The 115,343-nt window shown below is 43.7% G+C and carries 94 protein-coding genes (1 of these 94 running past the window's edge); 52 read left to right on the top strand and 42 right to left on the bottom strand.

Annotation, left to right across the window (positions count from 1 at the left end; genetic code table 11):
* Positions 1-228: 228 nt before the first annotated feature.
* Positions 229-612 (top strand): VOC family protein, encoded by a 384-nt coding sequence (locus MuYL_RS02915; protein ID WP_094569098.1) that lies wholly within the window; start codon positions 229-231, stop codon positions 610-612.
* A 71-nt stretch (positions 613-683) separates the two neighbouring features.
* Here MuYL_RS02915 and MuYL_RS23080 read toward each other — a convergent pair whose 3' ends face one another.
* The 9 genes from MuYL_RS23080 to MuYL_RS02870 form a co-directional block, all read right to left on the bottom strand.
* On the bottom strand, positions 684-860 hold the full coding sequence (locus MuYL_RS23080) for a hypothetical protein (protein ID WP_157740556.1): 177 nt from the start codon (positions 858-860) through the stop codon (positions 684-686).
* Between the two features lie 285 nt (positions 861-1,145).
* Positions 1,146-2,129, bottom strand: coding sequence for a hypothetical protein (locus MuYL_RS02905; RefSeq protein WP_094569096.1), 984 nt, complete (start codon positions 2,127-2,129; stop codon positions 1,146-1,148).
* A 10-nt stretch (positions 2,130-2,139) separates the two neighbouring features.
* Positions 2,140-4,230, bottom strand: a complete 2,091-nt coding sequence (locus MuYL_RS02900) for an ORC-CDC6 family AAA ATPase (RefSeq protein ID WP_157740554.1) — start codon at positions 4,228-4,230, stop codon at positions 2,140-2,142.
* 10 nt (positions 4,231-4,240) lie between these two features.
* Positions 4,241-5,227: a phosphoribosyltransferase-like protein gene (locus MuYL_RS02895; protein ID WP_157740552.1), complete on the bottom strand. Its 987-nt coding sequence runs from the start codon at positions 5,225-5,227 to the stop codon at positions 4,241-4,243.
* Positions 5,211-6,404, bottom strand: coding sequence for a DNA cytosine methyltransferase (locus MuYL_RS02890; protein WP_094569093.1), 1,194 nt, complete (start codon positions 6,402-6,404; stop codon positions 5,211-5,213). The genes MuYL_RS02895 and MuYL_RS02890 overlap by 17 nt, the downstream gene beginning before the upstream one ends.
* A 281-nt stretch (positions 6,405-6,685) precedes the next feature.
* The gene (locus MuYL_RS02885) at positions 6,686-7,816 is read right to left on the bottom strand and encodes an acyltransferase family protein (protein ID WP_094569092.1); all 1,131 of its coding nucleotides are present in this window, start codon (positions 7,814-7,816) and stop codon (positions 6,686-6,688) included.
* Positions 7,817-7,931: 115 nt separating this feature from the next.
* Positions 7,932-9,719, bottom strand: a complete 1,788-nt coding sequence (locus tag MuYL_RS02880; RefSeq protein ID WP_094572837.1) for a RagB/SusD family nutrient uptake outer membrane protein — start codon at positions 9,717-9,719, stop codon at positions 7,932-7,934.
* 22 nt (positions 9,720-9,741) lie between these two features.
* Positions 9,742-13,218 (bottom strand): TonB-dependent receptor, encoded by a 3,477-nt coding sequence (locus tag MuYL_RS02875; RefSeq protein WP_211710234.1) that lies wholly within the window; start codon positions 13,216-13,218, stop codon positions 9,742-9,744.
* Positions 13,219-13,450: 232 nt separating this feature from the next.
* Positions 13,451-14,488, bottom strand: a complete 1,038-nt coding sequence (locus tag MuYL_RS02870; RefSeq protein ID WP_094569090.1) for a FecR family protein — start codon at positions 14,486-14,488, stop codon at positions 13,451-13,453.
* A gap of 262 nt (positions 14,489-14,750) precedes the next feature.
* Here MuYL_RS02870 and MuYL_RS02865 point away from each other — a divergent pair, with 262 nt between their 5' ends.
* Positions 14,751-15,296 (top strand): RNA polymerase sigma-70 factor, encoded by a 546-nt coding sequence (locus MuYL_RS02865; RefSeq protein ID WP_094569089.1) that lies wholly within the window; start codon positions 14,751-14,753, stop codon positions 15,294-15,296.
* A 77-nt stretch (positions 15,297-15,373) separates the two neighbouring features.
* On the opposite strand, the gene MuYL_RS02860 is transcribed toward MuYL_RS02865, so the two are convergent.
* Positions 15,374-17,878 (bottom strand): M14 metallopeptidase family protein, encoded by a 2,505-nt coding sequence (locus MuYL_RS02860; protein WP_094569088.1) that lies wholly within the window; start codon positions 17,876-17,878, stop codon positions 15,374-15,376.
* Positions 17,879-18,081: 203 nt separating this feature from the next.
* Between MuYL_RS02860 and recQ the strand changes: the two genes are divergently transcribed.
* Positions 18,082-20,250 (top strand): DNA helicase RecQ, encoded by a 2,169-nt coding sequence (gene recQ, locus MuYL_RS02855; protein ID WP_094569087.1) that lies wholly within the window; start codon positions 18,082-18,084, stop codon positions 20,248-20,250.
* Positions 20,251-20,274: 24 nt separating this feature from the next.
* Here recQ and MuYL_RS02850 read toward each other — a convergent pair whose 3' ends face one another.
* Entirely contained in the window at positions 20,275-20,943 is a 669-nt protein-coding gene (locus tag MuYL_RS02850) for a FadR/GntR family transcriptional regulator (RefSeq protein WP_094569086.1), read from the bottom strand.
* Between the two features lie 183 nt (positions 20,944-21,126).
* On the opposite strand from MuYL_RS02850, the gene MuYL_RS02845 reads away from it, so the two are divergent.
* From MuYL_RS02845 to MuYL_RS02820, 6 genes are all read left to right on the top strand, one after another.
* Complete coding sequence (locus tag MuYL_RS02845; RefSeq protein WP_094569085.1) at positions 21,127-22,032, top strand: metallophosphoesterase family protein; 906 nt, start codon at positions 21,127-21,129, stop codon at positions 22,030-22,032.
* 91 nt (positions 22,033-22,123) lie between these two features.
* Positions 22,124-23,899: an alpha-keto acid decarboxylase family protein gene (locus MuYL_RS02840; RefSeq protein ID WP_094569084.1), complete on the top strand. Its 1,776-nt coding sequence runs from the start codon at positions 22,124-22,126 to the stop codon at positions 23,897-23,899.
* Positions 23,900-23,973: 74 nt separating this feature from the next.
* The gene (locus tag MuYL_RS02835) at positions 23,974-25,980 is read left to right on the top strand and encodes a flavin monoamine oxidase family protein (RefSeq protein WP_094569083.1); all 2,007 of its coding nucleotides are present in this window, start codon (positions 23,974-23,976) and stop codon (positions 25,978-25,980) included.
* A 191-nt stretch (positions 25,981-26,171) separates the two neighbouring features.
* Complete coding sequence (locus tag MuYL_RS02830) at positions 26,172-27,152, top strand: deoxyhypusine synthase family protein (protein WP_094569082.1); 981 nt, start codon at positions 26,172-26,174, stop codon at positions 27,150-27,152.
* A gap of 159 nt (positions 27,153-27,311) precedes the next feature.
* Positions 27,312-27,590, top strand: a complete 279-nt coding sequence (locus tag MuYL_RS02825; RefSeq protein ID WP_094569081.1) for a BRO family protein — start codon at positions 27,312-27,314, stop codon at positions 27,588-27,590.
* 68 nt (positions 27,591-27,658) lie between these two features.
* Positions 27,659-28,492: an N-acetylmuramoyl-L-alanine amidase gene (locus MuYL_RS02820; protein WP_094569080.1), complete on the top strand. Its 834-nt coding sequence runs from the start codon at positions 27,659-27,661 to the stop codon at positions 28,490-28,492.
* Between the two features lie 50 nt (positions 28,493-28,542).
* On the opposite strand, the gene MuYL_RS02815 is transcribed toward MuYL_RS02820, so the two are convergent.
* Positions 28,543-29,061, bottom strand: a complete 519-nt coding sequence (locus MuYL_RS02815) for a hypothetical protein (protein ID WP_094569079.1) — start codon at positions 29,059-29,061, stop codon at positions 28,543-28,545.
* A gap of 124 nt (positions 29,062-29,185) precedes the next feature.
* Complete coding sequence (locus MuYL_RS02810; RefSeq protein ID WP_170309720.1) at positions 29,186-30,844, bottom strand: glutamine--tRNA ligase/YqeY domain fusion protein; 1,659 nt, start codon at positions 30,842-30,844, stop codon at positions 29,186-29,188.
* Positions 30,845-31,023: 179 nt separating this feature from the next.
* On the opposite strand from MuYL_RS02810, the gene MuYL_RS02805 reads away from it, so the two are divergent.
* The 17 genes from MuYL_RS02805 to MuYL_RS02725 all read left to right on the top strand — a co-directional run bounded on the left by MuYL_RS02805 (position 31,024) and on the right by MuYL_RS02725 (position 44,698).
* On the top strand, positions 31,024-31,443 hold the full coding sequence (locus tag MuYL_RS02805) for a cobalamin B12-binding domain-containing protein (RefSeq protein ID WP_094569078.1): 420 nt from the start codon (positions 31,024-31,026) through the stop codon (positions 31,441-31,443).
* 11 nt (positions 31,444-31,454) lie between these two features.
* Positions 31,455-32,237: an enoyl-CoA hydratase/isomerase family protein gene (locus MuYL_RS02800; RefSeq protein WP_094569077.1), complete on the top strand. Its 783-nt coding sequence runs from the start codon at positions 31,455-31,457 to the stop codon at positions 32,235-32,237.
* A gap of 168 nt (positions 32,238-32,405) precedes the next feature.
* A complete protein-coding gene (locus tag MuYL_RS02795) occupies positions 32,406-33,011 on the top strand; it encodes an outer membrane beta-barrel protein (RefSeq protein WP_094569076.1) in 606 nt (201 codons plus the stop codon).
* A gap of 275 nt (positions 33,012-33,286) precedes the next feature.
* A complete protein-coding gene (locus tag MuYL_RS02790; RefSeq protein ID WP_094569075.1) occupies positions 33,287-34,696 on the top strand; it encodes a sigma-54-dependent transcriptional regulator in 1,410 nt (469 codons plus the stop codon).
* A 1-nt stretch (position 34,697) separates the two neighbouring features.
* Positions 34,698-34,922, top strand: a complete 225-nt coding sequence (locus MuYL_RS02785) for a hypothetical protein (protein ID WP_094569074.1) — start codon at positions 34,698-34,700, stop codon at positions 34,920-34,922.
* Between the two features lie 77 nt (positions 34,923-34,999).
* Positions 35,000-36,043 carry an AI-2E family transporter gene (locus MuYL_RS02780; protein ID WP_094569073.1) on the top strand — a complete coding sequence of 348 codons (1,044 nt, stop codon included), beginning with the start codon at positions 35,000-35,002 and terminating at the stop codon, positions 36,041-36,043.
* A gap of 219 nt (positions 36,044-36,262) precedes the next feature.
* A complete protein-coding gene (locus MuYL_RS02775) occupies positions 36,263-36,529 on the top strand; it encodes a YtxH domain-containing protein (RefSeq protein WP_094569072.1) in 267 nt (88 codons plus the stop codon).
* A gap of 85 nt (positions 36,530-36,614) precedes the next feature.
* Entirely contained in the window at positions 36,615-36,956 is a 342-nt protein-coding gene (locus tag MuYL_RS02770; RefSeq protein ID WP_094569071.1) for a phage holin family protein, read from the top strand.
* 6 nt (positions 36,957-36,962) lie between these two features.
* Positions 36,963-37,394 (top strand): hypothetical protein, encoded by a 432-nt coding sequence (locus MuYL_RS02765; RefSeq protein WP_094569070.1) that lies wholly within the window; start codon positions 36,963-36,965, stop codon positions 37,392-37,394.
* Positions 37,395-37,502: 108 nt separating this feature from the next.
* Positions 37,503-37,943: a cytochrome B gene (locus MuYL_RS02760; RefSeq protein WP_094569069.1), complete on the top strand. Its 441-nt coding sequence runs from the start codon at positions 37,503-37,505 to the stop codon at positions 37,941-37,943.
* 214 nt (positions 37,944-38,157) lie between these two features.
* Positions 38,158-39,567: an anthranilate synthase component I family protein gene (locus MuYL_RS02755; protein ID WP_094569068.1), complete on the top strand. Its 1,410-nt coding sequence runs from the start codon at positions 38,158-38,160 to the stop codon at positions 39,565-39,567.
* A 123-nt stretch (positions 39,568-39,690) separates the two neighbouring features.
* Positions 39,691-40,263 carry an anthranilate synthase component II gene (locus tag MuYL_RS02750; RefSeq protein WP_094572835.1) on the top strand — a complete coding sequence of 191 codons (573 nt, stop codon included), beginning with the start codon at positions 39,691-39,693 and terminating at the stop codon, positions 40,261-40,263.
* A 79-nt stretch (positions 40,264-40,342) separates the two neighbouring features.
* Positions 40,343-41,125, top strand: coding sequence for an indole-3-glycerol phosphate synthase TrpC (trpC, locus tag MuYL_RS02745; protein ID WP_094569067.1), 783 nt, complete (start codon positions 40,343-40,345; stop codon positions 41,123-41,125).
* A gap of 75 nt (positions 41,126-41,200) precedes the next feature.
* On the top strand, positions 41,201-41,839 hold the full coding sequence (locus tag MuYL_RS02740) for an O-methyltransferase (protein ID WP_094569066.1): 639 nt from the start codon (positions 41,201-41,203) through the stop codon (positions 41,837-41,839).
* A 3-nt stretch (positions 41,840-41,842) separates the two neighbouring features.
* Positions 41,843-42,391 carry a glucosaminidase domain-containing protein gene (locus MuYL_RS02735; protein WP_094569065.1) on the top strand — a complete coding sequence of 183 codons (549 nt, stop codon included), beginning with the start codon at positions 41,843-41,845 and terminating at the stop codon, positions 42,389-42,391.
* 108 nt (positions 42,392-42,499) lie between these two features.
* Positions 42,500-43,330, top strand: coding sequence for a glucosaminidase domain-containing protein (locus MuYL_RS02730; RefSeq protein WP_094569064.1), 831 nt, complete (start codon positions 42,500-42,502; stop codon positions 43,328-43,330).
* 228 nt (positions 43,331-43,558) lie between these two features.
* Complete coding sequence (locus tag MuYL_RS02725; RefSeq protein ID WP_157740550.1) at positions 43,559-44,698, top strand: BamA/TamA family outer membrane protein; 1,140 nt, start codon at positions 43,559-43,561, stop codon at positions 44,696-44,698.
* 21 nt (positions 44,699-44,719) lie between these two features.
* Here the strand turns inward: MuYL_RS02725 and MuYL_RS02720 are convergent, their stop codons facing one another.
* Together MuYL_RS02720 and MuYL_RS02715 are read right to left on the bottom strand one after the other, a co-directional pair.
* On the bottom strand, positions 44,720-45,193 hold the full coding sequence (locus MuYL_RS02720; protein ID WP_094569062.1) for an exonuclease domain-containing protein: 474 nt from the start codon (positions 45,191-45,193) through the stop codon (positions 44,720-44,722).
* Positions 45,194-45,248: 55 nt separating this feature from the next.
* A complete protein-coding gene (locus tag MuYL_RS02715; protein ID WP_094569061.1) occupies positions 45,249-46,031 on the bottom strand; it encodes an O-methyltransferase in 783 nt (260 codons plus the stop codon).
* Between the two features lie 43 nt (positions 46,032-46,074).
* Here MuYL_RS02715 and MuYL_RS02710 point away from each other — a divergent pair, with 43 nt between their 5' ends.
* On the top strand, positions 46,075-46,938 hold the full coding sequence (locus tag MuYL_RS02710; RefSeq protein WP_094569060.1) for a transglutaminase-like domain-containing protein: 864 nt from the start codon (positions 46,075-46,077) through the stop codon (positions 46,936-46,938).
* Between the two features lie 46 nt (positions 46,939-46,984).
* On the opposite strand, the gene MuYL_RS02705 is transcribed toward MuYL_RS02710, so the two are convergent.
* The 3 genes from MuYL_RS02705 to MuYL_RS02695 all read right to left on the bottom strand — a co-directional run bounded on the left by MuYL_RS02705 (position 46,985) and on the right by MuYL_RS02695 (position 49,628).
* The gene (locus MuYL_RS02705) at positions 46,985-47,902 is read right to left on the bottom strand and encodes an alpha/beta hydrolase (protein WP_211710232.1); all 918 of its coding nucleotides are present in this window, start codon (positions 47,900-47,902) and stop codon (positions 46,985-46,987) included.
* 69 nt (positions 47,903-47,971) lie between these two features.
* Positions 47,972-49,064 (bottom strand): peptide chain release factor 2 gene (gene prfB, locus MuYL_RS02700; protein ID WP_157740548.1). Its coding sequence is split into 2 segments (ribosomal slippage): positions 47,972-49,003 and positions 49,005-49,064, totalling 1,092 coding nucleotides; the frame shifts between segments, so codons are not numbered across the junction.
* Between the two features lie 126 nt (positions 49,065-49,190).
* Positions 49,191-49,628: a hypothetical protein gene (locus MuYL_RS02695; RefSeq protein ID WP_094569057.1), complete on the bottom strand. Its 438-nt coding sequence runs from the start codon at positions 49,626-49,628 to the stop codon at positions 49,191-49,193.
* Between the two features lie 286 nt (positions 49,629-49,914).
* On the opposite strand from MuYL_RS02695, the gene pgi reads away from it, so the two are divergent.
* Positions 49,915-51,561 (top strand): glucose-6-phosphate isomerase, encoded by a 1,647-nt coding sequence (pgi, locus tag MuYL_RS02690; protein WP_094569056.1) that lies wholly within the window; start codon positions 49,915-49,917, stop codon positions 51,559-51,561.
* A gap of 62 nt (positions 51,562-51,623) precedes the next feature.
* Here the strand turns inward: pgi and MuYL_RS23820 are convergent, their stop codons facing one another.
* From MuYL_RS23820 to dnaG, 4 genes are all read right to left on the bottom strand, one after another.
* Positions 51,624-51,821, bottom strand: a complete 198-nt coding sequence (locus MuYL_RS23820; protein ID WP_394339005.1) for a DUF805 domain-containing protein — start codon at positions 51,819-51,821, stop codon at positions 51,624-51,626.
* Positions 51,822-52,079: 258 nt separating this feature from the next.
* Entirely contained in the window at positions 52,080-53,159 is a 1,080-nt protein-coding gene (locus tag MuYL_RS02680) for a glutaminyl-peptide cyclotransferase (protein WP_094569055.1), read from the bottom strand.
* A gap of 8 nt (positions 53,160-53,167) precedes the next feature.
* Positions 53,168-53,536 carry a YraN family protein gene (locus MuYL_RS02675; protein WP_094569054.1) on the bottom strand — a complete coding sequence of 123 codons (369 nt, stop codon included), beginning with the start codon at positions 53,534-53,536 and terminating at the stop codon, positions 53,168-53,170.
* Positions 53,536-55,458 carry a DNA primase gene (gene dnaG / locus MuYL_RS02670; protein WP_094569053.1) on the bottom strand — a complete coding sequence of 641 codons (1,923 nt, stop codon included), beginning with the start codon at positions 55,456-55,458 and terminating at the stop codon, positions 53,536-53,538. Before dnaG ends, MuYL_RS02675 begins: the two co-directional genes overlap by 1 nt.
* Before the next feature lie 138 nt (positions 55,459-55,596).
* Here dnaG and MuYL_RS02665 point away from each other — a divergent pair, with 138 nt between their 5' ends.
* Together MuYL_RS02665 and MuYL_RS02660 are read left to right on the top strand one after the other, a co-directional pair.
* Positions 55,597-56,058, top strand: coding sequence for a DUF6252 family protein (locus MuYL_RS02665; RefSeq protein WP_157740546.1), 462 nt, complete (start codon positions 55,597-55,599; stop codon positions 56,056-56,058).
* A gap of 87 nt (positions 56,059-56,145) precedes the next feature.
* Positions 56,146-56,622, top strand: a complete 477-nt coding sequence (locus tag MuYL_RS02660) for a DUF6252 family protein (RefSeq protein WP_094569051.1) — start codon at positions 56,146-56,148, stop codon at positions 56,620-56,622.
* Here MuYL_RS02660 and MuYL_RS02655 read toward each other — a convergent pair.
* Positions 56,607-57,512, bottom strand: coding sequence for a DMT family transporter (locus tag MuYL_RS02655; protein ID WP_094569050.1), 906 nt, complete (start codon positions 57,510-57,512; stop codon positions 56,607-56,609). The genes MuYL_RS02660 and MuYL_RS02655 overlap by 16 nt on opposite strands.
* 163 nt (positions 57,513-57,675) lie before the next feature.
* Between MuYL_RS02655 and asnS the strand changes: the two genes are divergently transcribed.
* Positions 57,676-59,124, top strand: coding sequence for an asparagine--tRNA ligase (asnS, locus tag MuYL_RS02650; RefSeq protein WP_094569049.1), 1,449 nt, complete (start codon positions 57,676-57,678; stop codon positions 59,122-59,124).
* Between the two features lie 99 nt (positions 59,125-59,223).
* The gene (locus MuYL_RS02645) at positions 59,224-59,676 is read left to right on the top strand and encodes an SRPBCC family protein (RefSeq protein ID WP_094569048.1); all 453 of its coding nucleotides are present in this window, start codon (positions 59,224-59,226) and stop codon (positions 59,674-59,676) included.
* 90 nt (positions 59,677-59,766) lie between these two features.
* Here MuYL_RS02645 and MuYL_RS02640 read toward each other — a convergent pair whose 3' ends face one another.
* Positions 59,767-60,435: a hypothetical protein gene (locus MuYL_RS02640; protein ID WP_094569047.1), complete on the bottom strand. Its 669-nt coding sequence runs from the start codon at positions 60,433-60,435 to the stop codon at positions 59,767-59,769.
* A gap of 102 nt (positions 60,436-60,537) precedes the next feature.
* Here MuYL_RS02640 and galB point away from each other — a divergent pair, with 102 nt between their 5' ends.
* Together galB and MuYL_RS02630 are read left to right on the top strand one after the other, a co-directional pair.
* Complete coding sequence (gene galB / locus MuYL_RS02635) at positions 60,538-62,979, top strand: beta-galactosidase GalB (protein WP_094569046.1); 2,442 nt, start codon at positions 60,538-60,540, stop codon at positions 62,977-62,979.
* Between the two features lie 107 nt (positions 62,980-63,086).
* Positions 63,087-63,719: a DUF4136 domain-containing protein gene (locus MuYL_RS02630; protein ID WP_094569045.1), complete on the top strand. Its 633-nt coding sequence runs from the start codon at positions 63,087-63,089 to the stop codon at positions 63,717-63,719.
* 338 nt (positions 63,720-64,057) lie between these two features.
* Here the strand turns inward: MuYL_RS02630 and MuYL_RS02620 are convergent, their stop codons facing one another.
* Together MuYL_RS02620 and MuYL_RS02615 are read right to left on the bottom strand one after the other, a co-directional pair.
* Positions 64,058-68,074, bottom strand: a complete 4,017-nt coding sequence (locus MuYL_RS02620) for a T9SS type A sorting domain-containing protein (protein WP_094569043.1) — start codon at positions 68,072-68,074, stop codon at positions 64,058-64,060.
* Positions 68,075-68,450: 376 nt separating this feature from the next.
* Positions 68,451-72,485, bottom strand: a complete 4,035-nt coding sequence (locus tag MuYL_RS02615) for a T9SS type A sorting domain-containing protein (protein ID WP_157740544.1) — start codon at positions 72,483-72,485, stop codon at positions 68,451-68,453.
* Between the two features lie 768 nt (positions 72,486-73,253).
* On the opposite strand from MuYL_RS02615, the gene msrA reads away from it, so the two are divergent.
* The gene (msrA, locus tag MuYL_RS02610) at positions 73,254-73,799 is read left to right on the top strand and encodes a peptide-methionine (S)-S-oxide reductase MsrA (RefSeq protein WP_094569041.1); all 546 of its coding nucleotides are present in this window, start codon (positions 73,254-73,256) and stop codon (positions 73,797-73,799) included.
* A gap of 289 nt (positions 73,800-74,088) precedes the next feature.
* Here the strand turns inward: msrA and lpdA are convergent, their stop codons facing one another.
* The gene (lpdA, locus tag MuYL_RS02605; RefSeq protein WP_094569040.1) at positions 74,089-75,492 is read right to left on the bottom strand and encodes a dihydrolipoyl dehydrogenase; all 1,404 of its coding nucleotides are present in this window, start codon (positions 75,490-75,492) and stop codon (positions 74,089-74,091) included.
* Between the two features lie 234 nt (positions 75,493-75,726).
* Here lpdA and MuYL_RS02600 point away from each other — a divergent pair, with 234 nt between their 5' ends.
* On the top strand, positions 75,727-78,015 hold the full coding sequence (locus MuYL_RS02600) for a family 20 glycosylhydrolase (RefSeq protein ID WP_094569039.1): 2,289 nt from the start codon (positions 75,727-75,729) through the stop codon (positions 78,013-78,015).
* 121 nt (positions 78,016-78,136) lie between these two features.
* On the opposite strand, the gene recA is transcribed toward MuYL_RS02600, so the two are convergent.
* The 4 genes from recA to MuYL_RS02580 form a co-directional block, all read right to left on the bottom strand.
* A complete protein-coding gene (recA, locus tag MuYL_RS02595; protein WP_094569038.1) occupies positions 78,137-79,144 on the bottom strand; it encodes a recombinase RecA in 1,008 nt (335 codons plus the stop codon).
* A gap of 145 nt (positions 79,145-79,289) precedes the next feature.
* Positions 79,290-80,051 carry an endonuclease III gene (nth, locus tag MuYL_RS02590; RefSeq protein WP_094569037.1) on the bottom strand — a complete coding sequence of 254 codons (762 nt, stop codon included), beginning with the start codon at positions 80,049-80,051 and terminating at the stop codon, positions 79,290-79,292.
* Between the two features lie 176 nt (positions 80,052-80,227).
* Positions 80,228-80,422, bottom strand: coding sequence for a hypothetical protein (locus MuYL_RS02585; RefSeq protein WP_094569036.1), 195 nt, complete (start codon positions 80,420-80,422; stop codon positions 80,228-80,230).
* Positions 80,423-80,671: 249 nt separating this feature from the next.
* Positions 80,672-81,256 carry an RNA polymerase sigma factor gene (locus MuYL_RS02580; protein ID WP_094569035.1) on the bottom strand — a complete coding sequence of 195 codons (585 nt, stop codon included), beginning with the start codon at positions 81,254-81,256 and terminating at the stop codon, positions 80,672-80,674.
* Between the two features lie 395 nt (positions 81,257-81,651).
* Between MuYL_RS02580 and uvrA the strand changes: the two genes are divergently transcribed.
* Positions 81,652-84,585, top strand: a complete 2,934-nt coding sequence (uvrA, locus tag MuYL_RS02575; RefSeq protein WP_170309719.1) for an excinuclease ABC subunit UvrA — start codon at positions 81,652-81,654, stop codon at positions 84,583-84,585.
* A 69-nt stretch (positions 84,586-84,654) separates the two neighbouring features.
* On the opposite strand, the gene nagB is transcribed toward uvrA, so the two are convergent.
* Entirely contained in the window at positions 84,655-86,574 is a 1,920-nt protein-coding gene (gene nagB, locus MuYL_RS02570) for a glucosamine-6-phosphate deaminase (protein ID WP_094569034.1), read from the bottom strand.
* A gap of 174 nt (positions 86,575-86,748) precedes the next feature.
* On the opposite strand from nagB, the gene MuYL_RS02565 reads away from it, so the two are divergent.
* Together MuYL_RS02565 and MuYL_RS02560 are read left to right on the top strand one after the other, a co-directional pair.
* Positions 86,749-87,942, top strand: coding sequence for an anhydro-N-acetylmuramic acid kinase (locus MuYL_RS02565; protein WP_094569033.1), 1,194 nt, complete (start codon positions 86,749-86,751; stop codon positions 87,940-87,942).
* Between the two features lie 162 nt (positions 87,943-88,104).
* The gene (locus MuYL_RS02560) at positions 88,105-89,625 is read left to right on the top strand and encodes a S10 family peptidase (RefSeq protein ID WP_094569032.1); all 1,521 of its coding nucleotides are present in this window, start codon (positions 88,105-88,107) and stop codon (positions 89,623-89,625) included.
* Positions 89,626-89,714: 89 nt separating this feature from the next.
* Here MuYL_RS02560 and MuYL_RS02555 read toward each other — a convergent pair whose 3' ends face one another.
* Positions 89,715-90,809: a hypothetical protein gene (locus tag MuYL_RS02555; RefSeq protein WP_094569031.1), complete on the bottom strand. Its 1,095-nt coding sequence runs from the start codon at positions 90,807-90,809 to the stop codon at positions 89,715-89,717.
* A 248-nt stretch (positions 90,810-91,057) separates the two neighbouring features.
* On the bottom strand, positions 91,058-92,176 hold the full coding sequence (locus tag MuYL_RS02550; protein ID WP_094569030.1) for a DUF4407 domain-containing protein: 1,119 nt from the start codon (positions 92,174-92,176) through the stop codon (positions 91,058-91,060).
* Between the two features lie 121 nt (positions 92,177-92,297).
* On the opposite strand from MuYL_RS02550, the gene MuYL_RS02545 reads away from it, so the two are divergent.
* From MuYL_RS02545 to MuYL_RS02535, 3 genes are read left to right on the top strand one after another with little or no spacing between them, the layout of a single operon-like run.
* Positions 92,298-92,612, top strand: a complete 315-nt coding sequence (locus MuYL_RS02545; protein ID WP_094569029.1) for a rhodanese-like domain-containing protein — start codon at positions 92,298-92,300, stop codon at positions 92,610-92,612.
* Positions 92,613-92,615: 3 nt separating this feature from the next.
* Entirely contained in the window at positions 92,616-92,807 is a 192-nt protein-coding gene (locus tag MuYL_RS02540; protein WP_094569028.1) for a DUF6358 family protein, read from the top strand.
* 9 nt (positions 92,808-92,816) lie between these two features.
* Entirely contained in the window at positions 92,817-93,722 is a 906-nt protein-coding gene (locus tag MuYL_RS02535; protein ID WP_094569027.1) for a prohibitin family protein, read from the top strand.
* A gap of 6 nt (positions 93,723-93,728) precedes the next feature.
* Here MuYL_RS02535 and MuYL_RS02530 read toward each other — a convergent pair whose 3' ends face one another.
* Positions 93,729-94,739, bottom strand: coding sequence for a dipeptide epimerase (locus MuYL_RS02530; RefSeq protein WP_094572833.1), 1,011 nt, complete (start codon positions 94,737-94,739; stop codon positions 93,729-93,731).
* Positions 94,740-94,793: 54 nt separating this feature from the next.
* Between MuYL_RS02530 and MuYL_RS02525 the strand changes: the two genes are divergently transcribed.
* A complete protein-coding gene (locus MuYL_RS02525; protein WP_094569026.1) occupies positions 94,794-95,783 on the top strand; it encodes a hypothetical protein in 990 nt (329 codons plus the stop codon).
* On the opposite strand, the gene MuYL_RS02520 is transcribed toward MuYL_RS02525, so the two are convergent.
* Genes MuYL_RS02520 through MuYL_RS02505 form a run of 4 tightly spaced genes read right to left on the bottom strand, consistent with a single transcriptional unit; the run spans position 95,752 to position 99,273 of the window.
* Entirely contained in the window at positions 95,752-96,384 is a 633-nt protein-coding gene (locus MuYL_RS02520) for a rhomboid family intramembrane serine protease (protein ID WP_317043864.1), read from the bottom strand. The genes MuYL_RS02525 and MuYL_RS02520 overlap by 32 nt on opposite strands.
* The gene (locus tag MuYL_RS02515; protein WP_094569025.1) at positions 96,381-98,123 is read right to left on the bottom strand and encodes a M14 family zinc carboxypeptidase; all 1,743 of its coding nucleotides are present in this window, start codon (positions 98,121-98,123) and stop codon (positions 96,381-96,383) included. Before MuYL_RS02515 ends, MuYL_RS02520 begins: the two co-directional genes overlap by 4 nt.
* Positions 98,124-98,173: 50 nt before the next feature.
* On the bottom strand, positions 98,174-98,533 hold the full coding sequence (locus MuYL_RS02510; protein ID WP_094569024.1) for an MmcQ/YjbR family DNA-binding protein: 360 nt from the start codon (positions 98,531-98,533) through the stop codon (positions 98,174-98,176).
* Positions 98,534-98,535: 2 nt separating this feature from the next.
* Positions 98,536-99,273, bottom strand: coding sequence for a porin family protein (locus tag MuYL_RS02505; protein ID WP_094569023.1), 738 nt, complete (start codon positions 99,271-99,273; stop codon positions 98,536-98,538).
* An 88-nt stretch (positions 99,274-99,361) separates the two neighbouring features.
* Here MuYL_RS02505 and pepT point away from each other — a divergent pair, with 88 nt between their 5' ends.
* Entirely contained in the window at positions 99,362-100,612 is a 1,251-nt protein-coding gene (gene pepT / locus MuYL_RS02500; RefSeq protein ID WP_094572831.1) for a peptidase T, read from the top strand.
* A 170-nt stretch (positions 100,613-100,782) separates the two neighbouring features.
* Here the strand turns inward: pepT and MuYL_RS02495 are convergent, their stop codons facing one another.
* Both MuYL_RS02495 and MuYL_RS02490 read right to left on the bottom strand, forming a co-directional pair.
* Positions 100,783-102,033: a peroxiredoxin family protein gene (locus MuYL_RS02495; RefSeq protein ID WP_094569022.1), complete on the bottom strand. Its 1,251-nt coding sequence runs from the start codon at positions 102,031-102,033 to the stop codon at positions 100,783-100,785.
* A gap of 27 nt (positions 102,034-102,060) precedes the next feature.
* Entirely contained in the window at positions 102,061-103,200 is a 1,140-nt protein-coding gene (locus MuYL_RS02490) for an acyl-CoA dehydrogenase (protein WP_094569021.1), read from the bottom strand.
* A 643-nt stretch (positions 103,201-103,843) separates the two neighbouring features.
* On the opposite strand from MuYL_RS02490, the gene MuYL_RS02485 reads away from it, so the two are divergent.
* The 3 genes from MuYL_RS02485 to MuYL_RS02475 are packed head-to-tail and all read left to right on the top strand — an operon-like array spanning position 103,844 to position 106,986.
* Complete coding sequence (locus tag MuYL_RS02485; protein ID WP_245845746.1) at positions 103,844-105,898, top strand: M13 family metallopeptidase; 2,055 nt, start codon at positions 103,844-103,846, stop codon at positions 105,896-105,898.
* Positions 105,899-105,929: 31 nt separating this feature from the next.
* Positions 105,930-106,556, top strand: coding sequence for a nicotinamide riboside transporter PnuC (gene pnuC, locus MuYL_RS02480; protein ID WP_094569020.1), 627 nt, complete (start codon positions 105,930-105,932; stop codon positions 106,554-106,556).
* 1 nt (position 106,557) lies between these two features.
* Positions 106,558-106,986, top strand: a complete 429-nt coding sequence (locus MuYL_RS02475) for a DUF5990 family protein (protein WP_094569019.1) — start codon at positions 106,558-106,560, stop codon at positions 106,984-106,986.
* Positions 106,987-107,050: 64 nt separating this feature from the next.
* Here MuYL_RS02475 and efp read toward each other — a convergent pair whose 3' ends face one another.
* The gene (gene efp / locus MuYL_RS02470; protein ID WP_094569018.1) at positions 107,051-107,614 is read right to left on the bottom strand and encodes an elongation factor P; all 564 of its coding nucleotides are present in this window, start codon (positions 107,612-107,614) and stop codon (positions 107,051-107,053) included.
* A gap of 209 nt (positions 107,615-107,823) precedes the next feature.
* On the opposite strand from efp, the gene MuYL_RS02465 reads away from it, so the two are divergent.
* The 5 genes from MuYL_RS02465 to MuYL_RS02445 form a co-directional block, all read left to right on the top strand.
* On the top strand, positions 107,824-109,080 hold the full coding sequence (locus MuYL_RS02465) for a pyridoxal phosphate-dependent aminotransferase (RefSeq protein WP_094569017.1): 1,257 nt from the start codon (positions 107,824-107,826) through the stop codon (positions 109,078-109,080).
* Positions 109,081-109,316: 236 nt separating this feature from the next.
* A complete protein-coding gene (locus MuYL_RS02460; protein ID WP_211710230.1) occupies positions 109,317-110,114 on the top strand; it encodes a DJ-1/PfpI family protein in 798 nt (265 codons plus the stop codon).
* A gap of 114 nt (positions 110,115-110,228) precedes the next feature.
* The gene (locus MuYL_RS02455; RefSeq protein ID WP_094569016.1) at positions 110,229-112,427 is read left to right on the top strand and encodes a right-handed parallel beta-helix repeat-containing protein; all 2,199 of its coding nucleotides are present in this window, start codon (positions 110,229-110,231) and stop codon (positions 112,425-112,427) included.
* A 143-nt stretch (positions 112,428-112,570) separates the two neighbouring features.
* Positions 112,571-114,442 carry a M61 family metallopeptidase gene (locus tag MuYL_RS02450; protein ID WP_094569015.1) on the top strand — a complete coding sequence of 624 codons (1,872 nt, stop codon included), beginning with the start codon at positions 112,571-112,573 and terminating at the stop codon, positions 114,440-114,442.
* 4 nt (positions 114,443-114,446) lie between these two features.
* On the top strand, positions 114,447-115,343 hold the 5' portion of the coding sequence (locus tag MuYL_RS02445) for a M28 family metallopeptidase (RefSeq protein ID WP_094569014.1). It continues 402 nt past the right edge of the window; the window shows 897 of its 1,299 coding nt (coding positions 1-897); it begins with the start codon at positions 114,447-114,449; its stop codon lies off the right edge, out of view.

Genomic DNA, 115,343 nt, shown 5'->3' with positions numbered 1-115,343 from the left:
TTATGTTGATTAGTGTTAAGCACTGATATTCATGCACATCTTTTAATTTAAGCGGGACGCTTAAATTGTTGTGTATCCAAGCGGCACGCTTGGACAGGCGGGGCGGCACGCTTGGACAAGCGGGTTTTGTCGGGGCATGAAATTTAGTCGATAGCCAATTTGGATTTACTTTTGTCTTATCTTTATAATAGCCAAGTTAGCTTGGGTTTGTAAGTCAATCAAATCATTATGAGCATAAATTATTGTATGCCAGTGATTCCAAGCGGAGATCTGGAGAAAAGCCTGCGTTTTTGGATAACAGGTTTGGGATTGATTGCTGATCGCGAAATGCGACAGGATGGCCTGCTGGTGGGCTGCATGGTACACAACGATACAATGTTCTTTTGGCTGAATCAACGTGCGGGTGAGCAAATACCATCGGCATATGAAGGTATTCGTTTTTACTGGACCCCAGACGACTTGTTTGCGATGCGTCAGCACTTGCAGCAATTGGGTTACGAAGTATCACCTATTGAAAACCGGGATTATGGTCAAACCGAATTTTTCCTGACGGATGATGATGGTTATTCGCATTGTTTTGGCATAGCCACTAATGAACTGCCATTTAAATGACAACGGTGACGTCAATTGTATAGTAGATTGGCAGAAATCAATTCTCGCAGGCCACACGGAATGCTTTATTTTTAGAGGAAACCCTTTATTGCCGCAATATGGTCTATCTTTTGACCTACTTCATCACTACTGTAAAGGTGTTTATGTATTTGCTTTTCAATTTCATTCAGCTGCTTATCAATCCCATTAACCAGCTTCTTAAGTTGTTTAATTACGGTTTTACTGCTGTAGATGCTGTTGATTAGCATGAAGCTGATTGTTTCCCCGCCGGTTCAGGCATTTTGCCTGAATGCCACTAATTTAAGCGTCCCGCTTAAAGTGTTGTGTGTCCAAGCGGCAGGTTTGGACAGGATGGAGAATACTCATCGCACGTCATTGCGAGGAACGAAGCAAACGCTACACAGGACAATCAAGAACCTCAATGTTTTGGGAAGGATACTGCCGCATACATGTTTGCCACTTAGCAAGCGAAGCACTAGCACGCCTCTTTGCCCGGCGGCGATACTCACTCTGAATGAGCACAAAGTCTAATTTCAGCTAAAAAGATTATTGTTAAATAGTCTTATGCAATATGCAAAAGTCTCTTTTGCCCCTTTTGAATAATTCGGATTGTAGTATTTGGGCTGTGTATAATAAACAGGAGAGTCATTATTAATCGCAAACAAGCACATTGCTAAAGATATCGGCTTAGGACCATATGGGGCGAATAGACACTTTTTTTCTCCAGTATCCGTGACGCTTTTTATGTAATTGTAAGTTCCATTTATATCAAGCGCATCAACCCTAGCAATACGATCATGGTCTTTAAAATTATAATGCTTTTCAATTTTTCTTATAAACTCCCATGATCTCTGGTAGTTCGGAGGTCCTGGAGGAAATGGAAAGAATAAACGAAGTGATATTTCACTGTGATTATCTTTTAATAGCTTAGGTAAAGAGAATGGCATAAATCCTGTGCCAACAAATGCTAAATCAAATTTTGGCTCCGGAAACTCTGTAGACATAAATAGTGGTAGAGGATACCAGGGTTCTGGGTCATCAGATAAGTCTTCATTTGCATATTTCTCTGGCTGAGTATAAGTTATAACAATGTTTTCAATGCCCACGTCTCGTGACACTAATTTTATTAGTGGGAAAAAGTAACGTTTTGGGAAAGATGTAATATCTATAATTACGTTTTGCGGTTTTGTTTTAAGAATATCTTGCGACAAATCAAAAATTTCATAATCGTCACAAAGCAAATTCATTTGCTCAACAACAATTGGTAGACCAAGACCTGCCAGCTTGTTTTTATTGTCTGTAATTTTCTTTTTAATTTCTCGGTCAGAATGGCTAGGAGGGTCAACAATTTCTATAAATGTAGCTTTGGCGACGGCATCGTTTTTAAGCAGAATCTCATAAGCGCTTACACACCTATCCTCTGTTGATACACACCCTATAAAATGCCATTTAGGTATACCTACTTTCTCCAGAATCCAATTTAATTGACCCCACGGTCTGAATTTTGATGATAACATTTTTGGCTAGCTAAAAGTTAAATAGAAGATTGCTATTATCCTGATCGGTATTACGGCTTCTCCTCCGTTTAATTTGATTATCTGGTCTGACGCTATTAGAACCTAAAAAGACATTGGCCTCTTCAAACCATTCCACAAGCCGAGTTATTGTAACATAAATTGGTTCCTTGGTATGTGAGTAAGGAATCTTAAAATATGGTGATAGAACCGGATTTAAATAATATTTCCACCTTTTTCGCTTGTCTTTTAATTTACTAGTATGTGGCCCGTCGTAAAGATCTCCATAATCCACACATTCACGAAGAAAAGATGCTAATTTTGGATTGTTCTCTATTTGTTCCAAATCAATCGAAAACCCATTGTGCCCGGGATTTGACATAGGTTTATCTTCAATTAATGTTTTGAAGAACTGTACCCCCAGATGTGAAATTAATTTTTTTCTATTTTTCCCCCCTCGCTCATCAATCGCCAGTTCGTGATACCAATCCGTGCTTGCCTCAATAATGCCTACACTCTGTACTATCCCATCAAAAACAGGGACCTTATTTGACTTTCTTTCTAAATGTCGAGAATCCCTTAGCCAAACATCCCAAATGTGTTGAAAAATGCTTAGATAGGTAAGAATATTCCCGCCGCTTAAAGCCAAAACGTCATCACGGCCGCACCAATTAAGTTGTTGATTGCTTCTAGATGCTAGCTGCATCAAAGCCTGTTCGACACGCTCTTTTTTCCAATAAATTTTATCCCAGGGGTAAGGTGGTGAATCTGGAATATTATTCATCACAACTTCTTTCCCTTTTTGCCTTGCCCAAGCCTCGCCAAATCGGGCGCTCAGTGGATCGTTTTCAGCAAGTTGAAAAAGAAAGTCCTTCCACTTTTTCGGCCACCATTCTTCTACCTCTACCGCTCTTTTTCGGTTTTGATTAGGAAAATAACCGGCTGCAGCATCTTTAGGGTTAGTGTTTGGTCCTAAAACCCTTTTTAATAAGCTCTTAGTATTAGTTGGAATCTGAAAGCCATTGCAGAAAAGCCTTCTTCTGAAAATATCCTCTGCGAGATCCGGAAAAATCCACGACCGAGAGTTTTCTTTTCTACGCATTTCATTGTCAAGGTGAAATTCCAGATAATTTCTTTTCTTTTCCAACGGCGCCGTAGTACCGAACATCGTTTTTTCTTCCAACCAGGCAAAACGTCGTGTGCCAATTCTATATGAAACGGAAGAGTTTCTCGAGCCTAAAAGTGTATGGATCATCTCTTGATATTTTGATCCTAGGCCATTCTTAGCACCTAACCAAGCAAGTTCTTCAAATTGATCTATTTTTATAAAGAACTGTACGTCGTTATTTACAATTCTAACTTTTTTTAGAAGGTTTGCTGTTATAGAAATAGGTTCCCCTATAATTGTCTTTGTACTCTTTACTTTGGCGGGAATTTCATCCAGATTAAAATTCAAATAAGTCTTATATATTACTATTCTTTGCTGTAGAGCCTTACAAAGGGACTGAAAATTAGTCACTTCACTTATCCCTCCAAACCAACAATCATCCTTAGAAAGCTCCACCGCAAATTTATCCAGCTGTTCCTGAGTAGCCTGAATACCAATTTGTGAGGAGACCTCGCTACATTTCAATATGTCTTGTAGATTGAGAAGAATATCCGCAACTACGTAAAAATTTAGATAATCCCCGAAATAGAAAGGAGCAGTTGCATAATCCATATCAATTGGCCTGTTACCAAAACGTCCGACTCCGCTTGTTTGAAGATTTATACCGGCTCCTATAAATTTACTAAACTCTTGGGGTATCGGAAAAGGCACATTTAATCTGTTATAAGCAATTCTTATTGTCGGTTCAAGCAAATTCAACAACATACTTTTTCCGGCTCCTGTAAATCCTTTGATAACTAAATTCCCAGACTGAAAGAGCGCCAATGAATATTTAACGAGGATAGGACTAAACAGTCTCACAAAATCTTCGGGGCCTACCGACTCACCTACATATAACTGGCGAAAAGGGTTATTATTGGGGCTAAATGATTTTTTGGGTTTTTCCGCCATGCCCCCCCCCTTGTTATCTGATTGGTTCAATGTATTTTCGTCCATGTTATTCATTTCAAACTCTTGTGATTCTTTTAAATAATGGAGCCCATGTATTTGATGTGTGATGTATTAATGGTAAACTGTTGTCAGGGACATTGGTATTCAAAATAATTAAGCCTCCAGTTTCTTTATATCCAAGTGGATAATATGGTTTTTTCGGTCCCGGCGATATCCCATTAGTAACAGTTAAATAACTGCGATCAGCGAGTTCTCTTATTTTTGTGTAAATTATTGGTTCATCAATTGATATTGCTTTGTTAATTAAATATTCTGCTGGAATTTCGACAATATGCTTTACTGTTAAATTTCCAAATTTGTTTACAAGAGCATTCAGGGTAGTAACTCCTACGGGGCAGGTAATTAACGAAATACACAATATTTCAACTTTAGGCAGGCAGCTACAAGCAAATGTAACTCTACTTGCCACCTGACTTCCACTACCCACAAAATCTTCCAACATAACGATACGTTTAATATTATTATTGGTAACGTATTTACTTATTGCGCCGGGGTCGGCCAATTCCGTTAAAGAATGCCAATCAGGCCGTAAGTCAAATCTGGAGGGAATATTGTTTATTTTGAAAAAGTCATTTATTGAGAAGCTGTCGGTGATAGGACAAAACCAAGTGTCAATTACCGCCTGATTTAAAATGGCCTCGTTGTTTGTGTCGCGAAAATTAATCGGAACAACGTTTATGAGCCATCTTGCAATTTCAATATTATAAGCGGACCGATAAAGTGAATTTATTTCTTCATCTCCTACATAAAAAAAATTCGGGATTATTTCAAAAAGCGCTTTTTGGTCATTTGTGTCGGTAATATTGCCCAGCCAATTTTTTAATCGGATAAAAAAATCGGAGTCATTGTACTTACACGGTACATAGCCATTAAACAATCGTTTTTCCAAATGGATTATACGGAAATTAACTTCCCTTATGTCCGAATCCGATAACGCCCATTCGGTAACTCTTTTTTCTATAAAATCATTCATTTGCGGCATTTAGTATTTTGTTTAGTTGAGCCGCTAACCAATGTGACATCTTGGGGGGTACAGCGTTGCCAATCATTCTATATTGTTCGGCTTTATTTCCTTTAAAAATGAAGCTGTCGGGAAAACCCTGAATTCGCGCTGCTTCTCTGACCGTAATAGCTCTATGCTCTTCCGGATGTAAAAAATATTTTGGATTGCCGAACCTAGTATCTACTGTTGGCGAAACTTTTGTGTAACATAATCTTCTATACTTGCCATTAAAAGTATGAGCAAGGTCTATTGTATTGCCACCAGTATCTCTTAAATAGCCTTTTGCAATGAGCACCTTTAAATTTTCGGAAATGTCATGATCGTACCTTGATTTAAGAGTAGTAATATCGACCGGGTCGGCATCCCCAAAATCCCGATTTCTAATTTTCCTTCTCAAGCCCATTATTTCTAATAAAATCTGCTCCTCAATCTGACTTATTGAACCGAAAACACTTGGTATATTCCATGTATGAACAGCCCGTTCTCCGCCACGTACATTACTTAATTTTTGGCCGGGTTTTATCTTTAAAGCTATTTTATATTCTGAGGAATTTACAGACAAGTATTCTTTGTCATGATTAGGGGCACTATCAATGTTATTAAATACATCTTTTAATGAGACTGGTTCAAATAGCGGCATTTCGATATCTATTTTTTTTGCGCCTCTAGCTGCTATCATAATAATCCTTTTCCTTGATTGTGGAAGTCCGATTTTTGTGGCGTCGCATTTATGGAATTCGACATGGTAACCGTTGTCTATCATATACTTTTCAAGCTCATTCCAATAAAGCTTATGTTCACCCGACACAGAACCCATCACATTCTCAGCAATAAAATATTTTGCATTTAGTCTAACAGCAATTTGGCCTCCAACTAAAAGTAATTTATTCCTTGGATCTTCAACTCGGCGTTTTCCCGCAGTAGAAAAGCCTTGACAAGGGGATCCTGATAACACAATGTCAATAGACCCTTTAATATTTTCAGGCAGCTCAGCAGTCGAAAGGTCGTAAACTTTTGCGTACTCTCCTATGTTTTGATTGTACACCTCAACTGCTATTGGATCAATATCGTAAGCTCCTAGACATTTGAATCCTTGGTCAATAAAACCTTTATCAAATCCACCGCAACCTGAAAATAAACTAACAAATGAATACATCGTAAACAATAAAATATGTGATATAGTTCAAAGGTAGTGCAATCTACTCAATATTAGTCAGACTACAGCATATACATCCCCTGTCAAATGCGTTAAATGAAACAGCCCACTTAGTTTGTTAGCGGGCTATCTAAATGCACGGAACTAGATAGTGAGGGGTGAATAGTGAGTGGTGAGCGGGTTGATAACGCGCATAGTTAAACTGCCCACCACTCTCATGCACTACTAACCCCTCACTATTCACCGCTCACTATTCACCGCTCACTATTCACCCCTCACCACTAAACCCTAATATAAATCTTCCGCTTATCAAGCACCCAGGCCGCCAGCCAGCAAATAAACATATAGGTTAGTGCAAATAAAAGCGAGCCAACGGCCCCGGGAGCTATTACCTGGTAAACGGCCGTATTTGACCAGGCCGCAATATCCAAACCAGGCCTGATGATGATAAACCCCAAAAAGAAGCCCAATATTTCTGAAAGTACATATATGGGCAAAGGGTTTTTACCGAAGATTGTGAAAAAACGGGTCCAGTTCCATTTGTTCCAGTGGTTGATTTCCAGGGAATATACCAGGAACGACAGGATCACCAGATCAAGCCCGGTGGTTATCAGCACAAAGGAACTTGTCCATAGTTTTTTATTGATGGGGAATACCATGTTCCAGCAAAGGGCCAGGAAGATGAAAAGGCAGCCGGTAAGCAGCAGTTTACTAATAGCCTCGTACCCTTTACCTTTTTGTTGAATATACTTGCCCGCGTAATAACCCACCACTACATTTACTATTGCAGGCAGGGTGCTCAAAATCCCTTCCGGGTCAAAAGCGATGTGTTCGCCGTGGTACATGTGGCTTTCCCCAAGTACAAATTTATCTAAAAACAGGCCCACATTCCCTGTTATACTGAGCGGATCGGCAGGATCGCCGTACACCAGCAGAATGAGCCAATAACCTGTTAAAAATAGTCCTGATAAAATAAATACGGTTTGCTTTGACAGAAAATGGATCATAAGCGAGGCAAAGCAATAACACAGGGCTATGCGCTGTAAAACCCCCATAATCCGGGTATCAGCAATTGGCGACAATGAAAAATGCCCCCCTTTGTTAACAAAGAACGGGAACCAGTACATTAAGTAGCCTATTAAAAAAATAAGGACAGTGCGTTTAAATATTTTGCTTAAAACGGCAGCGTTGCCCAACTCAGCATAGCGTTTCATTGAAAAGCTCATGGCGTTGCCAACCGCAAATAAAAACGACGGAAACACTAAATCGGTAGGGGTAAAGCCGTGCCATACGGCATGCTCAAGGGGCGAAAAAGAAACGCTGCCGCCGGGATTGTTTACTATGATCATGAAACACAAGGTCATACCACGAAACACATCAAGCGATAAAAACCGTGACGGTAGATGGGTCATAAAATATAATAAAAAGGTTTTTTGGATCGGTTCAAACTAACTTAAAAACAAACCCGTAATCCAGGGTAACCTTACCTGCGCGCAAATCAGGCTCCCCGGATTACAGGCGTTTTTATTAATGATATCCCGGATTTTGTTTAAGTACAGCAGTACCGCTGGTTGCACTTAAATCAATCTCGCGTTGCGGAATCGGGAAATATTCGTTTTTACCCTTTAAAAACTTACCGCCTCTAACATCATTGGTTTGTGTGCCCTGAAAAGTGATATAAGCATTTAGTTCGGTATCGGCAATTCCCCAGCGTACCAAGTCAAAAAACCGGTGACCTTCCATGGCAAGTTCAATTTTACGTTCAAAATAAATGGCTTTCAACGCATAATCTTTACCGCCCCCGGCAAAGTTTCCGGCAGGATAAGGACTTACTTTGTAGTTTGCGGCGGGCTCTTCGCTAAATCCCCCGGTTGGGTCGCCGTCGTCGGTATATTTATGTACCCATCCAACAGGGTTAGCAGCCCTGTTGCGCACCATGTTTACATATTGCTCGGCTTTGTCAAGCGTACCCGCCTGTACTTCAGCTTCTGCTGCCATCAGCAGCACATCAGCAAAGCGGATAATGTTAACATTAATACCCGAACCAGGTGCCCAGCTTGAATTATCGCCGTTAACACTCTGCTCCGCCTGCCCGTAAACATTTTTTATGGGCGAGTAAGGGCCTGCGTATGATTGATCTCTTATCCAGTCGCTGCCGGGGTGTAACCCCCAGTCAAGGTAAGGAATGCCACGGCGGCCGGCGGTCCAGTCAAGCCTTGGGTCAATGGTTCCTGCATCGGGGGTAAAATCAGCTGCCGACGATAAATTCATATCCGTTTTTAACGCATGGCTGTTATAGTCATCAAGGTAAGGTAAACCTGTAGCCGGATTGGTGCGAAAATGGTTGGCCAGGTCAATTGACGGCTGGTAAAAACCACAGCAACTAAACGGGCTGCTGTTGCCGTAGGGAAAATTCAGCATATCGCCGTCATTGGCATTTGAGGGGCCTGCCGGATCTGAATTTGCTGCGGCCTGCACGGCAAATACTGATTCGGCGCTGTTATTGGTTGAGGTATTGAAGTTATCGTGAAAGTGAAGGTTCAGCGCATATTTCTTACCGTTTGCGGTTACACCCTGGGCTATCACCGCATCAAAAACAGCTTTGGCCTCGGCATATTTGTGTTCGTACAAATAGGTTTTAGCAAGGTACGCCCCTGCGGCCCATTTATTGGCGCGGCCTGCCGCTGTTTGGGTGTTGGGCAGGTTTGCATAGGCATACTGAAAATCGGCTTCAATTTTTGGCCATATATCGGTGTTATTGGGCAAATTAACATTGGTGGTGGTTTCATCAAGATAAGGCACGTTATTAAACATCTTTTTAAGATCAAAATAATAGTGCGCCCGCAAAAATTTGGCCTGGCCGGTAAGATTTTTCTTCACATCGTCAGCAAGGTCAGGTATTTTCGCTATGTCCTTCAGGGTATTATTGGTACGCGAAATGCCTTCATAATCGGCCCGCCATTTGCTGTCAAAAAATCCATTGCTGGCATCTGAAATATATTTCATGATCCCTTCAATAGGGGTTTGGTCGCCGGCAACACTGCCTTTATTGGCATCCCCGCCCGCTACGCCGCCATAGATCCAGTTATCGGGCGATGCTTCCCACGAGCCGCCGCCGCCAAAAGATGCGTCGCCGCCCTGTTGCCCGTCTAATGCAGCATACGCACCTACAAGCAATTCATTGGCACCGTCAACTGTTTCCAGAAACTGGGGTTCCAGTGCACCGGTTATCGGCTTTTCAAGATATGATTTTTTACATGCCGCCAGCGATAATACGCATAGCAGCGTTAGGGTAAAATATTTTTTTGCTTTCATTGTAATCAGTTTTATAGGGTTGTTATAATGAAACATTTATTCCGAATAATAATGTCTTTGGGCTGGCGTAGGTACCCTCGTCAATGCCAAAGTTGGTGGCACCGCCGCTAAGTTCAGGATCAATACCGCTGTACCCGGTTATGGTGAACAGGTTAGTGGCTGATACATAAGCCCTCAATTTTTGAATCCCTGCTTTTTTCAGACCCGGCAACGCAAAAGTGTAACCTATCTGCGCGTTGCGTAAACGCAGGTATGAACCATTTTCAACGAAGTAGGAACTTGGCTCAGAACCACTGCTGAACGATGCATCAAGCTCCTGGATCGGGGCCTTTGCGTTCATGTGGGTTGGGGTCCATGAATCATATAGTGCAGTATGGCTTTTCGCGGTTTCAAACGACGAGTAAAAATCTGTCCAGTACTTAACGTTGTTCCATACTTTATTTCCTAATGATGCATACAGGAACACACTTACGTCAAAGTTTTTATAAGTGGTGCCCAGGTTTAGGCCCATGGTAACCTTAGGGTTCGGGTTACCTATAAATGTGCGGTCGGCATCGGTAATCATCCCATCGCCGTTCACATCTTTAAAGCGGAAGCGGCCCACCTTGGTATCTGTTTGATACACCGCGTTAGCATCGCCGGTTACTTTTTTTGCCCCTGCATCCGCTGCGTCAATTTCACTTTGAGTGTTCCAGAAACCCTCAACCTGGTAACCGTAAAACTCACCTAACGAGTGGCCAACCTGGTTTCGGTTTATATTAGTATCAAACCGCCTGCCTATGTCGCCGTCAAAATAGGTGGCCCCGTCTGAAACTCTTAAAATCTTATTGCTATAGGTAGTTAGCGTAAAGGTTGAATTAAAGCTCAAATCTTTATTCGCCTTAAAGTTTCCTGCTATTGACATATCCAGCCCATCGGTTTTCATTTTACCAACGTTTGCAGCCGGTACAGATCCGTTGCCGGCGGTGCCCAGTTGCGGAGCGTTAAACAGCAGGTCGTTAATATCTTTACGGTAATAATCGGCAGTAATAGATATTTTGCCGTCAAACAAGGTGGCGTCTATACCCACATTACTGTTAACATCTTTTTCCCATACGGCATCAGGGTTAGCAATTTGCGCCTGATAAAAACCGGGTACCAGTTCGTGCCCGCCGTTTAACGGGTAGTACGACTGGCCAACATCGGTACTAAAAGTAGTGTAAGCATTGGATGCGCTCAGGTTCCTTGAGTTACCCATAATGCCCCAGCCGCCCCTCAGCTTTAAATCAGTAAGCCACTTTATATCTTTCATAAAGTTCTCCTGCGAGATGCGCCAGCCTGCGCTTACTGCCGGAAAATACCCGTATTTGTGGGCCTCTGAAAAATTAGAGTCGCCATCGCGGCGGATAGTTGCGTTAAACAGGTATTTATCGTCAAAGGCATAATCAGCGCGGGCAAATTCCGAAAACAGTGTGTGCGCCGCACCCCGGTAGCTGTAGTTATCTTTTGCGGTTGACCCGGTTGAAAGGTTTACATAGTTGGGGTCAAAAGTGTAATAACCCTGCCTGCTGCCGCCCAATCCGTTGCCGTTGTCCTGTACCGATTCTGTACCTGCAACAATCTTCAGATTGTGCTTCCCGAAATTTTTCTGAAAGGTTAACGTATTGGTCCAGTTAAAGCTGTAGTTACTGTATGAATCTTCGCCGTAGCTGTTTATCTGCGAGTTTTCAACGTTTTCATAGGTGGGATAGTTAAAGTAATGATCGTTACCATTACCCAGGGTACCGCCAAAGCTGGTGCGCAGGGTAAGCCCTTTAATAATATCCGCCTCGGCAAACATATTTCCCAGCAAACGATAATCTACAGACCCATTTACAGCCGAGCGCTGCTGAATAGCTACCGGGTTGTTGGCATCACCCAAACCCGAGCCGTAGCTGCCTGCATAGTTTCCCTTAATATCATAAACCGGTATAATCGGTTGCTCCCTTATAGCCATAGCAATAACCCCGTCAGGATTATTTTTTGACACTTTCGGATTTTGAGTTATTGAATACGCCAGGTTTTCGCCCACCCTTATATGCTTGGTTACGTTAAAACTGGTGTTTGAGCGCAGCGTGTATCTTTTCTGGTAAGTGTCTATCAGGGTTCCGCGCTGGTTAAAATAATTAAGCGAAAACAAGTAGCTGGCTTGGTCAGTGCTGCCGCTTAATGTTAAGTTATGGCTGGTGATAGGCGCATTTTTAAACAATTCGTGATACCAGTCTGTACCGGTTTTATTGGCCCTGGTTATCCGGTAAAAGTTGTTAAAATCATCAGGCGATGTATAGTTTGGGTTTACGTAATATAACGAGGGATCAACAGCCGGGTCGCCATCTTTTGCCCCGGCCGGTGTTATATAATCAGGCAGTGTATAGGTTGATCCTGTTCCATCCGGGTTGTACTGATCGTCCTGAAAGTTGGTGATCCCTGAATTGGTTTGTGCTATCTTTTTAAGGTTTGCCATTTCCTGCGGGCTAAGGGTATGCCATACATTCCCGCCTTTCGGTATTTGAGTGCCGTAATAGGCATCGTACTGGATGCTTACTTTGCCCTTGCCTTTTTTGGTGGTAATAATAACAACACCATTGGCAGCCCTGGCCCCGTATATGGATGCCGAGCTGGCATCCTTTAAAACCTGGAACGACTCAACATCATTGGGGTTTAAGGTGCTCACATCAAATGTTTCCACCCCATCTACAATATATAATGGTGTGTTGTCGCCAAAAGTGTTAAACCCGCGAATGTGTACCTGCGGCTCTTCGCCGGGCTGGCCCGATCCGGTAACCGTAACCCCTGATGCCTGCCCCTGCAGCTGGCTGTTTACAGATGACGACGCCGTTTTGTTAAGATCCTTAACATTAACAACAGATACCGCACCGGTAAGGTCCTTTTTCTTTTGTGTAGTATAGCCTACAACAACAACCTCGCTCAGCGCCTTCGCCTCTTCTGTCATTTTTACATTGATAGTAGTTTGCCCGTTAATTTGCACCTCCTGGGTAGTAAAGCCCAAAAAAGAAAATTCAAGCACCCCGCTTGCTTCGGGCAGGGTAAGGCTATATTTACCATCAATACCGGTTATGGTACCCAATGAACTGCCTCTTAACCTAACATTTACCCCCGGCAGCGGGCCACCGGTTGCATCGGTAACTGTCCCGGTTACGGTGGCGGCAACAATGGCCTTACCATCAGCCGGTTTAATAATAATGATGTCATCAACCACCTGAAAAGTAAGCGGCTGTTTTTGGAGCACTTGTTTCATTACGGACTCAATTGGCGCGTCCTGTACCTCCACATTGATTTTCTGATCAAGATTAACCTGGTCAAGCCGGTAAAAAACCGTGTACTTGCTACTCTTTTCTATCTGCTTAAACATCTGTTTAACAGATATGTTATTTACATTAAAGTTGTAAACATTTTGCGAATAAGCGGCAGCATGTATTTGCATTATACCCGTTAAGAGCAGAACAGTTACAAGCTTCATAATTTTGATCGTTTTTTGCCACATAGGAGTGGCCGTTGCAGACTTCCTGTAAAAATTTATCATAAATTTGTTTAGTTAATTAGTTAATACTATGCTTCCCCAAGCCTAGGGTATTAGCTATTAATTGGTATTATACCCGGTATGTTAGCGCATACCGGGTTTTTTATTTCAGAAGAGCGTTATTGTTTAATCATATATCACTTTGGTTTTTTAGTTAGCTGATCAGTTATTTTTAGTTTTTAGTTATGTTTACAGTATTGCCGTTTATTGAATAATCAATTGCGGTATTGGCCTTAATAATATCAAGCACCTTGTTTATGCCAGCCACGTTTTTAAAGCTGCCTGAGTAGCGGATGCTTTTCAGACTCTCATCATCCAGCCGGATCCTCACATCGTAGCGGCGCTCCAATATTTTCGAAATTTCTTCCAGCGTGTTGCCATCAAAAACCAGCAGGTTTTCTTTCCAGCCATCATACAGGCTCAGCTTCGCCGAATCAACCTGTAAAACCTGGATCTCATTATAAATTTTTGAATTTTGTACGTCGGGTTTATAATTGTCAGTTTCGGGCCGGTAATAAATGCGCAGCACCTGGCGTGGTTTAACATATATCCTGTTATTTTCGCGGGCGTTCCCATTTATGTTTCCTTCAACAGCCACCTCGCCTTTTACTACAGTAGTTTCAAAAAACGGGTCATTAGGATAAGCTTTCAGGTTAAACTTTGTGCCGATATCCCTTATAGTGTAATTTTGGGTATTCACTATAAAGGGGATAGTTTTTTTGCCGGGTGCAATATCAAAAAATGCTTCGCCCTCCAGGAAAACCGTACGGGTCATTTTGCCAAAATCGGCGTTATAATTAAGCTTGCTGCCCGCATTCAGCCAAACCAGCGTCCCGTCGCTTAAAACAACTTTTTTTACGGCACCTTTGCTAACCGCTATTTGTTTTATTTTGCCGGTATTGCTGGTGTACCGGTTAAACAGCGCGGCAGATAGCGCAACAAATAAAGCTGCAACAGCGGCAACCTTGCCCCATTTAACAAGCTGCACGTATCTTTTTGCCGGGGCCGGCAAAAATTGTTGAAAAGCATTATCCTTATTAACCTGTGGCTGCACGTAAAGCATATTATGCCAGGTTTCATAAAGCTGGGCAAAATACTGTTCGTTCTCCGGGTGTGCATTTATCCATTCCTTAACCTGTACAATATCCGCCGGGTCAGCTTCGCCGGTAATATATTTTACTAGTAAAGGTTTTATTTCTTCGTTGTCCATTATTCCAATTATCAGCAAGACAATTTGAAAAGCCTTTACCCCCAAAAGGAAAGAGAAAATATTTTTTGGAGATAAAAATCAACCTGTCTTGTTACTCCCCCCATTCATTTTCATGCGCACAATTGCTATGCATCTTAAAAATTACACAATGCGATATTAAATTACCGTCAATTCCATATAATATTTGAAACTTTATGCCTTTTTTACCTAACTTGTTAAAAAATTTTCAAAAGTATTGCTATTTGATTGAAAACTAACAAAAATGCCGGACAGCAACATAGTAATTACAAGGCTTAACCAGGGGGATGCAAAAGCATTTGAAGTTTTATTTAAACTTTATTATGAAAGACTTACCCTTTTTGCCAACCGCTTTGTAAATGACCGGCAGGCTGCTGAAGAAATTACCGCCGGCGTATTTGCTCACTTATGGGAAAAAGGCCACGAAGTAGCCTTTTCAACATCGGTAAGTTCTTATCTTTTTAAAATGGTACAAAACCGCAGCCTTAACTACCTGAAGCGCCGCAAAATTGAAAACCTGTATGTTAATTACCTGGAGAAGAATAACCTTTTGGATGAGTTTTACCGCACGGTTGAAACCAACTACGAAGAAAAGGAACTTGCCGGCCAGATAAACGACGCCATAAACAGCCTGCCTGAAAAATGCCGTGAAATTTTTATACTGAGCCGTTTCAGCGATATGAAATACAGGGAAATTGCCGACAAGCTCAGCATCTCCCCAAAAACTGTTGAACGCCAAATGAGCATTGCCCTCGAAAAACTAAGACAGATACTCATCATTAAATATTAGCGGCAAAAGTTGAGTTGTCAGTTGGCAGTAATTAGGTAGTCCGAAAACCACTGCCAACTGCTAACTACAAACTTCCTTTATTGCCCTACCATAAACACAGCGTTGCTGAATAACAGCTTTCCGTTCTCCCAAAACGTGCGGAAGATAGGGTCATCAACCATGTATATTACCGAACCCCGGCCCATTGACTGTACACCCAGCAGCAGGCCGTCCTTAATCTTTTCTTTACTTTTTTGCCCAACAAAGCCCGACACCAGCCCGTCTTTTTTAACGGTGCCAACATTCCAGCCATCATCACCCAAAAAATCATAAATATCGTCGCTCAGTTTTATCGCATAGTAGCTGGTGGAGAGGCCAAACCCAAGCGGATGTGTGTTATCGAGGTTGATTTTATAAATGGCACCCGGCACACTTGATCGCAGCGCATCCCTGTCGCGGCTGTCGTATAACAATATCGGTAATTCTTTATTTTTGGTATCGGCCTTATCATCCTTCTTCTCTTCCTTTTTCTTTAACAAAAAGCCTTTTTTATCAACCAGTTGCGCTACCGCATTCTGGATAGCGATCAGCTTACCGCCATCCTGGATCCAGCTGGTCAGTTTATCAGACGGAAATCCATCATAATCCCCGTCAGTAAATATGGCAACATCAAAGTCGGCAAGCCTTGCCCGGCTTAAATCCCGGTAGCGCACCAGCGTAATGGGATAACCTATCTGCTGCTCAAAAAAGTAGCGCACTTCGCCCATGGCCTCTGCATTTACATCATCGCCGGCGGCAAGCATTACGCGCGGCTGGCGGATATACCTGATATGATCTGACCCAAGGTCGTACCCTTTTTCAACAAAGCCCGATGCAAGGGGCGTAAGGTCCTGGTTCAGTTCAGTAGCTATCCGCGAAACTGTCCCGTCAAAATCATCCCGGTCGTTCCCCGCCCTGGTAATCAGCAAGGATCCTGCTGCAAATTGTTTGCCGCCTGCCTGGAAAGGCTTTTCTGAGTAGCGCACCTTGATGCCGCTTTTCAGCAACGCAGCTAAAAACTTCACATCGTTAACAGATTGCCAGTTTGATACATAAGCATAAGCATGTGTGTTAACCAGCACCTGTGGTTTTGCCGTACTAAAGGTTGCGGTGGCCGGTTTTAACGATTCTTTTACGGCCAGCGCTTTTAATCCGTAAACGTAAGGTAACGACCATGCGGTAATATCATACGTGTTTGAATCGGCCACAAAGGTTTTGGGCTCCAGCAACACATTCAGCAACACTGATTTTGACTGGTAAGCATTTATTACCATGTCATTAGGGTTAATGGTATATTGCTCTGTTTTATTGCTGGTATAGTTATACCCCGTTACATTGCTTTTTAACCCGAACCCGTATTTAATGCCATTTCTGTCCAGCAGTTTGGCCAATGCATTTACTTTATCAATGTTATCATTTTCAATAATATACGTTTTGTACTCGCCCGGAGGGTTGGCACGGCTGTTATCATAAAACTTTTTAAACTCATCCAGTAGTTTTTGTGAATAAGCCGAAGCTGTTTCAACCGTGCTTAAGCTGGTAGAGTGGTGGTGGGCAACACGCTGAACCAGGGTAAGGGTATCGCCGCTGCGGGTAAGCACCGCCAAGCCGGCACTAATGCCGCCCTGCTCGTACGTCATGCCGATAGAGCCGTTATAAATAGGGTAAGTATCGCCGTATGAGGGGTAAAGCAGGTCAAACTCCTGCTTGGTAAAATACAGCCAACCGTTTTGATCAAAATATTTGGCATTGTTTTTACCAATGGTAATTTGCATTTCGCGCTGCCATGGGGTAATCACCTTGTGGAAAGGTTCTGCCGCAGGGGCAAAGTAATAGGGTGAATTATAGCCTTGCTCATGGTAATCAACATGCACTTCGGGCAACCATTGGTTAAATAAAGCTACCCGGGCCTGCGTTTCTTTTTGCGTTTGCCACGCCCAGTCGCGGTTTAAGTCGAAGTAATAGTGGTTGATCCTGCCGCCCGGCCATGGCTCGGCATGTTCGCGCGAAAAGGGGTTGGCGTCGGGCTTTTCGCCTTTAACCGAATTGTAAAAGTTCACATAGCGGTCGCGCCCGTCGGGGTTTAAGCAGGGGTCAATAACCACTACTGTATTTTTTAGCCAGGGCTGCGTGCGCGTGTTTGCCGGGTCTACCATGTCGTACAATGTCCACATGGCCGCTTCGGAAGAGGCTGGCTCGTTGCCATGCACATTGTAACTCAGCCAGCATATTACCGGCTGGCTGGCTGCGGCTGATGCCCCTTTGTCAAGGCCTGCAAGTTTTAAGTTATTTTGGCGGATCTCTTCCAGCCGGCCGATGTTCTCGTCAGACGCGATAAACATGGCCAAAAGCGGCCTGCCCTCGTTAGTCGAGCCGTACTGCACCAGCTTTGTATTTTTTGATGCCCCGGCTATATATTTAAAGTATTCAACAATTTTATAATGCGGGGTAAACTGCTCGCCCGGCTTGTAACCTAAAAATTTTTCGGGAGATTGGATTGCCTGCGAAAAGGCTGAACAGCAAATGCCAAGTAATATTAACGGCAGAAGTAGCTTTTTTATCATGGATGAAGATTAAGTACAGGCTAATATAAAATTAAAAACTGAATAATGGGAAATTGCAGCTTTGCAGGGAATAACTTCGCTGCTAACTTAAAAGCAACGGCAATTAATTTCAGCTTTTTAGTGCCCGCCGCGTTTTTTAATGCCAAAAAAATTAGCATATTTGCAACCATACACATCCGCATATTTAAAATCTAAACAGCACAATGACCCCCATACAGGCACTGCAAAAATATTTTGGATACAGTGCCTTCAGGCACCGGCAGGAGGAGATCATACAACATATTTTAGATAAAAAGGATGTACTTACGCTGATGCCCACCGGCGGCGGCAAATCCTTATGTTACCAGTTGCCCGCCGTGCTGCTTAACGGCCTCACCATTGTGATTTCGCCGCTTATTGCGCTGATGAAAGACCAGGTTGATGCGCTTAATGTTAACGGCATTCCGGCAGCGTTTATTAATTCAAGCCAATCCACACAGGAGCAAATAGACATCAGCACCCGCCTTAAAAACAACCAGCTAAAGCTGCTGTACCTTGCCCCCGAGCGTTTGTTCGGTAAAGAGAGCAAGCTGATGGATTTTTTGAAGACCCTGCCTGTTGCATTGATCGCTATTGACGAGGCACATTGCATCTCGCATTGGGGGCATGATTTCAGGCCGGAATACCTGATGCTGGCCGGTTTAAAAACCGAATTCCCGAAGGTGCCGGTTATTGCGCTTACCGCTACAGCCGATAAGCTTACCAAAAAGGATATTCTCGAAAAATTAAATCTTAAAAACCCCGAAGTATTCATCTCGTCGTTTAACCGCGAGAATATAACGTATAGGGTTACCCCTAAAAGAAACAGCTTTAATCAGCTGCTTGCTTTTTTGAATGACCGCCGCGACGAATCAGGCATTATTTATTGTTTGTCGCGTAAATCAACCGAAAGCCTGGCCGCCGACTTAAAAGAGGAGGGCTTTTTAGCAGATGCTTATCATGCAGGTTTACCAAATGAAGTTAAGGCCCGCACCCAGGAAGCTTTTTTGCGCGATGACGTGCGGATTATTGTGGCTACCATTGCCTTTGGCATGGGTATTAACAAATCAAATGTGCGCTATGTAGTGCACATGGACCTGCCCAAAAACATTGAGGGCTATTATCAGGAAACTGGCCGCGCCGGCAGGGATGGCTTACCCTCAGATGCACTGCTGCTTTTTTCGCCGGGCGATGCTGTTAAGCTGAAGCAGTTTGCCATGGTGGAAGATAACCCCGACCAAAGCCGCATTATGTTGAAAAAGCTGGATGATATGGTGACCTATTGCCAGTTGCATGCCTGCCGCCGGCAATTTTTACTGAAATATTTTGACGAAGATTTTCCGCCCAACTGCGGGTCATGCGATTTTTGTTTGACTGAATTTATCCGGTTTGACGCGACCCTGATTGCCCAAAAAGCACTTTCGGCAGTGGTGCGGCTAAAAGAACGCTTTGGAGCGGCTTATGTAGTTGATTTTTTAAGGGGGTCAAAAAATCAGAACATCCGCGAAGAGCATAAACAGCTAAAAACCTATGGAATTGGCGCCGATATCAGCAAACCCGATTGGCAACGCTACCTGCGTGAGCTAACGGCGATGGGCTATTTGCAGGTCACCGATGATATGTACCCGGTTTTAAAGCTCACCCAAAAAAGCGAAGCCGTGCTGAAGGGCCTGGAAAAAGTGGAACTGGTAGCAACTGAAACCGTTGAAGAGCAGCATCCTGCAACCGAAGCACTGCCTTTTGAAGCCGTACTGATAACTGAGCTGAAAGCCATCAGGCGCGATATTGCACTGCATGAAAACGTGCCGCCGTATGTGATCCTTTCAGACGCCAGCCTGCAGGAAATGGCTACCTACTTACCCCAGAGTTTGGATGAGCTGAGGCTGATCTCGGGCTTTGGCGATATTAAACTAGCCCGCTATGGCCGCGAGTTCCTGCTGCCGGTAAAAAGTTATTGCGAAAAAAATGGACTCTCGTCAAAAATAAAAAGCAAGGCAACCAACCGCGGGCGCAAAACTAAAACGGGTGCTAAAACAACCGGAACCCGGTCATCAGACACCGCCAGGGAAAGCTTTACCTTATACAAGGCAGGTAAGCCCATTAGCGAGATTGCAGCCTTGCGCGGGCTTGCTCCAACCACCATTGAAGGGCATTTAAGCTTTTATATTTACAAAGGCGAAATGGACGTTACTGAATTGGTGAGCACCCAAAAGATGCCCGCCATTAAAGACGTTGTTGAAAGTTATGGCGCCGGAAAGCTGGCACCCATAAAAGAGGTTTTGGGAGATGAATATTCCTACGGCGAGATCAAAGCGGTGATAGCCTGGATGCGGAAGAACGGCGATATTAGTTAGCGCCTCCCGAATATAATACTGCTTTTATTTAGTGATCTGACCTGTAATTTTGGCGCTCCAGTACCAGGCCATTTTGGGATCTTCGCGCAATATGCTATCCAATAATTTATGGTGATTATCCGGCCCATCCTTAAAAAACGAAGTGTCGTGATGCGTTTTCAACAGGTCGGTTTTTAGTTGTGTCGCAAATTGTTTGTAGAGGTCGGCAAGGATCTCATTTTTGGAGGCCTCGGCAAGGGCAACATAAAAACTCACATGCGCATCTACACAGTCCTCAATTAAATTATCATTTGCTGCTTTCGTACGCTTTTTTAAAAAATGCTCCAGTTTTGAAATATCATTACCGGTTCGGTTCATGGCAGCCTTTTCAGCCATTTTCATCTCCAGGATCTCGCGTACTTCGTCAATGTGTTTGGAAGACGCCCTTTTAAGCCGCTGGCCCAGCGGCTCATTGATGCCTGAACTATCTTCAACAAAAGTGCCTATCCCCTGCTGTACCCTTACAAAGCCGGAATTCGCCAGGATCTTTATGGCTTCCCTGATGCTTGAACGGCCTACACCGAAGGCTTTCATCAATTCTGATTCAACGGGCAATTTCTGATTTAATTGATAGTGGCCCGTAAGGATGCGTTCCTGTAACTGGCGCGCCACCTCATCGGCTAATGACTTTCGGGAGATAAGGGTTGGGTTCATCGTGTCATCTGGTAGCTGTAAATATACAGCAAGTTTTAAATAAAGCCACCGGATTTGGGATTATGGATTTGTTAAATTTCAAAAAATACGCCTTTGTTTGCCACGCTTTTCATTAATTCATCTTAATCTCACGCTGATTTTACTTTGTATGGCTAATTTTGCATTCCTACAAGCGCACCTGTTATGCAAAGACGATTACTCCTAAAAAATCTTGGCGGCCTGTTACTGATCCCCGCCCTGCCGTTTAAAAGCAGCCCCGCCGACCGTAAGCCGGTTTTGCGCGTTGCTCATCTTACCGATATTCACTTAAAGGATAAGTGGAGTGCGCCCGCCCGGTTTGCAAAATGCCTGCACCATGTACAAAAACAAAAGGGTGTTGATTTTATATTAAATGGCGGCGATGTGGTGTTCGACATGAACAAAGAGAACCTGGATACCATAAATACCCAATGGCGGTTATGGCACTCAACGCTTAAATCGGAGTGCAGCCTGCCAATGCACTATGTACTGGGGAACCATGATATCTGGTGGAACGAAGACGATAAAGGACAGGCCATCTATGGCAAAAAATATGCGATGGACCAGCTGCAGCTTGCCTCACGCTATTACAGCTTTACCGCGAATGGATGGAAGTTTATTATGCTGGACAGTGTGCACCTTGACCTTGATAACACATGGTACATAGGTAAGCTCGGCGACGAACAGTTTAACTGGCTGGAGCAGGAACTGAGCGCAACACCCCAAACAATGCCGGTTTGCGTGCTGTCACACATCCCTGTTCTTTCGGCTACGCTAATGGTTGATGATATTGAAGCGGGCAGTAACAAATGGGAAATCCTTGGTGGCGATATGCATACCGATACCAACAGGATCATCAGTTTATTTTACAGACACTCCAACGTAAAGCTCTGCCTTAGCGGCCACATTCACCTGCGCGATAAGGTGGTTTACAACAACGTAACCTATATCTGCAACGGCGCAGTAAGCGGGGCCTGGTGGGAAGGTAATAAACGCGAAACCGCGCCCGGCTATGGTTTGATTGACTTTTACGATGATGGCACCTTTAAAGAGGAATATATTAATTACTGATTTAAACAGCGGTTGAAATTTTGCTTTTAAAAATGAAAAGAATGTTATAGCTTTATGGTGATTTTACTACTAACCTATAACCCTTATCATAATGGCCAATCAAAACCTGCGGTTTCATGAAAGCCCTGTCAACGCCAAAGTTTCCAATAAAAAACAATCGCAGCCATTTACCGTTGCCGATTATCTTTTAACCCGCCTTAAACAGTTAAATGTTACGGAAGTATTCCAGATTCCCGGCGACTATGTTAAACATTTTACCCAAGCCCTTGAATATTTCGATGGGATAACAACCATTGGAGCTATTAATGAGCTGGATGCGGCTTACGCCGCCGATGCTTACGGACGCACCCGCGGCCTCGCCGCCGTATCCCTTCAGTATGGTGTGAGCACATTTAGCGCGCTTAATGCAATTGCCGGAGCGTATGTAGAGCTGAGCCCTGTTGTGGTGATCAGCGCCTGCCCGGGGGCAGACGCCCGCAATATAGGCAGCATGTACAATGTACTTTACCACCACTCAACCGGCAACCTGGCTGCAGACCAGGAAGTTTATGCGCACGTTACCGTTGCCGCCGAAACGCTCAGCTCATCGGTTGGTGCCGCCGAAAAAATAGACAATTTACTAATTGCCGCTATTACCCATCAAAAACCGGTTTATATTGCCTGTTACAAAGAGGTTTGGGGCGAACCTTGCCCCAAACCGTCAAAAACGCCATTAAAGCCGCTGGTTATAAAAAGCGATCCGCTGGCGCTTGAAAATGCAGTTGCACAGGCCTGGGCACAAATTACTGCGGCAAAAAACCCAATGATATTTGCCGGGGTAGAGGTGCTGCGGCATGGCCTGTCGGGCTTGTTACAGCAACTTATTGATGCAAGCGGCTTTCTTTACACCACCACCAGCCTGGGCAAAACCGTGCTGGACGAAAAGGGCGATAAATTTGTTGGCACCTATAGCGATGCCGCTTCCATCCAAAGCGTTACCGAACTGGTAATCGCAGCCGATTGTTTCCTTACCCTTGGCACCATTATTACCGATGATTACCTGATTTTTATTGAAAGCAAATATGCCGATATGGTGCTGGCCACCACACAACAGATCAGGGCTGGCTATTTTATTTATGAGAATGTTACCATGAAGGATTTTATGGAAGCATTGCTGCATTTGTTTAAAATCACCAAAGGCTATCCGCTAAAAACCGTGGCCCCCGCCCAACCCATTTATCCCGAACCCTGGCTCTCCAATTCTGATCCCCAATGGAATGACCAGCCGGATGTTATTACTTACAACCGGTTCTTTCAGCACGCTATGAAGTTTTTAACCGATAACCACATGCTGAAGGATATTGTGATGACCTACGGCGTAAGCTCGTCCCTTTATGTCGCTACCAACGCTTATGGCTTGTCGCAAAACAGCTTTATCTCGTCGGCAGCGTGGCAGTGTATCGGCTATGAAACAGGGGCCGCATCGGGAGCACAGCTAGGCAGCGGCAAACGCGCCTGGACCGTAGCCGGCGACGGTGGTTTTATGATGGTTTGCCAGTCGCTCTCCACCCTTGCCCGCAACAACCTTAATGCGGTAATATTTGTAATGAGCAACGGCGTATATGCCATTGAGCAGGTGTATGTGGACATTACCGCGTTCGAGCCGGGGCCGCAGCATAAGTTTGATGCTTTTGATATCCTGCCGCAATGGGACTACCTGGCGCTGGCCAAAGCATTCGGTGCCGAAGGCTACACCGTAAAAACAGTAAAAGAGCTTGAGGCGGTACTTCAAAAACTAAAAACAAAAACCAATAAACCCACGCTGGTTCAGGTGGTTATCCCTGAAAAAGACCTGCCCGGGCAAATGCAGCGGCTCGGATTGGAATAACCCTTAATTCAGCTTAATTATCTCGCTAACTCAAATTAATCAATAAAATCACCCTGCATAAAACCTAAATCAACATGAAAAATAAAACGTATTCCATTTTTGGTGCCGGGGCCTCAGGCCTTTATACCGCATGGCGCCTGCTTAACGGTGAAACCAGCGGCGAAGCACACCAATCAAAACAGCTTCACGAAGGTGACACGCTGGAGCTGTACGACTGGGGCCAGTATGATTTCTCAAAAGAGCATAAAGGAACCCGGGCAGCAGGAGCCCGCGTTTGTACCTGGCATTACCAGGACGAAAAATCAAATTCATACCTGGAGCTGGGCGGTATGCGCTACTCGGAATGGGATGGTAAAAATGATGCTATGAGCGGTGGGCACCGCCTGGTTACCACCGTAATTAAACAGCTGGGCCTGGATAAATATTCCATCCCGTTTAATGAGTCTACCAACCCGCTTTATTATTTGCGGACAAAAAATATGTACTATAACGACATCAGCAAGGACAACCCGGCACCGTATAATGTTAAGAACGATGGTGCCAGCCAGCCGCCTGATAATGGATTTAATATTGTTGAAGAGCTTGCCGTTACAAAAGATACCGGGCCTCAAACCCGCGCCGAGTGGTGCAAATTTTACCAGGAAGGGCGCATTACGGCCGAAACTTCTGAATCATCTGTTTTTCAGAAAGGCGACCTGCTAAAAAATATCGGTTACTGGAACCTCATGTTTGATCAACTGGGATCAGAGGGGTATAACTACACCAACGATGGCAATGGCTATACCTCCAACGTAATTAACTGGAACTCGGCAGTTGCGTTCCAGGCCAATAACGAGTTTACGCCAGGCACAGAGTATAAAACCCTTACCCACGGGTATTCCAGCATGTTTAATGCTTTGTTTGATGCCATTGTGAAACTGGCTAAAGAAAAAGGGGTTAATTTTGAGTACCACCCGAACACCCGCCTGCACTCTATTTTAGAAATTGACAATGTTATCCATTATACCATTGCCCGGCGCGAGGACCCGAATAAAAAATCGGCTTCAAAAACAACCGCTGCCGCATGGCTGGCTATGCCGCGCGGATCGCTGGACCTTGTTGCCCAGGCCACCCGTTATGAAAACCATAAAGGGCTTGACGTGCTGAACCACCGCAAAGTGCAGCTGTACCTGGAATCGGCAGTGTTGCAGCCATCGTATAAGGTTGGGATGTTTTTTGATTCGCCGTGGTGGATGGCTAATGCCCCGTTCCCGCCACCTTATCCGGCACCCATCATTAGTTATGAGGTAACCACCGACGTATTGCATGCACTGGCAAAAGAGGGCTATCCAAAACAATACCTGGTTGAAATTGAAAAGAGCAAGAACCCGGTAGTTATTGAAACGCCGTTCGCTTCGGCGGCAGATTTGGTAAGCACCGTTGAAAAAATCATTGGTGCATCGCTTTCGCTGGCGCAAAAAGCACAGTTGCTTGATGCGTCTGAACGTAATACTATTGGCCCAAGTGTTACCGATACCCCTATTCGCCAGGTGGTATATTTCGGTAATAATGCGCTGGATCAGAATGCGAAACCAGTTTACGGCATCCTGGCCAGCTATGATGACGAGCAGTTTACCAGTTTTTGGGAAGAACTGGAATATTCCACCGACTCGGTTGAAAAAACTGCCTTTTCAGAAAACTACCAGCCCCTTATTGGCCCGCGTAAGGCTCCTGATGTGATGGTAAAAATGCTGCGCCAGCAACTGGCAGCGGTACATTTTGGCCCTTATGCTGATTATAGCGCTGTGCCCGAACCGCTGGAAACACGTTATATGGATTGGTCGCTGCCGCCTTTCAATGCGGGTTACCATGCTTATGCGGCACACTATGATATTTGCGATGTGCAACAAAAGATCCGCAAACCATCGCAACTGATAAAAGGTGCCGACGCCAATATTTTTATAGTTGGCGAAGCATACTCAAATGACCAGGCCTGGGTTGAAGGTGCTTTTTGCACAGCAGAATCAGTATTGAACGATTTTTTTGGAATAAAGCCCATCATCAGTAATAAAGAATACCCCTTCATTTGCCCCTGCAGCTAACAGAGCTGGTAACTGATTATAAAAGCGGGGGATATTGGTTAAGCCCGCTTTTTTTATGCCCCCAAAACAGCCCAGCTATTATTTTGTATTTATAAAAACCTCACCCTGAGAAAAAAACCACTTTCAAAAATCCTTAACACCTTAAATCCGGCAAAATACCTACTTTTGCACAAAATTTATATACCTGCAATATGAGCACTACAAAAGGCCCTATATCCCAGTTTATTGAAAGAAATTACCTGCACTTTAATGCAGCAGCGCTGGTTGATGCCGCAAAAGGTTATGAAACACACCTGCTTGAAGGCGGTAAAATGATGGTAACCCTTGCAGGGGCCATGAGCACAGCCGAACTCGGCATTTCGCTGGCAGAGATGATCCGCGAAGGTAAGATCGACATCATATCATGCACAGGCGCTAACCTGGAAGAAGATATTATGAACCTGGTGGCGCATTCGCATTACAAACGCGTACCGCATTACCGTGACCTTAGTCCGCAGGATGAATGGGACCTGCTCGAGAATCATTATAACCGTGTTACCGATACCTGTATCCCCGAGGAGGAGGCCTTCCGCCGTTTACAAAAACATATCCACAAGATCTGGAAAGATGCCGACACTAATGGCGAGCGCTTTTTTCCGCATGAATTTATGTACAAGATCTTAAACAGTGGCGAACTGGAACAGTATTACGAAATAGATCCTAAAAACTCATGGATGCTTGCTGCTGCAGAGCGCAACCTGCCGATTGTGGTACCCGGATGGGAAGACAGCACAATGGGCAACATCTTTGCATCATACGTTATAAAAGGCGAAATAAAGCCTACCACCATGAAGAGCGGCATTGAGTATATGGCCTGGCTTGCAGACTGGTACGTTAAAAACTCAGCAGGTAAAGGAATTGGCTTTTTCCAAATTGGCGGCGGTATTGCCGGCGATTTCCCGATATGCGTGGTGCCAATGCTTTACCAGGATATGGAAATGCCTGAAATCCCTTTCTGGAGCTATTTCTGCCAGATCTCTGACTCAACAACCTCTTACGGCTCCTATTCAGGTGCTGTACCAAACGAAAAAATAACCTGGGGCAAGCTGGATATCCACACCCCTAAATTTATTGTAGAAAGCGATGCTACCATTGTCGCACCGTTGATTTTTGCCTGGATATTGGGGCAATAGACTAAAATTATTTGTCTTTATAAAAGCCAGGTGTTGTCTGTTGACAAGCACCTGGCTTTTTTGTTTGATGATATTACAGAGCCCGCAAAATACCAATTTTTTTAGTATTTTGTTTGATTCCTTATTTACATTAAGTTATATTGCATTTTTATCACAATAATGAAAAAGGAAGTAATAGTTGAATTATTTAGTCAGTTTGAGCAGGCTTGTTATAATTACAGCGGCGTTGAATTTTGGAGTGCCAGAGAGCTTCAGTCAATATTGGGTTACTCCCGTTGGGAAAACTTTGTGAATGCAATAAACAAAGCTAAAATTGCTTGCGAAAATGCTGATTCAAATGTATCTGACCATTTTCGTGATATCACGAAAATGGTTTCGATTGGAAGTGGCGGCCAAAGAGAGGTTGAAGATATTGCATTAACCCGTTATGCCTGCTAAATAAGCCATCACGCTGGTAAAACAATAATTGGGTTATTTGCTTAAATTAGCTACATTGTTTTCTCTTTATGAAAAATTACTACCTGTATTTATTACTGATTTGTATGGCAGCCATATCTGCCTGCTCGCCAAAAGGCCCTTACGCACTTACCAATAAAGTTTATAAAGATAAAACCAAAGATTTTGCTGAAACCATAAAAAAGGAGCAGCCCGCCATGCTTACCGACAGTATGGGGATGGCTATCCCGTCGGAGTTTGTGGGAACTGTTAACTTCGGTATCCGGAAACCAAACTACGTGATCATTCACTTTACCGCGCAGGACTCTGTACAGCAAACCCTGAAAACATTCACCGTTACCCAAACGCAAACCAGCGCGCATTATGTGATTGCCAAAAATGGCAAAGTGTTCCACATGGTGAATGATTACCTGCGGGCCAACCACGCCGGCCTGGGTAAATGGGGCAGCGTTACGGATATGAACAGCTGCTCTATAGGCATTGAAATTGACAACAACAGTAAAGAGCCTTTTACTGATCCGCAGATCAGCAGCCTGCTGATACTGCTGGCGCAGCTTAAAAAAACGTATAACATTCCGCAGGCAAACTTTATAGGGCACCAGGATTTTGCGCCAAAAAGAAAGCCCGATCCGGGCCCGCTTTTTCCGTGGAAGACCCTTGCCGCGCACGGTTTCGGCTACTGGAGCGATGACCTGCTGGAACTTCCGCCGGATAATTTTGACTATACCATTGCGCTTAGGCTTATCGGTTATGATACATCTGACATAAATGCTGCCTTAGTGGCTTTTAAACGGCATTTTATCCAAACAGATGTCAGCCCGCAACTAACGCAGTTGGATTTAAATGTGCTGTACAACGTTTACGCAAAATACAGCCTGCAATAAGCACTTAAAGAGGAAAAAAACGGCAACTGCACACTATTAATAGATGCAGGTTACTTTTTTGCTGTAAACTCACCATTCGTGATGGTATAAACCATCGACTGTCCCTCAAGATCATCTTCGGCAAATAACTTACCCGAAAATGTCCCCTTAACTGTAGCCGAAGTAACTTCCGTAACAGTTACCGTTCCCTCTGTATTGCCGGGTTGGGTGTTAAAAACGTTAGTTGCGGTGGTAAAATAAAACAATGTGGCGGCATCAACCTGGCTAATTGACCTGCCGATTGGATAGGTTTGCCCTGACTTTAAAGTATTGAAATCGTGTGTTAACGCTACCTCGAAACTGGTGGTTCCGTGTTTGGAATTGGTGATATTGACACCCGTAATCATCACTTCACTGGTGTTTCCAACGGTGGTGGCTTCCGCATAGCAGGAGTTAAAACTTATAGCTTTCCCGTTGCAATTAAATTTCATGGCCATTCCTGGTGATGAACCAGAGTCGTTCTTTTTACAGGAGTTAAATAGCAGACCAATTAAAAGTGCAGGCAGGATTAGTTTAGGTATTATTTTCATTAAAGGTTAATAGGTTTATTGCAAAAAACGGTTTAGAAACGGAAAGCGTTTTTTTTAACTTCCCTTAAAATAATTGATCTGCAGCCGGTGCCTGAGCAGCCGGCTGCAGATCAGTAGCTGCCTGTTATTTTTTAACCCAGCCATCTTTAAGTGTAACGGTACGGTTAAACACCAATTTATCAGCTGCCGGGTTTTTATCGACGGTAAAATACCCCTTACGCATAAACTGGTAACCTTTGCCCGGTATAGCATTGGCCAGATCTGGCTCAATATATACGTTATTTAATACCTGCAGGCTATTAGGGTTTATGTAGTCTTTAAAATCGCCATCCTCATTTGATGGATCTTCAACCTTAAACAAACGATCATACAAACGCACTTCCGCAGTTTTAGCATGAGGCACGCTAACCCAGTGGATGGTTCCCTTAACATGGATGCCGCTGGTATCATTCTGCGATTTTGATTCGGGTATGTAAGTACAATGAATTTCGGTTACATGGCCATCAGCATCTTTAACAAAGCTTTCGCACTTTACAATGTAAGCGCTTTTCAGCCTAACCATAAGGCCAACGCCCAGGCGGAAAAATTTCTTCGGCGGCTCCTCCATAAAATCCTCACGCTCAATCCAAAGCTCATTACTGAAAGGGAGTTCGCGGCCGCCTTCACCACCTTCAACTTCGGGATTATTTTCGCTGAAAAGCATTTCGGTTTGTCCTTCGGGGTAATTGGTGATCACCATTTTTATCGGGTCAAGCACCGCCATGCGGCGCCATGCTGTTTTATTAAGATCCTCTCGAATGCAGAACTCCAGCAGGCTCACATCAATCATATTCTCTCGTTTGGCAACACCAATCCGTTCGCAAAACTCGCGGATAGATGCCGGTGTATAACCACGGCGGCGTAAACCGCTAATGGTAGGCATCCTTGGATCGTCCCAGCCCTCAACCTGTTTTTCCTCAACCAGCTGCAGCAGTTTGCGCTTGCTCATTACGGTATAGTTAAGGTTAAGCCTCGCAAATTCGTATTGCTTTGACGGGAAGATGTCCAGCTTTTCAATAAACCAGTTATATAGCTCGCGGTGCGAAACAAATTCAAGCGTACAAACGGAGTGGGTTATTTCTTCAATTGCGTCAGATTCGCCATGCGCAAAATCATACATCGGGTATATGCACCATTTATCACCGGTACGGTGGTGATGGGTATGTTTAATACGGTACATCAGCGGATCGCGCATCAGCATATTAGGTGATGCAAGGTCAATTTTGGCGCGAAGTACTTTTGCACCGTCGGGATATTTGCCATCCTTCATTTCGGCAAATAACTGAAGGTTTTCTTCCACGCTGCGGCTGCGGTACTGGTTTGGGGTACCAGGCTCGGTGGGCGTACCTTTTTGCGAGGCTATCTCTTCGGCAGTGCTGTCATCAACATAGGCCAGTCCCTTTTTTATCAGCCCAACAGCAAATTCATACAGATTATCAAAATAATCTGATGCATAAAACTCATTGGCCCAGTTAAAGCCAAGCCACTTTACATCTTCCTTAATGCTGTCAACGTATTCGGTTTCTTCTTTACTTGGGTTGGTATCATCAAAGCGAAGGTTAGTTTGGCCACCGTAACGCTGCGCCAGGCCAAAGTTTAAGCATATAGATTTGGCGTGGCCAATATGCAGGTAACCATTAGGCTCGGGCGGGAAACGGGTAAGCACGCGGCCATTGTTTTTGCCGGCAGCTAAATCCTCTTCAACTATCTCCTCTAAAAAATTTAATGATCTTTCTTCGCTCATGATGTAATTAAGAATTGGCAAAGGTAATAAATTGGAATTTGATAGGCTAACGTTAATGTGAAGCGCAGGGTGCGAAAAACAGGACTGGAGCCCAGCTGTGCAAATGATGCCCTATAAAACGCGCTATAAATTTCTTCCCGTTTTCTTCTTACTTTTACCGCAAACCAATCCGCCTTTGAATGAGCAAACCATTTAACCGCCCCATACGTGTTTTAGTTGCCAAAGTTGGGCTTGACGGGCACGATCGCGGCGCACGTATTATAGCTACTTCCCTGCGTGATGCGGGTATGGAAGTAATTTACACCGGCTTGCGCCAAACGCCCGAAATGGTTGTAAACACCGCTTTGCAAGAGGATGTGGACGCCATTGGTATTTCGATACTTTCGGGTGCGCATATGACTGTTTTCCCGAAGGTGATGAACCTGATTAAGCAAAAAGGAATGGACGATGTGCTGGTAACCGGTGGCGGTATTATTCCGCAGGATGATATGGATGCACTTAAGCAAATTGGGGTAGGCGAGCTTTTTCCGCCGGGCACAAGTACGCACGATATTGTGAAATATATAACCGATTGGGTGCACCTGCACCGTAATTTTTAATTGCTGATAACATGTTATTCCAAAATTTACTGATAGACGATAAAGAGCGGATAAGGTATATTATTATCAGTCGCGAAAGCAAACTGAATGCGCTTAACAAGGCTACCCTTGCCGAATTACATAATGCAATTACTGATGCCTTTAGCAGCCCCGCCGTGGGCGGTATCATTATTACCGGCGCTGGCCAAAAAGCTTTTGTTGCCGGGGCTGATATAGCAGAGTTTGTTGAACTTGATGCCGGGGGAGGCCGAATGCTGGCACAGCAAGGACAAACAACTGTTTTTGATTTGATAGAAAATGGCAATAAGCCTGTTATAGCCGCAGTTAATGGTTTTGCTTTAGGCGGAGGTCTGGAACTGGCCATGGCCTGCCACATCCGCATAGCTTCAGATAATGCTAAAATGGGCCTGCCCGAAGTTACATTGGGTCTCATTCCGGGCTATGGCGGCACCCAGCGGTTAACCAGCCTGGTAGGTAAGGGGAAGGCACTTGAAATGATCCTTACTGCCGATATGATAACCGCTGCCGAAGCACATCAATACGGATTGGTTAACCATGTTGTGAGCCAGGAAGAATTGCTAACTAAAGCAGAGGAAATTTTAAATAAAATGCTTTTGCGCGCGCCATTGGCACTTGCCGCAGCTATAAAAGCGGTTAACGCCGGCACCCGTAATGGTGTTAACGGCTTCGAAACCGAAGTTGAAGAATTTGGAAAATGTTTCGGAACTGCTGATTTTAAGGAAGGCGTCTCGGCGTTTTTAGCCAAACGAAAAGCTGATTTTAAAGGAAATTAATCCGATTTTGACACTGTTCTGACTATTATACCCTATTGGTCAAAAATTAATTTGCTGTTAATCAAACGATTGAATAATCGTGACAATAGGATGAAACATTATCCTAAATTGTGCTGTTACTTTGTACTGTGTTAACAAAAACACAATAATTAAATAACACATATAGTCATGAAAAGTACATTTAAAATTTCAGCTTTAATTTTAGCTTTTGCCGGAATCACATTAGGCGCAAAAGCACAAACATCAACTTCTACTACTAAAACCTCAACTTCATCAAACGGAGTAATTTTAAGCGTAGGCGTTGACGCTGGTATCCCTACAGGCAATTTATCAACCTATTACAATTTTAGCATTGGTGGTTCAGTTCAGGCTGATATCCCTGTTGCTCAAAACTTATTTGTTACATTAAACGCTGGTTACAACAGCATTCAGGGTAAAAATAACATTGCAAGCCCGAATGGTGCAACAACTTTTGACGCTACTAACATTCAGTTATTACCGGTAAAAGCAGGTTTAAAATACTTTGTAGTTCCAAACTTTTATGTTCAGGGCGAAGCAGGTGCTGCATTTTCTTTAAGCAAAGCCGACAACAACTATGACAAATCTGCTGCATTTATTTATGCACCGCAAATTGGTTACCAGTTCCCGCTGGGTGGCAAAAGCTATATTGATGCAGGTGTAAGGTACGAAGCCTCAACTAAGTTTAACAGCACTATCGATGCCAGTAAAGTAAACTTCTTTGGCTTACGTGTTGCTTATGCATTTGGTTTATAATTATACCAAATAATAAGCCGCGGTGCAGCTGCCCGTTAACTTAAAAACCAGTTGAAAATAAAATAAATTATTTTCATTGCTGATGCCTGACGGACAGTGCATTAATACTTTTAGCACTTACATTTACCTATAAAAAAGGAAGCTTTCGGGCTTCCTTTTTTTATAGGTATAACTTTTTGTCCTCCAAAAACGTATGATGGGATTAAATTTATAAATTAGCGGACGATCACGTTTAATTCACAGTAAAGTCCCTTTTTGCTAACGAAAATTCCTTTATGAAGAAAATACTCATCATTGATGATGAAGTTAATGTTGCTTTATTACTATCGAAGTTCTTAACACGTAACGGCTTTGATGTAACTACTGCTTCCACTGGGAGTATTGGTATGGAATACCTGAAAAACGGCGACTTTAACCTGGTGCTTTGTGATTTCAGGCTGGAAGATACCGATGGGCGAGAAATGCTGAAAAACATAAAAACGCAATATCCAAAAACCGGCGTAATTATTATAACAGGGTACTCTGATATTAAAATGGCGGTGGAGCTGATCAAGATGGGGGCGTATGATTACATTACCAAACCATTATATCCCGACGAAATTTTAAATACCATTACCAAAGCCATAGAAACACACCATGCGTTGGTGGAAGATAAGGCAGAACCGCTCAGCCATGACAAATCAAGCCGGGAAATTAAAAAACAGGTTTTTGCCAACGACTTTGTTACCGGCACCAGCAAGGTGTCAAAAGAATTAACCCGGCAGATAGAGCTGGTTGCCCCAACTAACTACAGTGTGATTATATTGGGCGAAAGCGGTACGGGTAAAGAATCTGTCGCAAAGAGTATTCACCTGAATAGCCCGCGTCATAACCAGCCATTTATCGCGATGGACTGTGGTTCGCTTACCAAAGAACTTGCGGCCAGCGAATTTTTTGGCCACGAAAAAGGGTCATTTACCGGCGCTTTATATACCAAGATCGGGCATTTTGAAATGGCCAACGGCGGTACTTTGTTTTTAGATGAAGTAGGCAATCTTTCGTACGAGATCCAGGCGGCGTTACTAAGAACCGTACAGGAAAGAAAGGTGAAAAGGATAGGCAGCACGAGAGAGATAAACCTGGACGTGCGCATTATTATTGCTACAAATGAAAACCTGCAGGAAGGGATCCAAAAAGGCAGGTTTAGGGAAGACCTTTACCACCGTTTTAACGAGTTCAGCATATTTATACCCCCGCTGCGGGAACGCGGTAACGACATTATGCTGCTGGCGCATCATTTTTTAAAGATAGCCAACCAGGAGCTTGGGCGTAACGTAACTTCGTTTTCGCAGGAAGTTATTGACAGCTTTATGAGTTACCGCTGGCAGGGAAACATCCGCGAGATGAAGAATGTTGTTCGCCGGGCTACCCTGCTTACCGAAGGTAATGAGATAACCATGAAGGCGCTGCCGCTTGAAATTTCGAACTTTAAGATCCCGGTTTATGATTACACACCACAGCAGGCAGAAGTTCATGACATTAAAGAAAACAGGCACGATTTAAAGAATGCGGCCCTTGAAGCGGAATATGAAACTATATTAAAAGTACTTAGAGAAGTTAATTTTAATAAAACAAGGGCTGCAGAAATATTAAACATTGACCGTAAAACTTTGTATAATAAAATGAAGGCCATTAATATTAAGTAACATGGATGGAACGGCAAATGCCGGGCAAGTGCAACCGGCCGATGATAATAACCAGCAATTACGGGCGTTGAAGCATGATGTTAAAAATCAGCTCTCAAACATTCTGCTGGCTATTGAACAGCTGCGTTACGAGATTCCTGAGCCCTCTGCCGATTGTTTATTCTACCTTGATTCCATTTCAATGAGTTCCGCTACAATTGACAAATTGCTCAATGAAGCCGGCTGATTTTCGTCGATAGTTTTTTTCTGCTCTTCCAAAACTTTTTTCCTTCCCTGCGTTTAATAATTATAATTTAGGCCTTAATGTCAATTTTTAATTACAAGCAGCGCAACAACATCATCCTGACGAGTATTATCATACTGGGCTGTTTTTTAATTTATGCATTAAGCAGTCTGTTCAGCTCTATACTGGGTGCCATTGTGCTCTTCACCATATTCCGCCCAATTTACCTGCACCTTGTTGAAAAAAAAGGATGGAATAAGACCCTGGTTACCATGATGATCATTCTAACATCGCTTATTGTGATCGTTATCCCCATGATGTCATTAAGTATCATGGTAGTGAGCAAGATAGGTAGCATTGGTAAAGAATCTTTTAACCTGCAGGAGTGGGTTTCAAAAATTGACGATTACGCAGGCTATCATTTTAACCAGCCGCATATAGCCGAAAATACGCTTCAAAAATTAGGGTCTTATGCAACCGAGCTCTTTCCGTCAATTCTGGGCAGCGCGGCTCAAATTATCATAACCCTGCTGGTGATGTATTTCCTGTTGTATTTTATGTTCACCCAGGTGCGTGAATTTGAAAACGGGCTTTTAAAATATGCGCCTTTCCGCGAACAACATGCCATTAAGTTTGCCGATGCATTACGTAACTCTACTTATTCAAATGTTTTGGGCCAGGGAATTATTGCAGTAACACAGGGAACATTGCTGGCCATGAGTTTTTTCGCCTTCGGGCTGCCCGACGCCGTATTCTGGGGCGTTATCGGCACATTTATATCCTTTTTACCCGTGGTTGGCGCGCCAACGCTAACCATTCCGGCGGGCATTATACTTATTGCCCAGGGGCATGAGTTAAAAGGGATAATGTTAATGGCAGTGGGCCTGCTGGTAATTGGCAACATTGACAATGTGCTGAGGATGATGATCAACAAAAGGGTGGGCAACACACACCCTATCATATCTATAATAGGGGTATTTATTGGCGTTCCGCTGTTTGGCATTTTAGGTTTGGTATATGGCCCGCTGTTACTGTCGTACTTTTTACTGCTATTGGAGATCTATGAAACCAACCGCATGGCTGCCGACAGGCTTGAACGGATAAAAACCGGGCCCGAAGGGTAAGTGCTAAACACCGGTGTTTGAAAACGCCGTAGAAAAGCAACATTTAAGGAATATTATAAAACCTGCAGTTGTGGAGTATGGGTAATACCTAATATGACAACTAACTGTCTATATTTGTAAATATGGACAATTCAACAATGAAAAGTCCGTTTTGGTAACATTTAACAACATATTTCATCAAAATCAAAACAATTAGTCAACTTAAAAATTTATAGTAGTATGAACGATAACTCAAAAGTATTTGTCGCTTTGCTTGTAGGGCTGGCGGCAGGAGCAGCACTAGGCATATTATTTGCGCCTGACAAGGGAAACGAAACCCGCGATAAGCTGGCCGATTCATTAAAAAATCTTGGCGACTCAATAAAGGAAACAGCTTCAGCCGAAATAGAAAATCTTATTAATTTAAAAGATAAGGTAGTTGATAATATTAAATCAAAGATCAGCAGCGCTGAAGAAGAATACCAGGACGATTTGGAACACGCATAAATTAAGTGATAAGCCTTAAGCCCGGAGTAACAATATAAACAATACTGACTCCGGGCTTAGGGCTTACTACTCCAGACTAAAAAATATGGACGCCGAAAAAGAAACACATCCACCCATTATTGATCAACTTAGAGATTACGCTGAAACCCGGATTAAACTGGCAAAATACCAGGCTATTGAGGGAGGCACCTCCATTGCAGCCAGCCTTATTGCTGATGTTGTTACCGTAGTGGCTATGGTGCTGGCATTCATCTTTGCCAGTTTTACACTAGCTTTTTACCTGGGCAGTGTGTTCGGTGCCGACTGGATAGGCTTTGGTTGTGTGGCCATTGTTTATTTAATAATAGCGCTCTTCATTAAATACAACAAGCAGGCCATTGAAAAACCGATCGTTAATGCATTTATCCAAAAGATCTTTAAATCCTAATAACCAATGGACATACCTATTAAAAATATAAGCGATTTAAGGAAAGAGATTTTACGCCTTAAAGATGAAGAACGGGAACAAGGTGTAGCCATCGGCCTTCGGTTTAAAAACTTTTCATCAACAATTTCAACCATCGGGACCTTGTTTCCAAGGTCGGTTGGGGCGGACGGAAAATCCACCAGTTTTTTTGACCAGGATATTGTTGGCTTAATATCCCGGTTTGTTTTACCTTTTACACTTAACAAAACCATCTTCCGCAATTCGGGATTTCTGGTAAAAACCCTGGTTGGACTGGTTTCTCAAAAAGCTTCACACTTTATATCTGAAGACTCCGTGCTGGGTGTATGGGATAAGGTGAAGTCGATGTTCGATAAAAAGGAAAAAAAAGCTAAAAATCCTGAGCGGAACGTAATCCCGCCTTTAAGCGAGGCTTCCTGATTACATCTTGAACATTTACAGCCTACTGAAAATATATTCCCCTTGTTACTTATTAATGCTTGCTTAATACTAAAATAGTATATTCGAATAAATTTTTATTCGAACTATATGTACAGCATTATTCAACACCTTCATTCCGGTTTCAGGTATATCGTATTTTTACTGCTATTGGTGGCCATAATTCAATCCTTATTGGGCTGGCTGGGTCAAAAAGCCTATACCGAAACCAACCGCAAGATCAATTTATTTGCTTTAATATCAGCACACACACAACTGCTTATAGGTATAGTGCTTGCATTTTTAAGTCCGCTGGTTCAGTTTAGCAGTGATACCATGAAAAACGAGGTTACCCGGTATTTCACTGTAGAACACTGGGTTGGCATGGTAATCGCCATTGTTTTAATCACCATCGGCCACAGTAAAGCCAAAAAGATCATCCTTCCGGAAAGCAAGCACCGCACTATTGCAATATTCTATATCATAGCCTTTTTGATAATCATCGCCACAATTATGGCGGGCCATTTGCCTGTTTTGGGTTCAAGGGCATAAAAAAGTACAGAAAAAATTTGCCAATTCAATTTTCTTTATAAATTTGTGACCGTAATGATAAAGATCAATCATAAAAACAGCTGGTGGCACCAATTAATTTTGGCAGCCGGTTAAATTTTTGATCTGAACAACTAATCAATTATAAACCTAAATAGGAAACCCGGCGACCCTCATTCGCCGGGTTTTTTTGTTTTACTATCCTGTTAAAAAGAATATGAAGAAATATAAGATTATAACCACTCATAAAAAGTTACTTGCCGATACCACCACGCCGGTAAGCATATACCTGAGGCTGCGTGACGTTTTCCCAAATTCATTGCTGCTGGAAAGCTCAGATTACCATAGCCGCGAAAACAGTGTAAGTTATGTTTGCTGCGAGCCGATCAGCGGCTTTGTTTTGAATGACGGAGCGCTTAAAATTACCGCACCTGATAACAGCGAAGAGAACTATGCCCCCGGCACCTTCGACCTGATCAGCAAGATAAATGATTTTATAGGCAGTTTTGATACCAGCCCTTACCCTGGTAAAATTATCTCAAACGGCATTTTTGGCTACTTTACTCACGAAGCAGTTGAACACTTTGAAACCATCGTACTTAAAGAAAGTGCAGATACGTCGCGCAAGGTGCCGGTTATGCAATACCATATTTACAGGTATATCATCGCAATTGATCACTTTAAAAACGAGCTCTATATTTTTCAAAACCAGCCGGAAGGTGAAACGGATAATAACGGCCTCGGAAAACTGTCCGACCTGATCCGCAACAAAAACTTCCCCGAATATGGCTTTGAAAGCAAGGATCAAGAGCAATCAAACCTTACCAATGAAGAGTTTATGGCTGTGGTTGAAAAAATGAAACAGCATATTTACCGTGGCGACGTGTTCCAGATCGTCCCATCGCGTGGCTTTTCAAGAAAGTTTTCGGGCGATGAATTTAATGTTTACCGGGCCTTGCGTTCAATAAATCCGTCGCCTTATTTGTTTTATTTTGATTATGGCGATTTCCGGATCTTTGGCTCTTCGCCTGAAGCACAAATTACCGTAAAGAACCAAGTGGCCAGCATATTTCCTATTGCCGGCACATTTAAGCGCAGTGGCGACGATGAAAAGGATGCGGAAATAGCGCGGCAGCTGGAAAACGATCCAAAAGAGTCGGCAGAGCACGTAATGCTGGTTGACCTTGCCCGTAACGATCTGAGCCGCCATTGCGGCGATGTACAGGTAAAGGCATTTAAAGAGGTACAATACTATTCGCACCTCATTCACCTGGTATCGCATGTAAGCGGCAAGCTGCTGCCCGGGGTTTCGTCATTTAAAGTGGTAGCAGATACTTATCCTGCCGGTACCTTAAGCGGCGCGCCAAAATACCGTGCAATGGAGATTATTGATGAGAACGAAAAAACCAAACGCAGCTTTTACAGCGGCGCCATTGGCTTCCTTGGTTTTAACGGCGACTTTAACCACGCCATTATGATTCGCTCGTTTCTAAGCAAAAACAACACGTTGCATTACCAGGCAGGTGCCGGGATAGTAGCTGGCTCAATAGCTGAAAGTGAACTAAAAGAAGTGGATAATAAAATAGCCGCGTTAAGAAAAGCAATAGAATTGGCGGAGGAACTGTAGCGAAAGTTAGGAGTTACAGGTCGGCAGTTGGCACAGCCGGTAGAAAAAAGGAACAATAAATAACCGTGCCTTAGTTACGGAACGCGGCGGATGCAGGGCAGGGAGTTTTCAAAAAATAAAACAATGAACGACAAAATTTTAATAATAGACAATTACGATTCATTCACCTACAACCTGGTGCACCTGGTTAATGAAATTGGGATGCAATGCGAAGTGTGGAGAAACGATAAATTTAATATTGATGATGTGGCCGCTTATGATCGCATTATCCTTTCGCCGGGCCCGGGAATACCATCAGAAGCAGGCTTACTGCTAGAAGTGATAGAAAAATACGCGCCTATAAAAAGTATCTTTGGGGTTTGCCTTGGTCAGCAGGCCATAGCCGAAGTGTTCGGTGGCCGGCTATACAACCTCTCTCAGCCCATGCACGGCATTGCTACTCCCATAAAGGTAACTGATAAACAAGAGAAACTATTTACCGGCCTGCCTGAAAGCTTTAAAGTTGGGCGGTACCACTCCTGGGTTGTGGATGGCGACGCTTTACCGGCTTCGTTGAAAATTACCGCTATTGACGAAGTAGACAACTCGCTGATGGCTTTAAGCCACAAGGAATATGATGTACGCGGCGTACAGTTTCACCCGGAGTCAATCCTTACTGAATTTGGGAAAGAAATGATGCAGAACTGGTTGAGTTAAATGATGGTTTTAAGTTTGGCGGCTAGCATGATAACTACGGAAAACAGGCTAAAGGCCAAATGACTAATTATTTTATAAAATGAACATCTTAGATAAAATTGTAATCAATAAAAAGCGTGAAGTGCTGAGTGCAAAAAAACGCACTTCATACACCCAACTGGAAGAATCGGATCTTTTTCAACGAGATTGTTATTCTTTTAAAGATTTCCTGCTGGACCCTGTCCGCACCGGAATTATTGCCGAATTTAAGCGCAAATCTCCGTCAAAAGGCATCATTAACGACCGCGTTAGCGTAAAGGCAGTTACCAACGGCTACGCCGCCGCCGGGGCTTCGGCGCTATCGGTTTTAACAGACCGTAATTTCTTTATGGGCAAAAAGGCCGATCTTGTGGCCGCCCGCCAGGCAAATACTATCCCGGTACTGCGCAAAGATTTTATGATAGATGAGTACCAGGTAATTGAAGCAAAATCATTGGGGGCAGATATTATTCTGCTTATTGCCGCTATACTTACGCCTGCAGAAATAGATAAACTGGCTTCGCTGGCAAAAAGCCTGGGCTTAAATGTGCTGTTAGAAGTGCACAACCTGGAAGAACTGGAACGGAGTATTAACCCTAAGCTGGACGCCATTGGCGTGAATAACCGCAACCTGGCCGATTTCACCGTTTCGGTTGAAACATCATATCAACTGGCACCTCATATCCCGCAGGAATTTTTAAAGATCTCGGAAAGCGCCATCAGTAATCCCGAAACCATTAAACAGTTAAAAACTGCAGGTTTTAACGGCTTTTTAATTGGAGAAAACTTTATGAAACAGGCGGATCCGGGCCTGGCCATGGTGGAGTTTGTAAAGGAACTTTAAGGCATAATTAGCCTGGTTTTCGGCGCTGAAAACCGGCTAAATTTTCATTTATTTAAAAATTACTACTTTTGCATCATGGAAATTCTACCCCATGATCTCCAAACGTACCTTGATGAGCACTGCGAACCGGAGCCGGAAGCATTGCAAAGCATCAACAGGGAAACCTACCTGAAGGTATTGCGGCCGCACATGTTATCGGGCCATTACCAGGGCAGGGTGCTTAGTTTCCTCAGTAAAATGATTGGGCCAAAACGTATTTTGGAGGTAGGTACCTTTACCGGTTATGCTACCATTTGCCTTGCGGAAGGCCTTACCGATGATGGCGAGATCCATACCATTGAAGTGAACCGCGAGCTGGAGGAAATGCTGAATTCACATTTTAAACTAACAAATGTTGGCAAAAAAATAAAGCTGCATTTTGGCGATGCTACCGCGATAATTCCGGATTTACCCGTTAATTATTGGGATTTGGTATTTATTGATGCTGACAAAAAGAATAATTATACCTATTTTCAACTTGTCTTAGACAAAGTAAGGTCCGGCGGATTAATAATAATTGATAATGTTTTGTGGAAAGGAAAGGTATATGGCGAAGCAAATGATGCCGATACACAACTTATTCGCGAACTAAATGACCAAATTTCCGTAAACAGCCAGGTAGAGAAAATGATTCTGCCCGTGCGCGACGGATTGTTGGTCATCAGAAAAAAGTAAATTATGAAAAAACTCGTACTGGTTGCACTATTGCTGGCCTCAACCCTTTTGGTTTCAGCGCAAAAAAACACTGCAAAATCATACATTGAGCAATTTAAAGACGATGCCATTAAAATAATGCATGAAACCGGCGTACCGGCAAGTATTGTACTCGGCGTTGCCATGCATGAGTCGGGATGCGGAAACAGCACCCTGGCACAAAATTTAAACAACCAGTTTGGTGTTAAAGGCGGCGGCGGCGCTGTTTTTTACAAACATAAAAAGTTAGTAAAAACCAAATACAAACGCTACGATTCGGTATTTGATTCGTTCCAGGATTTTGCCCGTATCATGACAGAACGCAGGGAATTTAGCGGCCTTGCCGACAAATTTACCCATTTTGATTATACAGGCTGGGCAAAGGGCATTCAGAGCCGGGGTTATTGCAGCAGCCATAAATGGGCGGCACAGGTAATGGGCCTCATTAAAAAATACCAGCTCTATGACCTGGACGAAAACCCGGCAAACAAACAAAACACTGCCAATCAGGATCAAATAGCTCAAAACAATTAAGAAAAATCACAAATACGCCCCGATAACGAAACTTACAGGTTAAAACCTGCGTTATAAGTCTAAACCGCTGAAAGTGTTGCTTTCCAGCGTGATTGATTTATTATTGAAATGAGAAAATTCGTATATTTATTCATAAGCGTTCTTTTTGTTACCTCATGCTCGGCCCGCAAAGGAAGCGTGTCTGACAGGGTGGCGCGCAAAAACAATAAAAGCGTTCAAAAATCCAACAGTAACTATACCGCTGATTATACCCCGCTTACCTCGTTACAGTATATTGAAAAATACAAGGCCATAGCAATCAAGGAAATGAACTTGTACGGCATCCCGGCCAGTATAACATTGGCCCAGGGGCTCTTTGAATCAGGCAGCGGTAATGGGACCCTTGCACGCGTTGCCAATAATCACTTCGGCATAAAAACCAATCCATCATGGCAGGGGAAAGTTTATTATAAGGATGATGATAATGCTAATGATGCATTCAGGGTTTATGACAATCCGGAAGATTCATTCAGGGACCACTCGGTCTTTTTGCAAAAGAAAAATTATACCCACTTATTTGAATTAGATAAAAACGACTATCGTGGCTGGGCCTACGGCTTAAAGAAAGCAGGTTATGCAACCAATCCAAAATATCCCCAACTGCTGATCGGTATTATAGAAAAATACAATCTTAACCAGTATGATGCGCCTGAAGGCACTGAGATAGCCAAAATAAAACGGGTTGACCGCGTGTTTACACAGATAGATAAAAAAGAAGACAAAGCAGTTAAAGATTCTCTGCAAAGCATTCCCGCTAATAAAACCTACACCATAAAACAAGGCGATACCCTATATAATATTTCCAAGCGTTTCGGAATAGCTGTTGACAGCCTTAAAGCGATGAACAACATGTCTGATAGCAGTATTAGAATTGGCCAAAAAATAGTGGTTACCCGGTAAAATCTATCCTATTTCCTGTAATAAATGTGGTTGGTTTCTTTATGATCAACTACCTACCCGTTTTGATTTTTTTTGTCCTTCTTACCTCAGGGTTCCTATCATACAACTTTTTGTTTTTTCTGCGATGGTGCCCCTCCAATAAGACGTTAGGCCTTTTTTTGCGCTGTTTGTCTTAAAAAATAAAACATTATAGCCAAAATGCCCTTATCTTCGCAACATCTGCGTTACATGAAAAAACTTTTTATCGTATTTATATTCCTTTTTAGCGTCCAGGGGGTTTTTGCACAACTGAATTTTCTGCCAAAGTTTATCCGTCAAATGTATTTTAAAAAAGATAGCAGCCGTAAGCCCAGCTTCGTACTGCTGCCTGCATTAAGCTCTGCCCCGGAAACAGGGCTTGAATTCGGTGGAGCTGCTTTATTATCATTTTATACCGATACTACGGGGCATGACACGCGTGTATCAAGCCTTTTTGGCTACTCAACCCTTACCACAAAAGGACAGGCGAAACTTAGCCTCAACGCCAACTACTGGACACCGCAAAACAAGTATCATTTTACCGGGGTGATCAGCTACTACAACTTTCCATTTAACTTTTACGGCGTGGGTAACAATACCAAACTATCGGCATTGGATCATGTGGCCGAAAAACGTTATAAACTCGGCATGGCGGCAGAAAAACGCATTGGCGACAATTTTTATGTGGGCCTGGTGGGCGGCGTTATCAAATATTTTTACAAATACGACCCCAACGTTTATAGTACCATAAACTCCGACCCCCAGGTTGAAGATGGTCATGGCGGTGCAAGTGCCTACATTGGCCCAAGCTTTACCTTTGATACCCGCAACAATAATACCTACACCACAAAGGGAATGGTGATTAGCAGTTATTATAACCTGATGCATGGCACCTATGCCAATAACAGCTATAAAGGTGGGTTTTTCAATATTGAGTATGCCCAATTTTTTCAGCTTGCCCGCAAGCTTGTTTTAGGGGTGGACATTCAGGAACAAAGCTTAACCGGCAGCCGGTCGCCATTTTACCTGTTACCCCAGATGGGCAGCGACGAGATGATGCGCGGCTATTACCAGGGCCGCTATCGCGACCGCAATTATATTGCCGGGCAAACCGAACTGCGCTACCGCGTTGATAACCGTTTTGGAATAGTGGGTTTTGTGGGTACGGGCGAAGTATTCCATTCTACCTTCAGTACGGCGCAACTAAAGCCCAATTATGGCGGCGGCGTACGTTACTTTTTTGATGTGGAAAAAGGATTAGCCATTCGCCTTGATTATGGCGTAGGCCAAAAACCGGCAGGCGAGAAACGCGAAGGCGGGTTTTATATAGCGCTGGGACAGAGTTTTTAATGTGCGGACAAAAAAACAGCGTTACCTGTTAAGGTGAATAAGATAAAGCTGGGCGCAGGCCATGGCGTCAGATAACGCATCATGATGGTTGAGCGCAATTCTATGCGCCGAACAACAGGCAGCCAGCCCTTTTCCAAATATTTTATAGGTACACTGCTTAACGTACCCGGGTTGCCGGATTTGATAATAATCGAGCGTTTGTGAAAGGCAGCTAAAATCAAAGGCTCCGTTGTGGGCAACTACCGTTTCATTTTCTATGTAAGGGCTAATTAACGGCCAAACTTCGGCAAACCTGGGTGAGTTAAAGGTGTGCCTTGCACTTATCCCATGAATTTGCGTGTTAATGCCCGAGTATATATTACCCGGCGGGCAAACAAGCAGGTTAAGCCGGTTAACTAATTTCCCTTCCTCTACCCTCACCAGCCCCACCTGGCAAATACTCCAGCGTTTGCCCTGTGCCGTTTCAAAATCAATCGCGGTGAATGTATTACTCATGTTATAAAATCGGGATTTAGATTGGGAGTTCCTACTAATTTCCGGCAGTTGGCCATCAGATCTTTATTAAAAAATCTTCCTTCGCCTGTCCCGGTTTAAAAAACACCAGGCCAATCCAAAACAGATCAATCGTTACCGTAACCCGTGGGTGCGCTTTAATTTGTTCCCACGCTTCTTTCATGCCGGTGCTCCAGTAAATATCATCAAAAATAAGCATCGTATTTTCGTGCACTTTGGGCAGGCACCATTCAAAGTATTTAAGCGTAGCATCTTTTTGGTGATTGCCATCTACAAAAACAAAGTCAAGCTGCGCCACACTGCTGATCACACCGGGAAGCGTATCATCAAAATTGCCGACAACGGGTTCGGCTTTTATATCGCCTTTGGCAAAAGTCTCCTGAGCTATTTTAGCCGTTTCAGGGCAGCCTTCCAATGTGTAAACCCTGGCCTTAGGCGCAGCCTTTTGCAGGTACAGGGTAGTTGTGCCTAAACAGGTGCCTAACTCAATAATATTGTTTGGTTTTAGATCGGCCACAAAGCGAAACAGCAACTGCGCAAGTTTGGGTGGTTTTAACGCGTTATGCGCAATATCGCTGATCTTTTTTTGGCGATTATTGTTTACATGCGATCCCGCGCCGAGGTCGGTTATGGTTATAATCCTGGTGTCATTAAATAACCCTTCCCGGATGTTCTCCACATCTGTATATACTTTTTTGGCATCAAAATCGTAAATTACATTATCAATCAGCCTGTAAACAAATGGAGAGTGCACACCATGCCTGTTTTTTGCTTTAAGCCGATGAAACAGGTAGTCTTTCGCGAACCTTAAATTAAACATGGCTGTAAAAATATACAAACGTTTAGTATTTTAGCAGTATAGCATGATAAATCCAACAGAAGTAAATTCATTGATACGTTTACTGGACGATCCGGATGGGGAGATATTTGAACACGTTCATCAGAAATTACTCTCTTATGGCCCGGAAGCCATTGAATATTTAGAACAGGCCTGGGAGCAGGCATTTGACGCGGTACAGCAGGAGCGCATTGCCAACCTGGTACACGAGATCCAGTTTGGGATAGTTAAGAAAGATCTGCAGCTATGGCACCAGGGCGGCGCATTTGACCTGCTGCAGGGCATCCTGATAGTTAACCGGTATCAGTACCCGGATTTAGATGAGCAGAAGGTTATAAACCAGATAGAGGCCATTAAGCGCGACATCTGGATCCAGATGATGAACGAGGCCAGTCCGGCTGAGCAAATCAAGCTGATTAACCACGTGTTTTACAGCATTTATGGTTTCGTAGGGAACACCACCAATCACCAGGACCCGCAAAACAGCTATATCAGCCAGGTACTCGAAACCAAAAAGGGAAACCAGATCTCGCTGGCTATTATTTATTCCATCATTGCTCAAAAACTGGACATCCCGGTTTATGGTGTAAACCTGCCGCAGCATTTTATTTTAGCCTATATGGACGAGACCCTGCAAAGCGATTTTGAAGGAGGTATTTTGTTTTATATCAATGCCTTTAACAAGGGCTTTATTTTTGGCCGCCGTGATGTGGATATGTTTTTAAAGCAGCTGAACCTGAAATTTGATAAGCAGTTTTATGAGCCATGCTCCAATACAGATATTATTAAAAGGGTATTACGCAACCTTATCAGCGCTTACGAACATTTGGGATCAGCAGATAAGGTTGATGAGCTGAATGAGTTGCTGGAGATAATAGAAGGGCCCTAAAGAGGAAAAGAAAATACAAGGCTGTTTGTAATTCAAAACTTTCGCTTTAAGGAGCCGTAGGGCAAAACCCATTTTCTATCATCCAGTTCTTTGCCCAGTCCATCCATTTGCTCTTGCTTTTGGAATTGTTCAATCCAAACCCATGTCCGCCTTCCTGGTACAGGTGCATTTCTGTCTTTACCCTGGCGTTCAGCAGTGCTTCGTAAAACATCAGGCTGTTCTGTACCGGCACTACGTCGTCATCTTCGGCGTGTACCAATAGTGTGGGCGGCGTATTGGCAGTTACCTGTTTTTCATTGCTGTATAAATTCACCAAACCTTCGGCCGGTGTTTTACCGATCAGGTTCTCGCGCGAACCAACATGTGCCTGCGGTCCGAATGAAATTACCGGGTAAAGCAGCAGCATAAAATCAGGTCGTGCGCTAATGTTATCTTTATTGTCAACCAGCACTTTTTCAAAATGCGTACCCAGTGTTGATGCCAGGTGCCCGCCGGCCGAGAAGCCTATGATGCCTACTTTATCTGTTTTTAATCCCCACTTAACGGCGTTTTTACGCACCATTAAAACAGCCTGCTGTGCATCCTGCAGCGGCCCTATGGTTTTATCAGGCATAATCTCATCACTTGGCAGCCGGTATTTTACTATAAAGGCCGTCACGCCCAACTGGTTAAATGCTTTAGCAATACTTGAGCCTTCATTCTCCATTGAAAGTCCTGAATACCCTCCGCCGGGGAATATCACAATTGAGGTACCGTTTGCCGTTCCTTTTGCGGGCAGATAAGGGATTATAGTAGGCACGCTCACAAACGATGCCCATCCGTTTTCATCTTTTTCAATATATTTTGCCGGGGTGGCCTTGCTGTTCGGCACACCATTGGGATAAAGGGGCAGGGGTCTCTCTTGCGCTTTTATTAAAGAAAAGGTGCTTAAGAGCATTAACGTGCACAAAATTGTCTTCATCATATTAGCTTTAGGTATAAGCGTATTACAGCATAGCGGTGGGTAAACCCACCGCTATGAAAAAATCATTATTTAACCCTTCGGACCGCCAAATTCCATTAAATAGGACTTTAAAAATTCGTCGAGGTCACCGTCCAGTACGGCGGCAGCGTTTGATGTTTCATGATCGGTACGCAGATCTTTAACCAGCTTGTACGGGTGCAATACATAATTACGGATCTGCGACCCCCATTCAATCTTTTTCTTATTCCCTTCCACCGCGTTGCTAAGTTCCATGCGCTTGCGCATTTCGGCCTCATACAATTGCGATTTAAGCAACCTGATGGCATTTTCCTTATTCTGCAACTGCGAGCGCGATTCCTGGTTCTTGATGATGATGCCTGATGGTTTGTGGTATAAACGCACGGCAGTTTCCACCTTGTTCACGTTCTGGCCGCCGGCACCGCCCGAGCGGAAGGTTTCAAACTCTATATCAGCGTCTTTAACTTCAATTTCAATGGTATCGTCAACCAGCGGGTAAACATACACCGATGCGAATGAGGTATGGCGCTTGGCGTTTGAATCAAACGGCGAGATCCGCACCAGGCGATGCACGCCATTTTCGCCCTTCAGGTACCCGTAAGTAAAATCGCCTTCTATTTGCAGGGTTACAGTTTTAACACCGGCAACGTCACCTTCCTGAAAATCCTGTTCGGTTACTTTATAGCCATGCTTTTCGCCCCACATAATGTACATACGCATCAGCATACCTGCCCAGTCACAGCTTTCGGTACCGCCTGCACCTGCAGTAATTTGCAGCACCGCGTTAAACTGGTCTTCTTCCGCCGAAAGCATGTTTTTAAATTCAAGCTCTTCAACTTCTTTTATGGCCGCGTTGTATTGCTCCTGCATTTCTGCTTCGGTAGCATCGCCTGCCTGGAAAAATTCAAAAAGCACACCTGTATCTTCAACCGTAGCCACTACCTTCTGGAAGGCATCGGTCCATACTTTTTTTGTTTTTATAGAAGCCAGCACCTTTTCGGCTTCTTTAGGATGGTCCCAAAAATGGGGGCCAACAGTTATTTCCTGTTCAATCTGCAATGCATCGAGTTTCTTGTCGATGTCAAAGATGCCTCCTCAGGGAAGTTATTCTATCCCTTAAATCCTGGATCTGTTCTTTAGTCATGTGGCAAATATAGTTTTTTGGTTGGAAAAGGTTGTAGTAGTTGTAATGGTTTAAAGATAAAAGAAAGGGCTGTAAAAGCATGACCTTTACAACCCTTAAAACATTTTTAAACTTTTATAACCTTACTTAAGCAACCATCATCTGGTTAACCAGGCCGCTCATGTCAGTGCGGTTACCACTTAATTTTGAGATAAAGTTACTTAAGCCAAAATCTGTATTTTTAGCATCTTTTGATTCCTTCACCAACTCTTCCATAACAGGAGTTATTAAAGAATTAGCTGCCAACATTGCTGAAGCCGGTTCAATGCCGTAAAAATTGTTCAGCTTGTTGGCAAACTTGTTAATGATACTTGTTACCAATGAATTGTTGTAGATGCCCGAGAACTGGAAGAATTTGATCAAATCTTTTACCTTACCCGTCTCCAGCTGGTTCTTCAAAACCTCGATAATAGAACTTGATGCCTCATTGATCACTGCTTCATGGTATTTAACCGGAATAGCAGGGTTGTCAATAACAGCCGTCCCGGCGTTATTTTTGACAAGCATAAACAGTTTTTCAAACATCGTTTTATGTGTTTTAAGCAGATTAATAAATTGATAAAAAAATCCGATTTATTTGTTATCAACGCAAATATATCAAATATTTATTTTGAATTTTCAAGCAGTATCTAAAATCTGTTGAAAATATGACAATTGACTTATTGTAAATTCCACACTATGTACGGGGTGTTAAAACAACACTATCCGATGGATTTTTTCCGGAATTAAATAACACTATCGTGTCAAAGTTTTCGGTTTTATTTATGGTGTAAGTTTTAACTTGTTACTTTTGTTTAAAATCAATTCAATTATGTTGCCAAACACCGATTTCACCACCACCCAGTCATACAAATACCTGGCTGATCATTACATCGACATTGTTTCCAAAAGTCTGAAAGAACTATTTGAAATTGACAATCAGCGTTTTAATAAGTTCTCGCTGCAATTTGAAGACATCCTGCTTGATTACTCAAAGAACAGGATTGATGAGCAAACTGTAGCATTGCTGATGCAACTGGCGCGCGAGTGTTCACTAAATAAGGCAATAGATGCCATGTTCAGCGGCGAAATTATTAACGTTACCGAAGGCCGCCCTGTGCTGCACGTGGCGTTGCGCAACCGCAGCAATACCCCTGTTTATGTTGATGGAAAAGATGTAATGCCTGATGTTAACCGGGTACTGGACCACATGAAGGAATTTAGCGAAGCTATTATCTCCGGCACATGGAAGGGCTTTACCGGCAAGTCCATTACCGATGTGGTAAATATCGGGATCGGCGGATCAGACCTTGGCCCGGTGATGGTTACTGAAGCTTTGAAGGCTTATAAAAACCACCTGAACATGCACTTTGTATCCAACGTGGATGGTACACATATAGTTGAAACACTAAAAGGCTTAAACCCTGAAACCACGTTATTCCTGATTGCCTCAAAAACTTTCACCACACAGGAAACCATGGGCAATGCACACAGCGCCCGCGACTGGTTTATTGCAGGCGGCGGTAAAGATGCTGATGTAGCCAAACACTTCGCAGCATTATCAACCAATAGCGAAGGGGTTGCCAAATTTGGGATCGACACCAAAAATATGTTCGAATTTTGGGATTGGGTTGGCGGTCGTTATTCATTGTGGAGCGCCATCGGCTTGTCAATTGCTTTAAGTATAGGTTTTGAGAACTTTGCCGAGCTATTAGGCGGGGCCCATGCCATGGATAATCACTTTAAAAACGCCGAACTTGAACAAAATCTTCCTGTAGCGCTGGCCCTGGTAGGCATTTGGTATAACAATTTTTTTGAAGCTGAAACCAATGCCATTTTACCTTACGACCAGTACATGCACCGTTTTGCTGCCTATTTTCAGCAAGGCGATATGGAAAGCAATGGCAAACATGTTGACCGTAACGGAAAACCCATTGATTACCAGACCGGACCAATTATATGGGGCGAGCCTGGCACCAATGGCCAGCATGCCTTTTACCAGCTGATTCACCAGGGCACCAAACTGATCCCGTGCGATTTTATAGCGCCGGCACAATCACACAACCCCCTTGGCGAACATCACAACATGCTGCTTTCAAACTTTTTTGCCCAAACCGAGGCCCTGATGAATGGCAAAACCCGCGAGGTTGTTGTGGATGAACTAAAGAAAGCCGGTAAAACCGACGAAGAAATTGAAAAGATAGCACCGTTTAAAGAGTTTGAAGGCAACAGGCCAACTAATTCTATCCTGCTTAAAAAAATCACACCGCACAGTCTGGGTTCATTAATCGCCATGTATGAGCATAAAATATTTGTACAGGGTATTATCTGGAACATTTACAGCTTTGACCAATGGGGCGTGGAACTTGGTAAGCAATTGGCAGGCAAGATTTTGCCTGAGCTGAAAGATAATAACGAAGTAAACACACATGATTCATCAACCAATGGATTGATCAACCAGTATAAAGCCTGGCGGTAAACTTAAAGGCAGTTTTCAGTTTTAATTACAATTGAAAACTGCCTTCTTTAACTTTATGTTGATTATTCCGCCTGCTTCTCCAAATCTGGAAGTTGTAGGTCATTTGTATTTCCCAAAAACGGTTCCTGATAATCATCGGCCTCAAATCCTCTTTTTAGTTTTGGATTGTCCCCGTATCCGTTATCGTCAGGGTTGCCTTCCTGAAACATTAACCAGAAAAAATAAAATGGAATTAATTGCCACCACCCGCTTTTGTCCAGGTCATGACATCGTTTAGCGGCCTGCGCCCAAATAAACCAAAGCAGGGGAATATATTATAATACTAAAAGTTTTATCCCTTCCTGCCCTTCGGTTAAAGCGTAAACAGTAAGGTACAGCACCAAATAAATTATATAACTAATGCAAAGTTCGGTCCTTCTGATTCGACCTTCAAAGGAAAAAATATTTTTAAACATGATTTTAGGGTAAGGTTTGGTAATGTAGCCATTCCCTTTTGAACCAATGTCTCTTAAATCTTTTTATTTCTTCACAAAGCTCACCTGGAATAATTTATCCCATTTTTTACCGGTAATAAAGATCCTTTTTGTTGCGGCATCATAGGCAATTCCGTTCATTACATCTGCACCCTCATTCCGTTTTGTTACGGGGTAAAGGCCGCCAAGGTCTATCCTTTGTAAAACAGTGCCTGTTTTAGGGTCAATGGCAATAATGGTGTCGGTTTTCCATATGTTGGCGTATATCTTACCGTCAATATATTCCAGCTCATTTATCTCATTTACCGCGCCTTTGTTATCAAAAACATCAATAAATCCGGTTTGGCGGTAAGTGTCCTTATCCAGGAACCAGATCCGGTTGGTGCTATCATCCATGTATAATTTTTTGCCATCAAAGCACATGCCCCAGCCTTCAACACCTACATTGTTAGGAAAGGTGCTTAACTGTTTAAATGTTTTTTTATCATATACCAGGCCTATCTTTTCATGGTAGGTTAACTGCAGCAGCTTGTCACCTACTATGGCTATGCCCTCGGCAAAAATTTTAGGGCTTACCATTACTTTTTGCAACGGCTTGCCTGTGGCCAGGTCAACTTTTCTTAAGCTCGACTGCTGATCTTTCGGCGACCCCTGCGGCGGATCGAGGTAGCCGCCCGCGCTCTCATAAAATACACCGTCCTTGAAAACCAGGCCTTCGGTGAATGAGGAGGTATCATGCGGGTACACTTTTTCAACTTTAAAAGTATATTCATCAGGAGCCTTTGCCGGCATCAGTGCAATATTGGTTGATGCATCCTGGCTTTTACCGCCCGTATAAACCTTAGCAGTAATTATGCGCGGGCCCACGGCAAGGCTATCTGTTTTTAATGAGAATACCGAGGTATCTTTTTTTGATCCCAGCCTAACGGAATCAAGCAGGTAAACAACAGAATCAGGCTTTAGATCTGCCGGGAAATGGGCCTGCACAGCAACAACATCGCCGGTTTTGTAACTGGTTCCGGCCTCCGGACTTAAAGTTAAGCCGCTATCCGCTGATTTGGTTTTGCAGCCAAAAGCAAGTATAACTGTGGCTGCCGCTAATAATAGGTTGAATTTCAATTTCATGGTATTGTTTACATGGCTGTTGGCCAAAACGCGTCTTCTATATGTTTTAGTATGTAATTGTTATCCCTGTCAAACAAAACGGATATAATATCAAACCGAACTTCTCCCTGGTGGTTCATCAGGTAAATATATTCTTCTGCTGCCTCCGCCAATAGTTTTTGTTTGCGGGCATCCACAAAATCCTCCGGCTCGCCAAACCAGTTGCCTGTACGGGTTTTTACTTCGGTAAATATAATCACCTTGTTTTTATATGCAATAAGATCAACTTCCAGGCGGCCATGTGTCCAGTTCTCATCCATGATCTCATATCCGGTATTTTCCAAATGTGCTTTTGCCAGGCTTTCGCCCCGGCGACCAAGGTCAAGGTGCTGCGCCATTATTTTAATATTACTGACCCAAGGTAGTCGGAAATAGTTTTCTCCACCTTCTTCATGTGCATATATTGGTTGAGCAGGATCTCCTGGTCAGCTTCGACGCTTGTTTTTTGGAGTTCCTTCCGCAGGCTTTCCAGTATTTTGCCCACCTTTTGTTTTTTAAGGTGAAATATAGCGCCCAATATGGTAGCTTTCATATTTGCCTGCTCATCGTTCACCAGGATCTTGTGCATTTCGTACCAGTTATCGCTCAGTGTGTATTTGGTGGCAATCTGGTTAACAGCCAAGTCAACAATATCTTTTTCCGGGTAATGGATAAAATATTGCTCATCGGGTAATACACCGTTCTCCACCTCTTTGCGATAAATTTCAACAAACGTTTTGCAGGTTTTATGCTCAAATTCAACGTCGTTCAATTCAGCTATCATAAAAGGGCCGATGTAGGTATTGGCGATGCCATCCCAGTCGATAATCCGGTTGCCATATAGCAGAAAAAGGCGGATGATCTCTTTTTCCTGGTTCGATTCATCTTTTTCAACCTTTACTTCGGGCTCGTCAAAAAAGTTAGGTTCATCAAGAGGTGCCGCCCTGGAAATTTGCTGCTGCGAATCTTTTTTGGCTTTCGCCATCCGCATTTTGTTGAGCTCTGATAGCAGCGCGCGCTCATCTATCTGCAGTAAATAGCTGCATTCCTTTATAAATACAGAAGCTTTGATTGAGTCGGGGATCTTGGCTACGCTTTCAACAATCTCCCTTATCACATCGGCCTTTTTAATAGGGTCGTTCCCTACTTCTTTTAGCAGGATGTCGGTTTTGAAAAGGATAAAATCCTTTTTGTTGTCGGCAATATGTTTTTTGAAGCCGTTGGTGCCAAAGTTTCGCACGTAGGAGTCGGGGTCATGACCGTCGGGAAACAGCACAACCTTTACATTCAGGCCTTCCTCCAAAATCATATCAAGCCCCCGCAAAGATGCTTTTATACCCGCCGCGTCACCATCATACAATATGGTAATATTTTTTGTGAAGCGGCCTATCAGCCTTATCTGTTCAACGGTTAGCGAAGTCCCTGACGACGCCACCACATTCTCAATCCCGGCCTGGTGTACTGAAAGCACATCGGCATAACCCTCCACCAAAAAACAATTATCTTCTTCCCGGATTGCCTTTTTTGCAAAGTACAGACCATAAAGCACGTTTGATTTATGGTAGATCTCTGACTCAGGCGAGTTTACATATTTAGGGACATTCTTATCATTTTTAAGTGTCCGCCCACCAAAGGCAATCACCCTGCCGGTAAAGCTGTGGATGGGAAACATCACACGCCCCCGGTACCGGTCATACAGCGTCCCGTTGTCCCGCTTAACAGACAGGCCGCTTTCTACCAAAAACTGCTGCTGGTAGCCCTCTTTAATGGCTTGGCCGGTAAAAGCTTCCCACTGATCGGGCGAGTAACCCAACTCAAATTTTTTGATGGTTTCGCTGGTAAAGCCGCGCTCCTTAAAATAACTCAGGCCAATGCTTTTCCCCTCGTCGGTTTCGAGCAGGCTTTCATGAAAAAATTTGGCGGCGTAACCGCTAACTATCATCAGGCTTTCGCGGTGATTCTCTTCCTCTCGGTTCTCAGCAACTTCAACAGTTTCCTCAACCTCTATACCATATTTTTTTGCCAGCCACTTTAGCGCTTCCGGATAAGTAAACTTCTCCAGTTCCATTAAAAAAGTAACAGCCGAGCCGCCTTTTCCGGATGAAAAGTCTTTAAAGATTCCCTTGGCTGGCGATACCGTGAACGACGGGGTACGCTCATTGGCAAAAGGGGAGAGCCCTACATAGTTGGCTCCGCGTTTTTTTAGCTGTACAAACTCACCTATCACTTCCACAATATCTGTGGCTTCCATAATTCGGTCGATAGTGGGCTTGGTGATCATTTAATAAACACGGTACATTAGTGTAACTGCAAAAATAGCTTTTTTACCGTTTCTTAAGCCGATTAATTTATTGCTGTATCATTTTATTACCTTTACCGTATGGTATTAAAACAAGCAATAAACAGAAAAAAAATATTAATGCTGCTAAGCTGCACAGTGTGCATTGTTATTTATTCGTGCCATAAAGACAGTAAGGTTATCCCTGCTGATTATTATTTTAAAGCAAATAAAAACAACATAGGCTGGGGAACCGTGGGCAGCACTGCTACCCTGCCTGGTGACAGTTTACAGCTAAGCGGGCTATGGGCGGGCGGCGGCGAACATATATTTTTTAAAATTAAATTTAAAGACACCGGCAGCTACCCGGTAACATTAAACCAGGCAGCTTTTTTTACAACTGATGCCAGCGGTAACCAAACCAGCTATTACCGGGTTGACACTACCCGCAACAACATGATCACGATTAAAAGCTATAACACCAAAACCCGCATCATATCGGGTATTTTCCAACTATCTGTTTTAAAAAACAGCAATGACCCCAACGAATACGTACCCATTGATTTTTCCGGCGGCGTTTTCAGAGTTAAACTGCCCGACTAAATTTATTTTTTGCTGGTTGATAATTTGCTGTAGCGTTGCGCATAGGGCTATCGTATAGGTATTTAAACCATACTAAACAATTAAGCCATGACCAGGAAATTATTACTTGCCGTACTCACTTTTTACTGCCTGTTTGTTGTTGCCTGTAAAAAAGAGAACAAAAATGTTGCCCAGGACCTTTTTATGGGTGCCTTTAAAAACGGCGGCAATTGGGTTGCTGCACCTAATGCGGACTATTTTTCAGGGAAAGATTCCTTGCAGATAATCGGCTTTAAGGCCGCCGGGGAAGAAACCTTGCAAATCAATTTAAAATTCAGGGGAAAGGGAAATTACGCCGTAAAACAAGGGCAGGCCCACTACTATACTACTATTGGCCGTGATGTGGTAACCGGTGAGTACAAGCTGGATACTACAAATACCAATAACGTTATGGTACAGAATTTTGACGTTTACAGCAATATTATGAGCGGCACTTTTGAACTAAATTTTGTGAAAACTTATGGAGGCGGCCCCGATAAATTAAGCTTTAGCGGGGGTAAGTTTTATATTTACGTGCCTGATTGATTGAGCGCTATTGCGTCGGATGGTGTTACCTTTCTCTTTAAAAAGGTGATTGCTATTCCGGCCAGCACAATCACACTGCCGAAAATTTCCCTGCTGGCCAGCGTTTCTCTCAGGAACAGGATCGCCAAAAAACCGGCTATCACGGTTTGACTTAAAAGCGCAATGGATACTTTGGTTGACTCCAGGAAACGCAGCGAACGATTGATGGTTAGCCAGCCCGCAAGCTGACAAACCAGGCCCATACCTAAAAAACACAACCAGGTTGCTGTTGAAAATACAACAAGCTCATTGTGCTGAACCAGGTTAATGCCAAACAAAAAAACACTCCCGGCCAGCATGTTATAAAACATAAATGTGAGCGTACTTATTTTTTGCAGGATGCCCCGGGTAATAACGATATAAATGGCGTAAAAAAAGCTGGCCAGCAGCGCCAGCGGGATGCCGATATTAAACTGCAGCGACAAGATGTTTTGATAGCCTACTAAAATAACCATGCCGAAAATGGCAACCCAGGTACCTATCCAAAACATTTTGCCCGACTTGCGTTTTAGGATCAGGTAACTGATCAATCCCACCCAAAGCGGCGCAAGGTTGGCGATAAGCGTTGACACCGTAGCCGGGATCTTTACCAGCGAGAGGTTCCAAACAGCAATATCAGCTCCAAAAATCACACCACCGATAAGCGCGACCATTAATTCCCTGCGGCCTATTTTTAACTGGCCTTTTATAATACAATAAGGCAACAGGCAAAGCCAGGCTATAAAAATGCGGTAAAAGCCCGAAGTTAAAGGAGCGGCAACGGCAAGCCTTACAAAAATGGGTGAAAAGGCAATACACAGGATGCCGATAATCAGGCTTGCTTTGGGGTTCATTACCGCAAACTTACACATTTGCGGGCTGCGGAATTCTCACGAGATGGAATAAATTACATAATTATTTGATTCGGGTAATTCATAATTTACCCGGCAACATCGTATTAATTCAAAAATTTCACGGCATTCAGGTTCCCACAAACCTCAAATAATCGTATTTTTACCCCTCAAAATATTTTATATGAGCCAGCGGATCAAGATCAAAGCATTATTGGAGAGTGAACAAACAGGTATTGACATAACCGTTAAAGGGTGGGTGCGTGCATTCCGTCAAAATCGTTTCATTGCTTTAAATGATGGCTCAACCAATAACAATATCCAAATTGTGGTTGATTTTGAAAATACCGATCCGGCATTGCTTAAACGCATCACCTTTGGCGCTGCAATCAGCGTAACCGGCGAACTGATCCCATCATTGGGCCAGGGGCAAAAAGTAGAAGTTATTGCAAAGGATATTGAAATATTAGGTGATTGCGACCCGGAAGAATACCCGTTGCAGCCAAAAAAACAAACGCTGGAGTTTTTGCGCGAAAAGGCACACCTGCGTTTCCGCACCAATACCTTTGGGGCCATATTCCGTGTGCGCAACAGCCTGTCGTTTGCAGTGCACCAGTTTTTCCAGGAGCGCGGCTTTGTTTACCTGCACACCCCTATCATTACTGCATCTGATGCCGAGGGTGCGGGAGAAACTTTCCACGTAACGAATTTTGATCTGGCCAACCCGCCAAAAACCGAAACGGGGGAGATAGATTTCTCACAAGACTTTTTTGCCAAAGCAACCAACCTAACCGTTTCCGGGCAGCTGGAAGGCGAGCTTGGGGCAATGGCTTTGAGCGATATTTATACTTTCGGACCAACATTCCGTGCCGAAAACTCAAACACTACCCGCCACCTGGCCGAGTTTTGGATGATTGAACCGGAAGTTGCCTTTAACGACCTAAATGACAACATGGACCTTGCCGAGGACATGTTGAAATATGTTATAAAATATGCGCTTGATAAAAATGCCGATGATATCGCGTTTTTATCCCAGCGCTTAACCGAGGAAGAAAAACAAAAGCCACAGAACGAACGGTCAGAGATGACGCTGACAGATAAGCTGCAATTTTGTTTGGATAACGATTTTGAGCGCCTTACCTATACCGAGGCTATCGAGATTTTAAAAGAATCGACCCCGAACAAGAAAAAGAAATTCCAGTACCCTGTTGAAGGCTGGGGAACCGACCTGCAATCAGAACATGAGCGCTATTTGGTTGAGAAGCACTTTAAAAAACCGGTGATCCTTACCGATTACCCAAAAGAGATCAAAGCATTTTATATGCGCCAGAACGAGCCGGATGCCAATGGCCGCGAAACTGTTCGCGCAATGGATATCCTGTTCCCGGGCATTGGCGAAATCGTAGGCGGATCGCAGCGTGAGGAACGTTTGGATAAGCTGGAGCAACGCATGGACGAAATGGGCATCCCTAAAGATGAGCTTTGGTGGTATCTGGATACGCGCAGGTTTGGCGCTTGCCCGCATGCGGGTTTTGGGCTTGGCTTTGAGCGCCTGGTATTATTTGTTACCGGCATGGGTAACATCAGGGATGTGATCCCTTTCCCAAGGTATCCAAGGAATGCCGAGTTTTAATCGCTGATTGTCGTTGTTTTTGGGGTGAAGCTGATGCAAACATGTCATTGTTAGCGCAGTGAAGCAATAATAGGGGCTAAATTGCCTAAAAAAACAATCATGACCCAAATAGAACTGTCAACCCATATTAATGCCCCAATTGAACGCTGTTTTGACATGGCCAGGAGTATTGACCTGCATCTGGAATCTACCAAACAAACCGGGGAACAGGCTATTGCGGGGCGTACCACCGGTTTAATTGAATTGGGCGAAACGGTTACCTGGCGCGCGCGGCATTTCGGCATCCGGCAAAACCTCAGCTCAAAAGTCACAGAGTTTGACTTTCCGAACTCATTTACCGACGAAATGGTTAGCGGCGCTTTCAAAAGCTTCCGGCACGAACATCTTTTTTATACCGTAAACGATCAAACGGTGATGAAAGATATTTTCCTGTTTGAATCCCCCTGTGGCTGGCTTGGGAGGCTCGCTAATTTCCTTTTTTTAGGCTGTTACATGGAAAAGCTTTTGGTAGAGCGGAATAGGGTGATAAAAGAAACTGCGGAAGCTACTTAAGAGAGCCTTACGAAGTTTTTAAAATTCCTAAAGATTATTTTATCTGTAAACTGGGATTTCCATTAATCAGACAGAAGTAACCAGCCGCCTTTACAAATCTCTATCAATCTCTTTTATAGCCGCATCATATTTTTTTATCAGCGCAGGTGCCCTGTCGAACGCCCAGCCGTGGTAATTGTCGCGCATAAGGATCAACGTTTCACGAATGTTCTCCGGCTTTCTCGATTCATAATTTAAAAATACTGCGGCCTCTTTGTCTTCAATTTTGTCAATCCTTGCCTGTTGGTCATAAATATCAGTAAGCATTTCAACCAGCTTAAATTCAAGTTTCGGCGTAATGTCATGGCTTTGCGCCACCTGCCAGGCCACCCTGCTCAGGTCATGCAGCGAGACCCCCTCAGGCGCCAGGTAATCCAAATGGAAAGTGCCATCGGTTAATACCTTTTTTTGCAATCCGGGATCTCTCAAAACCGAATCAATTCGCTTCAAAATACCCTGCTGGTAAACGTACTGTTCCTGCTCTGCCTGTTTGTTTTTTTTCAGTTCCTCTTTAATATTGTTCAGCAATTCTTTTGTTTGTGATTTTTCGTGCTGCTTATTTATAAACTCCGTTAAAACCAGGGCCAGTAAAACACTGAAAATAATTAATAGCGATTCCCCAAGATATTCTTTCAGATCTCGTAAAACATATACTTCCTGCCGGGCTTTGGCTACCGGCTGTACTGTTTTTTTGTGACGGCTATTGGCGTGATCTTCCATAAGGCAATAATTACCTCTAAAATAAAAAAAATGATTCACGCTATATATATTAATAATTTATAGATTAGTGTCGATTTTACAGTTATTAATCAAACACCAGTTATGTCTGTTTTTAAAAGCTTTGTTCCAAAAACTGCGGGACTTTTTGGTTTACTCTTTTTTTTATTTACCAGTTCTGCCGCAATTGCCCAGCAGGGCCGCACCGTTGCCGACTTTGATAAAGGCTGGCACTTTCATTTAGGCGACGTTACAGGCGGCGAAAAGGCAAGTGTAAGTGATGCAAACTGGCGCTTGTTAAACCTGCCGCACGACTGGAGCATTGAAGGCAAATTCAGCAAAGACAACCCCGCAACACCCGAAGGTGGTGCATTGCCAGGTGGCATAGGCTGGTACCGCAAAACATTTACCGTACCCACGGCGTCAAAAGGTAAACTGGTTTATATTGACTTTGATGGCGTTTATCAAAAAAGCGATGTGTGGATAAACGGGCATCACCTTGGTTTCCGCCCTAATGGCTATATCTCGTTCAGGTACGAGCTTACGCCTTATTTAAATTTCGGTGGTAAAAATACCATATCCGTTAAGGTTGATAATTCTGTGCAGCCCAATTCACGCTGGTATTCCGGCTCGGGCATTTACCGCAATGTTTGGCTGGTTACCACCAACAAGGTAGCGATAGATCATTGGGGAACTTATGTTACCACACCTGAAGTAAGCCAACAAGAAGCAAAAATAAACCTGCAGGTAAAGGTAAAGAATAAGGACGGAGCCTCAGCAATTACCATAAAAACTGTGCTTTATGATGCTGCCGGCAAAGCTATTGCAGGCGCCGGTGCTATTGTTGCGAAAGCAAATGAGGGGGATTCTGTGATAAACGCCGGACAGGTATTTATTTTGAAAAAACCGATACTATGGTCTGTAAACAACCCATACCAATATAAACTGGTAACGCAGGTAGTTAAAAATGCTAAGGTGCTGGATGAATATACTACTCCTGTGGGCATCCGCTATTTTAACTTTGATGCAGACAAGGGCTTTTCTTTAAACGGCCAACCCATGAAAATACTGGGCGTTTGTGATCACCACGACCTGGGTTCGCTGGGCGCTGCCGTAAATACCCGGGCGCTTGAACGCCAGTTGCAAATGCTGAAAGCAATGGGCTGTAACGGCATCCGCACATCACACAATCCGCCGGCGCCTGAGCTGCTTGACCTTTGCGACAAAATGGGCTTTATTGTAATGGATGAAGCTTTTGACTGTTGGGAATGGAAAAAAGCCACCTTTGATTACCACTTGTATTTTAAAGAATGGCACAAAAAAGATTTGGAAGACCAGGTACTGCGCGACAGAAATCACCCAAGCGTGATGATTTGGAGTATAGGAAACGAGATTCCGCAGCAAGGTGATACCAGCGCATTGCGCATAGCGCCCGAGCTGGCAGGCATTGTGCACAGCCTTGATAAAACCCGCCCTATAACCACCGCAAACGACCGCCCGGACACTTCAAATAAGATCATTAAGTCGGGCGCTATTGATCTGATCGGGTATAATTACCACGAATTTGATTATGCTAAGTTTCATGACCGTTATCCCGGTAAAAAATTCATAGCTACCGAAACAACTTCTGGATTAGAAACACGCGGGCATTACGATATGCCTTCAGACAGCATCCGTGTTTGGCCATCACGATATGATAAGCCGTTTACCGATGGCAACCCGGACAACAGTGTTTCGGCTTATGACAACGTACGCCCGGCATGGGGTTCAACCCACGAGGCCACCTGGAAGGTAATGAAAAAATATGATTTCCTTTCGGGGATGTTCATCTGGACAGGCTTTGACTACCTGGGAGAGCCTACGCCGTATTCATGGCCATCGCGCAGTTCATATTTCGGAATAATTGACTTGGCCGGGTTCCCTAAGGATGTATTTTACATGTATCAAAGTGAATGGACCAACAAAACCGTATTACACATTTTCCCGCACTGGAACTGGCAGGTGGGCAAAACAGTTGATATATGGGCCTATTATAACCATGCTGATGAGGTGGAACTGTATCTTAACGGTAAATCTGTTGGTATTAAAAAGAAAACCGGCGATGACCTGCATGTTATGTGGCGCTTAAAATATGAGCCGGGCACACTTAAAGCTGTTTCAAGAAAAAATGGAAAGGTTGTTTTAACACAGGTGATCCATACTGCAGGCAAGCCCGCTAAAATTGAGCTGATAGCCGACCGGAAAAACATCAAAGCGAATGGCAGCGACCTTTCATTTATAACCGTTAAAATACTGGACAAAGACGGGAATGTAGTACCGGATGCAAACAACCTGGTAAACTTTAAAATTAACGGCGATGCATTTATTGCAGGCGTGGATAATGGCGACCCGGTTAGCCATGATTCATTTAAAGTTAATTACCGCAAAGCTTTTAACGGCCTTGCGCTTGCTATTGTGCAGGCCAAAGAAAAAGCTGGCATTGTAACATTTTCAGCTACATCAAAAGGTTTGCTGCCGGCTGTTATAACTATTCAAACAAAACATTAACTTTAGGCTTAATTTGCTACAGATTAGATTTTGATTAGAAATATTTTTGTTAGCAATTAAACCTTTTACAAACCGTTTGTCTAATTGAACATAAGGGAGTTAATATCATGAAAAGATCAATTTATTTGGCGCTGACTGCTGTGATAATTTCGGGGCTGTCAGCTTGTACACGTTACAATTATTACACTGCCGCCATAAACAAAACCAACTTAAGTAATTATCACACATTTGCATGGATGCCGCCATCTGATAAAAGCATGGCAAACAGCGAGGCCGATGCTAAAATTAAGGATGCAACCACTACCGCACTGGTGGCCAAAGGCCTGCGTTTGAGCCAGCGAAATCCGGATCTGATAGTTAGCTATACCAGCAAAGTTGGCCGCGGTGCCCGCACAAATTACTATTCTCCTAATTATTATGGCGGATACTATGGTGGTTGGGGCGGATGGGGACTTGGTTTAGGGTATGGATACGGATGGGGTGGCTTTTACAGGCCATACTATTATGCATACGGTGCACCATTTGCCTACGGAGGCCCAACTTATGCAGAAAAGGAACACTTTAAAGAAGGAACACTGATTATAGATCTGATTGACGTTAACACACGTCGCATTGTTTGGCGCGGATTTGGTGTTGGCGAAGTTCACAGTAACCCGCGTAAGGACATTGAAGATTTACCCAAAGTGGTTACCGGGATAATTGATCAGCTGCAGTTAACACCTGTTTACGCAAACAGGTAAAGCCTCAACACTTTTTTTAAAGAAAATATAACGCTTTTTTTAAATCCCTTTTGCTTCCGGCCTAAGGGATTTTTGTTTGAAGTGTAAATGGATTGCAGCCCCGGCAACTGCTATAATTGCTAAAAACAAAACCCAGGTATCAAGCGGGCATAAATTATCAATGTCCGCATCATTACAAGCAGTAGGATCCTGTCCGTACAATAAAACAACATTGAATAAGAGCGCTATTAATGTGCTAAAAAATATCTTTGCCCGCATACAAACTTACCTTAAATTAAACAAAGATACATTTTTAGTAATACCTCCGATGAAATATATTTACAGCTTTAAACCCGCGTTTACAGTTTTATAAAAGTACCCTTACCTATAAGGGTTTTATTATCATTATTTAAAACCTGGATAATATAGTTGCCCGAAACCAGGGTGCTCACATCTGCCTGCCAGTGCTGGCTGGTAGTAGTGGCGGTTTTAACTACATAACCGGTGTTGCTAATTACGGTTATACTGTACACTGTGTTTTTAGATAGGCTACCTGCATCCACCGGGTCGATACTTAAATTAACTATGGTTTTTGCCGGGTTAGGATAAATATTTATCGCATTATTTATTTTGGTGTTACTTAAATTACCGTACATCAATTTAACCACTTTTGAATAAACAATTGAACTGTCCACAAGCTGTATCTTTAACCTGTAATAATCAGCACCATCGGGCGGCGTTTTATCAAGCAGGCTATAGGTGCCCATGCTGTTTGATGAAAAGCCTCCGATTGCCTTAAATGTTATGCCGTTATCGGTGCTGCGTTCTACTGTAAAACCTGTATAATCGTCTTCATTTTCTGTTTTCCAGGCAATTTGTGCTCCCCCTTTCGCCTTCGTCCCGGTAAAATCTAACAAGTGCACACCCAATGCAGGGTCCTGGCGGGTAACTACCATAAAACGCTTACCGCCAAAAGATCCCGCATCATTCAAATCCACGTTAAATACATACTTGTCATTGTGCCGCAGATCCAGCGAATCCTTTTTATATTTATCTATCAGCCAGATCTGGTACAGGGCCGGTATTGCGGTAAGATCGCTGCGATTAATAGTGTACTGCCCGCTTGATGCTGCCCTTACAGATAAAAAAGCGGTATCAGCATGGGTAACTTTTGGAAACGGCATCCATTTGGAAACTAAGGTAATACTATCACTTGATGTGAGCCACATCGCTACAGGCGCACTTTGTCCGGACAAATATCTGTCGTCTTCAATCTGGTTGTATTTCATCCACGAACCCGGGTTAAACCCAATAAGGACCTCGCTTTTGGTGGCACTATCCATAGCCATGTTCAGTATCATATATTTACTGTACGGGCTGTTGTTTGTTGAAGCCCCTGCCAAATAGGTAAACGGTGATGTTTGAGAAACGGCTTTGGCATTCTCTGTAAATTTTAAACCTGGGGTACCCAGGTTATTGGCCTGCACAAAAAAGCCTTGTCCGCTGGCTATAATGTTACTGCCATTATTCAGCAACGCTCCTGTTGTTGCATTATAAGATCCGTAAGTGTTAGTACCTGGCTTAAGTTGATATATTATTGGGTTAATATTGGGGCCGTAAATGGCATTTGACGGGTTAGAACTGCTGAATGTACTCCAGTCTATCGGTGATGCATAAGGATTCCCGATCAGGTTGAGACCGCGGATAGCTGAATTACCGGCGGGCGTACCTGTGGCTCCGGCAACTACGGTGTAGCCCAGCGCGGTTGTTGATGGCGTGTACCAATTTGCCACCTGTACATTTCCCTGGGTTAAGGTACCGCTGGCCGTTACTGTTGCAGCTACAGGGGTTGATGCTGTTACAAAAGCGTTAACCGTGCCCGTTCCACCCCTGAAAAAATACATAACACCATCCCCAACCGGGATGTTAAATGGCCCCCCGTCAATATCAATCAAAAATGATGTTGAACTTGGTATGCTCCTTATACCCCGGTTGTTGCTGTTTAAAAACGAAGTATATAAAGGTGCCATATTTTCGCGGTATAGGTAAAAGCAGGGGTTGCCTGTTTTGCTGGTTGATGTGGCCGTAAAACCGTTACCGGAAACATAGGTACTGTTTACAATATAATCAAGACTGTAAATTTTATTGCCATAGCTGTCCGTTCCGCCACTTACAGGCGATGAAATAAGACGGTAACCACGGTAACCTGCGCCACCTGTTATAAAGCGTTCAACCTTTACTGTTCCTGTTATCGTATAAGGAGATATTATCGGTGCTACCGCTGCTGTTTGGCCAGATGTGCTTTTTAAAGTTAATACGCCACTATTCACATTGTCAACTACTAAATTTCCTTTTGTTATGGTAAGTATATTATATATATCTACCGGCCCGCCCTTAATAGTTACAGTTCCGGCAGCTGAGTTGTTGACCGTCATATTACCGAGCTTCGCGGTGAGTAAAGTGGCGTTACCGGTATAAGTTTGCGCAGCAGATGACCCATTCCAGTTTATAGCCGAAGCGTTGATAGAATTCCAATCAATCACACCACCCGTTGTGCTGTTAACTATATTGCAGCCTACGTTTATGGTATTTCCATTTAAATTAAATTTGGCTGTAGTGCCTGTGATATTTAAGCTATATACGGAAGCACTGGCAGTGAGCGCAGGGTATTTGCCTGATGCAGCGTTCGGCACAGATATAGATGCAGTGCCATCAAGAACGGGTGCAACCCCGCCCGACCAATTTGTACCCACTGTTACATCGGTACTGGTAGTGCCTGTCCAGGTATAAACTCCGCCATTTATGGTAAAGCTTGTGGCGCCGGTTGTGCAAGATCCGCATGTTGCTGTAATGGAATGGATGCCCGGAGCTATATTGGTGAAGGTACCGCTGGCCTGGTTAGTACCGCCATCAAGTGAATAACCGGTTGCGTTGGTACTGCTGGCGGTAACTGAACCGGTTGCAGCACCGCCGCAAGTTACCTGCTGGGTTATGTTAACCGTAGGATTGGCAATACAATTTATAGTAAAATTAATGGTAAACGAGCTGCTACCCCAATAATTGTGCGCAGTTATGGTATAGTTGGTGGCTGGTATTGAAGCTGTTGGCGTACCGGAAATTACACCGGTTGTAGGATCAAAAGTTAAACCTGCAGGTAACGGCTGGCTTATGGTATAGCCGTTGAGGGATACCTTCCTGATATTGTTTCCGTTCTGGTCAACCACATACATATTGCCTTCATCGCTTCCGCTCGAAATAATGGTTTCACCAAATGGCCCGTTAAAGGTTGCAGCGGTTCCGGTTCCGTCCGTTAATCCCGCAGTTTGGCTGGTGCTGCCCGTTAATGTTGATACTACACCCGCCGGGGTAATTAACCTGATGTCGTTATTGGCGTTGTCTGCTATATATAAGTTACCGCCGCCGTCTCTTACAACTGTCTTAGGATTATTAAATTTTGTACTGGTTCCGCTGCCGTCAAGATACCCCGCTGTGCCGTTACCGTAAATTGTAGTAACAGCCGCTGTTGAAATATTTATTTTTCTCACCGTGCTGTTCACGCGGTCAACTTCTATAAAGTTGCCGGCACCGTCATTAACCAAACTATAGGGGTTATTGAACCGCGCCGAAGTACCGGTAGCATCAACATTACCGGCAGTAGTACTGCCGGCGAAAGTGGTTACAACACCTGCCATCGTTACTTTCCGTATTTCGTTGTTAAACCTGTCTGCAACGTATAAATTACCGGCAGCATCAAAAGCAAAGCCGGCAGGGTTATTAAACTGGGCTGCCGACCCTGTTCCATTTGCACTTCCCGTTACTGTACCACCACCTGCCAAAGTGGTTACCACTTGTGTACTGATTACTATCTTCCTGATGCCTGTATTATCACCAACATATAAGATAGTTCCGGTTGGGTCTATGGTAATCGCATTCGGGCCAAAAAAGCTGGCGCCCGTGCCTGTACCATCAGTTGAAGTATTTGCGCCGCTCCCTGCGAAGGTTGTTACTACGCCTCCCGGGGTTATCTTGCGCACAACATTGTTATTAAACTCAACGACATACAGGTTGCCGGCCGGATCGTTTACAATAGCTTCAGGATCGTTAAATAAAGCGCTTGTTCCGGTTGCGTTGGTAAAACCTGAAGCGCCTGTTGTACTACCCGCCAATGTGGTTACCTGGCCATAAATTGCGGCAGGTACAAAACCCGCCGGGGCATTTGCATTTATTGGGGTTAATGTGCCGATAGAAGTACCAACGGTATAAACATAGGTTGACTGGCTGTAAGTTATGCTTGGCGCAGTAGTTTGGGCAAATAACACATTACAGGATAATAATACCCCTGCAAATATGATAACAAAAATTAGTAGCTTTTTCAAATTTTTAACGTCAACTTATATAAATCCTACAGCAGCATTGTTAAATTTTTATAAATTACAAGCGTCGAGCGCATCGGCATTCTTGTAAATAATCATGAAACCTTAACAACTTTATAAGCTTTTTTAGTCCGCAACAGTCATTAGCTAAAACGTTGAATACAACCACCTAAGCAGCAGTTACCAACCCGCAAATAATTAATGCAGGTACTTTTACGAAAAGAATTTAAATAGGTTATGTTTTTTTTTAAATCTTTGATGGTTCAAATAACAAACCGGACAGGAGGTCTAATAGCAAAACACCCTGAATTATTATGGGAATAATTCAGGGTGTTAAATATGCAGGTGATAACAAACTAATTTACATCAGGATTTTAACTTACATTTTCACAAACTTGGTTTTACCTACCACGCTTTTATCTTTGTTATTAATGATTTGTACAACATACGACCCGGGTGTCAGGCTTGCAACATTGTCCTGCCACTCCAATTGCGAGGTTATCGCCTTCTTTACAACCACTCCGTTACTCCCCGTAATTACTATGTTAAACGAGTAATCGCCCGAGGTAGGTAATGATAACGTGTTTGGTGTTATGGAAACATTGAGGTTGCCTTTAGTTGGGTTTGGATAAATGCTTATAGGATTATAAGCTACAATATTGCTTAATGTAGAATACATCAGGGTAACCACCTTTGAATAGGTTACAGTGCCATCCAGGTCTGTTAGCTTTAAACGATACTGGTTAACAGCAATAGGAGGGTTTTCGTCAACGAAACTGTACGTTTGCTGAAAGCTGGATACAACGGTGTTAAGCTGGGTAAAAGTTACGCCGTTATCGGTGCTGCGTTCAACAGCGAAATGGGTATAGTCGGCTTCGTTTTCTGTTTTCCAGCTTACTTTTGCGCCTGCTGTAGCCTTAACTGCGGCAAAGTTTAATAAATGGACACCCAGCGCAGGGTTCTGGCGAATGATAACCTGGAAACGGTGCGCCCCGAAACTGTTGGTATCGGCCAGGTTTACATCAAAAGCGTAGGTTGAATTATGTTTAATGTCCAGCGAATCTTTTTTATAATTGTCCATTAGCCAGATGTCGTACAATGCAGGAACTGGTTTCAGGTCGCTTCGGGCAATGGTGTAGCGCCCGCTGGTGGCTGCTTTTACAGTTAGGAAAGCCGTGTCGGCCAGTTTTGCCTTCGGCATCGGCATCCATTTGGAAACTAAATTGATACTGTCAGCCGAGGTGATCCACATAGACTGTGCTAAATTTTGGCTTGCAAAATATTTATCGTCTTCTATATGGTTATATTTTTTGCCTGAACCCGCGTTAAGCCCTATAAGGATTTCGCTTTTACTGGTGGTGTCTTTTGATATGTTCAGGATCATATACTGATTATACGCCGTGTTTTCTGTTGATGCGCCAGCCAGGTACGTAAAGCCGGACGGTTGAACCAGCGTTTTGGCATTCTCAGTAAATTTTAAAGTTGCCGTACCTGAATTATTAGCCTGTACAAAAAAGCCCTGTCCGCTGGAAACAATCGGGCTTCCATTGTTTAATGCTGCCGTTGTCAACGCGTTGTAGGTACCATAGGCGTTGGTGCCAGGTTTAAGTTCATATATGGTTGGATTGACATTGGGGCCATAAATAGCGTTGGTTGCAACCGTACTGCTAAACTTGCTCCAGTCAATAGGCGATGCATAAGGGTTGCCTATCAGGTTGAGCCCGCGCACTGAAGCGTTTCCCGCCAAAGTGGTAACGCTCAGTGTTGTACTTGTTGGATTGTACCAGTCAACCACCTGTACGTTTCCCTGCGTTAAAGTACCGCTGGCCGTTACTGTAGCGGCTACCGGTGTTGATGAACTGGTATAAGGACTGGTAGTAGTTGTGCTGCCCCTGAAAAAATACATAACGCCGTTACCTACAGGAATACTGTAAGGCCCACCGTCAATATCAATAGTATACGATGGTGAACTGGCAATGCTTTTTATCCCCCGGTTGTTACTGGTTAAAAACGAGCTGTAAGTAGGTGCAAGGTTCTCCCGGTACAGATAAAAACACGGGTTACCTACTTTACTGGTAGCTGTAGCGGGAAAGCTGGTGCCCGACACATAAGTACTGTTTACAATGTAATCAATACTCCAAATTTTATTCCCGCTGCCGTCTGTACCAACACTAACCGGCGATGAAAGGATCCGGTAACCTCGATAACCTGCGCCGCCGGTTATATACCGTTCAACTTTTACCGTTCCGGTTACCGAGCAGGCAGCCGGTATAGCAGCCACTGTAGCAGTACCTGTTGCGTCAGATCTTAAAGTTAAAACACCACCTGCTGCTAAAGAAGCAGTGCCGGCCATGGTGAGCACCCCGATATTTGATACCGCAAAGCCCTTGGTGCCCGACATTGTTTTGGTGCCGCTGTTTTGGAAGTTCACCTTGTTAAATGTTGTTCCGGCAGTGCTGTTATCACTTAAGGCCTGCGCACCGGCAAGGTTAAAATAAACTGTACCCGTACCTGCGGTAAAGGTTCCTGAATTGGAATAGCTGCCATTATAAAATACGCTTCCACCTCCTGCGGTAAACGCACCACCCGAGAAATTTTGATAAGAGCCCGTAAAGGTTAATGACGCCCCGCTGGCTGAGCCTGCGTTTAGGGTTGCCCCTGTATAGATTTGAGTTGACTGTGTTATGCTAACTGCCCCTGTCCCGCAAGTTGTTGTACCTCCGAAAAATTGTGCAGCATTGGCAATAGTTGTGGTGCCGCTTCCCAAATTAACCGTAGCATTTGAAAGATCATTATTTACACGGAAAAAGTTTCCGTCCACAATATTTCCGCTCCCCCCGTTAAGCACCGAAGTGCCATAAATATCGATGCCATTAGTGGATGTAAAAGTGCCGGAACCCAGGTTCATCGTACCTCCGTTTATATAGGAAATATCGCTTACCGTTAATACCGTATTATTGGTGTTAAAATTGGCAGCAGTGGATGTTGTGGTAAAATCGTGCCCTACTGTTAGCGTGCCTGCTGCAGGTGTTTGCGTACCGCCGGAAAGCGTAAGATCATAATAAGTTAGCCCCGATGGCAAACCGGTTATAGCAGTTGATGTAGTGATTGTTTGGCCGGTACCCGCATAGTTTACCTCTGCATAGGTATTGTTCAGGTCGATATAGTTTGATCCGTTAGCAGTAAGTAATGACCATGGCGTTGCGTTATCGAGCTGGAGTGTAGCGCCCGCTGATGTTGTAGGGTTAATCATGAAACCGCTAACCGGGTAGGTGGTGGTACCAGAAACAGTATTTACCAATTTTACCTTACCCGCTATGTCGGTAGTTCCATCAGTTAAATAAAAGCTGGCAACCTGGTTATAGGTGGTGCCGCCGGGCCTGTAATTTTCGGATGTTAGCACCATATTGCCCGAAAGTACAAGATTTGTGATAGAGGAAATCACCGCCTGCTGGGTTGATTGGGCAGCCTGACTATCGTAATTGGCGTTGATATTAAAATTTACCGCAGATAACGTTCCGGCACCCTTTATTAAAAACTGGTTGGTGGGCAGCGAGGTAGTAGGGTATGGCGCAACAACCGGCGTACCCGTATAGGTGTAACTCCCGGGATTGGCATCTACTATAACATTTATATCGCCGCTGACAGCCAGCGTTTTGCCGGTGTTAACACTTACACCCGGGAAATTTACACCACCGCTGGTAAATAAGCCACCAAATGTTAGCGACCCTATGTTGGTCGACGTGCTTACCACCGGAACACTATTGGTGCTGTTAGGCGAATAGTTTACCGCTATCTGAACAGCATCATAAGTTCCGGGCACGCGGCCCGCCTGCCAGTTTCCGGGCGTTGCCCATGCATTGCTGGTATTGCCAACCCAATCACAGGTGGACGCCGACAAAGTGTAATTTATACCCGCCTGTGTGCCCCCTGTATAGGCGGCACTGGATGTTGTGCCGGTAAGGGCAAATTGAAAAGTACTTGAAGTTGAACTGGCTACGGTATAATCCGCAACTAAAAAGAAGTTTGTTGCAGTTGATCCGCTGTTTACAGTTGCAGTAGGAATTGTAATAGATATGGTTGTTGCACCCACAACTATACTTGCACCGGTAACAATAGGGTCCGTTCCGGCGGTGTAAGTAGTGTTTGTAGAACTGTATATTTTAAAGTTTGAAAAATAAGTGCCGATTGTTTGTGTAGCAGAAAATGTAAACCCGGTAAAAGTGGTAGTAGAAGTGGTTCTTACAGAAAAACCGTAAACGGCAATGGCAGTTTGACTTATGTTTAATGGGTTAGCCGCCAACCCGCCGGTTATGCTTGCTATTGTAGTAGCGGCTACCGCGTTGGCAGCGGGGAAAATAAAAATAAAAAAAACTGCACAGCAGTATAACAACCGGTATAATCTTGTCTTCAAAACGAAATAGTTTAAATTAATTAGAAATTAAAATATTTAACAATATTAATTAATAAGCATTTATATAAAATAATACATAAAAGCCGCTGTGGTTAATACCTTTTTTTACTCAATAATTTTCAATCACTCAATAATAATAATTTTACTATTACCAAATGTTGATAATTACTAACATTTAAACATCTTAGCCCATCAATACAACACTATCAAAATCAAAAACTTATAATTTGCTAATATTATAAAAATTATTTATTATTACATAATATATAATAATAAATAACAAGGCTCTCAAATTGACGTTAGCTGACCTACGGGTACTACATACAAACAAATACTATGCTATAGCCAGCTAGGTAATTAACGCTTTCATTTATAATTCGTTCCGCAATACCTGGAAAATCATTATTGTCTGTGAATTACTGCTCATAAACGTGCAACAGGTTTGCTTAATTTACGAGCTCACTCGCCTTTCAGTTTTCATACTTAGGTAATTATCTGATTATCAGCCAAAAATACCTTTTATGACAACTTGTAGATTTACCAACCGGTTACCCGCTTACGACATAGAAATAAAAAGTATTTTTTTTATTTCTATGTCGTAAGCAATATCAAGCCGAATATCCCATTACTCAAAAATTGCCCAATGTGGGTATTAATATCCATACATGTGCTTAAGGATTAAGGCGCGCTTATGAATTATAATTAAATTGCCATATTAATTTTCATCCTGCTTAAATAATTAAATGATATTTACATTTGTTACATAATATGAAAATCGAAAAAATAACATTGGGCAATGGCTGCTTTTGGTGTACAGAAGCTATTTTTGAGACCCTTAAAGGCATAAAAAGCCTTACTTCGGGTTATATGGGCGGGCATACTAAAAACCCTACTTATAAAGAGGTCTGCCAGGGCGATACCGGGTATGCAGAAGTTATTCAGCTGGAATACGATGCCGATATTTTATCATTTGATGAATTACTGTTGGTGTTTTTTAAGACGCATAATCCAACCACGTTAAACAGGCAGGGCAATGATGTCGGCACACAATACCGCTCGGCCATATTTTATCACAACGACCAACAAAAGCAACACGCTTTGGATCTGATAAAAAGATTGACCGATGAAAAAGTTTTTGACCAGCCTATTGTAACAGAAGTTACGCCGGCGAGCGAGTTTTATAAAGCTGAAGATTACCATCAAAATTATTTCACCAATAATCCGGGCAATCCTTATTGTGCAGCCGTGATACAACCCAAACTTTACAAGTTTGCAAAGGAGTTCACTGAAAAAATTAAGCCGGAATTGCTATAAGCCTAAAGGTTTATAATAAAGCCAACTTTCGTATCAAAAGCTTCATCTTTGATACTACTCTGTTACTTCGGTTAACGACTTGTTGAACGGATACAACAGCTATGAGACGTGCCGAAACATAGCTGTTATGCATATAACTTTCTTGTCTTATAACGTAAGCACAATGTTTTCTCCAGGCAGGGGATACCCGAATCATTTTAGATCCCACCTAATAAAAGAGGTGAAGACACCATCTGCCTTCACCTCTTTATGTATTACTCAAACCAATGTTTAGATCTGGAATTTCAATCTAGATATGTATTGCCCTGTTTTCAGTAGCAGCCAGGCAAGCTTCGCGCATGGCTTCAGTATAAGTTGGGTGTGCGTGGCTCATCCGTGAAATATCTTCGGCAGATGCACGGTATTCCATTGCAACAACCGCTTCGGCAATCATATCAGCGGCGCGCGGCCCAATCATGTGTACACCCAGTATTTCATCGGTAGTGGCATCTGCCAGCACTTTTACAAAACCATCCAGATCGCCGCTGGCACGTGCCCGGCCACTGGCTTTGAATGGGAACGAACCTGTTTTGTATTTTATGCCAGCCGTTTTTAACTGCTCCTCGGTTTGGCCAACGGCCGCAACTTCCGGCCAGGTATAAACCACACCGGGGATCAGGTTGTAATCAATATGCGGTTTTTGCCCGGCGATGATTTCGGCAACAAGCGTTCCTTCGTCCTCGGCTTTGTGGGCCAGCATGGCGCCTCTTATAACATCGCCTATAGCATAAACGCCTTTTACACTGGTTTCCAGGTGCTCATCAACTGTAATTTTACGCCCGCGTTCTTCAACGGTTAAGCCAATTTTTTCCAGCCCTAACCCATCGGTGTAAGCAATACGCCCAACAGCCAGCAGGCAATAATCGCCTTTCAGTTCTTTTTTCTCTCCTTTAGGGTCGTCAAATGTTACGGTAACTTCTTTACCCTTTACGGTTGCTCCTGTTACTTTATGGCCAAGATAAAATTCCATGCCCAGCTTTTGAAGTACCTTTTGCAATTCGCGACCCAAGCCTTTATCCATGGTTGGGATAATACCATCCATAAACTCGATTACTGAGACCTTTGAACCTAAACGGGCATATACCGATCCAAGTTCAAGGCCAATAACACCGCCGCCAATCAGCACCAGGTGCTTGGGGATCTCTTTTAGCGTCAAAGCTTCAGTAGATGTTATGATGCGCTTTTTATCTGCTTTAATAAATGGCAAGGCAGATGGTTTTGAACCGGTAGCAATGATCACGTTTTTTCCGGTGATCTCCGCAGCGGTGCCGTCAGCCTTGGTTACTACAATGGTATTTTTATCTTTAAATGATCCTGTCCCTGTGTGCACGTCAATCTTATTCTTCTTCATCAGGTAAGCAATGCCGCTGGTATTAGCAGCAACCACTTCTTCCTTACGTTTTATCATCTGCCCAAAATCAACCTTCAGGTTATCCAGCTGAATGCCATGGGTTGCAAATGCATGCGCAGCATTATGGTAATGCTCAGACGAATCAAGCAGCGCTTTTGAAGGGATACAGCCCACGTTAAGGCAGGTGCCCCCTAAAGTATTATATTTTTCAATTATTGCAGTTTTTAAACCCAGCTGGGCACAACGTATAGCGGCAACGTAGCCACCTGGGCCCGAACCGATAACGATAACATCATATTGCATAAGCTTGTAATTTGTTGGAGCGCAAAGTTAATCATTATCAAATGGGTAAGAAACAGTAAAATAATAAAGTTGACAGACTGTGTAATGTTTTTGTCTGCCTGCTTTACCCTTTTTGTAATAATGTGATTACAGTTAGCTCAAAACAAGTTGCAGTCAAATTGTTATATTATTTTCATTTAAAAATTTTCCGGCTACAAGCCTGGCCATTGGATATATCTGCCTAAAAACAAAAACATGAAGTTTATTTCCACCGCTCTTTTTACGCTTTTTGTAGTCTTGCAGTTAAATACTGCTAACGCCCAGGAAGACCCTTATCTAGGTATTGTGCCGGCACCTGTATCGCTGATCAAATCGCCGGGGCAATTTATATTCAGTAAAACTACCGTTATAAAAGCCGACCGGCCAAAAGAACAGGCAGTAGAGTTGTTTAAAGATTTCCTGTTAAACAATCGCGGGTTAAACAACAGGATAATCAAATATAGCCCAAAGGTAAAAGGCGGAGGTACATCCGTAATATTTACCTCCCGCGGTGCAGCAGGTCTGCCTAATGAGGGATATAAATTAACGATCACCCCGCGTAAAATTACAGTTATCGGCAAAGGTGCCGGGCTGTTTTATGGCATTCAAACCTTGATGCAGCTGTTCGCTGTTGATCACGCAGCGTCCGAAAGCCTGCCCTGCCTTGTTATTAATGATGAGCCGCGCTTTGGTTACCGGGGGATAATGCTGGACGTGTCTCGGCATTTCTTTAACGTGAAGCAGGTAAAGCAGGTAATTGACCTTATGGCAGCCTATAAACTGAATAATTTTCACTGGCACCTGGTTGACGGGCAGGGCTGGCGCGTTGAAATAAAAAAATATCCAAAACTTACACAAATTGGCGGCACCCGCCAGCAAACCATGTTTGGCACCAACCGCGACTGGCCCGACGGGCTGGACTATACCGGCTTTTACACCCAGGATGAAATAAAAGATGTGGTGAAATATGCCGCTCAAAAATATATTAATATTGTACCCGAGATTGAAATGCCCGCACACTCTGACGCTGCATTGCGCGCCTATCCCGAGCTGATGTGCACACCCGATACCGGCATTAAGAACCCCGCCCGTACCACCGGCTTGTATTGCCCAACGGAAGAAACATTTACCTTTCTTGAAAATGTACTTACCGAAGTAATGGAGCTTTTCCCGGGCAAATACATTCACATAGGGGGCGACGAGGCTAACAAACAGCCCTGGAAAGAATCGGCATTTTGTCAGAATCTGATCAGACAGCTTGGCCTTAAAGATGAAAATGCGCTGCAAAGCTATTTTATCCAACGGATAGAAAAATTTCTGAACGCAAAGGGCCGCAGCATTATAGGCTGGGACGAGATTTTAGAGGGGGGCCTGGCACCCAACGCGACGGTTATGAGCTGGACAGGCGAACAGGGCGGCATTGCTGCGGCCCGTCAAAAGCATAACGTGATAATGACACCGCAAACAACCGGCCTGTATTTTGATCATTACCAAAGCAAATCGTCGCTGGAGCCGGTTTCTTTTGGGAGATACGCTGTTTTTTCCGAAACCTACAATTATGAGCCTGTTCCGAACGTATTGACTGCAGATGAAAAGAAATATATCATTGGTGTACAGGGAAACTTATGGACAGAGTATGTGCCAACGGTGGCCAAACTGCAGTACCAGATCCTGCCGCGGTTGTTCGCTCTTTCTGAAATAGCCTGGAGCAAACCTGAAAGGAAAGACTATAAGAATTTTTCCGAAGCGCGCCTCGCCAAACACTTTGCCCGGCTGGATGCTATGCATTATAATTACCGCGTACCAACAGCTTTTGAAGTAATTGACACTATGCTGATTGGCCCTAAATTTACCATGTCGCCAAAATCAGCAGTGCCGGGCGCAAAAATAGTTTACACGCTAAACGGCCGAGACCCGCTGGATACCGACCTTGGTTACGAATCGCCAATTACTTTCAATATTCCTCCCGGAGAAAAACGAACTTTTAAAACTGTTGTTATAACGCCATCAGGCCGGCGCAGCCTCCCAACAAACACCATTATGTATAACCAGGCGCCTGTTGCCGCCGTTAATTACACAGCTAACAACCCCGGACTTAAGTTTACCCTTATTAGAGGTGTCTTCACCTCAACAAATCAATTGGATTATGCGCCTACAGATAGCACAGGGATAGCCAAATCATTAGAGACTACTGAATTTAGAAAAACACGCCCTAGCGCCGGTGTTGTTTTTGAAGGTTACATCTCAGTAATTACCGACGGCATTTATAACTTTTCACTGGCTAACTACGCCGATTGCCAGTTATTTATTGACGACATTAAACTTGGCGAAAATGAAGGAGCAATTTCTTTACTTAAAGGCTTTCACAAAATAAAGATCAGGCATTTTTATAATGCACCACCCGCTGGTCCGCGACGGAGGGCATCGCCTTCGCCCCGTGTTTACATAGTGGCAGCCGGAACAACAGACCGGCGAGTAATTACCCCTGAAATGTTTTTTAATTAAAAGATCAAAGCGGCGACCAGCATTGCGGTAGCCCGGCGAAACCTTTTTATAACAAAGAAAGTCCCGGTAAAATTACCGGGACTTTCTTTGTTATAAATCTAATCCTTTTAAAAATCCTTAATTACACCTCAGCTAAATGATCGCCGGTTACGGTTTCTTTGATTTTAGCCTCCAGCTCTTCCATTAACTCAGGGTTATCCAATATCAGTTGCTTAACGGCATCACGACCCTGGCCAAGGCGGGTTTCGCCATAGCTAAACCATGAACCCGCCTTTTTAATGATGTTATGTTCAACACCAAGATCAATGATCTCGCCGGCTTTTGAAATACCTTCGCCAAACATAATATCAAACTCAGCAATACGGAAAGGCGGAGCAACTTTGTTTTTTACAATTTTTACTTTAACACGGTTACCTGACACTTCATCAGAATCTTTGATCTGTGAAATACGGCGCACATCCAAACGTACCGATGCATAAAATTTAAGTGCGTTACCGCCAGTGGTAGTTTCAGGGTTGCCAAACATCACACCTATCTTATCGCGCAACTGGTTGATGAAGATACAGCAGCATCCGGTTTTGCTGATGGTACCGGTTAACTTGCGCAATGCCTGTGACATTAAACGCGCGTGAAGGCCCATTTTTGAATCGCCCATTTCGCCTTCAATTTCTGCTTTGGGAACCAGTGCAGCAACAGAGTCAATAACCAAAATATCAATTGCACCCGAACGGATCAGGTTATCCGCAATCTCTAATGCCTGTTCACCGTTATCTGGCTGAGAGATCAATAAGTTCTCTACGTCAACACCCAATTTTTTTGCGTAAAAACGATCGAAGGCATGCTCAGCATCAATAAATGCTGCTATACCGCCGTTTTTTTGTGATTCAGCAATAGCATGAATCGCCAGCGTGGTTTTACCGGAAGATTCAGGCCCATATATTTCTATAACACGTCCTTTAGGTAAACCGCCAACACCTAATGCAATATCAAGGCCAAGTGAGCCGGTTGATATAACTTCGGTTGGTTCAATAACAGAATCGCCCAGCTTCATGATGGTGCCTTTTCCGTATGATTTTTCCAGCTTATCCAAGGTCAGCTGTAATGCTTTTAATTTATCTGCGCTACTCATGTTAAAAATTGTATGTACAAATGTAAAATTTATTATTTACAAATACTAATATTTTTAGTATTTTATTTAGAAATATGTTTCCCGCCCGCGTGCGACATAAGATTGGCCGGACAACAGCTAAACTTAGCGAACTAAATCAACTTATTCAACCATTGTTATCAACACTTCGCTTTTGCAGTTCTTTACTGATTTTATTCAAAGCGGCCTTCTTCTTTTGTTCCTTCACTTTTTTCAACTTTAAAGCCTCTGCCTTTAATAAAGCCGACTCGGTATGCGTACGTTCATAATACCTGCAAAACCAGCTGATAGGGCACACCTCGCATTTTGGGCTGCGGGCTACACAAATATACCTGCCATGCAAAATGAGCCAATGATGCGCTATAGCAAGTGTTTCGCGGGGCAAAAACTCCACCAGCTGCTTTTCAACAGCAAGCGGTGTACGCGCCTTATTAGTCAGCCCAATCCTGTCAGACACCCGGAATACATGAGTATCCACCGCAATTGCGGGAGCGTCAAATACTACAGACGAAATAACATTTGCTGTTTTACGCCCAACGCCCGGCATTTTTTGCAGATCATCGATTCCCGAAGGTACCTCCCCCTTAAAAACATCCACCAAAATTTTTGCCATGCCCACCAAATGTTTCGCTTTATTATTAGGGTAGCTCACGCTGCGGATATAAGTAAAGACTTCTTCGGGGGTTGAGGCGGCCAGCGATTCAGGAGTTGGGAAGCGCTCAAATAGAGCGGGGGTAACCTGGTTAATCCGCTTATCCGTACATTGTGCCGAAAGGATAACGGCTATCAACAACTGGAACGGGTTATCATAATGCAGCTCAGTTTCTGCATCGGGCTGGTTTTTTGAGAAATATTCTATAAAATGCCTATAGCGTTCTTTTCTTGTCATTAGCTAGTTCATAGTTAAGGATCACAATCCTTTATCCATAAGGCAAAACTACTAATAAGCTTTCAATATGCTGAACTATCAACTACGCCGCAATAAAAATAGAAAGGTTCACAAACCGCAGACCACTTCATAATGAAACAGCTAAGGTCAGTGAACCAGTTAGGTAAATTGTACTACTAACGCAAACTCTTTGAATGATCGAGAATGTGGTGAATGGTTTGAACTTTCGGGTTCCTTTTCAGAAGATCCAGATCAGCACGAAGTGAATGATAGAACATTAATTCGTCGCCTTCCAAATTCTCCTGCAATTCCTGGTTCACCATGGCTTTGTCAGTGAGTAAATTTAAAGTCGTTGTAAAGGTTTCATCCATAAGCTTACTTAGTTTTTTTTGGTTTACAGATACTAAACGAAAGCTTAAATATAATATTTTATTAAGATGAAAATTAAATGAAATTTTTTTGTTACAGAGCTGTAGGTTGTAATAGTTATAGTTACTATAAAGGTTGCAAGTATTAAAACGGGTAAAAAATCGTTATCCCGGCAAATAAAAAAGGCTGTAAGTATTAAAATTCACACATCTCAACACTTGCAACCTTTTAAATTCTTATAACTTCTAAAACTAATTCTTCAGGCTCATTTCCTTACTCTGCATCATTTTACGTAAATTATTAAGCGCATAGCGCATGCGGCCAAGGGCGGTATTAATGCTAACATCAGTTATATCGGCAATTTCTTTAAAGCTCATGTCACCAAAATGGCGCATAATCAGCACTTCTTTTTGCTCGGCAGGCAGTAAATGAATTAGTGATTTTAAGTCCTTGTAGGTTTGTTCCCTAACCATGCGGTCTTCGGTGCTCTCATCATAATTACCCAAAACTTCAAAAATATCAAAGTCATCGCCATTACTTATCGTTGGTGCGCGCTTTTCGCGGCGAAAATGGTCGATCACCAAATTGTGTGCAATCCGCGTTACCCATGGCAAAAACTTACCTTCTTCGTTATATTTTCCGGCCTTTAAAGTATTAATTACTTTAATAAAAGTATCCTGAAAAATATCCTCAGCAAGGTATTCGTCTTTTACAAGTAAGTAAACAGAAGTGTATATTTTTGATTGATAGCGGCGGATTAATTCCACCAGCCCTGCTTCATCACCAGCAATATAAAGATGGATTAAATCCTGGTCACTTTTCAATTGAAAATCCATAGAAAAAACTACTAAGCTTAATTTATTAAAATATTTTTATTTAAGTAGAGTTTTATCTATAGCGCTATCTTTTAGGGATTAAGAAATTGTTAATCCAAATAAAACGAATTATCACGTAAAAAACAAATATTATTTTTAACTATAAAATATTAAAGCGATTTATATGGTTAATTAATAGACAGTAACTAATTAAAAAGGTTTCATGCTAATTGTCAGTACAGTGCAAACAATTTAATAAAAGGGTAAATAACTCAATACTAATCATAAACCCATTTGGATACTGCTAAATATTTTAGGATTTTTGCGGTTTGGAAGTAAGGCCGTAGTCAATAGTCCATAGACCATGGAAATATTGCTGCTATGGACTATCGACCATGGACCATGGACAACACAAAATGATCAAAGAAGCAGATAAAGATCCTAAAAAACATATTATTATTAAGGGGGCCCGGGTGCACAACCTTAAGAATATGGATGTGGCCATACCTAAAAATAAGCTGGTGGTGGTAACGGGTATGTCAGGCTCGGGGAAATCATCACTTGCCTTTGACACCCTTTATGCCGAAGGCCAACGCCGGTATGTGGAGAGCCTTTCGTCGTACGCGCGCCAATTTTTAGGCCGCATGAACAAGCCGGATGTTGATTATATAAAAGGCATTGCCCCTGCCATTGCCATTGAACAAAAGGTTATTACTTCAAATCCGCGCTCAACGGTAGGTACCTCTACCGAGATCTATGATTATTTAAAACTCCTGTTCTCGCGCATTGGAAAAACCATTTCGCCGGTATCAGGCGGCATCGTAAAAAAAGATTCGGTAACCGATGTGATCAACTTTATTATGGCTTTGCCGGCCGAAACGCAGGTAACTATACTATGCCCGTTATACCCGCATAACAACCGCAGTTTAAAAGAAGAACTGGCGGTATTGATGCAAAAAGGATTTGTACGGGTGGAGTTTCGCGGCAAGCTGTCAAAAATTGAGGACCTGCTGGAGGATATGAGCATTGTTGACGATGGCAGCTGGCTGGTAGAAGAGGTTGAAACCGAGGCAAAAGCTGAAGTATTAAAACCGAAAGGTAAAAGCAAGAAAACTAAAGAAACTGAGCCTGCCGAAACCGGCACTGTTAACCTTTCGGCACAAATATCAACCACGGTACGCATTGTTATCGATAGAATCTCCAAAAATGAGGAAGATGAGACGGTAAGCCGTTTGGGCGATTCTATTCAAACTGCTTTTTTTGAAGGCAAAGGCGATTGTTATGTGCGTTACCGAGAACTGGATGCAGAAGAGGAAACGGAACGCTTTTTTTGCGACAGGTTTGAACTCGACGGCATCCGCTTTGAAGAGCCTTCGCCAAATTTTTTCAGTTTTAATAACCCTTACGGTGCCTGTAAGCGCTGCGAGGGATATGGAAAAGTGATTGGAATTGACGAGGACCTGGTGATTCCCGATAAGAGCAAAAGTATTTATGAAGGCGCCATAGCCCCCTGGCGCGGTGAAAAAATGCGTGAGTGGAATGAGAAGCTGGTAAAAAACGCTTTGAAATTTGATTTTCCCATTCATCGGCAATATAACCAGCTTACCGAACCGCAACAACGTTTACTGTGGACCGGCAACAGTTATTTCCAGGGCCTTGATTCGTTTTTCAAGGAAATGGAAGAACAAACCTACAAGATCCAATACCGGGTTTTACTATCGCGCTATCGCGGTAAAACTACCTGCCCTGAATGCAAGGGCAGCCGGTTAAGGCAAGATGCATCGTATGTTAAAATTAACGGAAAATCAATAACCGATGTGGTGTTGATGCCGCTGGACAGGGCCCTTGATTTTTTTAAAACCATTGAGCTAAACGAAACTGATACAAAAGTGGGCAAGCGCCTGCTGATGGAAATAACCAACCGGCTTTTATTTTTGAATGATGTTGGGTTAAGCTATTTAACACTTAACCGGCTGTCGAACACACTTTCGGGCGGCGAATCACAGCGAATTAACCTGGCTACCTCTTTAGGCAGTAGCCTGGTAGGGTCGGTTTATGTACTGGATGAACCCAGCATTGGCTTGCACCCGCGCGATACCCAACGGTTAATTGGTGTATTAAAATCGCTGCGTGATGTGGGAAACACTGTTTTGGTGGTTGAACACGAAGAAGAAATAATGAAGGCGGCTGATCATATTCTTGATATCGGCCCCGAAGCAGGCACGCATGGCGGCAACCTGATGTTTACCGGCACCTATGATGAGATTATAAAAGATGACAATAGCCTAACCGGCAGGTATTTGAGCGGAAAGGAAGAAATTGCCATCCCGAAAAGCCGCCGTAAATGGAACGACTTTATTGAAATTAAAGGTGCCCGCGAAAATAACCTGCAGCATGTAAATGCTAAATTCCCTTTAGGCGTTTTAACGGTTGTAACAGGTGTATCCGGCTCTGGTAAAACAAGCCTGGTGAAACGCATCCTGGCGCCTGCGCTGCAAAAAACGCTGGGTAATTATAACGGGGAACAAACCGGTGCTTATGACAGTATTGAAGGCGACTACCAAAAAATAGAACAGGTAGAAATGGTTGACCAGAATCCTATCGGCCGTTCGTCGCGTTCAAACCCGGTTACTTACGTAAAGGCCTGGGACGAGATCCGGAACCTGTACGCAGCGTTGCCGGTTTCAAAGGCCGCCGGGTTAAAACCATCGGCATTTTCTTTTAACGTAGAGGGAGGCCGCTGCGATGTGTGCCAGGGTGAAGGCGAGGTTAAAATTGAAATGCAGTTTATGGCTGATATTTTCCTTACCTGCGAAACCTGTGGTGGCAAGCGGTTTAAACAACACATACTTGACGTTACTTATAATGAAAAAAACGTATCTGAGGTGTTGAACCTGACCATTGAGGAAGCCCTGGAGTTTTTTGCCAAAGAGCCAAAGATAATTGGTAAAATAAAACCCCTGATGGATGTTGGTTTGGGTTATGTGCAGTTGGGGCAATCGTCCAATACCTTATCCGGTGGCGAAGCGCAACGGATCAAGCTGGCATCTTTCCTGGTTAAAGGCAATAATACCCATAAAACACTCTTTATTTTTGATGAGCCCACTACCGGCCTGCATTTTGCCGATATTAAAAAGCTGCTGAAATCATTTGATGCCCTGCTTGAACACGGCAACACCATTATTGTAATTGAGCATAATATGGATGTGATAAAATGCGCCGACTGGGTGATTGACATTGGTCCCGAAGGTGGCGACCGCGGCGGAAAGGTCGTGTTTGAAGGCGTTCCTGAAAACCTGACAAAGGAGAAAGATTCTTACACCGGTAAATTTTTAAAGGAAAGATTTTAATTGATCTCTCCGGCGATAGGAAAATAATTACACCGATTAAACATTCAATCGGTGTAATTATCATAAACGCTAATAAATATATCTTACAAAAGCTTCCATGGCTTCATATTCAGCCATTCCGAGCTTGTCATAAGCATGTGCGGTTTCACGGGTACGGTCTTCCGCCCTCACCCAGAACTCCCTGGCATCATCACCGGGGAACACCGGCCTGTCTTTCTGGCTCTGGTGCTTAAAGATGGCATTGCGCTTGCGGATCACCTCCTGTGGCGATAAGGGTACAGCCATCTCTATCTCATGGATCTCAAACTCCAGCCATGCACCGCGGTACATCCACAGCCAGCAGTCCTTTACCCAGTCCTCGGTTTCCCTTAATCTTTTCAGGGCGGCTATAATAATGTTAAAGCACACCAGGTGTGTGCCGTTCGGGTCGGCAAAGTCGCCTGCTGCAAATACCTGCTGCGGTTTTACCTTTTGCAACAGTTCCATAGTCAGCAGGATATCGGCCTCGCCTGCGGTGTTCTTCTTGATCTTGCCGGTTTCGTAGAATGGCAGCGCCATAAAGTGGATATGGTCATCTTCCAGCCCTGCATATCTTGCCCCCGAGATCGCTTCCGTTTTGCGGATAAAGCCTTTTACATCCCTGATCTCTTTGGTATCTACCTGGTTGGGTTGTTTGGTCGGGATAAAGGCACGCATGTCTTCATACACTTTTTTTAGTTTGCTGCTATCATCGCCAATGCTTTCATTAAAGTCAATGGCAAACTCCACAAAGCGCAGCACATCATCATCCCATACGGCTGTATTGCCGGAGGTTTGATAGGCCACATGCACATCATGCCCCTGGTCCACCAGCCTGATGAAGGTGCCGCCCATGGAGATCACATCATCATCGGGGTGGGGCGAGAAGATGATGGAACGTTTGCGTGCCGGCTGTGCCCGTTCGGGGCGCTGGCTGTCGTCCGAGTCAGGCTTGCCGCCCGGCCAGCCGGTAATGGTGTGCTGCAGCTGGTTAAAAATGTCTATATTGATGTTATATACCGGCCCCTGTTCTACGGCCAGCTGGGCCATGCCATGGTTGTTATAATCTTCTTCTGTCAGTTTCAGGATCGGCTTGTCCAGCGTGTCGGCCAGCCAGATCACGGCTTTCTTTTTCAGCCCGTTTTCCCAAACGCAGTCTTTTACCAGCCATGGGGTATCAAACCGGGTAAGCGAGCTTGCTGCCGGGGCATCCAGCACAAACTCCACATTATCCGATAACTGCAGGTAAGTAGCCGGCACATCGCCAGACATTTCCCCTTCCACGGCTTTCTTAATGATGGATGCTTTCTTCTGGCTCCAGGCCATCAGGATGATCTCCCGGGCCTTGAAGATCGTTCCGATGCCCATGGTGATGGCCTTGGTGGGTACATTCTGCTTGCCGCCAAAGTCCCTGGAGGCATCGTTGCGCGTCAGGTCATCCAGCGTTACCAGCCGGGTGCCGGAGTTGGGGGCCGAGCCGGGCTCGTTAAAACCGATGTGTCCCGTACGGCCGATCCCCAGGATCTGCAGGTCGAGCCCGCCCAGTTCGGTGATCTTTTTCTCATACGCCAAACAAAAGGCGGCTACCGCTTCCTGGTCCAGCGTCCCGTCAGGGATATGTACATTGGCCGGATCAATATCTACGTGGGCGAAGAGGTTCTCGTTCATGAACGTTACATAGCTCTGTGCCGCATCCGGCTGCATGGGGTAGTATTCGTCCAGGTTAAAGGTGATCACGTTTTTAAAGCTCAGCCCTTCTTCCCGGTGCTGCCGCACCAGTTCGGCATACACCTGTATCGGCGTTACGCCGGTTGCCAGGCCCAGCACCGTGTGCTCTCCTTTCGCTGTCTTGTCTTTTATCAGCCCGGCTATCCGCTGTGCTACCGCCAGCGAGCCTTCCTGCTGGTTAGCATACACCGTTACCGGCAGCTTCTCGTACCGCGTCTCTTCCAGTAAATTTAATCGCGCCATTTATTTGTTTTTTGGTTTAAGTATGTGGTTTTAAGCCTGTATTACTACGGACGGACACCTAAATGCCTTAAGTTTGGAATTATTGGTTGAAACAAATATATCAGATATGTTGAGATAGTTGCACTATAAATTTAACTTTTGTACTTACCTTAACATTTAGGTAATTTACGCCCAATGTTAGCCCTTAATACCAACCTGCAAAAGCTTATAAGCATAGCCCAAAAACACGAAAAAATGGGAATTGGCCTTATGTCGGGTACCTCGCTTGACGGGCTTGATATTGCGCTGTGCCGCTTTACCGGCAATGGGCTGCAAACCAAATTTTCGCTGGTTAACTTTATCACTATACCTTATGCTGACGCATTTAAAAAAGAAGTGCAGCAGGTTTTTGCCCGTAAAGAAACCAGCCTGGAAAAGGTTTGCCTGCTGAACGAATACATAGGCAGCTTTCATGGTGAACTGGTATTGCAAGCGCTTGCCAAGTGGCATATTAACCCGGGGAAAATTGATTTTATAGCCAGCCATGGCCAAACCATTTATCACGCCCCTAAACGCCTGCATAACCAGGCGGATTATCCAAACGCCACGCTGCAGATTGGCGATGGCGACCACCTTGCTGTTAAAACGGGAATATTTACCATCAGTGATTTCAGGCAAAAACATCTGGCCGCGGGCGGAGAGGGTGCGCCGCTTGCCCTTTATGGCGATGTATTGCTGGGCGGCAAGCCCGGCGAAGACAGAATCTTGTTAAATATTGGCGGAATTGCAAACCTGACCTGGCTACCCGCAGATGGTGACTATGCCGGTATTGTATGCACCGATATTGGACCCGGGAATACCCTAATTGATGCCGCATCCCGAAAATATTTTGATAAACCTTATGACGAAGACTCAAAAATTGCTTTTTCGGGAAGCGTTAATGAAGCGCTGTTAAATACACTGCTCGATCATCCGTTTTTTGCTGAAAGCGCTCCGAAAACTACGGGCCCTGAGTTGTTCGGTTTGAATTATGTTGAGGATGCTCAAAAGCGGTCCGCTACTTTAAGCATCAATAACGCCGACCTGGTGTGTACACTAAGCGCGTTCACAGCCAAAACCATCACTGATTTTATATTACAACACTTTAAGGCCGACGACATCAAAATATTCGCCAGTGGCGGTGGGGCAAAAAATAGTTATATGATTGATCAGCTCAAAAAAGCAATGCCAAAAGCCACTATTGCCGAAACAGGCGAACTGGGTATTGATCCGGATGCCAAGGAAGCTATCCTGTTTGCTTTGCTGGGTAATGAAGCACTTAGCGGAGAACCCTTGGCCATAGGTGGTAACCCCGCTGCGCTGATGGGGAAGTTCAGCTTTCCGTTATAGCGCCTGGTTAATGACACTATATTTTTACAATATGGGATGCCTTTGTGTACTGAACCCGTTGCAAAAACGGCAAGAATAGCTTAGTATTGTAGAGCTTATAGCATTAATGCTTACTGGCTTATTAACTTTTTTAAATCCTTTGTAGCTGACCAAATCATTTATATGAAGAAATATTTATTTTCCATTGCAGCAGTTTGCTGTGTTACCGGGCTAAGCTTTGCACAACCTGAAGCCGCCTCTCCAAAAAACACCAACCCAATTTCAAAATCCCGTATTTTATCTGTCGATTCTGCGGTGGTTACCAAACACCAGGTAACCATAAAAGGTAAGGTTGTACCTTACACTGCAACCGCAGGCAGCATGCCGATATGGGATAACGAGGGGCGCCCTATCGCCGGCGTATTTTATACCTATTACGAGCGGGACGATGTCGCCGACAGGACTTCGCGTCCCTTAGTGATCTCGTTTAACGGAGGCCCGGGCACACCATCGGTATGGATGGAGATAGGCTACACCGGCCCGCGTTTGCTTAATATTGATAATGAAGGCTACCCGATTCAGCCTTATGGCATAGGCGAAAATAAAAACTCAATCCTGGATGTTGCCGACATTGTGTACCTGGACCCTGTAAATACGGGTTATTCCAGAATTGTTGATAAAGGCACTCCCGGCTCTACTTTTTTTGGTGTAAATGAAGACATTAAATACCTCGCCGAGTGGATCAATACCTTTGTTACCCGCAAAAACCGCTGGGCATCCCCTAAATTTTTAATTGGAGAAAGCTATGGCACCACAAGGGCATCAGGCCTGGCGCTTGAATTGCAAAACTCTCAATGGATGTACCTGAACGGCGTTATACTGGTATCTCCTACCGACTTGGGTATAGAGCGCAGCGGCCCGGTACAGGCGGCATTAAAACTACCCTATTTTGCAGCTACGGCCTGGTACCATGGCGCACTTTCCGCCGATCTACAGCAAAAAGACCTTACCGCCTTTTTACCTGAAGTGGAGACCTTTACCATCAATGAGCTAATCCCGGCGCTATCACGCGGTGGTTTTATTGACGATGCACAACGCACAGCAATAGCTGCAAAAATGGCGCGCTACACAGGTATTTCGGAAAAAGTGATCATGCAGAACAACCTCGATGTATCTTATGATTTATTCTGGAAAGAGTTATTACGCGATAAAGGCTTTACCGTAGGCCGCCTCGACTCGAGGTACAAAGGAATTGACAGGCAGGCCGGCGGCGAAAGCCCTGATTATAATGCTGAGCTGGTTGCCTGGCTGCATGCATTTACCCCTGCTATTAATATTTACCTGCGTAACGAGCTAAACTATAAAACCGACCTTAAATATAATATGTTTGGAAACGTTTGGCCATGGGACGACAAGAACAACCATACCGGCGAAAATCTACGGTTGGCAATAGCCCAAAACCCCTACCTTCACCTGCTGATCCAGTCGGGCTATTATGATGGTGCCTGTGATTACTTTAACGCAAAATACAGCCTTTGGCAGCTTGATCCAAGTGGCAAGCTTAAAGACCGTTTAAAATGGGAGGGCTACAAAAGCGGACACATGATGTACCTGCGCAAAGAAGACCTGGCCGCAGCGGCAGAAAGCCTGCGTACCTTTATCCGCGAATCAGTAGCGAAACCCGGAACACCGGCTAAATATTAGCAACCGTTTCGGATACGATATTTAAAAAAACAGCAAAGCCATCTTATTTAGTTTTCAGATGGCTTTGCTATATAATCAAGTACAATTTATTAATTCTTTAACCCAATCCTGTGGTTGGTATAATCCAGTAAAAATTCATTATCGGTAAAAAAATCAATGCTGAAGATCGTACGGGGATCATGGGTATAGGAAGGGTTTAACACCTGGGTAAGATTATAGTCGCTGGTGGTAGTGTACTGGTAGCTAAACCCACTGGTTGTGGTAATAGTAACAGATGAATTTGCCGGCAGGGTAGTTTGATCGGTTGTAGCATTGGGGTCTTCGATATTGGCAAAAGCAGGCGTGCCGGTATCAAACAAAAGGCTACCCTGGATACTTTTACCATTGTAAACTATAGTAGCCGGAATATTTGGTGAATAGCCTGCGGAGGTATGCACCAGGGAGTGCATTATAAACCCGGCGGAATTCAGATCATCAGGCACCAACCCGATGGTAAGTAAATCTTTTACATAGGTACCGTTGGTACTGAACGCGGTTTTGTCGAACTTTGAAAGCTTAAAACCCTGAGTAACATTGGCAGCGGTTGTAAAATAGCTTAATGGGCTTGCAATAGCCAGGTTGCTGAAGCTGGTATTGGGGCCAACACCAAAAACGTCATTTTCGTGTTTACCGAGACTGGTTCCCGACTTTACATCAACTGCTTTATAATATAAAAAGAAAGGGATACGTTTGGTGGTAACAGAGCCATTTACATCGCCTATGGTTATTATCGCGTAGGCAAGGTTGCCATATTCTTTTGTTCCGTTTGTTGCATCCCCGTAAGTAAGGGTGGCTGTTTGCTTCGTAACTGTAATACCGTTTACCACCAGCGAATCGCCGGTAATGGTTATGCCTGTACTGGTAATCATTGAAGCGGGTATCAAGCCGTCAGCATCCATCGTCATGGCGGAAGAACCTGTATCAAATACACTGTAATAAGTATTTTTAATGTCCCCGACCTGCGATATGGGAATAAAAACCCTGCGGTAAATAGTACTTTGCAACTCGTAGAGACCCAGCGTTGCAATGGGCTTGGGTGCCGGTGTGGGTGCGGGCGTATGGTCCTTTTTGCAAGAAGTGATTAAAAGCGAAACGAATAATCCCCCAACAATCAGCAGGAGGTGTTTTTGGTATATTTTCCCCATATATCAATTATATTAACAGCATTAAAATGGATAACGAAATTTTACCGCTTTATGTATAGCAAAACCTAAAAGTAGATATTATTACAAGCATTTGTTGGCAACTCTTAATAAATCAGGGTAACCTATAGATTATACGTATAAAATATCGCTGTGGTTTGCTTTGAGTAAAATTGGTAGGCAGGTATAACTGCACGCAGAAAACCGGCGTATTTTTCCATATTGCAGCTGTTCAATTGGCCTTTTCGCAATTAATCGTAATTATGCCGTTCAAGGTCATAGTCAGATTGCGCCGAGATTATTTTCTTTTCCCTATCCGTATCCTTGTCAAGCCGGTGATCATACACATTATTTATCACCTGGATATGCCTGTCTTTATCCCGTTCGGCATAATAAATGTCGGCTTCGCCAATTTTTGAAACGGCAACATCATAGGCGCCTTTGGGCGACATCAGCTTAACAAACACGGGCAGGCACTCAAACAGGATAAACAGCCAGCTGATGAATGATTCAGCCAGGAAGGTATCAAGGTCGCGCGTCCCGTTTTCGTTATAGGAAAGCTGCCCCAGGGCCCAGTTGCGATCGCTGAAACCAGCCACATTAGAAAGGCTGTCAAGTTGGTGTTCGCTGAACAGCCGGATATCATTTACGCCCTCATAGTTTTTACGTGCACTCAGGTAATTGTCCATTTTAGCCTGGTTATCGGTAACCTGTTTCAACCGATCCTCCTTCTCCTGCAAAACGGCCTGTTTTTGTTTGGCGTAAGTGCCATAACCGGTAATACCCGATGTCTGGTCGTTTTTTTCGCCGAATACTTCCTGGTTCAGCTGCGCACGCGAACGGTTGATATCCCTTTCGAGCGAGTCTTTTTCTTTTTTAAGGTCGGTGTTTTTGCCCAGCTCCATCGCATACTTTTCAGTATAGGTTTTGGTGAGCGTATCAATCTTGCGATGCTGCCCTTTTAAGTAGGCGGTTTTCAATTTCTGGCGGATCTCTTTATCAAAGATCTTTAACTCCAACGGCCTTGAAATAACTATCCCTATCATTATAGCCAGCAGAATACGGGGCGACGCCTGTAAAATTTGCTGGTTGGTTGACCCCGCCTTGTCAATGCTTGATACGATGTATCTGTCCATGTTAAAAATGGCCGTGCCCCAAAGCAGGCCAAATAAAATGGCAAATACGACGGCAAAAGGGTTGCCGGAAAACACAAAATACATTGCATATCCACCTGACAGTGAAGCAAATACTGCCGTAAAAAATATAGTGGCACCTATACCTACATATTTATTATGCTCAAGCGGATATTTTTTTAAAGTACCTATATGGGCTCCGGAACAGAACCAGAAAAAACGTGTAATATTCTTCATTAAAATAATTATCTGTTTGCAAACATATATGAAACGCTGCAAGGCATTGAATGTTACAAATTTCAGACCTAAATATTTGAATGATAACAATTACCTTTGACAATTATTATAGGATCAAAACATGAAAGAAATTAGCGTACAGGACCTGAAAGACAAAAAAGATAAAGGCGAAGATTTTCAATTAATTGATGTAAGGGAAGACTTTGAATATGAGATGTCAAACCTGGGTGGCCTGTCAATTCCATTAGGTGGAATTTTAATTGAAGCTGAAAAAATTGAAAAAGACAAGCCGGTAGTGGTAATGTGCCGCAGCGGCAAACGTAGTGCAGCAGCAATAATGCAGCTGGAACAAAAAGGATACACCAATCTTTTCAACCTTCAGGGTGGAATTTTAGCGTGGGCCGACCAGATTGACCCTACCATTAACGTTTATTAAGCCATGGGCAAAAAGTTATTTTTAAACGTGCTATATAACATAGTTATTTTAGTGTGCCTTATTACCGGTTACGAATACGGCATTGCGCAAAAGAACTATATATACTTGATAGGCGCAGCAGCAATTATTGCTATATTTATCGTGCTTAAGGTTAGGCTTTTAAAAGAAGTAAAAAAGGCCCAAAAAAGCCTGTAGCCCCAAACTATGTTTATCGCAATTTTAGGGGTCATTATGCTCATTGTGGGTATAGTGCTCAAACGCTCACCCGAACCTGCCGGCCGTTTTGCCGGTACCATTAATAAAGTAGCTGTTTTAGTAATTCTTATCGGGGTGCTATTGTCGGCCGTTAAAGTAATTGAGCCCGGTAAAGTCGGCGTGCAAACCCTGTTCGGCAAGGTGCAGGACAATGTGCTGGAAAGCGGCCTCCACATCATTAATCCGCTGGTTGATGTAACCACCTTCAGCATCCAGACGGAAAACTATACCATGAGCGCCAAAACCGGAGAAGGGCAGATCCAGGGAGATGATGCCATTCGTGTTTTATCATCAGACGGATTGGAGGTTACCATTGATCTTTCCGTACTTTATAAGGTCATCCCGCTTAAAGCGCCCTACATCTATCAAAATATTGGGGTTAATTACGAAGATAAGATCGTACGCCCTATTACCCGTACCGCTATCCGCGACAATGCGGTGAACTATGTAGCGGTTGACCTCTACTCTACCAAGCGTGAGGAGTTCCAGTTTAAAATAAATAAATCAATTACCGATAACTTTGCCAAAAATGGCCTTGCGGTGCAGCAGATCTTGGTGCGCAATATTACCTTGCCTGCCACAGTTCGCGCAAGCATTGAATCAAAGATCCAGGCCGAGCAGGAAGCTCAAAAAATGCAGTTTGTTTTGCAAAAAGAGCGCCAGGAAGCTGACCGTAAACGCGTGGAAGCACAGGGTATTGCAGATTACCAAAAGATCCTGTCAACCGGCCTGTCTGATAAGCAACTGATGTACGAGAGCATTAAAGCCCAAAAAGAAATTGCCTTGTCGCCAAACGCCAAAGTTATTATCATAGGGGGTAAAGGCGGGAATCCGATAATGCTGAGTGATAAATAATATATATTAGTGCCTTATCCCCAGCCCGGCATCATTCCCCAACACCCATTTACCATCCGCAAAATCCGGCATTTGGTAGGGATTATTGCTGGTTAAAAACGGCCCGTCAAGGTCGGCCCAATCGCATTGGGGGGCAAGGGCTATGCCGGCAAGGGTGGCGCAGCTGGTTTCGCTCATGCAGCCTATCATCAGTTTTAAGCCCAGCTCTTTTGCTTTTAAGATCATTTGATTTGCCTCATGCATCCCGGCAGATTTCATCAGTTTAATGTTAATGCCATGATAAACACCTCTTGCCTTTTCAACGTCCGCAAGGCGCTGCACCGCTTCGTCGCCAATTAAGGGAATGGGGCTGCGTTCGGTGAGCCACGCATTGCTGTCTATATCGGTTTTCAGCATAGGCTGTTCAATCAGTAATACACCCTGCTCATGCAGCCAGTGGATCAGGTCAAGGCTTTGTTCCAAATCGGTCCAGCCCTGGTTTGCATCAACAAACAGGGGCTTATCCGTTACCGAGCGGATGGTTTTTATCAGCTCACGGTCGCTATCCCGGCCAAGTTTCACTTTGATGATTTTACAATTAGGCGCTTCCTTTACTTTTTTGATGATCACTTCGGGCGTATCTATACCAATGGTATAGCTGGTTGCCGGCATTTTTGAAGGATCGCTTCCGAGCAGCTGCCAGCAGGGTTTATTCTGCAGCTTCCCTTCCAAGTCGTGCAAGGCTATGTCAATTCCGGCTTTAATAGCGGGGTTGCCCGGGGCAATGTTGTCCAAATAAGCTATTATCGACCCAAAATCAAACGGATATTGAAATTGACGGGCATCTACCTTACTTAAAAAGTCGGTTGCCGTTTCAAAGCTTTCGCCCATGTAAGGCACCATTGATGCTTCGCCATAGCCAATTTTACCCTCGTGCGCTATTTGAATGAGCATGACAGGGGTGGATGTACGCGAAAATTTGGCGATGGTGAAAGTGTGCTTCAGCAGCAGTTCGAAGGGTTGGTAAGTCAGTTTCATGTTAAATTCAAAGCTAAAATTTTCCCGTTGGATTTGATGCTTATCTTTGCGCCCATGGCCCAGGAAATTTATCACCCTTTTGAATCTTTCAAATTCGGCAACCGCAATTGTTTTTTAAGCGGCGAAGCTTTAACCTCTGAAGAAGAAAAGATCCAGGTTTTTCCGCAATGGCTGATGAGCCGTTACCAGCTGGAAGATAAGCCCTTTAAAATGCTGGACGAAAGCATGGCTACTTATAAAGATATCAAGATCCCCTGTGCGGCGTATATCAGTGAAGCCTTCCTTGAGCCGCTTGAAAATGAGATAGCGGCCGCCTTTGAAACCGGGTACGATGCGTTAAAAGAAATTGACGAACTGAAGCTTTTTCAATGGGCTGGCAAATTGCTTTACGGAATAATTTTTAACGAGATCCAAAGCGGCATCAAGCTACAGCATTCAAAAGGCGAGGAGTTTAACATATCGCAGTCCATCATTCATAAATTCAGCAACCTGCATTTAATGCTGCAAAGCCTTAACCTGCCTGTTGTTTTTGAAGACTTTAAGCCGTACAGTGTATTCCTTTTTAAAGCAGATAATAACCCTTTGGAGTTTGGCTACCGCGATGAGATCAATACGTTAACCTTTTCGCTGCGCATCCGCGATTTTGGGCTGATCATCTGCCTGCAGGATAATGGCGCTAATCTGTCGTACCATAAAGAGGTGTATGATAAAATTAAGGGCCAGTTGCTTCACCCTATCCAGTTCGAGGAGTTTTGCGGAAGGGTATTTTATTCGGCCTACCTGTTTAACCGCCTGCCTGAGTATAATGTAATGCCTGCCAATGGCGAGATCTATATCGAAGCAATGCCTTTACGCGGCCTGAGCAGCAAGCCGTTGTTTGACGACTGGCTGAACAAAATTTACGGACAGGTGCTGGAAAGCTTCTGGAAAAACTGGGGATTCCTGCTTTTAGAGATCATTAAAAACCCGGAACAGCCCATGAGCTTTTTATTTAACCCGGATGGAAGCCTGATTAGTGAAGCAACGATTGAACTCCCGAGGTAATTTGCTGTATAAAACTGCTCACAATGTGTGGGTTTAAAGCAATAGTGATTAGCAAACCACTTAAAGCACCAAACATGTGCGCATCATGGTTAATATTATCTCTTGAATATTTGGACGCGTAGTTACAGTAAATAAGGTATAAAACACCAAATAAAGCCGACGGTATTCCGAAGGGAATTGGCATAATGTACATTTTAACGGTAGGCGCGAACATAATAAAGCTGAAAATAACGGCACTTACAGCCCCTGATGCACCCAGGCTATGGTACCATTCGTCATTCCTGTGCTTGTAAACCGTAGGCAGGTCACTCAAAATCAAACTAACGAAATAAAGCACCCCAAATTGCCAGTGCCCTAAAGCGGGTTCTAACTGGAAAGCAAAAAAGTAGTAGCTCAACATGTTAAAGAACAGGTGCATCCAGTCGTTATGGATAAAGCCACTGGTAATAACGGTATAAGTGCGCTTCCCCCGTGCCACGCTAAAAGGGTGCAATATCATTTGGGCATAAACATTATCGTTTGAAAACGCCCAAAGAGAAGTAAGTATAGTAAAAACAAAGATGACAGACGCTACCGGTGCTGTCATTAAATATTCCATCATTTCAGGTCGAGTTTAGTATCTGTTAGTAATCTGCCAACAGGATAGCGAAGATATGTTTTTTCAAAATAGATAGAGTTGCGGTAAATAAAGTTTAATTGTGCCCCGGCACTGCCCGCCAGTTTGGGGTCCTTTGCTTTTGCATCATCCAGCTTTTTCTTTAGCGCAGGGTCATTTTTTAGCATTTCGGCAGCCTTGTCTTCAAATACATAATTGCTGAAGTACTCCTTTTCGCCCAGCATCGAATCAAAAAAGTTCCAGGTAAAAAATGAATCAACGCCCTGCGGCTCCAGTGTCTCAACAATATAGCGGTTAAGCGGCTGGTTGGTATATACCAGGTAGTCGCCCTCATAAAACTTTACCTTCATGTCAACCGGATTCAACTTCACATTGCTATGCAGGTAATGTCCCTCAAATGGTTTCTGCGGGGTTTTATAGTCTTCAATGTAATACATCTGCAGGGCAATGGTGGTATCATGTGCTAAACGGTGCATTGCCACGCTATTTAATTTAAACAAGTCTATTATTTTGCCCCAGGCCTGCGGAATAATGTAAGCCGCGGGTTTGTCTACGCTATCGGTTGCTTTATAGCTGTTCCAATACTTTATGGTTTTGGTGTAAGGCTGGCTACGGTCATAATACAAACGTTTTAAACCGCTTATGTCACTGGGCTTATAAAGTGCGGCATATCCTTTAAAGGTAATGGTGTCTACCCTGGCCAGGTCAACATCCCAATCCAGGGCAAAGGTTTTTTGGTGTGCAACCTGCTCATCGGCTTTGTGCTTCAGCTCGCCTACCAATTTGGCATCCCTCTCAAAAATATCAACCAGGTGCTGCTCAAAGTCATACGTCGCATACACCCTTTTATCAAACGACTTCAGCATATGGGTTTCGGTAATGTAGCTGATGATGTTGCGCTGGGCGGTGTAGCCGGTAGCAAACCTCGGCGTTTCTAAAAAGCTTACAATGCCTGAGTCTGGTAATCCGCGTTCACCTGCACCGTAAGGGATCATTTCATACCCGCTTTTCTTCATTCTTTTATAAAGTTCAGGCGTTAGTGTTTCCGAAGTGTATTTTGCCAGTATGGGGTTTTGCTTATCCTTTTGCGTTTCTATCAGCGTCATTACATATTGATAGTCGGCACCGTCGCTGGTGTGGTTATCCAAAAAAACTTCAGGGTTCCAGGTGTTTACTATTTGCTCAAAGGCAAGCGCGTTGCGGCTGTCGGCCTTTATAAAGTCGCGGTTTAAATCCAGGTTGCGGTAATTGCCCCTAAAGCCATAGGCACGCGGCCCGTTCTGACTTACGCGGCTCCAGCCACGGTTCATGCTGCCATCAATATTATAAAGCGCAATCATACAGATCACCAGGTTTTTAGGCAGTGCCTTCTTTTTCAGCAGATCGCTGGCAAACATCATACTGGCATCAATACCTTCCGGTTCGCCGGGATGAATACCGTTGTTGATGAGTAACACCTTTTTGTTTTGTTTTTTTATTAAGGCCGGATCAAAAACCTTATCGCGTGAGAGTACCACCAGGGTAAGCGGTTTGCCAATATCGGTGGTACCGTAGTTAATCAGTTTCATTTGCGGGTTTGCCGCAGCAAGTTTTTTATAATAAGCAATTACCTCGCTATAGGTTGCGGTATAGTTTTTATCCTTGCTTAGTTCAAACGGAGTTAGCTGGGCACTTGCGTTAAAAAAAACAAAACAGACTAGTAATGCTGATAAAAGTATTTTCATGAAAAGGGCTTTTGGCAAATATAATGAGGGCGGCTCAATAAAAATGTATCTTATTGGTTACCTGTAATTATTTCCTGCTGCTGTTTTTTGGGGAGGCCTTTGAATACCAATTCGTAGGAGTGATCAATCATTTGATGCAGCTGTTTGGTGGTTAAGGAGCCATCCATATACACGGTATTCCACATCTTTTTGTTCATGTGGTAACCGGGCTGCACTTCGGGGTGCTGTTCACGCAATTCAACGGCCAGTTCAGGGTCGCACTTAACATTAAAATTAGTGCCGGTAGCAATGCTGGTAAGCAAAAACATTTTACCGCCAACTTTAAAAACAAGCGTATCCTTGCCAAAGGGTAAACCTTCGGTAGTGGCCGGTTTTTGCAGGCAATAATCGCGAAGTTCTTCAATATTCATTTTTAAAATCCGTAATCTCTAACCAGTTTAGTGTAAGATACCGTGTTGCCGAAAAAGTATTTAAACCCAATAGTAAATTGACGGTACTGATTAGTGGCATTATTTTTAAACTTGGAGGAAGGATCGTCATATCCATCCAGCCCTTCACCAAAAACGATGTTGTGAACATACCCGATATCAATGGCCCAGGCGGGCTGCTGGTAGGAATCAAAGATCTTAAATTCATAACCTACTCTTAGGGGTACAGAAATATTGGTACTCTGGTCCGATCCGGGGAAAATGTAGGTTGTGGGGCCGTTGGCCAATATTACATTGGTGCGCTGCACGGTATTGTTGTTTCGCACAAACCCTACGCCTGACCCTACATAAAAACCTTTCACCGCATTTAAAAACCAGTCGTGCTCATAATCAATAAAAGAGCCTAACTGGATATCGGCATGCAGATAAAGCGCCAGGAAGTTATTGGTAAACTTGCGGCCGTACCTGTCCAGGGCAACTGTAAGCCCGCCGCCTGATAATTGGCCCTTTTGGATCTCGAGCTCAATAGGCAGGTATGGGTTGTAATTGTAAGTAAGATTTAAGTTAAACCCTATGTTGTTATCCTGCCGGGGAATATTAGTATATCCGCGTTCATAACTTGCGCCGCCGCCAACACCAAATTCATAATAGTTATACCCCGCCTGTGCTTTTACACCAATGGCTGCAATTACTATAACAAAAAATAATATATATTTTTTCAAATGTTAAATGTTGATCAATATTTACAATTTTGGGGTAGAATTATCGTATCCCCTCAAAATTAAAAATTTTAGTGACATATTGCTTAATATGAATATTAATTCGTTGCTCAACTTTACCGTTACCGACCGTTTTTTACGGTATGTAATCATTGATACACAGTCCGATCCGGCTTCTGACACTGTTCCATCAACAGAAAAACAGAAAGACCTTGGGCGCTTACTGGTAACCGAATTGCTTAAAATGGGCGTAACCGATGCACATTTAGACGAATTTGGCTATGTATACGCTACAATACCCGCAAATGTTGACAAACAGGTGCCGGTGATTGGTTTTTGCTCACACATGGATACCGCGCCCGACTGCAGCGGCACCGGCGTTAGCCCAATTGTTCATAAAAATTACCAGGGGGAAGATCTTATTTTGCCAGATGACCCGGCGCAGATAATAAGGCTTAAAGACCATGCGGATTTAAAAAACCAGCTGGGTAATGACATTATTACTGCCAGCGGCACAACCCTGCTTGGGGCCGACAATAAGGCCGGTGTTGCCGAAATTATGGATGCCTGCTACCAGCTGATCAATCACCCCGAAATAAAACACGGCGATATCAGGATCCTGTTTACGCCCGACGAGGAGATTGGCCGCGGTGTTGACAAGGCTGATATTAAAAAACTGGGCGCCTATGCAGGATATACCATGGATGGTGAAAGCGCCGGCAATATGGAGAATGAAACCTTTTCGGCAGACGGGGCAAAACTGCTGATCAACGGGCTAAGCTCGCATCCCGGTTTTGCAAAAGGAAAAATGGAAAGCGCCATAAAAATTGCCGGTCAAATAATTGCCGCATTGCCCTTTGAACTATCGCCCGAAGGTACCACAGGCAAGCAAGGGTTTGTACACCCCGTATCTGTAGAGGGCCATGTGGAAACCGCCGCCATTGAATTTATTATTCGTGATTTTGATGATGATAAACTGGCTGAACACGCCAATGTGATCCGTAAAATAGCTGGCGACGTGCTGAAACAATTCCCTTCGTCAACCTTTGAGTTGCAGGTAAAGCCGCAATACCGCAATATGAAAAGCGTACTCGATAAGCATCCGCAGATAGTTGAATATGGCATGGAAGCCATGAAACGGGCAGGCCTTAACGCCAAACTTTGCAGCATCCGCGGCGGTACCGATGGTTCGCGGCTTTCATTTATGGGGCTGCCCTGCCCTAATATTTTTGCCGGTGAGCATGCCTTTCACAGCAAGCAGGAGTGGGTATCGGTACAGGATATGCAAAAGGCCGTTGAAACCATTTTGCATTTGTGCATGATTTGGGAAGAAAGGAGTTGATTGATTTCGTAATTATTTAAATGTGGAAGTTAATTTGAGGCGTATAACAAAATCTAAAATTGTAAGCATAATTCGCTAATCAATAGTGTCCTGTCACACATCACAAACCGTAACACTGTGACAGTGCGACGAGCCTATCTTCAAATCAGCTCATCTTCAAATCATCAAATTCATCCTTTCTCTGCCAGCAGGTCTTCCGTCAGCTTATCAAACTCCACAACAAACTCGGTGTAATGTTCGCCTGTGCCCGGGCCGTTAAAGCCGGTATGGATCTTGCGGACGTTGCCCTTTTTGTCAATAATGATGGTGGTAGGGAAGCCCTTAAAGTCAGCCAGTGCAGGCAGACTTTTCATCGGGTCGCCTTTTGACGGGGTGTAGCCCGTTATCAGCAAAGGGTAGGGTACCTTGAAATGGTCTTTCAGCTGCGCCACTGTTTTTTGTGATTTTTTGAAATCGGTGGTCCGCTCATACGCCAGCCCCACAACTTCAACTCCTTTTTGGTGATATTTTTTGTAATAACCGCTGTTGATGATAAAGTTGGTTTCGTCCATACAGTTAGGGCACCATGAGCCCAGGATCTGCACAATAACCACCTTGTTTTTAAAGCGGGGATCACTTAATGATACCTTGCGCCCGTTAATGTTCGGAAAAGAGAAGGCTATTTTTTTGTAACCGGGTTTTAGTGCGGTTAATGAGTATGCATCGGGCAATTTAGCGTTGGCATCTTTAACGGCGGTCCATTTATCAGTGCCGGTAAGGCCGCTGTTCATGGTGCCTTCAGTAAGTGTTTTACCATCTTTTATGTTTGCAATAAACAGGAACGCGTGGCAGCCGTCAAAGCACGAAAGGTATAATTTATCGCCCGATACGGAACCTTCCAGGTAGCGGTAGTCGCCGGTGGTACTCAAAAATGTTCCGGTAAGCCTGGTACCTGTTTGTTTAAACTCGCCAACCAGCTCATCGCGGCCATCAGTGCCCTCGCCAAATACAGCGGCCCATCTCCCTGTTACGTCAAATGCCGGGGTTTGCGGGTCTCTTAAAAACCTCCACGAAGTATTGGGGGTTGCGGCAAACGGCATTTGTGTATCGTGATCGCCCAGGTGGCGGATCCAGTTGCCTGTAAGGTTTTCACCATCAAGCTTAAGCCTGAATTCCGAATCAAACAACGGCATCTTTATAAAAACAGAATCGCCCGTGATTTTTACGTCAGGCACTTTGTAATGCTCGGCACCGTTTATAATGGCTAACTGCGGGTGGCCGGCTACGGTAGTAACCTCAAAATTAAATGGCAGCTGGTTACCCGACTGGGTTTTTAATACGCCGCGCCACACGCCTGTTGTAAGCTTATTTTGGGCTGATGCTATGGTAAATGTTGAAAATATAAATAAAACCGGTAGGATGAGTCGTGATTTTAATGTCATACCCAAACCTATTAAATTTTTATCAATTTATTTAAGCACCTCCCGCGATATGACAATTCTTTGAATTTCAGAAGTTCCCTCGTAAATCTGGGTTATCTTGGCGTCGCGCATCAGGCGCTCCACGTGGTACTCCTTAACAAAGCCATAGCCGCCGTGAATTTGAACGGCTTCAACGGTAGTGCGCATAGCTACTTCGCTTGCATATAGTTTAGCCATTGAACTGGCCTGTGCGTAAGGCAGCCCTTTATCTTTTAGCCAGGCGGCTTTCAGGCACAATAAACGTGCAGCCTCTATTTCGGTGGCCATATCAGCCAGCTTAAACTGGGTAGCCTGTAAATCGGCAATGGTTTTACCAAATGCTTTTCGCTCTTTCGCATAATTGAGCGCCAGCTCATAAGCACCTGCTGCTATGCCCAATGCTTGTGCAGCAATGCCTATGCGGCCTCCTTCTAACGTAGCCATAGCAAACTTAAACCCATAACCGTCTTCTCCTATCCGGTTTTCTTTGGGCACCTTAACATCGGTAAACATTAAAGAATGGGTATCAGACCCACGAATGCCCATCTTATTTTCCTTTGCGCCTACTTCAAAACCCGGCATGCCCCGTTCCACAATTAAAGCATTAATGCCATGGTGCCTTTTTTCGGGATGCGTTTGTGCAATAACCAGGTAGGTTGATGCGGTGCTGCCATTGGTGATCCAGTTTTTCACCCCGTTAAGCAGATAATGATCGCCCATATCAATGGCAGTGGTTTTCTGCGAGGTGGCATCAGAGCCGGCTTCGGGTTCCGAAAGGCAGAAAGCGCCTAACTTCTCTCCTTTGGCCAGTGGTACCAGGTATTTTTCTTTTTGGAAATCGTTGCCGTATTTTTCAAGCCCGTAACATACCAGCGAATTATTTACAGACACCACTACCGAGGCGGAGGCGTCTACTTTTGAAAGCTCTTCCATAGCCAGTACATAGGATATAGCATCCATGCCGCTGCCACCATATTGAGGCGATACCATCATCCCTAAAAAACCAAGCTCGCCCAGCATCTTTACCTGCTCTGCAGGAAATTTCTGGTGTTCATCACGCTCAATTACGCCGGGCTTAAGTTCGTTCTGCGCAAAATCACGTGCAGCCTGGCGAATCATTTTTTGTTCTTCTGTTAGTTCAAAGTACATGTGTTATAGGATCTTGCCAGCAAAAATAATATTATGCATGCATAGTAAAAAATATATACAAAAAAAGAGAGCTCTTTTGAAGCTCCCTTTCCCCTAATTAATTTAAACTATTGATTAAACCCAAAACAAAGAACAAAAACGCTCAGCTTGGGCGCCTGAGAATTCAAAACAAAGATTTTTCATAGGTAGATGATTTATCTTTTTTTCACAGCTGGTATGCAGGGCTGTTCATTCAGACACAAATGTTGCGCCACAAGTTTTGCCGGTTTTAAAGCCCGTGCATGATTAAAGGCTAAAAAGGAGTTAATTTTGGTTTTTGTGTCGATTTGACACAGCAGCGTTGTTACCTGTTGGTTTTTACTTATTTAACAACTAACGCCGTCGGTTTGCCCCCCTTTTGGGTATAAAAAGAGCATAAAATACCGGCTGTCCATTAAATTGCATTTAAACCAACATTGTAATATAAATGTTACAATTATTGCAATAATTAGCTAACTAAATTTTAAGTTTGATCAAATAAAACATACTTTTTTGCCGTTTCTTTGTTCTAAATAGCAAACACACTGTACAAAAGTCAGGAAAAGGGGAATACTATGTCCCATATTTCGAACATTGCTGTATTATATTAGCTACATTAAATAAAATGATAAATAAAAAATTGGCGTTGCGTGCCGTTTTGGCGGGCACCATTGGTATGTTATTTCTATTGTCCTGCAACCGGAAGACGAAAAACTATGCTGATAATGATGTGATATTCAGGGACCTGGATCAAACCATAAAGCCCGGAGACGATTTTTTTAAGTACGCCAACAATGGCTGGCTCAAAAAAAACCCTATCCCGCCTGCCTATTCCTCATGGGGAATTGGTGATGTGGTTGAAGAAGAATTAAGAGACCGGTTAAAGAAGATCAATGTTGAAGCGTTAACAGCTAATGCGCCCAAGGGTAGCAATACGCAGAAGATTGGCGACTTTTATTTTAGCGGCCTGGACACCGTTGATATTGAAAAAGAGGGCTTGGACCCGCTCAAACCCGAACTGGATAAACTTGACCGTGTAAAAGACATTAAAGGCCTGGCCGATGAGTTTGCGCACCTGCAAACCATAGGGGTTGAAACGCCCATAGCTGCCGGAATTGGTCAGGATGCAAAAAACAGCAATAAAAATTTGCTGCAGCTTTACCAGGGCGGTATTGGTTTGCCCAGCCGCGATTATTACTTTAATACCGATGCGCACAGTGTTGATATCCGGACCGATTACCAGCTAAAACACCTGCCGATCATCTTTAAACTTTCGGGCCTGAACTCAGGCGAGGCAATTGCTGCCAGCAAAAAAACGTATGCGCTCGAAACTTTCCTCGCCAGCAGCTCAAGGAAACTGGAGGACCTGCGCGACCCTTACCGCAATTACAACAAAATGCCTTTAGCCGGCCTCAGTAAACTTGCCCCGGCTATTGACTGGAAGGGAACATTTGAAAAAATGGACTACAAAAATGTTGACACTGTTATAGTTGGTCAACCGGAGTATTACCGCGCTTTAAATAAAGCATTGAGTGCCTATAGTATCGTCGATTGGAAAAACTACCTGCGTAAAAACCTGGTGATCTCGTACGCATCATACCTGAGCAAACCTTTTGACAGCGAAAACTTCAGATTTTACGGGACGGTATTGTCGGGCAATAAAGAGCAACTTCCCCGCTGGAAACGTGTATTAGACACAGAAAACGGCCTTATGGGTGAAGTATTGGGACAAATTTTTGTGAAGGAGTATTTTCCGGAAAAAACAAAAGAGCGCTATGTAAACCTGGTTGAAGCCATGCGCGCCAGCTTTAAAGAGCATATTGAAAAACTGGACTGGATGAGCGAACCTACCAAGCAAAAGGCTTATGATAAATTAGCTAAAGTAAACCCCAAAGTAGGATACCCTGACCACTGGAAAAATTTCTCAACGTTGACCATTGACCGGGGGCCTTATGCGCTGAATGTGATGCGGGCCAATACTTTTTGGCATAAGTACGAAGCCAATAAATTAGGCAAACCTGTTGACCGCACCGAATGGGGTATTACACCGCAAACGTATAATGCGTATTATAACCCTTCAAATAACGAGATTGTATTGCCAGCCGCTCAGTTTTTGATCCCTGGAGTAAAGGACGATAATGTTGATGATGCGGTAGTTTACGGATACGCAGCCGCATCAACCATAGGGCACGAAATGACCCATGGCTTTGACGATGAAGGACGCCAGTTTGATGCTGAAGGCAACCTGAAAGAATGGTGGCAGCCACAGGATTCGGTAAAATTTACACAGCGCGCCCAAATGCTTATTAATCAATTTAACGGTTACAGCATTTATGGCCTGCATGTAAACGGCAAAGCAACGCAGGGTGAAAATATTGCCGATTTAGGTGGCATTGTTATTGGGCTGGATGCCTTTAAGAAAACAGATCAGTACAAAGAAGGAAAAGAGATAAATGGATTAACGCCAATTCAACGGTTTTTCCTGGGCTATTCATTAGGATGGCTTGGGCAGCAAAGAAAAGAATTATTATCGAGCCAGATCCTTACCAATGAACATGCCCCCGGTTTTATGCGGGTAAACGGCCCGTTTACTGACGTTCCGGAGTTTTACGAGGCTTTCGATATTAAAAAGGGCGATAAGATGTGGCTTGATCCGGATAAACGCGTTAAGATCTGGTAACAAACAGTAAAGCATAACAGTATTTGTAAGCATGACCGGTATCGTACATTCAATTCAGAATTGGCTGCAACATCAAACGTTACTGGAAACATTGGGTGTAATTACCGGTTTGCTATGCGTTTATCTTGCCGCGCGTAACAACATATGGAACTGGCCATTTGCTATAATAAGTGTAGGCCTCTACATCTTTATTTTTTTTAGCGCCCACCTGTATGCAGATATGGGACTGCAATTTTATTTTATGGCGATGAATATTTATGGCTGGTATTTTTGGAGCCGTAAACATACCGTTGAAATTAAAAGGCCGGTTGTATTGATCACTGCAAGGCAAATTTTATATGCGTCTATCCTGGTGGCCGTGGTCACACCGACGCTTGGTTATACCCTGGTTAAACTGGCTCCCGTACTGCATTATACGCCCGCCTCATTCCCTTACCTGGATAGCTTTTGTACCGCCTGCAGTTTGGTGGCCCAGTTTTACATGGCGAGAAAGGTTTTGGAGAACTGGTTAATATGGGTTTTTGTGGATATAATTTATGTAGCCGTCTACTTGTTTAAGCACCTTGACCTCACAGCAATTATGTACGCTGCTTATGTTGTAATAGCCATAATGGGCTATATTGACTGGAAAAAAGACTATAAAAAACAAACAGCATAAAATGAGCGAATCTCTCAAGCTGCACATCCACCTGCAAAAGCCGCCTGTTAACGTGCATTACGCATTGCAAAAGGGGCACGGACATAAATACGCGATCACCCAGGCACAGGTTTCAGCACTGGATGACCTGCATTTTGAGCTGGATATTGAAATTAAAGGCAACCGGCAAAAAGATGAACTTCCCGAATTTGGCGGCCCTTTTGTTCAGGGTGTTCCTTTAAATAAATTCATTTATATCGGCATTGGCGCATTTGCCGGACAAGACTCCGCCTGGAACCGGAGACTGAAAGTGCCGCTAACAGGAATTACCTGGCACCTGATTGACGGGGCAATAGCAGGACTGGAAACATTTGTGCCTGGCACCGGCAAAGACGGAAGCCCGGCTTGCGCAACGGTTAAGCCTTTTGCGGGCTGGCATGCCAAACGCTAAAAAATGAAAAGCCCCCGAACCGGAGGCCTTTAAACTATTTAGAATTACTGTAGAAGCAGGGCCCTTAAGCCTTCACCCGCTCAACGTATGATCCGGTGGTAGTATCCACTTTTACCTTATCGCCAATATTGATAAACAAGGGCACTTTAATTTCGGCACCGGTTTCAACAGTAGCATTTTTCATGGCGCCGGTAGAGGTATCACCTTTAACCGCAGGCTCTGTATAAGTGATCTCCAATTCAGCTGATCCCGGGATCGAACCCATTATAGGCTCTTCGCTTTCGAAAGCAACAATCACGTTCATTCCTTCTTTTAAAAACTTAACTGCCGACCCAAATAGTGTTTTTGGCACGTTGTGCTGATCGAAAGTAGTGTTATCCATCACTACCAGCGAGTCGCCGTCTTCATATAAATATTGATAGTCGTTTGTCTCTACACGGGCAATGGTCACATCCTCATCCGTACGGAAACGGTATTCAACCAATTTTCCTGATTTAACATTACGCATGCGTGCCTGGTAAAAAGCGCGTAAGTTACCCGGCGTACGATGCAAAAATTCTTCTACCTGCAACAATTCACCGTTAAAACGAATGATATTGCCATTTTTAATTTCGGATGCTTTTGACATAACAATATAATTGAGGCGCAAACTTAGGGAGTTAAAGGCAAAGAAACAAGAGAGTGAAGCTGCAGCCTGTAGTCGTCAGGCAGTTGGCCGCAGGCAGTAACTGATCCATGCATTAAAGCCCGTTATGGAATCATAGCATCTTTCAAATTTTGAATTAAAATCCGCACATTTGCACAGCAATAATTACACATCCTAATACGCACATTAACATGAGTGTTTCTTCATTAGCCCAAAATCTGCATGGGTCAGAAATTATCAAAATAGCAGGCGAAATAAACGAACTTAAACGGCAAGGACAAAATATTGCCAATTTAACCATCGGTGATTTCGACTCCAATATTTACCCCATACCGGCACCGTTAAAACAAGGTATTGTTGACGCTTATGCCGACAATCAAACTAATTATCCGCCTGCCGATGGTATGCTTAACCTGCGTGAAAGTGTTTCGGCATTTTTAAAAAGCAGGTTTAACCTGGATTATGCCCCCAACCAGATCCTGGTATCGGGTGGATCAAGGCCGTTGATCTACTCCATCTTTTTAGCTGTGGTTGATCCGGGCGATAAGGTGGTTTTCCCGGCCCCGTCATGGAACAACAACCATTATTGCGATCTGCTTAAAGCCGAGGCTGTTATTATTCCAACATCGCCCGGCAATAACTTCATGCCTACCGCTAACGAAATAGCCCCTCATTTAAAAGGCGCTACTTTGCTGGCACTTTGCTCGCCGCTTAACCCTACAGGCACCATGTTCACCAAAAAAGACCTGGAAGAGATCTGTGACCTGGTGATTGCCGAAAACAAAACCCGCCAAGCTGGTGAGAAACCGCTTTATTTATTATACGATCAGATTTATTCACAGCTAACCTTCGGAAAGCACGAGCACTTTAACCCGGTTAGCTTACGCCCTGAGTTAAAAGATGTAACCATTTTTGTTGACGGTGCATCAAAATGTTTTGCTGCCACGGGCGTGCGTGTAGGCTGGGGCTTTGGGCCAACAAATGTAATCAGCCACATGAAGGCAATTGTGGGCCACATGGGTGCATGGTCACCAAAGCCTGAGCAAGTTGCTATGGCAAAATTTTTAAAACACGATGATGATGTTAACAGCTACCTTGCTGAGCTAAAAGGCAATATCCAACAGAGTTTAAATACACTTTATACCGGTTTTCAGCAGCTAAAGGCAGATGGCTTTAATGTAGATGCCATTGAGCCGATGGGGGCCATTTACCTCACCATAAAAATTGATTATGCCGGCAAAACTACGCCTGATGGCACGGTGTTAAAATCATCAACAGATATCAATTTTTATTTGATCAAAGAAGCAAAAGTGGCTTTTGTTCCATTCTCGGCTTTTGGTACCGATGACAATACGCCATGGTTCAGGGCATCAGTAGGCGCCAGCACGCTGGAAGATATCCGGCAATTATTGCCGCGCATAAAAGAGGCATTAGCCAAACTAAAATAAAACAGCACTTTGCTGAAAGTAAATGGCGTTGACGACTTTCAAAGTCTTCAGCGCCATTTTTATATCCGCGCTACCCATCTCTTATTCCTAACATTTCGAACAGTAAAAGTTATTCAGGTTTTCATTTCTGGTCAGCCTGCTCCCGGTTATTTATTGATAATTGCTCCGCATGTTTGTAACAACTGAAACTATTTATAATCTGATAGTTATATCTTATTCAGCAACCTTTATCGCTCATGAAAAAAATCTACCTGCTTATACTTCTTGCTTTAATCGGCATAAAAGTTTCGCTTGCCCAGCCGTCGGCACAAACCGACCCGGACATTTATGTATGCGGCCCATGTAACGGCAGCTGTGATAACTTACAGTTTGATAAGCCCGGTAAGTGCCCGCATTGCGGTATGGTATTGGTAAAAACCAAACTGAGTGATTTTAAAAAACAACTGGCGCTAAAACCGGTTACCATTTGCTTTTACCTGCAGGATGGTGTGGAGGTTTTGGATTTTGCCGGGCCTATGGAAGTTTTTATTGCCGCTGGGTTTAATGTTTTCACCGTTTCAAAAAACTATAAACCGCTTCGCGCACAAACTATACTATTTGTAACGCCCGATTATACAGTTGATGATGCGCCTCCCGCAGATATCCTTGCCGTTTTTGGCGGCGATACCGGCCCCGGAGTTATTGACAGTACGGTGATAGCGTGGATAAAAAAACAAAAAGTTCAATCGTACTTTTCCGTTTGCACAGGCGCTTTTATACTCGGCAAAGCGGGTTTATTGGATAATTTAACTGCCACCACGTACCATTTACAAATTGAGAACCTGCAGAAGGCTTATCCAAAAACCAAAGTTTTGGCTAACACCCGTTTTGTTGATAATGGCAGTGTAATTACAACCGCCGGCATCTCAGCAGGAATAGACGGCGCATTACATGTGGTTGAAAAACTCCGCGGCCGGGCTTATGCACGGGGTGTGGCCGAGGCTATAGAGTACGATAAGTGGGTACCAGAGAACGGGTTGGTGATTAATAAGTAAACGCTTTTCAAATTTGCGCGTACTTCATAATCACTGTAAACCGAAAAAAGGATGTTGTATCATGCTATGGTATAATTGGCTGGATTGATTTAATTTGCGGGATATTATTCCGTGATGAAGTATTTAAAAAACTCCCTTCCTCTTCTTTTTTTATTGTGCTGTGTTTCGGCAGCCCGGCTTTCATTTGCACAAACTAAGACGGTTTCCCTGGTTAAGGGTATGGTGATCCGACAATCGGTAACCATAAAAAATAAAACCTATCATTTTGAAGGCGCCGACTCGTTATCGGTGGCTCCCGTTATTATTGAGGGTGATAACATCACCGTCAATTTTAACGGTGCTGTTATAGAAGGGAGCGCTGACTATGAAAATCCTGACAAATTTAAAGGCACAGGCATTATTATAAAAAGCGGCAAAAACATCACCATAAATAATCTTACAATCAAGGGCTTCAAAGTGGGTTTGATGGCCCTGGGTATAAATGCACTCCATATAATAAACAGCGACTTTAGCTACAACTACAAACAGCATCTTAACAGCACGCGGGACCGGGAGGACCTTGCCGACTGGCAGAGTTACCACCACAACGAACACGATGAATGGCTGCGTTATGGTGCGGGTATTTATTTGCGTAATTGCAACAATGCAGACATCCATGGCAATATCATTACGGAAGGCCAGTGTGGGCTAATGGTTACCAGCTGCAACGACGCCAGGATTTACAACAACAATTTCTCCTTTAATTCGGGACTGGGGATAGGCATGTACCGCAGCAGCCGGAACAATGTAATGTACAACAAGCTCGATTGGAACGTGCGGGGCTACAGCGATGGCGTTTACTATCGCGGACAGGACTCGGCGGGCATTTTGGTGTTTGAGCAATGTAACGACAATATCTTTGCATACAACTCCGTAACGCACTCGGGCGATGGTTTCTTTTTGTGGGCCGGCCAAACCAGTATGGATACAGGCGAAGGCGGCTGCAATGACAACCTGCTTTTTTCAAATAATTTTTCATACGCGCCAACCAATGGCATTGAGCTTACTTTTAGTCGAAATAAAATCATCCATAATATTGTTCACGATTGCTGGCATGGGATATGGGGAGGCTTCAGTTACAATACTGTTATTACCAATAATGATTTTGGCGGCAACATGTCAACCATTGCTATTGAGCATGGGCGTGACAATATTATCGCCCAAAATTCCTTTAACGGCGATAAAGTAGGGATTGAGTTATGGTCGAACCCAAAAATGGCCAAGAGCTATAGCTATGTTCAAAAAAAGGATACCCGGAGTATGAATTACGATATCAGCAATAACGCTTTTAGCAATGTTAAAAATGTTTTCAATATCAATAACACCAGCCAAGTAAACATAGCTAACAACAAAATAACCGGCAGCGTTATGCAGCAAAAGCTGGATACCACGGTAAAAGAACTTGTGTTTAATAATGTTGGCGACGGAATAAAGCCGGTGATTGACAGCGGCTATTTTCCGCGGGTAAATGGTATAGCAGGCGGACAAAATGCAATGCTGCCTGCGGGTCATCCTAAAGGCAGAAAATATATTATGATGGATCAATGGGGGCCATACAATTTTAAGTACCCCATGCTGTGGTTAACAAAAACGGATAGCGCCGGCAAAATGTATTTTGACCTGATGGGGCCAAACGGAAAATGGAAGATAGTTAATATCAAAGGAGCTTCAGGCCCGTCTGTTTCGTCAGGAATATTTCCGGCACAGCTTATTGTACAAAAAAATAATTCAGCCCTGGACGATATTGATATTGAAATGGAATATAAAGGAGAAGCTATTGCCTCGCCTTTTGGCGTAAAAAATAAAGCCGGCAGCCCCTACTTTTTTCATTACCGGGAACTTGATATCCCCTATAAATGGCAAATGAAATGGTTTATTTTTGATGAGAAGAACGATCCTGTAAAACACCCTGAACAATTTAAAAGCCTGATCAGCGGCACACCGGTTAAGACTACTGAGGGTAGGGAGATCGGCAACGTCTTCGGGAAGGGGTTTGGCAAAAACATTGCCAGGAAAAGAGTAGCCACTGTTTCAACCAGCGAGGTTGATGTTCCGGATGGTGTTTACCGGATAGGAATAAGTGCCTCGGAAATAGTAAAGCTTTATGTTGATGATAAACTGATTATTGAAAATTGGGACCCAGCCAAATTAAAAAATGATGAAGACAACCATAAAGATGCCTTTATTAAATTAAATGGCAGGCACACCATCAGGATTGAACAGGCGCAGTATGACGATTACGGAATGCTGAATCTGGTTGTTGAGAAGCAATAGTTGTTGTAATGGTGTAGATAATTGAACGCACTAACCTTTTATAATTTTTTCAACCCCTATAACATCCCCAAATCTGTAACTTTTAAAACAACTACAACTTTTACAACTACTTTCAGTAATTTCATCGCTGTTAATTTATATAGATGAAGAAATTATTTTTACTCGCAGGAATTTGTTTTATAACGTCTGCATTAATGGCCCAGCAACCGGTGAGGCCTATATTTTATTCGGTTTCATTTCCTAATGCAGCCCACCACGAAGCAGAAATAGTGATGTTTGTGCCACAGGCACCCGATGGCAATTTTAAAGTGCGCATGAGCCGCTCATCAGCCGGGCGTTATGCCACGCATGAGTTTGGCAAAAACATTTACAATGTAACCGCCACCGACGGCAGGGGGAAACCAGTAGCCATAAAGCAAATTGAAGGCGACGTATATGAAGTTGGCCCGCATTCCGAAACGGTAAAAATAAGCTATACCTTATTTGCCAATCTTACCGACGGCACTTATGCAGGGATAGACCCCAGCCATGCCCACTTAAACATGCCTGCTACATTTATGTGGATCCCGGGGCTTGAAAAACGCCCGATCCAGTTTGAGTTTAATGATCTTGATAAATATGGCTGGCGGGTGGCTTCGCAGCTTAAGCATGAAAGCGGTAAAATTTACAGCGCGCCAGATATGCAATATATGATGGACAGCCCAACTGAGCTTTCTGATTATAAAATAAGCAGTTGGAATGTTGTAAATACCAATGGCAAGACTGAGAAAATAAACCTTACCGTGCACTCGGATGATAGCCAGGCCGTGATTGACAATTTTAGCAGGATGGTACAAAAAATGGCATTAGAGGAGAAATCTGTTTTTGGCGAATTACCCGCTTACGATTATGGAGAATATACTTTTTTGGATGACGTGTATCCAACTGTATCGGGCGATGGAATGGAGCACCGCAACTCAACCTGCATTGTGCAGCCTGCTACTAAAGTGGAGGGTAATGAGGTTGCCCTGCTCGGCACTTTCTCGCACGAATACTTTCACAGCTGGAATGTAAAACGCATTCGTCCAAAATCATTGGAGCCGTTTAACTTTGAGCATGCCAATATGAGCAGTGAGTTGTGGTTTGCCGAAGGCTTTACCCAATATTATGGCGAATTGCTACTGGTTCGCTCCGGGTTCCAGAATATTGATGATTATACTGGCACTATTGCCGGTCTTGTTAATTCTGTATTAAACAAACCCGCCTCAAAAAATTATTCAGCGCCGCAAATGAGCCGCTACTCGGTGTTTGCTGATGCCGGGGTTTCCATCGATCCAAATAACAACAACAATGTATTTACAAGTTATTACGTTTATGGCGGTGCGATAGCCCTGGCGCTTGACCTGCGCCTGCGCAGCGACTTTAACCTTACGCTCGACGACTACATGCGCACCGTTTGGCTTAACCGCGGTAAAGTGATGAAGCCGTACACCATTCCCGATTTGCAGGCCGACCTTGGCCAGGTTACTAAAAACCCCAAATTTGCAGCGGATTTTTTTAGTAAGTTCATTTACGGCCTTGATAAAAACGACTATGAAAGCCTGCTTGCAAAAGCCGGATTAATATTGCAAAAGGGTGCCGCCGGCAAAGCATGGGCCGGGCCGCTATCAGTGGCACAAACGCGCGGGCGTTCAGGCGTGGCCAGAACAGCGGGTGCTGTGGGCTTACCTATACAAACAAGCACCGTACAGGGCACACCTATTTATAAAGCCGGGCTGGATGCGGGCGATATTATATTAAAAGCCGACGGAAAAGATATAACCGATGCAAAATCATTTACCGATATTGTGGCAACAAAAAACATCGGCGATAAGTTGGTAGTGAACTATAAGAACCGCACCGGCGACCACGAAACCACTGTAGTTTTGGAAGAAAACCCGGCACTTGAGGTAATTACTAATGAGAAGGCCGGTAAAACTTTAACAACAGAACAACAAATATTTCGTAACAATTGGCTATCATCAAAAGTCAAATAAAAACATGAAAAAAACCATAATAGCATTAGCCTTACTGGCTGCAACAACTTACAGCTTTGGACAGGATGTAAATAAATTGATAAAACAAGATGAGGTGGGCCAGGTTATTAAAACCTTATCTGCTGATGACATGCAGGGCCGGGCAACATTTACACCTGGCATTGAAAAAGCAGCACAATACATTGAGAGCCAATACAAGCAGGCTGGACTGGTTCCTTTAACCGGCAATAAAGACTTTCGCCAAAACTTTACCATGACGCGTACAACCGCGCTTAAAACGCTGGTAAATATCAATGGCAGGATGATTCCGCAAGACAGCGTATTTGCCAGCACCGGGGCCACTATGCTTAACTGGACCAACAACAGCGATGTGCAGGTGGCTAAGTTAGGCGCAGGCAAAAACTTTCGCACCGAATATATGAGCTATATAAAAAGTGGCAAAAAAATGCTGATCCTGGTTGATCCGCAGTTTACTGCCATTTTTCAAAATTTAAGAGCCCGCTCCTTAAAGGGTTCCATTTCGAATAAGAAGAATGACGACCAGGCGCTGGTTTTTGTATTAGGCAATCATGACGACATTAAATCATTTGATGTTAGCTATACAGGTAAAGCAGAAGAGCTTCCGTTATTCAATATTGTTGGAATGATCCCGGGCAAAACCAAACCGGATGAGTCTGTGATCTTTGGCGGGCACTATGATCACTTAGGGATCATTAAACCGGTAAAGGGCGATAGTATTGCCAACGGTGCCGACGATGATGCATCAGGCACTACAGCGGTAATTACGCTTGCTAAGTACTATAAAAAGCTTAACAACAATGCACGTACCTTAATTTTTGTAGCCTTTACGGCTGAAGAGATTGGTGAGTTTGGCTCACAGCATTTTGCTACCACGGTTGAC

Source organism: Mucilaginibacter xinganensis (assembly GCF_002257585.1).
Classification (GTDB): Bacteria; Bacteroidota; Bacteroidia; order Sphingobacteriales; family Sphingobacteriaceae; genus Mucilaginibacter; species Mucilaginibacter xinganensis.
Note: the sequence above shows the minus strand (reverse complement) of the source record. Positions and strands in the feature narration are given on the sequence as shown.

Coding starts and splice junctions, on each gene's coding strand:
- MuYL_RS02565 (WP_094569033.1), top strand. CDS start 86,749: ATGTTAGCCCTTAATACCAACCTGCAAAAGCTTATAAGCATAGCCCAA.
- MuYL_RS02875 (WP_211710234.1), bottom strand. CDS start 13,218: ATGAAGCTTGTAACTGTTCTGCTCTTAACGGGTATAATGCAAATACAT.
- MuYL_RS02785 (WP_094569074.1), top strand. CDS start 34,698: ATGGATGGAACGGCAAATGCCGGGCAAGTGCAACCGGCCGATGATAAT.
- MuYL_RS02815 (WP_094569079.1), bottom strand. CDS start 29,061: ATGAAAATAATACCTAAACTAATCCTGCCTGCACTTTTAATTGGTCTG.
- MuYL_RS02900 (WP_157740554.1), bottom strand. CDS start 4,230: ATGGACGAAAATACATTGAACCAATCAGATAACAAGGGGGGGGGCATG.
- MuYL_RS02840 (WP_094569084.1), top strand. CDS start 22,124: ATGGCCAATCAAAACCTGCGGTTTCATGAAAGCCCTGTCAACGCCAAA.
- MuYL_RS02870 (WP_094569090.1), bottom strand. CDS start 14,488: ATGGACAACGAAGAAATAAAACCTTTACTAGTAAAATATATTACCGGC.
- MuYL_RS02695 (WP_094569057.1), bottom strand. CDS start 49,628: ATGTTTGAAAAACTGTTTATGCTTGTCAAAAATAACGCCGGGACGGCT.
- nagB (WP_094569034.1), bottom strand. CDS start 86,574: ATGGCGCGATTAAATTTACTGGAAGAGACGCGGTACGAGAAGCTGCCG.
- MuYL_RS02485 (WP_245845746.1), top strand. CDS start 103,844: ATGATAAATAAAAAATTGGCGTTGCGTGCCGTTTTGGCGGGCACCATT.
- MuYL_RS02795 (WP_094569076.1), top strand. CDS start 32,406: ATGAAAAGTACATTTAAAATTTCAGCTTTAATTTTAGCTTTTGCCGGA.
- MuYL_RS02880 (WP_094572837.1), bottom strand. CDS start 9,719: ATGAAAGCAAAAAAATATTTTACCCTAACGCTGCTATGCGTATTATCG.
- MuYL_RS02725 (WP_157740550.1), top strand. CDS start 43,559: ATGAAAAAACTTTTTATCGTATTTATATTCCTTTTTAGCGTCCAGGGG.
- MuYL_RS02750 (WP_094572835.1), top strand. CDS start 39,691: ATGAACGACAAAATTTTAATAATAGACAATTACGATTCATTCACCTAC.
- MuYL_RS02895 (WP_157740552.1), bottom strand. CDS start 5,227: ATGCCGCAAATGAATGATTTTATAGAAAAAAGAGTTACCGAATGGGCG.
- trpC (WP_094569067.1), top strand. CDS start 40,343: ATGAACATCTTAGATAAAATTGTAATCAATAAAAAGCGTGAAGTGCTG.
- MuYL_RS02550 (WP_094569030.1), bottom strand. CDS start 92,176: ATGAAGAATATTACACGTTTTTTCTGGTTCTGTTCCGGAGCCCATATA.
- MuYL_RS02755 (WP_094569068.1), top strand. CDS start 38,158: ATGAAGAAATATAAGATTATAACCACTCATAAAAAGTTACTTGCCGAT.
- MuYL_RS02545 (WP_094569029.1), top strand. CDS start 92,298: ATGAAAGAAATTAGCGTACAGGACCTGAAAGACAAAAAAGATAAAGGC.
- galB (WP_094569046.1), top strand. CDS start 60,538: ATGTCTGTTTTTAAAAGCTTTGTTCCAAAAACTGCGGGACTTTTTGGT.
- MuYL_RS02740 (WP_094569066.1), top strand. CDS start 41,201: ATGGAAATTCTACCCCATGATCTCCAAACGTACCTTGATGAGCACTGC.
- MuYL_RS02465 (WP_094569017.1), top strand. CDS start 107,824: ATGAGTGTTTCTTCATTAGCCCAAAATCTGCATGGGTCAGAAATTATC.
- MuYL_RS02810 (WP_170309720.1), bottom strand. CDS start 30,844: ATGAGCGAAGAAAGATCATTAAATTTTTTAGAGGAGATAGTTGAAGAG.
- pgi (WP_094569056.1), top strand. CDS start 49,915: ATGTTGCCAAACACCGATTTCACCACCACCCAGTCATACAAATACCTG.
- MuYL_RS02645 (WP_094569048.1), top strand. CDS start 59,224: ATGACCCAAATAGAACTGTCAACCCATATTAATGCCCCAATTGAACGC.
- lpdA (WP_094569040.1), bottom strand. CDS start 75,492: ATGCAATATGATGTTATCGTTATCGGTTCGGGCCCAGGTGGCTACGTT.
- MuYL_RS02860 (WP_094569088.1), bottom strand. CDS start 17,878: ATGATAAAAAAGCTACTTCTGCCGTTAATATTACTTGGCATTTGCTGT.
- MuYL_RS02720 (WP_094569062.1), bottom strand. CDS start 45,193: ATGAGTAATACATTCACCGCGATTGATTTTGAAACGGCACAGGGCAAA.
- uvrA (WP_170309719.1), top strand. CDS start 81,652: ATGATCAAAGAAGCAGATAAAGATCCTAAAAAACATATTATTATTAAG.
- msrA (WP_094569041.1), top strand. CDS start 73,254: ATGAAAATCGAAAAAATAACATTGGGCAATGGCTGCTTTTGGTGTACA.
- MuYL_RS02800 (WP_094569077.1), top strand. CDS start 31,455: ATGTTATTCCAAAATTTACTGATAGACGATAAAGAGCGGATAAGGTAT.
- MuYL_RS02455 (WP_094569016.1), top strand. CDS start 110,229: ATGAAGTATTTAAAAAACTCCCTTCCTCTTCTTTTTTTATTGTGCTGT.
- MuYL_RS02805 (WP_094569078.1), top strand. CDS start 31,024: ATGAGCAAACCATTTAACCGCCCCATACGTGTTTTAGTTGCCAAAGTT.
- MuYL_RS02735 (WP_094569065.1), top strand. CDS start 41,843: ATGAAAAAACTCGTACTGGTTGCACTATTGCTGGCCTCAACCCTTTTG.
- MuYL_RS02820 (WP_094569080.1), top strand. CDS start 27,659: ATGAAAAATTACTACCTGTATTTATTACTGATTTGTATGGCAGCCATA.
- MuYL_RS02715 (WP_094569061.1), bottom strand. CDS start 46,031: ATGTTTAATTTAAGGTTCGCGAAAGACTACCTGTTTCATCGGCTTAAA.
- MuYL_RS02655 (WP_094569050.1), bottom strand. CDS start 57,512: ATGTGTAAGTTTGCGGTAATGAACCCCAAAGCAAGCCTGATTATCGGC.
- MuYL_RS02825 (WP_094569081.1), top strand. CDS start 27,312: ATGAAAAAGGAAGTAATAGTTGAATTATTTAGTCAGTTTGAGCAGGCT.
- MuYL_RS02790 (WP_094569075.1), top strand. CDS start 33,287: ATGAAGAAAATACTCATCATTGATGATGAAGTTAATGTTGCTTTATTA.
- MuYL_RS02515 (WP_094569025.1), bottom strand. CDS start 98,123: ATGAAAATACTTTTATCAGCATTACTAGTCTGTTTTGTTTTTTTTAAC.
- MuYL_RS02585 (WP_094569036.1), bottom strand. CDS start 80,422: ATGGATGAAACCTTTACAACGACTTTAAATTTACTCACTGACAAAGCC.
- MuYL_RS02780 (WP_094569073.1), top strand. CDS start 35,000: ATGTCAATTTTTAATTACAAGCAGCGCAACAACATCATCCTGACGAGT.
- MuYL_RS02775 (WP_094569072.1), top strand. CDS start 36,263: ATGAACGATAACTCAAAAGTATTTGTCGCTTTGCTTGTAGGGCTGGCG.
- MuYL_RS02600 (WP_094569039.1), top strand. CDS start 75,727: ATGAAGTTTATTTCCACCGCTCTTTTTACGCTTTTTGTAGTCTTGCAG.
- MuYL_RS02525 (WP_094569026.1), top strand. CDS start 94,794: ATGGCCCAGGAAATTTATCACCCTTTTGAATCTTTCAAATTCGGCAAC.
- MuYL_RS02665 (WP_157740546.1), top strand. CDS start 55,597: ATGCTGCTAAGCTGCACAGTGTGCATTGTTATTTATTCGTGCCATAAA.
- MuYL_RS02765 (WP_094569070.1), top strand. CDS start 36,963: ATGGACATACCTATTAAAAATATAAGCGATTTAAGGAAAGAGATTTTA.
- MuYL_RS02915 (WP_094569098.1), top strand. CDS start 229: ATGAGCATAAATTATTGTATGCCAGTGATTCCAAGCGGAGATCTGGAG.
- MuYL_RS02460 (WP_211710230.1), top strand. CDS start 109,317: ATGAAAAAAATCTACCTGCTTATACTTCTTGCTTTAATCGGCATAAAA.
- MuYL_RS02555 (WP_094569031.1), bottom strand. CDS start 90,809: ATGGGGAAAATATACCAAAAACACCTCCTGCTGATTGTTGGGGGATTA.
- MuYL_RS02540 (WP_094569028.1), top strand. CDS start 92,616: ATGGGCAAAAAGTTATTTTTAAACGTGCTATATAACATAGTTATTTTA.
- MuYL_RS02630 (WP_094569045.1), top strand. CDS start 63,087: ATGAAAAGATCAATTTATTTGGCGCTGACTGCTGTGATAATTTCGGGG.
- pnuC (WP_094569020.1), top strand. CDS start 105,930: ATGACCGGTATCGTACATTCAATTCAGAATTGGCTGCAACATCAAACG.
- asnS (WP_094569049.1), top strand. CDS start 57,676: ATGAGCCAGCGGATCAAGATCAAAGCATTATTGGAGAGTGAACAAACA.
- MuYL_RS02580 (WP_094569035.1), bottom strand. CDS start 81,256: ATGGATTTTCAATTGAAAAGTGACCAGGATTTAATCCATCTTTATATT.
- MuYL_RS02495 (WP_094569022.1), bottom strand. CDS start 102,033: ATGACATTAAAATCACGACTCATCCTACCGGTTTTATTTATATTTTCA.
- MuYL_RS02845 (WP_094569085.1), top strand. CDS start 21,127: ATGCAAAGACGATTACTCCTAAAAAATCTTGGCGGCCTGTTACTGATC.
- nth (WP_094569037.1), bottom strand. CDS start 80,051: ATGACAAGAAAAGAACGCTATAGGCATTTTATAGAATATTTCTCAAAA.
- MuYL_RS02710 (WP_094569060.1), top strand. CDS start 46,075: ATGATAAATCCAACAGAAGTAAATTCATTGATACGTTTACTGGACGAT.
- MuYL_RS02830 (WP_094569082.1), top strand. CDS start 26,172: ATGAGCACTACAAAAGGCCCTATATCCCAGTTTATTGAAAGAAATTAC.
- MuYL_RS02835 (WP_094569083.1), top strand. CDS start 23,974: ATGAAAAATAAAACGTATTCCATTTTTGGTGCCGGGGCCTCAGGCCTT.
- MuYL_RS02530 (WP_094572833.1), bottom strand. CDS start 94,739: ATGAAACTGACTTACCAACCCTTCGAACTGCTGCTGAAGCACACTTTC.
- dnaG (WP_094569053.1), bottom strand. CDS start 55,458: ATGATCACCAAGCCCACTATCGACCGAATTATGGAAGCCACAGATATT.
- MuYL_RS02705 (WP_211710232.1), bottom strand. CDS start 47,902: ATGATGAAGACAATTTTGTGCACGTTAATGCTCTTAAGCACCTTTTCT.
- MuYL_RS02535 (WP_094569027.1), top strand. CDS start 92,817: ATGTTTATCGCAATTTTAGGGGTCATTATGCTCATTGTGGGTATAGTG.
- MuYL_RS02680 (WP_094569055.1), bottom strand. CDS start 53,159: ATGAAATTGAAATTCAACCTATTATTAGCGGCAGCCACAGTTATACTT.
- recQ (WP_094569087.1), top strand. CDS start 18,082: ATGACCCCCATACAGGCACTGCAAAAATATTTTGGATACAGTGCCTTC.
- MuYL_RS02450 (WP_094569015.1), top strand. CDS start 112,571: ATGAAGAAATTATTTTTACTCGCAGGAATTTGTTTTATAACGTCTGCA.
- MuYL_RS02660 (WP_094569051.1), top strand. CDS start 56,146: ATGACCAGGAAATTATTACTTGCCGTACTCACTTTTTACTGCCTGTTT.
- MuYL_RS02560 (WP_094569032.1), top strand. CDS start 88,105: ATGAAGAAATATTTATTTTCCATTGCAGCAGTTTGCTGTGTTACCGGG.
- MuYL_RS02475 (WP_094569019.1), top strand. CDS start 106,558: ATGAGCGAATCTCTCAAGCTGCACATCCACCTGCAAAAGCCGCCTGTT.
- MuYL_RS02640 (WP_094569047.1), bottom strand. CDS start 60,435: ATGGAAGATCACGCCAATAGCCGTCACAAAAAAACAGTACAGCCGGTA.
- recA (WP_094569038.1), bottom strand. CDS start 79,144: ATGAGTAGCGCAGATAAATTAAAAGCATTACAGCTGACCTTGGATAAG.
- MuYL_RS02760 (WP_094569069.1), top strand. CDS start 37,503: ATGTACAGCATTATTCAACACCTTCATTCCGGTTTCAGGTATATCGTA.
- MuYL_RS02890 (WP_094569093.1), bottom strand. CDS start 6,404: ATGTATTCATTTGTTAGTTTATTTTCAGGTTGCGGTGGATTTGATAAA.
- pepT (WP_094572831.1), top strand. CDS start 99,362: ATGAATATTAATTCGTTGCTCAACTTTACCGTTACCGACCGTTTTTTA.
- MuYL_RS02770 (WP_094569071.1), top strand. CDS start 36,615: ATGGACGCCGAAAAAGAAACACATCCACCCATTATTGATCAACTTAGA.
- efp (WP_094569018.1), bottom strand. CDS start 107,614: ATGTCAAAAGCATCCGAAATTAAAAATGGCAATATCATTCGTTTTAAC.
- MuYL_RS02730 (WP_094569064.1), top strand. CDS start 42,500: ATGAGAAAATTCGTATATTTATTCATAAGCGTTCTTTTTGTTACCTCA.
- MuYL_RS02520 (WP_317043864.1), bottom strand. CDS start 96,384: ATGATGGAATATTTAATGACAGCACCGGTAGCGTCTGTCATCTTTGTT.
- MuYL_RS02850 (WP_094569086.1), bottom strand. CDS start 20,943: ATGAACCCAACCCTTATCTCCCGAAAGTCATTAGCCGATGAGGTGGCG.
- MuYL_RS02490 (WP_094569021.1), bottom strand. CDS start 103,200: ATGTACTTTGAACTAACAGAAGAACAAAAAATGATTCGCCAGGCTGCA.
- MuYL_RS23080 (WP_157740556.1), bottom strand. CDS start 860: ATGCTAATCAACAGCATCTACAGCAGTAAAACCGTAATTAAACAACTT.
- MuYL_RS02885 (WP_094569092.1), bottom strand. CDS start 7,816: ATGACCCATCTACCGTCACGGTTTTTATCGCTTGATGTGTTTCGTGGT.
- MuYL_RS02510 (WP_094569024.1), bottom strand. CDS start 98,533: ATGAATATTGAAGAACTTCGCGATTATTGCCTGCAAAAACCGGCCACT.
- MuYL_RS02675 (WP_094569054.1), bottom strand. CDS start 53,536: ATGGCGCAGCACCTTGACCTTGGTCGCCGGGGCGAAAGCCTGGCAAAA.
- MuYL_RS02905 (WP_094569096.1), bottom strand. CDS start 2,129: ATGTTATCATCAAAATTCAGACCGTGGGGTCAATTAAATTGGATTCTG.
- MuYL_RS02865 (WP_094569089.1), top strand. CDS start 14,751: ATGCCGGACAGCAACATAGTAATTACAAGGCTTAACCAGGGGGATGCA.